Source organism: Gordonia sp. 34D, assembly GCF_056682775.1.
In genome coordinates this window covers 2,130,001-2,243,975 of record NZ_CM155293.1, presented here as the reverse complement: position 1 = coordinate 2,243,975, position 113,975 = coordinate 2,130,001, and the positions used below count along the sequence as shown (strand labels likewise).

Below are 113,975 nucleotides of genomic sequence, written 5' to 3'. Positions count from 1 at the left end.
TTTCATGAAGATCCTGGGTGTCGACTTCCTGGCGCGTTTCGGCGGTCGGATCCTCAACTCTCATCCCGCGCTGCTGCCAGCCTTCCCGGGCGCGCACGGGGTTTCCGACGCCCTCGCATACGGCGTCAAAGTCACCGGTAGCACGGTTCATCTGGTCGACGGCGGCGTCGACACCGGACCGATCCTCGCGCAGCGCATCGTGGAGGTGCTGCCCGACGATTCTGAAGAGACCCTTCACGAACGAATTAAAGAAGTCGAACGCGTCTTGCTGCCAGAAGTAGTGAACGCGGTCGTGACCCGTGGCGTTGTCACAGACGGACGAAAGGCCCACATCAAGTGAATGCACCCGCCGAATCCGGAGCCCGCGCAGTTAAGCGCGCCCTGATCAGTGTTTACGACAAGAGTGGGCTCGCCGAGCTCGCGACCGGCCTGCATGCTGCGGGCGTCGAGATCGTCTCGACCGGTTCCACCGCGAAGACCATCGCCGCCGCTGGCGTCCCGGTCGTCGAGGTCAGTGAACTGACCGGCTTCCCCGAATGCCTCGAGGGGCGCGTCAAGACGCTGCACCCCCGCGTGCACGCTGGCATCCTCGCCGACACCCGCAAGGAAGACCACCTGGCGCAGCTCGTCGAACTCGGCGTGACCCCGTTTGAGCTGGTCATCGTAAACCTGTACCCGTTCACCGAGACCGTCGCCTCGGGTGCCACGCCCGACGAGTGCATCGAGCAGATCGACATCGGCGGCCCCTCGATGGTCCGCGCTGCCGCGAAGAACCATCCGTCGGTGGCCGTTGTGGTTGATCCGACCGACTACGACAAGGTTGCTGCCGCAGTTGCCGCGGGCGGTTTCTCGCTCGCCGCTCGCCAGCAGTTGGCCGCCAAGGCCTTCCGCCACACCGCCGACTACGACGTCGCTGTCGCGTCGTGGATGAGCTCGGTTGTCGCCCCCGACGCTGAGAGCGATTTCCCGGTGTGGGCCGGTGCCACGTGGACTCGTTCGGCCACCCTGCGTTACGGCGAGAACCCGCATCAAGCGGCCGCGCTGTACGTCGACACTCACGCCGCACCGGGCTTGGCTGAGGCCGAGCAGTTGCACGGCAAGGAGATGTCGTTCAACAACTACACCGATGGTGACGCCGCTTGGCGTGCTGCTTACGACCACGATGCACCGGCAGTCGCGATCATCAAGCACGCTAACCCGTGTGGGATCGCGGTTGGCGCTGATATCGCCGAGGCTCACCGCAAGGCGCACGCGTCCGACCCCGTCAGCGCCTACGGCGGCGTCATCGCCACCAACCGCGAGGTGTCGATCGAGATGGCCGAGCAGGTCGCCGAGATCTTCACCGAGGTCATCATTGCTCCCAGCTACGCCGATGGCGTCGTCGACGTGCTGTCGCGCAAGAAGAACATTCGCATCCTGATTGCCCAGGCACCCACCGAGACCGGGTTGGAAATGCGACCCGTCTCCGGCGGCCTCCTGGTGCAGCAGCGCGATGTGATCGACGCCGAGGGCGACGATCCCGCCAACTGGACCCTCGCGACCGGCGAAGCCGCCGACGAGGAGACCCTGCGCGACCTCGTCTTCGCGTGGCGTGCTTGCCGTGCGGTGAAGTCGAACGCCATTTTGCTGGCCCACGACGGTGCGTCCGTCGGCGTCGGCATGGGCCAGGTCAACCGCGTTGACTCGGCGCACCTGGCCGTCAATCGTGCGGGCGACCGCGCGAAGGGCTCGGTCGGCGCATCGGATGCCTTCTTCCCGTTCTCGGACGGTCTGCAGGTCCTGATCGACGGCGGCGTTCGCGCCGTGGTCCAGCCCGGCGGATCGGTGCGTGACAACGAAGTGATTGAGGCGGCCAAGGCTGCTGGCGTCACGATGTACCTGACCGGCGCACGCCACTTCGCTCACTGAGCATCGCCGAACTCCTCGGCCTCGTCCTCGCCGGTTTCGGTGCGGGCGTCGTCGGGTATGTGACCGGGCTGGCGTCGCTCGTCAGCTATCCGGCACTCCTAGCGGTAGGACTTAACCCGTTGGCCGCCAACGTCACCAATACGGTGGCGTTGGTGGCCGTCGGCGTTGGGAGCATGGCGAAGTCGGGCAGGGAACTGGTCGGCGGGGAGCGCGGGCGGTCGTTGGTGCGGTGGTCGTTGTTCGCGATTGCCGGCGGCATCGTCGGTGCCGGACTGCTGCTGTTGGCCCCGCCGGAAGCATTTGGCTACACCGTCCCCTATCTGGTTGGGCTCGCGTCTATTGCGCTGCTCTTGCAGCCTTACCTGCGGCAATGGGTACAAAAAGGCGGTGACCGCCCCAACCTGTGGTCGGCGGCGGTCTTCGTCGTCTCGATCTACGGCGGCTACTTCGGTGCCGGTGCAGGCGTCATCTTTCTGGCCTTCGCGATGCTGTTGACGTCGCTGCCGCTGTGGCATTCAGTACTGCTGAAGTCGGCGCTCCTGGGTGTCGCCAACGCCGTCGCCGCCATTGCCTTCATCATCTTCGGTCCGGTCCACTGGCCCGCCGCGATCGCGATGGGTATCGGTTGCCTGCTGGGCGGCTGGATCGGTCCGCCCCTCGTCGCACGACTGCCCGCCCAGCCCCTGCGGATCGTGATTGGGCTGAGCGGGATCGGGTTGGCCGTGTGGTTGGGCGTGTCGGGCTAGCGGCTTGCTCGGTTAGGGGATTGCCCGGCGGATCGCGGCGAACGAGATGCCCGACAGCACCGCAGTCACCGCCAGGCCGTAGCCGCCAACCTTGAGCGGCGTCAGATCCATGAACCATCGTCCGACCGCCGGCCATCCGCCACCGAGGCTGGTGCCAAGGACAGAGAGCGCGATGACCAGGGCCAGGGCGACGCCGATCAGGACGAGCGCCGTGATGCCGTACCGCTTGTAGATGGTGGCGGCGAAGAAGCCGATCGTGAAGGTCAGCATCGGTGCCATGAAGTACAGCAGCGTCGCGACCGCCGCGCCTTGGCCCCAAATCCATGGGACGGCGAAGAAGTAGCCGTCGATGCCCCACCCGTTGGTGGCCTTCTCGATGAGACCGCCCACCAGGTACAGCAGGGCGAAGCCGAGTGACGCCAGCACGGCAGTCATGGTGGTTCCGACGTAGAACTCGCGTCGAGAGACACTCATGGCCTGCGAGAACGGGAACGTCATGGACATCGCCTGAATCCCGATGACCGCGAAGTACCAGAGCGGTGCCTGCGACCCGCCGCCGTACATGGGTTCGGTGATGTCGTCGACGGATGCGTAGATCGCGCCGTAGATGATCATCGACACCGCGAACGCTCCGGCAAGAATGATCAACGGCAACCAGATGAAGATCTTCCGGTTGATTAATTGCATGCGAACCACATTCGCGGTCCGCGTGGTCAGGACGGTGGTCATGACTGGGCTCCCATTGAATTGATGGCGGACTCGCGTCGGTCGGTGCGAGTGGTGAGACGAACGATCAACTCCTGCAACGACACCGGCGACATCGACAGGCCTAGCGACGACAGTCGTGCCTCGTCGGACGACGTCAACTGGCCCATGGCGGTAACTGACGCTGTGCCGCCGAGACGTTCCCGATGGAGTTCTTCGCGGTCGCCGACGAAGGTGTCGACGGCATCGGCCGGGCCAACGACGGTGAACGCCATGCCGCGCAGATCGTCGGCCGAGCGATCCAAAACCAGGCGACCGTCGTCGACCACCAGGACGTGCTCGAGGAGGTTCGCGACCTCGTCGATCAAGTGGCTCGACAGCAAGATGGTGCGCGGGGACTCGCTGTAGTCGGCGATGAGGCGGTCGTAGAAGATTTGCCTGGCCACGGCGTCGAGGCCGAGGTATGGCTCGTCGAAGAAGGTCACGTCGGCGCGCGATGCGAGGCCGATGATGACCCCGACGGCCGACCGCTGGCCCCGCGACATTTTCTTGATCCGGCGGCATATCGGGAGGTCGAAGTCCGCGATCAGTTGATCGGCGAGGTCTTGGTTCCAGTTCGGGAAGAACAGTCGTGCCATCGCGAACACCTGGTCCGGCTGTGAGTCCTCCGGGTAGCGCTGCGATTCGCGGACGAAGCAGAGTCGGGGGAGCACCGAGGAGTTCTCGTAGGCGTGCTCCCCGTAGATTAGGGCCTCGCCGGCGGTCGCGAAGTTCTGCGCGGTCAGGATCGACATGAGCGTCGTCTTGCCTGCGCCGTTGCGGCCGAAGAGGCCGCAGATGATGTGCTCGGGGATGTTGAACGTGACGTCGTCGAGGGCAGTGGTGGAGCCGTAGGTTTTCGTGAGGCCGCGGGCACTGATGGCGGGCGAGCCGGTGGTGATGGTCATGGCCGGTCTCCTTCGGGTGCGGTGGATGAGCGTTCGTGGATGAGGGTGATGACGTCGTCGGGGGTGAGTCCGAGCCTGTGTGCTTCGGTCAGCAGCGGCGTCAAATAGCTGTCGGCGAAGGCTTCGCGTCGTCGTCTCCGAAGGGCGGCGCGGGCACCGTCGGCGACGAACATGCCGACACCGCGTTTCTTGTAGAGGACGCCCTGCTCAACGAGGAGGTTGATGCCCTTCGCCGCGGTTGCCGGATTGATTCGGTAGAAGGCCGCGAGCTCGTTGGTGGAGGGTGCGCGGGTTTCTTCACCGAGGCTGCCGTCGACGATCGAATCGGCGACGCTGTCGGCAATCTGTTGAAAAATTGCCCGGCCATCGTCAATCATGTGGCACCTCCTCGCTCTGCTTCATTGGTTAGTTACTCGACTAACTAACCATGTAACTAACTGGCGGGAATGTCAAGGGTAGATTTGGCAATTGTGAAGAACGGTCGCTGCCCGTGCGGTTCGGGCGAAATCCTGTCGGACTGCTGTGGGCGATACCTGGCCGGCCTGGGTGAAGGGAAGCTCGCGCCGACGGCAGAAGCATTGATGCGCAGCAGGTTTACCGCATTCGCGCTCGGCGACGAAGCGCACCTTCTCGCCACTTGGCATCCGACGACGCGCCCCGCCGACCTCGATCTTGACAGCGACACCCGCTGGCTGCATCTAGAGATTCTCGAAACCGTCGACGGTTCGCCCTTCCACCAGACCGGCATCGTCGCCTTCACCGCCACCTATCGCGACGCCGCCGGTCGTGGGGAGTTGCGCGAACGCAGCAGCTTTGAACGCGTCGACGGCGCGTGGCTGTACGTCGATGGGGTGGTGGGGTAGCTCCGTAGTCGAAGCGTTCGCGAACGTGGGCTGGCTGGGGAGTCCGTCCGGGGTCGCTCGTATTTGAATCCCCGATTTGGCCAATTTTCCCAATTATTCGCTGGATGTCTCGCTATAGGGGATTCAAATACGAAGCGGGTTAAAGCCGCCGCGGGTTTTTGGGTGGGCGGGCAGCTGGTGGGGCCGTAGATGTTGGAGGGTGACCACCACAGCAGAGCTTCGCCACACCGCGGTCGAACCCATTCGCCAAACCATCGATATCAATCGACTCGGCCCGCACATCGGTGCCGAGGTTTCCGGCATCGAGATCGCCTCAGCCTCCGACAATCAGATCGCCGACATCCGCGCGGCCCTCGTCGAACACAAAGTCTTGGTGTTGCACGACCAGCACATCGACGACGCCGAGCACATTGCGTTTGCGCGCAGGCTGGGCGAGGTGACGACCGGGCATCCGGTGTGGGACAGCGGCGACGTGCCCGACGAGGTGTACTCCCTCGACAGCACGCTGGACGGCTTCGCCGACACCTGGCACACCGACGTCACGTTCATGGCACGACCGCCGGCCGCGTCGATCTTGCGCCCGCTGATTTTGCCGAGCCTCGGCGGTGACACCAACTGGGCCGACGGGGAGGCCGCGTACGCATCGCTGTCGTCGCCGCTGCAACGACTGGCGGATGAGCTGTTTGCCCTGCACGACGGCACCCGCGAATTCGGCTACTACCTGCGGCATCGCCGCGGCGGGCAAGGCAACGAGTGGGACGGTGGTCGAGTTACCGACCTGGAGCCGGTACGACATCCGGTGGTGCGCGTCCATCCGGAATCGGGCCGCAAAACGCTGTTCGTCAATCCTGGTTTCACGTCGCACATCGAGGGCGTGTCGGACGCGGAAAGCCGCGGCCTGCTCGACGCTTTCTACGCGCACATCACCAAACCCGAGCACATCGTCCGACACCGGTGGCAGCTTGGCGATGTGGTGTTGTGGGACAACCGTTCCACGCTGCATTACGCGAACCGCGACTACACCGAGCGCCGTCGCATGCATCGGGTGACGCTCCGTGGCGACATCCCGGTGGGGGTTTAAGGCTGGACTACTGTTTCGGGCATTCGCTCTTGGCCGGTATGCCGCGCAACCGCGCGTCGAGCCATTCCATGGTTTCCGGGTAGCCAATCACCGCTGCCGAGAGGTGTTCACCCAGCACCTCGCGGTAGGTGGCGTTCGCACCCAGCTTGCACTGCTGGGCGTACAGATTGCGGGCACCCTGAACTGGAAGCCAGATCTCCTGCGCACCGTGATAGATGTACAGCGGCATATCGGACTTCGCATCCGCCATCTCAGTCAGCTCGTAAATCCGGTTGGCGAGCGGGGAGTTGAACGGGTCGGGGTCACTGGAGAGGATCTGCGCCGGCAGAAGCAGCGGGGCCGCAAGACCGTAGTTTGAGCCGCACGAGTTCTTCAACTCCGAGGTCGCGACCCACTGGCCGAGGTTGTTCGTCAGCTTCAGCAGTTCGGGCCGCTCGCGGGCGATGCCGAGGGTCGCGGCCAGCATCACGCCGGTGGCGACGTTCGCGTTCATCGCCTGTGCCAGTAGCCGGAAATCAGCGGGGACACCACCGAGTGCGGCACCGACCATCCGATGAGTCAGATCGGGCGCATACGTTCCGAGGACCTTCGCTGCCCCGTTGGTCGCAATCGCACCGCCGGAGTAGCCGGTGATAGCGACCCGGCTTTTGGCGTACTTCGACGGCTTCCACTTGGCCGCCGCCCGGATCGAGTCGAGGACGATGTGCCCGGCGAGTTCGGGTTCGGCGTAGGCCATCCGCGGCCCCTCGTGGTCGGGCACGATCACCGTGTACCCGCGCGAGAGTGCCAGTTGGGTGGTCGGCGGAAACAGGTCCGTCTGGTTGGTCTTGTCCGAGAACCCGTTGGTGAGGGTGTACCCGGCGGTGCACTCGGTGCCCAGGCCATTAATGGGCAGGTTGTTCAAACGCTTAGGAGTACACCCAGTTTCATGACCAGGAGTTTAGTGCTTGGGGTCTTCGCGTAGTTCGTTGGTCTTCGCTCCCGCACAGACGGAGCGAAGACCAACGAAGTACGCGAACGTGGGACGGGGCTTACGGTGACCAGCAACTTCTCGAAGGCATGCGACTGGAAGACGCTCTTCGTGGGTCGGGCCAGTAGGGGCCAGCCTTCCCGTGCCATACGGCGCCGATGCCGTCGTACACCTAGCGGCGTTTATTGGGCGCGACCAGAACTTTGTGGACGAGCACGCCGCGGATTGATCGGGCCGAGAGGCGAGGATCGCGCGAGACCCGCACGATTGCACGAACCTATGCAGACAACGGCGGCGAACCCCAGGGCGGTCAAGGGGACCCTGTTGTTTATGGGCACCTTCAAGAAGTTATGAAACGGGCTGCCGAAGGTGCGTACACGAATTCCGAGGAGCAGCGGCGCTATCTCGCGGCGGTTGATGCGGCAAAACAGACGGCTAATTACGATGCCGTGTCGTCTGTGGTGACGACGGCGTTCGGCGCTGTTCCGTTTGCTGGGACTGCTGTCGCGACCAGCATTTCGGCGACTGACCCCTACCTGAAATTGAGCATCCTTGGTGTTTTGAATCCATATAACATCGAGGGCGATCGTCGTTATAAAACGATTCAGGACCTCGTCAATTCTGAGGATGACGAATCCACGGCCGCGCTAATCATGATTGATCAGCTTGCCAAGACCGGCAAGATATCGACGAAGACCAAGGACTACAAGTACGCGACAGATACAGATCGGACATTGAAGGATCGGCGGGACGCAGCGAACGAGATTTGGAAGCGGAAGATGGGCTCGGAAAATCTGTTTTGGATTAAGGTTGCCGCGGCTAAGGGTTTGGAGACGATCACTAATGGCTGACTACCAGTTGCGCCGCGCGCTGCTTTGTGCGTTTTTTACCGCAGTCACAGCATTGAGTGTGGTGGCGTGTGGTTCGTCAGCAACTCCGGATTCTGTGTCGAGTGCGCCGTCGTCGGTGGCGGTGCGTCCGATCGTTGATGATTGGACGGTGGTGTGGACTCGGACTGGGGCGGTGGATTTGATGTCTTCGGAGGGGACGTATTTGCGGGCTGTTGCTGAGTCGGTTGAGCGTGCTGGCGCTTCTGGGGATATTGGGCGGGCTTTTCCTGGTTTTGTGGATGTGCCGTCTGGTCATTTTCGTAGCGAGTACGGCGAGTGGTTTGAGGTTCGGGCGGCTCGGCAGTCGACGGGGACTCGTCGTTTTTGGGTAGAGAGCTTGGTTCGGCCCTCGCCGAGGACGATGTCGGCCATCATTTGTCAGGACTTTTCAGGGACGTCCGGTCTCGATAATGGTCGTTGGACCAGTAGAGGATCGGTACCTGGTAGGCGTATTGAGGTTCGTAAGGATGGTGTGGATGTCCCGCCTGTTCGGCAGGCGGGTTCGTCGTCGACGCCGGAGGTCGATGTGTTCGGGAGTTGGCTCACGACGAGGGTGACGAACCTCGGTGGTGATGAGAGTCCCTGCGGTCCCGACGGGCGAGAGACTTCGAGGGATACTCCGCCGCCGAAGTTGCCTGCGTGGCCGGGTTGGCCTTCTCGGGACGGTGTTTAGTGCGGCGTCAGTTGGGTCGTGCATCGTTTGGTGTCGCTGCAGCGGTGATTGCCGGAGCAGTTCTGGTGGGGTGTGGTTCGTCAGCAACTCCGGATTCTGCGTCGAGTGCGCCGTCGTCGGTGCCGGTGCGTCCGGTTATTGATGATTGGACGGTGGTGTGGACTCCGACGGAGGCGTTGGATTTAATGTCGTCGGAGGGGACCTATCTGCGGGCTGTTGCTGAGTCGGTTGAGCGCGCTGGGGTTTCTGGTGATATTTCGCGGGCTTTTCCCGGTTTTGTGGATGTGCCGTCCGGTCATTTTCGCGGTGAGTACGACGAGTGGTTTGAGGTTCGGGCGGCGCGCGCGACAACAGGCACTCGCCGTTTTTGGGTTCAAGATGTGGTCCGCCGAACACCTATGACGGTTTCAGCTGTGATTTGTCAGGACACTTCGGGCACTGCAGGTTTCGGGAATGGAACCTGGACGACAGGGCGGATCCCCTCTGGGAGGCGTATCGAGGTCAGTAAGGACGAGAACAATCTTCCACCTGCCCGACAGTCTGGTCCTGCTGCTACTCCGGAGGTCGATGTGTTCGGGAGTTGGCGTACGACGAGGGTGACGAACCTTGTTGGTGAGAGTCCCTGTGGTCCTGTCCTGGACGAGACTACGAGGACTACTCCGCCGCCCAAGTTGCCTGCGTCGCCGGGTTGGCCCTCGCGCGACGGTGTTTAGTGCGGGGTAGTTCCGTATTTGAATCCCCGATTGGGCCAACGTGGAGACATCCGGTGGGGGTGTGCGACCGCGCTGGTGACCTGTAGCTCGCTGGCTATTCTGGGACGGCAGCTGGACCGGACGTAGCAAATGGGACTGTTGCGAAATCTACTGTTTCGGGCATTCGCTCTTGGCCGGTATGCCGCGCAACCGCGCGTCGAGCCATTCCATGGTTTCCGGGTAGCCAATCACCGCTGCCGAGAGGTGTTCACCCAGCACCTCGCGGTAGGTGGCATTCGCGCCCAGCTTGCACTGTTGGGCGTACAGATTGCGGGCACCCTGAACTGGAATCCAGATCTCCTGCGCACCGTGATAGATGTACAGCGGCATATCGGACTTCACATCCGCCATCTCAGTCAGCTCGTAAATCCGGTTGGCGAGCGGGGAGTTGAACGGGTCGGGGTCACTGGAAAGAATCTGCGCCGGCAACAGCAGCGGAGCGGCAAGGCCGTAGTTCGAGCCGCACGAGTTCTTCAACTCCGAGGTCGCGACCCACTGGCCGAGGTTGTTCGTCAGCTTCAGCAGTTCGGGCCGCTCGCGGGCGATGCCGAGGGTCGCGGCCAGCATGACGCCGGTGGCGACGTTCGCGTTCATCGCCTGTGCCAGTAGCCGGAAGTCGGCGGGGACGCCACCGAGCGCGGCACCGACCATGCGCGGGGTCAGGTCGGGGGCATAGGTTCCGAGAACCTTCGCGGCACCGTTGGTCGCGATCGCACCGCCGGAGTAGCCGGTGATAGCGACCCGGCTCTTGGCGTACTTCGACGGCTTCCACTTGGCCGCCGCCCGGATCGAGTCCAGGACGATGTGCCCGGCGAGTTCGGGTTCGGCATAGGCCATCCGCGGCCCCTCGTGGTCGGGCACGATCACCGTGTACCCGCGGGACAGTGCCAACTGCGTGGTCGGCGGAAAGAGGTCCGTCTGATTGGTCTTGTCCGAGAAACCGTTGGTGAGGGTGTACCCGGCGGTGCACTCGGTGCCCAGCCCGTTAATCGGCAGGTTGTTCACCAAGATTGGGCGAGGACCGGAGCCCTTCCACGCCGCCCGCGGTTCGATGACCGTGGCCGTTGCCGGGATCGGTTGTCCGTGCACATCGGTCGAACGGAACTTCAACATCCGTGCGCTGCGGATCGGGACGGTCACCAGGAACCCGGCGACGCTGGTGACGTCGCGGGTCGCGATCACGGCACCCGGCGCCCGTTTGGCCAGGCTCGTCGGCCAGCGGTCGAGCATCGCGTCGCCGATGGGGTCGGGCAGGATCGCATTCCGTAATTCCAGCGTGGCGTGGTCGTAGCCGGGGGAGTAGGCGCGCTGCGGGATGGTCTTCAGTCGCGGAATGGGTGCTGGCGGGACCACCTCGTCGACGCCCTCGACCACCCAACCGGGCAGTGGCGCAAGATTCGGCGCGGTGAGACGGGGCGGCTCGGCGTGCACAGGCGCGGCAGTGATCAGCGTGGCCACGGCAAGCGTTGAAACGCTCAGAAGTACACCCAGTTTCATGACCAGGAGTTTAGTGCTTCGGGTCTTCGCGTAGTTCGTTGGTCTTCGCTCCCGCACAGACAGAGCGAAGACCAACGAAGTACGCGAACGCGAGTTACGGCGTCCAAGCCGGGTCGCGTCCGGCGAACCCAATGACCTGCGCGGTGTCGTCGCTGCCCGCGGGAACGTCGACTGCCGGCCCGAAAACTCCCGGCCTTCGGGTCACCTCTTCGGGAACTTCGGCGAAGATGCCGCGGATGTATTCGACGGCTTCGGCGGGGAAGGTGACTTGCTGGCCGGAGGAGGCGGCGAGGTCCCATCCGTGAAGGAACAGGTCGACCGCCGGGAACGACAGTCCGTCGCGCACACTCCGACGACCGGCGGGACTGTCGACTTCGCGGTCGAGGTCGGTCACGTTGGCCAGTGCATCGCGGGCCTCGGCGACGGTGGCCGCCCACCATTGCGCCGCGTTGCCGTCAATGGCCGACGATGGTGGGTTGTGCGGATTGAAGTCGCGTTCGCCGCCACGCAAAATGCGCGTGCCGATGTTGGTGGCGTCGCCTACGTGCCCGAGCACATCGAGCGCCGACCATCCCTCGCATGGCGAGGCCACCGCCCACCCGTCGTCGGGTACCGCCGCAACAATGTCGCTAAAGAAGGTGAGGCCGTTGTTGTACATATCAAGGGCGTTCCAGGGCATGGCTTGCTCCGATCGGAAAGGGATGGGAAAAAGCGTAGCCCGGACCTGCGACTATCGCCTGGCTTCCGCAGTGAGCATCGGTTTACAGGTAGCGTGGAACGCGTGGCTGTCTCCGATTTCGACACTCCTGCACCGGCTCTCACGACTCTCGGCGAACTCCGTGCCTCCGGGCACACCGAACGCAGCATTCGCGATGAACTCCGGAACAACTTGCTGACCGCACTGCGCGCGGGCGAAAGCCCGTGGGATGGGATCGTCGGCTTCGACGACACCGTCCTTCCTCAGCTCGAACGCGCCCTCATCGCCGGTCACGACGTGGTGATGCTTGGCGAACGTGGCCAGGGCAAGACGCGCCTGCTGCGGACCCTCGTCGCGCTGCTCGACGAGTGGACGCCCGTCATCGACGGCTCCGACCTCGACGAGCATCCCTTCACCCCGATCTTGCCCGCATCGATTCGACGGGCCGCCGAACTGGGCGACGACCTTCCCATCGCGTGGCGTCACCGCACCGAGCGGTACCGCGAGAAGCTCGCCACCCCGGACACCTCCGTCGCCGACCTGGTGGGCGACGTCGACCCCATGAAGGTGGCCGAAGGTCGCAGCCTCGGCGATCCGGAAACCATCGCTTTCGGTCTGATCCCGCGGTCGCACCGCGGCATCATCGCCATCAACGAGCTACCTGACCTCGCCGAACGCATCCAGGTGTCGATGCTGAACGTGATGGAAGAACGCGACGTGCAGGTCCGCGGCTACAGCCTCCGACTGCCGCTCGACGTGCTCGTCACCGCGAGCGCCAACCCCGAGGACTACACCAACCGCGGCCGCATCATCACCCCGCTCAAGGACCGTTTCGGTGCCGAGATCCGCACGCACTACCCGCTGGATTTGGAAGACGAGATGGACGTCATCGAGCAGGAAGCGGACCTCGTCGCGACCGTGCCCGACTACCTCATCGAGGTCCTCGCGCGTTTCACCCGCTACGCCCGCGAGCACCCGTCGATCGACCAGCGCTCGGGCGTTTCGGCCCGCTTCTCCATCGCGGGCGCGGAGACCGTCGCGGCGGCGGCGCTGCACCGCTCGGCAGTCGCACGGGAAGAGTTTCCCGTCGCCCGTCCAGTCGACCTGCAATCGGTGATTGAGGTCCTGCGCGGCAAGGTGGAGTTCGAGTCCGGCGAAGAAGGCCGCGAACTCGAGATTCTCGACTACCTGCTCCGCAAGTCGGTCGCCGACACCGTCCGCGCGCACCTCGGCGGCGTCGATATGCGACCACTGGTCGCCGCCCTCGAAGCTGGCGAAGAAGTCCTGACTGGCGATCGCGTGCCCGCCACCGACGTGCTGACCGCACTCGGCGACAACGGTGAGGTTGCCGCACTTCTCGACGACATTGCGGCCCGGCTCGACGCCACCGAAGACGCCGAGCGGGCCAGCGCCGCCGAACTCGCTCTCGAAGGCCTGTACTTGGCGCGCCGGATCGGCAAGGACACCGACGAATACGGTCGGACCACCTACCTGGTGGAATCTCCAGACGAAGAGTGACAAACCCATGACGCGACGTCGATTTCATCGTTCCGCCTACCGGCGCTATACCGGCGGGCCCGACCCGCTGGCACCACCGGTCGACCTCCGCGAAGCGCTGGAGGCCATCGGCGACGACGTGATGTCGGGAGCGTCGCCCGACCGTGCGCTCCGCGAGTATTTGCGTCGCGGTAGTGAAAACATGCGCGGGCTGGACAAGCTCGCGGAGATGGCGAATCGGCGTCGTCGCGAACTGCTTCGCAACCGCAATCTGGATGGGACATTCGACGAGATCCGCGAACTCCTCGATTCGGCCGTGCTGAATGAACGCAAGCAGCTCGCGCGCGACCTAGACGACGACGCACGGTTCGCCGAAATGCAGATTGAGAACCTCCCGGCGTCCACGGCGCAGGCCGTCAAAGAACTGTCGGACTACAACTGGCGCAGCCCGGAGGCGAAGGCCGATTACGACAAGATCTCCGACCTTCTCGGTCGCGAGGCGCTCGACCAACGTTTCGCCGGCATGAAGGAGGCGCTCGAAGGTGCCACCGATGAGGATCGGCAGCGGATTTCGGAGATGCTCGACGACCTGAACGAGCTGTTGGCCGCGCACAATCGGGGCGAGGACACCACCGAGCAGTTCGAAGAGTTCATGGACAAGCACGGCGAGTACTTCCCCGAGAACCCAGAGAACACCCAGGAACTCGTCGACTCGCTCGCCGCACGCTCAGCAGCGGCGCAACAGTTCTTCAACTCGCTCACCCCCGAGCAGCAGGCCGAGTTGGCTGAGTTGTCGGCGCAAGCCTTCGGGTCGCCGCAGTTGATGTCGCAGCTCGCGCAGATGGACGCCGCGTTGCAGGAAGCGCGACCTGACCTGAATTGGAATGGCGGGCAACAGTTCTCGGGCGACAACCCGATGGGGATGGGCGAGGGCGCGGCCGCCCTGCGTGACATCGCTGACCTTGAGAACCTCGCCGAGCTGCTCTCGCAGGGATATGCCGGCGCGCAACTCGACGATATTGACCTCGATGCGCTGGCCCGACAGCTCGGTGACGAAGCCGCCGCCGATGCCCGCACGCTCGCAGAGCTCGACAAGGCGATGCGTGAGGAAGGCTACTTCGACCGCACGCCGGACGGGAAGACGCGACTGAGCCCGAAGGCGATGCGCCGGCTGGGCCAGGCGATCTTGCGTGACATCGCGCAGCAGTTGTCGGCGCGCGGCGGTGACCGGGATGCAGATCAGGCTGGCCGACTCGGCGAACCGACAGGTAGCACCCGCGAATGGCAGTTCGGCGATACCCAACCCTGGAACGTGACCCGCACCGTCACCAACGCGGTGCTGCGAACCGTTTCAGAAAATCCATCCGCTGCCGCCGACCTGGCCGCGGGGAGTGGCGTCCGGATCGACGTCGGCGACATCGAGGTCATCGAAACCGAGGCCCGCACACAGGCAGCCGTCGTCCTGCTGGTCGATACGTCGTTCTCCATGGTGATGGAGGGGCGCTGGACGCCGATGAAGCGGACCGCGCTCGCGCTCAATCAGTTGATCTCGACGCGGTTCCGGACCGACGAACTGCACCTCATCGAGTTTGGCCGCATCGCCCGCGACACCACCGTCGAAAAGCTCACCGGCCTCGATCCGCGGATGGAGCAGGGCACCAACCTGCACCACGGACTCATGTTGGCGCAGAGGCACTTTCGTCGCTTCCCGAACGCGCAACCGGTCCTGCTGATCGTCACCGACGGTGAACCGACCGCCCACCTGGAATCAAACGGTGAAGAGTTTTTCTTCTACCCACCGCACCCGCGGACCATCGGGTTGACCGTCGCCGAACTCGACCACCTGTCCCGCATGGGAACGCAGACCACGTTTTTCCGCCTCGGGGACGATCCCGGTCTGGCCCGCTTCATCGACCGCATCGCACGCCGGATCGGCGGCCGCGTTGTCGCACCGGAATTGGACGGTCTTGGCGCGGCAGTGGTGGGAGATTACCTGCGAGCGCGGCGGTCGTAGGCGGCAATCAACGGGGGGACGGCATTAGGCTGGGGGCATTAGGCTGGTGGCCATGACCGATCAGAGCGAGCCAGCCCCCATCATGCGCGTCAGCGATGCCGATCGGGAGCACACCCATTCGTATCTGTCGGCGGCGATGTCGTTGGGAGTGCTGAATCCGGAGGAGTACACCGAGCGGGCCGGTCGTGCCGCGGCCGCGCAGACGCGCGCCGACCTGGATTTGTTGACGGCCGATCTGCCGATCGATCAGTTGCGGGTGGCCGTCCAGTCGCAGACTGGGAATACCCAAGTCAGTAAGGCGACACAGGTCAGTGCGTCGGGCGCTAATCCGGTGACAAAGGTGACCGGGTTTATCGGGAGCAGTGATGTGGGCGGCGGTGCCGTCGTCGGCGACATGCTGCGAGTCAAGGCGACGATGGGCAGTGTGGCGCTCGACCTCCGGGACGCCGAGTTCACCGCCCCCGTCCTGACCGTGAAGTGTCGTGCATTCATGGGCACCATCGACATCACGGTGCCGCCAGATGTGACGCTGGAAGTGCACGGTAACGGCATCGTCGGCGGCGTCGAAAGCTCGGCGGCCGGCCCCGGCGGTGAGGGCGCTCCCCGGGTGGTCGTGCAGGGACGGGCAGTCGCGGGCAGCATCAACATCCAACGTCGGCCACGCGGCGAACACATTGGGCCGCGCCGGGCACGTTAGGCCAACGTCGCCGCGATCAGAGCGATGACCGGGATCGAGACCAACGTTGTCATGAGGGCGGAGTCGCGGGCGAGGACTTCGCCACGCTGGTATCTCGTCGCGTAGACGAGGACGTTCTGTGCGGTCGGAAGTGCGGCGATGACGACCTGTGCGAACAGTGCGTGACCGGTGAGGCCGAACGCCCACTTCGCCAAGGCGAACGCCACCAGCGGCATCGCGACCATCTTCATCACCGACGCGAGGGCGATGTCGCGGCGCGGGCTTTGCCCCTTCTTGAAGACGGCGACACCGGTCAATGTCAGACCGAACGTCAGGAGCGCGAGCGGCACCGATGCCTGCCCCAGCATGTTGAGCGGCTCCATCACCGACTGCGGAGGCGTCCAACCGACGAGCGAAACCGCGAGGCCGATCACGCCACCAATGAGGATCGGATTCCGCAGTGGCACGAGGGCGGTCTTCAACGTCGACGTGCGCTTGCCGCCCGGTCCGGCAACCGGGTCAAGGGCAGTCAAGTCGAGCGCAGTCAACGCGATGGGGGAGTAGAAGACGATCTGGAACAGCAGAAGCGGCGCGATAAACGAGGCGTCGTCGAGCACAAAGATCGCGATCGGCAATCCCAAATTCACGCTGTTGACGTACGACGACGACAGTGCGCCGATCACCAACTCGGGAACCGCGCGACGCAGCCAGAGGCGGGCGATCACCACATAGGCGGCACCCACGATGAGCGCGGAAGCCGAAGCGATCGCCAGGGTCGAGGAGAAGACCACCGACAGGTCGCTGGTGGCGAGAGAATGGATGAGCAGTGCCGGCGTGCAGACGAAGAAGACAAGGCGTGCCAGGACCGACGACGCGTGCTCGCCGAGGCTGCCGGTCCGGCCCAAAAGGTAGCCGAGCGCGACGACAAGAAAGATAACGGTAAACCCGGAGACGACGCCTGACACTCGTCGAACCTATGCCCGCGATAGCACGGTCGCGAAATATTGTGGCCCAGCCAACCCCTGGCGTTTTGCGTCGCAGCCCCTCGTGCGGCTAATCTGGTCTGGTTGTGTGCCGCGGTCGCTATGCCGTGGTGACCAAGCGATCAGTGGGTTTGGCGGATCGGGGCTTCCTCCCGAATCCCACCCGCACCAGGTAAGAGAAGGGCTGGAACCATGGCAGTACCCAAGCGCCGGATGTCGCGGGCCAACACCCGCAGTCGTCGTTCGCAGTGGAAGGCCGACAACGTCACACTGCAAGAAGAGAAGATCAACGGCGTTTCGCAGCGTATCCCGCGTCGCCTGGTCAAGGCCGCGAAGCTCGGCTTGGTCGACCTCGACCGCCGCTAAACGCTAGCGTCAAAGCTTAGAAAGCTGTGCCCGACGAGAAATCGTCGGGCACAGCTTTTTTGGTATTTGCGAGGCTGATACCAGTCACGGTGAGGTCTCGAACTCATGGGGCCAAGCAAACTGAGGATTCGCACCCAGTAGGTTTGAAGTAGTCGATACTTTGGGTCATACGTAACTAATGCGAAGTTTGTCAGGGATGTGGTCGTGGCTTCAACAACTCAATCAATGGATGCTGGGCAAAACGGCGCACGGGACAAAAAGAACGTACAGGTCAACAAGACCGTGTTCTTTGGATCCGGCGCAGGAATCCTCGGGATCATTATCTGGGCGCTCATCGATCAAGAAGGTGCCGATCGGATAATCGGTACCGCTGTCGGATGGGTCGCTCGCGAACTTGGATGGTTCTACATCCTGGTGGTGACCGTCGTTCTCGTGTTCGTCATTTGGGCGGCGGTCTCGAGGGTTGGGCGTGTGAAGTTAGGCCCCGACCACTCCAAGCCGACTTACAGCGTCTTCTCCTGGACTGCCATGCTGTTCGCGGCTGGCATCGGCATCGACCTGATGTTCTTCTCGGTCGCCGAGCCGGTGTTTCAGCGCGCGTTACCACCGGTGGGTGAAGGCGGAACGTTGGAGTCCACGCGGCAAGCGGTCGTCTGGACGCTGTTCCACTACGGCCTCATGGGTTGGGGCTTATACGCACTGATCGGCATGGCGCTCGCATACTTCTCGTACCGCTATAACCAGCCCCTGAGTCTCCGATCGGCGCTGCAGCCGATCTTCGGCGACCGGGTGAAGGGCTTGCTTGGCGACACCGTCGACATTGCGGCCCTCCTCGGTGCCATCTTCGGTCTCGCGACCAGCTTGGGCATCGGCGTCGCACAGCTCAACGTGGGACTCGATGATCTCTTCGGGATACCGGAAAGCACGTGGGCCCAAGCGGGACTGATCGCCGTCGCCGTCGCGGTGGCCACACTTTCCGCGGTGCTCGGCGTCGATAAAGGCGTGAAGCGACTGTCGGAGGCCAATGTCCTCATCGCCGTCGGGTTGATGCTGTTCGTCCTCATCGCCGGGTCGACGACGTTCCTCATGAACAGCCTCGTCCAAAACCTAGGCGACTTCGCCTCGCGGTTCCCCGGCATGGCACTAGACACCATGGCCTACGACTACCCCGAAGAATGGATGGCCAGTTGGACCCTGTTCTTCTGGGCTTGGTGGATCGCATGGGCCCCGTTTGTCGGACTGTTCCTGGCGCGCATCTCGCGCGGGCGCACCATCCGACAGTTCGTGTCGGGCACGCTGATCGTGCCGTTCATGTTCATCGGGGTGTGGATTTCGATCTTCGGCAACAGCGCGTTAGAGATTGTTCGTCGCGGCGGCGCTGAAGGGAAGGCGTTCGAGACGACGGCGATCGACACGCCGGAAAAGGGTTTCTACGCCCTGCTCCACGAGTATCCGGCCGCCCCGCTGCTGGTGGTTGTCGCGACTTTCACCGGCCTGCTGTTTTACATCACAAGTGCCGACTCGGGCGCGTTGGTGATGGCGCACTTCTCGTCACGCATCGAGGACAACGACACTGACGGACCCAAATGGCTGCGCGTATTTTGGGCGTTCGCGACTGGCCTGCTGACCTTGGCGATGCTGATGATCGGCGGCATTACGACGCTGCAGCAGGCGACAGTGATTATGGGTCTGCCGTTTGCGGTGGTGATTCTGCTGATCATGCTGGGTCTTTTCCGCGCATTGCAGGTGGAAGCGGGCTGGATTGATTCGCGTCAAAGTGCGCTGAGTCGGGCACTTTCGCACCGTTCGTCCGGCGGTACAGCCTTGAACTGGCGCCAGCGTGCTGCGCGCGCCGTGCGGTATCCCAACGTGAACGACGTCCGACGGTTCACCGAGAACACCGTCGCCCCGGCGTTGCGCGATGTGGCCGCAGAACTCACCAAGACAGACATGAATGCGTCGGTGGGTTCAACGGAGGTGGAAGCGTACGACATGGTTTCCTATCACTTGGACGTGTCGTTCAACGGTAAGAAGCCATTCCATTACCAGGTGTACCCAACGCAGCATCCGACGCCGGTGTTCGGGATGAGCCCGGAACCGTCCGATGTGTTCTACCGCCTCGAAGTGTTCACCGCGCTCGGCAGCGAAGGGTTCGACGTCTTCGGCTTCACCAAGGAACAGATCAGTTCCAACGTGCTCGACCACTATGAACGGCACATTCAGTACCTGCATTCTGTGGGCGACGCGGAATCTGAGCCCGTGGAATCCGAAGCCACCCTGGATTGGTCTGGCGACTTTGAGCTAACCGATGTTGAAGACCCCTTGGAAGAGGAGACGGTCCGTGAGCCCTAAAACCCTATTCATCGACGGTGCGTGGACCGGTGCTTCCGCTGGCGGAACGCGGGAGATCCGTTGCCCGGCCGACGGCACGCTCGTTGCCACCATCAGTGAGGCCACCGGGGACGACACCGAATTGGCGATCGCGGCAGCGCGTCGGGCATTCGACGACGGTCGTTGGTCGTCGGTCCCGGCACCGGAGCGTTGCGCCCTGCTCCGAAAGGTGGCTGCGGGTATCCGCGAGCGTCGTGAGGAGTTCGCGCGCGCGGAAGCTCTCGACACGGGCAAGCGGATGCTTGAGGCACGCCTCGACATGGACGACATCGCCGCTTGCTTCGACTACTTCGCGGACATCGGCGCCCAGGACGCGGGCCGGTTGGTGGATGCCGGATCGGCCGAGGTCGTCAGTCGCATCCAGTACGAGCCGGTGGGCGTGTGCGGGCTCATCACACCGTGGAACTACCCGCTGTTGCAGGCGGCGTGGAAGATTGCCCCGGCCATCGCTGCAGGCTGCACCTTCGTGTTGAAGCCCGCAGAACTGACCCCGCACACAGCGATCCTGACGATGCAGTTGCTTGACGAGTTGGGCTTGCCCGCGGGTGTTGCCAACCTGGTCACCGGCGCTGGCGTGACTGCGGGTGCGCCGCTGTCGTCGCACCCGGACGTCGACCTGGTGTCGTTCACCGGTGGCCTGGTCACGGGCCGGGTGATTGCGGCGAGCGCTGCGGGCACAGTCAAGAAGGTTGCTCTCGAACTCGGTGGCAAAAACCCCAACGTGATTTTTGCTGACGCCGACTTCGACGCCGCCCTCGACAACGCGCTCAACGGGGCGTTTGTACACTCGGGCCAGGTTTGTTCGGCGGGTGCGCGACTGATTGTGCACGAGTCGATCGCCGAACGGTTCGTTGACGAACTCGTCGCCCGGGCTCGCGGGATTGTGCTCGGCGGACCATTCGACGATGCCGCCGAGACCGGCCCGCTGATCTCTGCCGAGCACCGCGACAAGGTTCACGCCTACGTGCAAGCCGGGGTCGCCGAAGGTGCCCGCGTCCGATGCGGTGGCGAGTTCGCGACCGGTCAGTCCGGTACCTCCGACCTCGACGCTGGCTTCTACTACCTGCCGACCATCATCGACAACGTCAAGCAGGGCATGTCGGTCGTCGTCGACGAAGCGTTCGGCCCCGTCGTCACCGTCGAGACATTCACCGATGAGGACGACGCCGTTCGTATCGCCAACGACACCGTCTACGGTCTCGCCGGTGCGGTCTGGACACAGGACGCTGGCCGCGCACAGCGGGTCGCCAACCGCCTGCGGCACGGAACCATTTGGATCAACGACTTCCACCCCTACCTGCCGCAGGCGGAATGGGGCGGTTTTGGGCAGTCCGGCGTGGGCCGGGAACTGGGGCCGACGGGACTCGACGAGTACCGCGAAGCCAAGCACGTCTATCACAACATTGCACCGGCGGTCACCGGATGGTTCGCCGACCGGACTCACGAGGAAGGCTGATGAGCACAGTGTCTGAGGCAGGGATCAGGGAGTTCGACTACGTCGTCGTCGGCGGCGGATCCGGCGGGTGTGCGGCGGCCGCACGGCTGTCGGAGGACCCGTCGGTCACCGTGGCGCTGATCGAGGCGGGCCCGGATGATCGCGGCATCCCCGAGGTGCTCCAGCTAAACCGGTGGATGGAACTGTTGGAGTCGGGCTACGACTGGGACTACCCGATCGAGCCGCAACCCAATGGCAACTCCTTCATGCGGCATGCCCGCGCCAAGGTGCTCGGCGGCTGTTCGTCGCACAACTCGTGCATCGCGTTCTGGCCGCCCGCCGAGGACCTGAACGAGTGGGAGAGCAAGTTCGGCGCCACCGGCTGGAATGCGGAAGCCATGTGGCCGGTGCTCAAGCGCTTGGAGACCAACGAAGACGCTGGACCCGACGCGCCGCACCACGGCGACAGTGGACCGGTCCACCTGATGAACGTCCCGCCGGTGGACCCGTGCGGCGTCGCGCTGCTGGAGGCCGCGAGCGAGTTCGGCATTCCGACGGTCAAGTTCAACACCGGTACCACCGTGACCTCCGGCGCCAACTTCTTCCAGATCAACTCGCGCACGGACGGCACCCGGTCGTCGTCGTCGGTCTCGTACATCCACCCGATCGTCGACCGTGCGAACTTCACCCTTCTCACCGGGCTGCGTGCCAAGAAGTTGATCTTCGACGGCCTGCGGTGCGTCGGTGTCGAGGTGGTCGACAACCAGTTCGGCAAGACCCAGACCATCCGCGCCGGTCGCGAACTGATTCTGGCGGCAGGCGCGATCGACACCCCGAAACTGCTGATGCTCTCGGGCATCGGCCCGGCCGAGCACCTCGCCGGCCGTGGCGTCGAGGTGCTGCTCGATTCGCCGGGCGTCGGCAGCAATCTGCAGGACCATCCCGAGGGCGTTCTCTCGTGGGAGGCCAAGCAGCCGATGGTCACCGACTCCACCCAGTGGTGGGAGATCGGGATCTTCGACATGGTCGACAGTGGCCTCGACCGGCCGGACCTGATGATGCACTACGGCAGCGTGCCGTTCGACATGCACACGGTGCGCCGCGGCTTCCCGACCGTCGACAACGCCTTCTGCCTGACGCCCAATGTGACGCACGCGCGCTCGCGCGGCACGGTGCGCCTGGCCTCGCGCGACTTCCGCGACAAGCCGCTGGTGGATCCGAAGTACTTCAGCGATCCCGAGGGCTACGACATGCGGATCATGACCGAGGGCATCCGACGCGCGCGGGAGATCGTGAAGCAGCCCGCGATGGCCGACTGGGCGGGTCGGGAACTGTTCCCCGGCCCGGACAACAACAGCGATGCCGAGTTGACGAAGTACATCATGCGCACCCACAACACCGTCTACCACCCGGTTGGTACAGCCGCGATGGGCTCGTCCGACCATGCGCCCGTCGACGCCGAGCTGCGGGTCAAGGGCGTCGACGGTCTGCGGGTCGCCGACGCTTCGATCTTCCCCGAGCACACCTCGGTGAACCCCAACATCACCGTGATGATGGTCGGGGAGAAGTGTGCGGAGATGATTCGGGGATAGGGGCGCCACGTCGTCGAGCGCGGCCGCGTGCCGCGCTCGACCGTCGACGTTTCGCCTCGCAAACAGCCCTGGTGTGTGCCGGATGCTAGGACTACCGTTAGATGCATGAACGATCCGACGGTGACGGATCCGGACCACTACCGGGTCCTCTGGGAAAACGAGCGAGTTCGCGTTCTTGAGTACCGTGACACCCCGGGCGACGCCACGCACCCGCACGACCACCCCGACAGTGTGATGGTGACGCTGTCGTCGTTTGAGCGGGTTATCGCCTCGGGTGGGCGGGAGATGCCGGTCAGCCTTGACGCTGGCGAGGCGCGGTGGTTGCCAGCACAGAGCCACCGCGGCACCAACGTTGGAAACACTGAGACCCACGTGATTTTCGTGGAGTTGAAGGAGCCCGCAGCTGCCGGGGGCACCGGTGATTCCCCGCTGGGACCGTCTGCGAGCTGAGGGTCCACCGCGCGCTACTGCGCCAAGAATTTATTCACGTTCCGGCTGACGACGTTCGGGACAAACTTCGACAGATTACCCAGCACCTGAGTTTGGACGCCGACTGAATAGCTGGTGCGACGCAGGAGGCGGTCGGCCGCCGACGGATGCACGGACTCCCAGACCTTCTCGGCGACGTCTTCGGGGGTCAGGCGAATGCCCAGGACGTGCGCGGAGCGGGTTTCCGGCGCGGCGAGGGCGGTTTTGGCCCACAGTGGCCAGATGCTGACGACACGAATGTCATCCGGGGCCCATTCCAACTCGAGGGCTTCGGTGAGGCCGGCGACGTAAAATTTGGCGGCACTGTAGGTGGCGATGCCGGGCTGACCGTAGATGGCCGACGCCGAAGCAATGTTCACCATGTGCGACGACGGGGTCGCCTTCAAATACGGATACGCGGCTTGGGCGCCGAAGGTAATCCCGAGCGCGTCGATCTCGATTTGTGAGCGGATGGCATCGGCCGAAATCTCCGACAATGGACCAGCGACGAGGATGCCTGCGTTGTTGTCGAGTACGTCGAGTTCGCCGCCGGTGTGCGAGGTGAAGTCAGCGAGCGCGTCGGCCCACTGTTGCGGTTCGCGAACGTCGAGTGTACCGACGATGAAGTCGGGATTCTCGGCCTTGGCGCTGGCGAGGGCTGCTTCGCTGACGTCGTAGATGCCGACGGTCCAGCCTTGCGATGCAAACTTCGTTGCAGTTGCCAGGCCGATACCTGCGGCACCGCCGGAAATGAAGATCGATGGCATGTGTTCTCCCACTCTGGCTTCCGAGGAAAGCCGCGCTGCGGACGTGAATGTCAGGTAAGCCTCGCAGAGCCATATACGGGGCGGCAAGAGAGTGCTACCGTGACAACAATCATTGTTACAACGGGTAGTGGGATGTTGACCGGGAGGTCAGTGATGACTGCAGCAATCGAACGCGACAATCTGGATGCGCAGGTGGCACACCTAGCGGACGTCAGCCAGCAAGATAGGGGAGTCGAACAAGTCTCCGACCGACTGCTGGCCTCTGCGGCACGACTGTCGCGCAATGCAATGACCGAAATCGACTGGACATTGCCCATGGAACCCGACAAGTACGGGTGCAGTCCCGAATGGTCATCGCTCTACGGCACCGACTATTGGAACGAACTCACGACCGCACAGCAGATAACGCTCACGCGCTACGAATTCGCGTCGGTGATGAGCATCGGAATCTGGTTCGAAATGGTGCTGCAGCAATTGATCCTGCGCGACCAATATGCGGGCCAGTACCACTCCGCAGAATTTCAATTCTCCCTCGTCGAAGTGGCCGACGAATGCCGTCACTCACTGATGTTTGCGAAGGCTACGGAGAAAATGGTCGGCGCGTCGTACAAGCCGCACCCGCGAATCGTAACGATGGGTCGCGGGTTCCCGCTCATGGTGAATCGCGAAACCGCTTACGCCGGAATGCTTGTCGCTGAAGAAATCCTGGATGTTTTTCAGCGCGGCTGCATGCGCGACGACCGCGTCCTGCCATTCATTCGGACCGTCAACGAAATTCACGTGCTCGAGGAATCGCGGCACATGAAGTTTGCGCGCGAGCAGATCCGCGACCAAATGAAGGCGGTCGGGCGGACGCGTCGGCAGGTGAGTGCGACGGGCATCGCTGCCGGGGCGTACTTGATCGTCGAATCGCTGGTGCAGCCGCAGGCCTACCGCGATGCGGGCCTGGACGCGCGTCGTGCGGTCGCTGAACGTCGGGCCAACACCCACTACCACTCCATGCTGCGCAGCAGCTGCGTGCACTTGATGGAGTTCCTCGACGAGGCCAACCTGCTCACCAAGCCGGCTTTGCGGTACTACCGCAAAGCCCACATGATCTAGGGATCCGCCGTGACTTTCGTCATCACCTCGTCGTGCTGCAGCGACGCCGGGTGCGTCGCAGTCTGCCCCGTGAACTGCATTCATCCGACGCCCGACGAGCCCGGCTTCGGGACGTCCGACATCCTGCACATCGATCCGGAAGCGTGCATCGACTGTGGTGCGTGTGCGGACGCGTGCCCGGTAAACGCGATCTTCCCGGTGGACCGGCTCGCCCACCGCGACCGGGTCTTCATCGACATCAACGCCAGCTACTACCGCGACAACCCGCAGCCGTCGGGATGGTCGGAGGTGGTGTACCCGGTGATTCCGAAGCTGCCCGCCGATCTGAGGGTGGCAATCGTCGGTACGGGACCGTCGGGCGGGTACGCGCTGCGGACCCTCCTCAACCGGACCGAAGCGACCGTGACCGTCTTCGATAAACTCCCCACCCCCGGTGGCCTGGTCCGCGCGGGTGTCGCCCCCGATCATCCGAGCACCAAAGACGTGATGAAAACGTTCGACCTGCTCTACCGGGATCCGCGCGTCACGATGGCGACCAACGTCGAAATCGGGCCCGAGGTGAATGCCGGGCAGATTACCCCCGGCGAGTTGGCCGAGCATTTCGATGCCGTCTTCTACGCGGTCGGAGCATCGGCGTCGCGGCGGCTCGGCATCGCGGGGGAGGACTTGCCGGGCAGTACCTCGGCCACCGAACTGGTGGCCTGGTACAACGCGGTTCCGGGAGCGCAGGGCCCACGGTTCGTCGGCGGCGGGAGCGGCCGCGCGGTCATCGTCGGGACCGGCAATGTGGCACTCGACGTCGCCCGAATATTGGTGTCACCGCCGGAAGCATTGGCGGCCACCGACATCGCCGACCGAGCATTGGCGCTACTGCGCCAGCAGAACGTCCACGAAGTGGTAGTTCTCGGGCGACGTGGGCAAGCCGATGCCGCCTACACCTCGGCCGAATACCGGGCCCTGGAGACCATCCCCGGTGTGGAGATCGTCGTCTACGACGGCGACGACCTGCCGGACCTGTCCGGACCCGCATCACCGGACCGCCGTCGAATCGTATTCGCCTTCCATACGGTGCCCGAAGCCGCACGCGGTGACGATCACCTACGGTCGGTCCGAGTCCGCGCCGGAGATCAGGCCCGCGAAATAGCCAGTGACCTGCTAGTACGGGCGATTGGCTACCGTTCCACATCCATCGATGGGCTCCCATTCGACGAAGCCAACGGCCGGTTCCCCGTCCGTGACGGTCGTATCGTCGGAGACGGTGGCACCCCGCTTCCCGGTGCCTACGCGGTCGGGTGGGCGGCCCGCGGATCGACCGGCGGCATCGGTGCCAACAAGGTGCACGCCATCGCGACCGTCGAAGCATTCATGAACGACGTCGTCGAAGGGCTACCCCGCACCACCGCCGCACCGGAAGCATTTGGCGAACTGCTCGCCCGCAGACAGCGGAGGTCGTTGGGGTACCGCGGCATCGCAGCCATCGATCGCATGGAACGTGAACGCGGTGCCCAACAGGGCCGACCGCGCGTGAAGTTCACCGAAGTCGGCGACATGCTGGCCGCCGCGGGCCGCCGTCGTCGTTGATGTGTTGCGACTACAGGGGCCGTTGAGGCTTCTGGGGCGCAGCGCCCGACCGAATTCCCCCTTTTCTGTCGCATCGTTTGATCGAGTGCCGACCAGACCGTCACCGATCGGGGCGATCGGTGACGGTCTGGTCGAATCGTGACACAAAAGGGGAAAGGGGCGGAGCCCCTAAACGGCACCAAAGGCTGCCGGAATGGGCGGAACGGCGTGTTCGCTCAGTCGAATCTCAGTTCGCGCGATAAGACTGTAGCCATGCGCATCCTGGTGGTGGACGACGATCGTGCGGTCCGTGAGTCGCTTCGGCGATCGCTCAGCTTCAACGGGTATACCGTCGATACAGCTGGCGACGGACTCGAAGCACTCGAAAAAGTAATAGCCGACCGACCCGACCTGATGATTCTCGACATGATGATGCCGAGGCTCGACGGACTCGAAGTCTGTCGTCGACTGCGGTCCGCCGGCGACGACCTCCCAATCCTCGTGCTCACCGCCCGCGATTCGGTGTCCGAGCGAGTCAGCGGGCTCGACGCCGGTGCCGACGACTACCTGCCGAAGCCGTTCGCACTCGAAGAACTGCTGGCACGCCTGCGGTCGTTGCTGCGCCGAACCACCCGCGAAGACGAAGAATCCGAAGCCGTCTCATACTCCGACCTCACGCTCGACCCGGTCACGCGCGAAGTCACCCGCGGGGAACGCCAAATCAGCCTGACTCGCACCGAATTTGCGCTACTGGAACTGCTGATGAGCAATCCGAAGCGGGTTTTGACGCGCAGCCGCATCCTCGAAGACGTGTGGGGCTACGACTTCCCGACGTCCGGCAACGCCCTTGAGGTGTACATCGGTTACCTACGTCGCAAGACTGAAGCCGACGGCGAGGCGCGCCTCATTCATACGGTGCGTGGCGTGGGCTACGTGCTCCGCGAAGGCACCCCGTAACCCGTGCGGGGACCATTCCGGCTCACGCGGGCCGTCTCCCTTCGCCGTCGTGTCGCCTTGCTCGCCGCGGCGGTCGTGCTGCTGTCGGCCATGCTGATGGCTGGCGCCGCATACATGGTGGTGTCGCGATCCATGTACAACGACGTCGACACCCAGCTCATCGCGCGAGCCGACGGCTTGACGGCACTGGCAAAACTCGGGCGTCTCAGCAATGGGCCGGAAGCACTGGTTGCGGGCACTGTGTTCTCGACGTCGATCACGGTGGCATTGGTGGAAGAAAACGGCCGTGCCGTCATGGTCGGCGATGTGCCGTACGGCGAGCCGGAACTCGAAATCTCGCGGTCGACAAACCCGCCGGGCAAGTTGAACCAAAGCTTGCGGACCACAGCTAATCACCGCGTCTTGGCACGCAAACTCTCCGACGGCAGCACGCTGGTGTTGGCGCAATCGTTGGACCGGACCGATGCGGTGCTTCACCGCTTGGCGTCGGTGCTGTTCATTGTCGGCGGTGCTGGCGTGGCTTTCGCAGCAATCGCGGGCACCGTTGTTGCGCGAACCGGCTTGCGTCCGGTGACCCGACTGACGGCCGCCGCCGAACGGGTGGCGCGCACGCAAGACCTGACACCGATCCCGGTTACCGGCACCGACGAATTGGCGCGGCTGACCGAGAGTTTCAATACGATGCTGCGGGCGCTCGCAGAATCCCGTGACAAGCAGGCACGACTCGTGGCCGATGCGGGGCATGAACTGAAGACGCCGCTGACGTCGTTGCGGACAAACCTGGAACTGCTGATCGCTTCATCGGCACCCGGAGCCCCGCCCGTGCCGGTAGCCGACATGGTCGAGTTGCGGTCAGATGTGGTCGCGCAGATCGAGGAACTCTCCACCCTTGTCGGCGACCTGGTCGATTTGGCGCGTGACGACGCCCTCGAAGCCGTCCACCAGGAGGTGGGGCTTGAGGACGTGATCGACTCGGCTTTGGAACGCGTGAAGCGCCGTCGAGCCGACATTGAATTCGACGTCCAAACCACACCGTGGTTTGTGTTCGGCGAAGAGCACGGACTGTCCCGCGCGATGCTCAATGTGCTCGACAACGCCGCCAAGTGGAGTCCGCCAAACCGGGCCGTAAAGATTCTTCTAGTGCAGACCGGCCCCACGACCGCCGAACTGTCAGTTTCCGACGCCGGTCCCGGTATTGCGCCGGAAGACCGGGAGATGGTGTTTGAGCGCTTCTATCGCGCCGACTCAACACGCTCAATGCCCGGCTCCGGACTTGGTTTAGCGATCGTTCGTCAGGTCGTTACGCGCATCGGTGGCTCGGTGAAAGCGGACGTCTCCGACGAGGGTGGTGCACTCATCCGAATGACCTTCCCCGGGCTTCCGCACCACACCGAACCGGATCCGATTGTGGTTCGACGCTGATCAGAGCCGCTCACAGGAAGTTGGCAGGAAGCTGACAGAAGTTATGCACTGGGGACTGAGACGCTTCACAGAATGGTGCAATACGCTAACTACCATGACGAACGGCGAAACCCCCGGCAACAACGATTGGCGGCAGGTGCCCGGCAATTCGAATCCGCAGTCGGGGCAGTTCCCGGCCTACGGGGTCGACCCGCAGCAGCAGCCCCAGAATCCCCAAGGCCAGCAGCCCCAGAATCCGCAGGGACAGCAGACCCCGCAATCGTCGGGGCAGGACCCGCGGAACACTCAGCAATTTCCGCCGTCCCCGCACGCGCCGAGCTACGGCACGCCGTCAACAGGTCAGTTCCCGGCCGCTCCGTATGGAACTTCGGCCTTCGGCACCTCGCAGCAGCCCTTCCAGAACCCGCAGGGCCAGCCCGCGTTGGCACCCTCGGCTCCGCAGGAGAAGAAGGGCAGCGCAGGTAAAAAGATGCTCGTCGGCGCAGCAGCCGTCGCGCTGCTGGCTGGCGGTGCCGGTGGACTCATCGGCGCGGGTGTCGCCGACAACGGGTCGAACAATTCGACATCAACCAACGTGGCCGCGAGCGGCCCCACCGACACCAAGCAGCCAGCGGCAGCACCGGGATCCGTCCAGGCAACCGCGGCAGCCGTGCTTCCGTCTGTCGTGTCGATCATGGTTCAAGTCGGCAATCAGTCCGGTTCCGGTTCTGGCGTCATCCTCAGTGACGATGGCGTGATTCTGACGAACAACCACGTGATCAGCGCGGGCGGTGGACGCCCGGCCGACAAGATTCTCGTCAGCTTTAACGACGGCAGTCGTGCCCCCGCGAAGGTCATCGGAACGGATCCGACGTCGGATATTGCCGTGATTCAAGCGGAGAAGACGGGCCTCAAGCCCGCTACGATCGGATCGTCGGCCAACCTCAGCGTGGGGCAAGAGGTGATCGCGATTGGTTCGCCGCTCGGCCTGGAGGGAACAGTGACCACCGGCATCATTAGTTCGCTGAATCGACCGGTCTCGACATCGGGAACCGACGGTGTGGAGTCGGTAATGGACGCGATTCAAACCGATGCCGCCATCAACCCGGGCAACTCGGGTGGTGCTTTGGTCAATGGCAATGGTGCGCTCATCGGGATCAACAGTGCGATTGCCACCGTGAACGGCAGCTCCGAGCAATCGGGCAGCATCGGCCTCGGTTTCGCGATCCCCGTCGACCAAGCAATGCGCATCGCCAACGAACTCCGCGCCAACGGTAAAGCCTCGCAGGCAACCCTCGGTGCCAACGTCCGTCCCAGCACGGACCTGACGCATCCGGGCGCTCTGGTGGTCAGCCTGGTGAGCGGCGGTGCGGCGGAACAGGCGGGGATCCCGAAGGACGCAGTGATCACTCAAGTTAACGATCGCAAGATCCCCTCCTCAGACGCGCTGGTGGCGGCTATCCGTTCGTTCGCCCCGGGGGATACCGTGAAAATCACCTACGTAATCGGTGGTCAAACTAAGACCGTCGATGCAAAGCTGGGCGCAAGCTAGTCACAACACGCAGACATCACGAACACGCAGACATCACGGGAACACGGAGGGCACCGCCCGGGCGGTGACTCGAGGGAAGGTTGGATCAATGATTGACTCCGCAGACGTCGAAGCCGAAGCAGTCGTACGCGGTATCGCGACTCCGCGTGCACTCGTGGTGGTGATCGACGATCGCATCGGCGACGGTGAGGGTCCGGAACTGCTGGGTCCGCTGGTTGTGGAACTCCTAGAGGAAGCGGGCTTCCACGTCGATGCCACCACCGGCGTCTCTGGCGACGAAGTGGAGATTCGCAACGCCATCAATACAGCCGTGATCGGTGGCGTGGACCTGGTGGTGTCGACCGGCGGAGTCGGGGTGGGCCCGCGCGACGTGGTTCCCGAAGCCACCGAGCCGCTCCTAGACCGTCGTCTCCGCGGAATTGAAGAGGCGATTCGCAGTTCCGGCCTGTCCGCGGGATCTGCAGATGCCGGGCTGTCACGGGGCATGGCTGGCATTTCTGGTCAGACCGTCGTGGTGAACCTCGCCGACTCGCGGGCCGCAGTGCGCGACGGCATGGCGACCCTGATGCCGTTGGCGCATCACGTGATTGCCGCGATCAGTGAGTTCTGAGAACCCGACTCCGGATCTGCCCAGTAGCGACGAGCAAGCCGTCAAAGACGACGCGGCCTGGCGTCGTAAACGTCGCCTCGACGCCGTTTTTGGCGATGACCTGCCGGAAATCGTGACCGATCCGGGCGAAAATCCGCATGCCGGACGCCCCCGCAGTTGGTATGAGGACAACACCCCTCCGCATCACGGCTGACCCGTCCGCAAGTGAACTCATCGGTAGGTGATCCTTTTCACCAAGATCCGGACAAACATGGCCTCGGATGAGCGGACTTCAGCTCACCTGCGCTAATCTGAGCTTCAGCTTAGAAGCCGTATCTTGTCGCACATTTGTGGGCGACAGTAGTGCAGGTCACATGAAGGGTGAGCGTGTGAAAATCAGTGGAATCGGGACGCGCCGGGCGGCAGCAGCTGCCGCAGTTGCGTTGACCGCGGTAACCGGAGTCGTGGCAGTTGGGTCGGGCGATGCAAACGCTGGCCGTCTGCCGAATGGGCATACCAAGGCCGTCGGAATTGACGGTCAGGTTGTCAACATCTCGCGCAGTAACGAAAGCAGCCGCATCATGCCGTCGATGGCTGCGAACGGCGCTGGTCGTGCCGCTGCCGTGTCCGGTGTGTACAAGGCAACCCTGAGCAAGGGTGCGGGCATCATGACCGTGGGCTACCTAATTGGTTGCCAGGTAAATCTCGGCAGCCTCAGCACCAGCCTCGGAGGCACGATCAGCTTGACTGGCGCTACGCTCAGCGGCGGATTGAGCTTGCCGCTGGCACCGGGACAGGTTGTTTTTGCCAAGTCTGACGCGATGAAGATCACCAAGGGCAAGGCCACCATCATGATCGATAGCCTCGCCATCAACGTGGAGAGCTGTGGCGGCCAGGCTTCCGCGCGGTCGCTGGTCCAGGTGACGGCGGCCGAAGGCTACGACGCCAAGGATAAGGTCCTGTCCGGCAACAGCGGATACGTGCAGGCCAACCTGTACGGTCGCCCCTTCAGCCTCGGCTGATCCGAGTTCACAGAATCAGCGAGGCTTAAATTATGAACAAGCGTGTAATCCGCGGACTCACCGCGACCGCAGCAATCGCCGGGGCTGTCGTCCTCGGTGCCAGCACCGTCGGCCCGGCGAGCGCAGGGCCCCTGCCCGGGGCATCTAAGACCAAGTCGTTCCCCGACGGCAGCATCACGATGAAGCTCTATGACGAATCGGCGAAGATTAGCCGTGCGGTCAGCAACATCTCGACCTCGCGGGAAGTAATGGTGTCGGGCAAGGTGCGCGTCACCACCTCCGGCGACGTCAAGGGCGGAAGCATCAACGCCGGATATATTGTCGGCTGCCAGGTCGACTTCAATGGCGGTACCGTCGGCGGATCGGGTGGGCCCGGCTATACGTGGAAAGGCTCGACCACAGGGCGCACTGCTAATGGTGGGACAACCGGCGGTCTGTCCCTCGGCCCCGGCCAGGCAGCGTATGTCCCCGTCGTGAAGGCAGTCGTCGGCGAGGACGTCGTCAACAGCTTCAACTTCAAGGGTTCCACCGGCGGTGTGGTCTACAGCGGCGAGCGCTTCAGCGTCGACGGCTGTGCTGGCTACGCCCAGGCACGCGCCAGGGTGACTGTCCGCGTCGCAACGCCGACCTTCTTGGGCAACGTCACCATGTACGGCAAGCCGTTCAACATCGGCTGACGCTAGCTAGCCAAACAAAAGACCCGCGACCGGATGGTCGCGGGTCTTTTGTTTGGTATTGCCGACTACTTCGCGGAGAGGACTCGGTTCAGTTCCGCAAACAGGTCGTGGTTCAGCACGAACGCAGCCTTCACCTCGTCGACGATGCGAGCACGCTCGTCAGGGGTGAGTCCATCGCCGATGGTGTCGAGCTTGCGGCGGTACTCATCCTTGTACGGCTTGTTCTTCTCGATGAGGTCAAACTTGTAGAGCGCCACGCCCTGGCCGCCAAGCTCAAACGTGCGATCGAGGATGGCACCGATGGCCTGACCGCCGGAGAGGTCGCCGAGGTAGCGGGTGTAGTGGTGAGCCACCAGTAGCCCACCCCACGACTTCGCGTCCGCAATCCGAGCGGCATAGGCCTCTGCGGCCTCCGACGACACCGGCGTCAGGTCGACGCCAGCACGCTCGGCCCAGTGGGCCAAGTCGGCGTCGATGGTTCCGACGCGTTCCAGCGCAATGTCATGAATTTGCCGTACTTGCGGGTCGTCGGCGAGTTCGCGGGATGCTTCCTCAAGTGCGGCATACACGATGCGCAGGCGCTGCAAATACTCTAGGTATCCAGCCGCATCGATGCGGCCACCGAGCAGGTCTTCGACGAACTTCGAGTTCTCGGCCTGCTCGTGCTCAAGCTGGGACCCCTGCTTCATCTGCACCGATAGCTGTGCGTTCGACGCGACATCGGTCGGCGTAGTGGTTGCCATGGAGGGATCCCTTTCGGAAAAGCATAAGTTTAGGCAAGCCTAAAATAACAAACAGGGCCGTCGGGGTGCTACCTGGGTGCGCTCAATTGCCCAGATTGGTGCTTCGTCAAGGTTTCACCTCGCTAGAGCCTCCATAACAAGACCAGACCGCCGCCGATCGTGGTGATCGGCGGCGGCCTGGCTGTTTGGTGCGGCGAAGGGAAGTGGTGGCGCCGTCTCCCTACCGTGAATGACGTGGGGCGTCACCTGAACCCTGGCCGGGAGGCGGATTCTGGCCGGGAGGCGGGTACTGCCCGGGGGCGTACTGGCCCGGAGGCAAGTTGCCGGGAGGTGGGTACTCGCCCGGTGCCGGCTGCGGCGTTGGGAACCCGCCGGTCGGCGGCCCCTGCGGGGGAGTGAAGCCCTGGTAGGGCTGCTGCTGACCGTAGTGCTGGCCGCCCTGCTGCGGTGCTTGCTGCTGTGGCGAAGGCTGCTGCGGTGAAGACTGGTGGGGTGCTTGCTGCTGCGCCTGCGGCGGAATCGTCATGGTGTGGGTGCGGTCGCCGTAGCCCGGGGCTCCCGGATCATCGACAAACTGCTGAACCTGTGGCTGAGCGGCACGCTCGGCCGCTTCCTTAGCGGACTTCTCTTCAGCTTCCTTCTCGGCAGCTTCCGCATCTTCGCGGGCCTTGGCTTCGGGAGCAAGAGCATTGCGGATTTGGGTCAGGAGAACGACCTCGCGATCCGGATCCTCATCCGCATCCTCGCCGATTCCGCGCAATTCCTGAAGCTTGTTGTACGGCACGATAATCAGGAAGTACACAACCGCAGCAACGATGACGAAGTTAATAAAGGCCGAGATCACGGCGCCGAAATCGAGGAAAGTCGAGGCGTCGCCCGACTTTGCTTCGAATCCGAAACCACAGATCTGCGCGGCCTGCGGCGGTGCATCCGCCGCTGCCGGTGCCCCGCCACAGTCACCACTGGGAATGGTCGCGATAAGGGGGTTGATGATTTTGTCGGTGAAGGCGGTGACGATGGCCGTGAATGCCGCGCCGATGATCACGGCGGTGGCCAGTTCGACTACATTGCCCCGCAGTAAGAATTCTTTAAAGCCTTTAAGCACTCGAGTCCCCTCCGATTTGGTTGTGCCTATTGCTAGTTGGTGAGTCTAAACCACTAATCGAGCATCTGCGTGGGTTAACACTGCGGGCGGGTTCGATTAGTGCAGGACGAGTGCTAGCGCGGTCCCCAAACCGGTCGCCGCAACATTTTGTGCTGATTGCCGGTCCATTGCCAACAGGATTGGCGCGGACACCGAAGTTGGCGATCTGCCAGGCTCCGGCAAAGGGGCGACGGCGACCACCGCGGCCCGTGCCAAAACTGTCGATTCGGCATCCACCACATCAACAAGATCGCCCTGTCGAACCAATTGGAGGACTGACTCATCGGCTGGGCGCACCGGGACCAGTCGCGCATCGGGGTTACCAGTCAGTGCCGCCGGAAGATGTGAGGTCAGTAGGCGTGAAGCGGTGAGGATTTCGCCGCTTCGGATAGCTCCGGTAACGCGTTGTCCGACAGCCTGATCCACCGCTGAAAACGCTCCGGGCGGGACGGTATCGACGACGACTGACTTTGTGGTGATGTCGTCGTGGGTGATTACCGACCCCGGCCGCAAATCAACAGCAGCAACCACAAGCGGAACGGACGTCGGATTGTGTTGTGACACCACCGCCGACGCAATTGCGGCGATCACCAAGGCGACCGCAATGAGACGCCGCACACGAACTGATCGGAAGTGTCCGTTTGCGGCAAAAGCGCGAAGTTGCGACAAGAGGGTTGGGTGCAGGGAAGTGGCGTGATCGAAGATTCTCATACCCCACAATCGGTGGGTTCTCGCTGGTGTCGGGGCAGAATCTCACGGTTGTGGACGGATCAACCTTTGTGCACCCGATTTCCACAGGTTGGCGTCTGAGAGAATCGTCTTATGGACGACGACATTGACCAGAGCAAGCCGCCGACCGACTCCGGAGACAGTCCCGACCACGTCCATATCGGTGGCTGGCGCGCATGGGTGAGCGGTGATGTGCACGCGGGGGCAATCCTCCTCGCAGCCGCCGTTCTCGGATTTATCGTCGCGAACTCGCCGTGGCGCGAGGGGTATCAGTCCCTGCTCGACACCGTGATCGGGCCGGAATCCCTGCACCTGAATTTGACCGTCGCCCAGTGGGCATCCGACGGACTGTTGGCCATCTTCTTCTTCGTGGTCGGTATTGAACTCAAGCACGAATTCGTTGCCGGTAGCTTGCGTGATCCGCGGCGAGCCGGGGTACCCATTGCCGCGGCAGTGGGCGGCATGATTGCGCCAGCACTCATCTATGTGTCAATCGTGGCGTCGAACGATCCCGAGGCGCTGCGCGGTTGGGCCACGCCGACCGCCACCGATATTGCCTTCGCATTGGCGGTCTTCGCGGTGGTGGGAACGGGACTTCCGGTCGCGCTGCGCGTCTTTCTTATGACCCTCGCTGTGGTGGATGACTTGCTCGGCATCATCGTGATCGCCACGGTTTACACCGAGTCCATCGATTTTGGAATGCTCGCAGCGGGCCTCGCGTGCGTCGTCGTGTTTGCCTTCGCGGTGCGGGCGAAGCACGTCTACTGGTGGGTGCTGGTTCCGATGGCGCTGCTGGCCTGGGGCTTTGTTCACACGTCCGGTGTCCACGCGACGGTGGCCGGCGTCCTGCTTGGCTTTACCGTGCCCGCTTTCAGTCGGTTCGGGGAGCGGCACGCTCGAACGGTTACGATCGGCGAGGCGATAGCACCGGTGTCTGCGGGAATCGCGCTGCCGCTGTTCGCATTCTCGTCGGCCGGTGTCACGGTGATCGGGATCGGTCATATCGTGCAACCGGTCAGCATCGGGGTCTTCGCAGGTTTGGTGGTGGGCAAGGTGGTTGGCGTGATGGCCACGACCTTCATCGTCACCAAGCTGACCCCGCTGCGACTGGCCGACGGCATCACCTTGCGAAGCCTATTGCCGGTGTCCCTGCTGACCGGCATCGGCTTCACCGTGGCGCTGCTGATCGCGGAACTGTCGTTCTCGTCGAGTTCGGGGCTCCCCTCGGATCATCTACCCGCCGCTAAGGTGGGCATTCTTCTCGGATCGTTGGTTGCCGCCATTCTCGGTGGACTGCTGCTCCGATACGACGCCCGTCGCGCGCCCGAAGCCGACGACGAGATCCACGTGAAGTTGGACTAGCGCTTTCGCCAAGCAGCACTTGCCAGACCGCTCGCGGTTAGACGACCACTTCTTCCTTTTCCTTGGGTTGGTACGTTTCCCAGAACTTCGCTCCCTTGATGTTGAGCTTCACGGGATCGAAGACGGGATCCAAGCCCATCTGTTTCTGGGCCTCGTAGTCGCGCAGGCACTTGAATGCAGGCCCCTGCAAGATGAAGATTCCGACAATGTTGAGCCAGGCCATGGCGCCGACTCCGATATCGCCGAGGGCCCAGGCTTGCCCGGGGGTGGTGACGGCGCCGTACACGACGGCGATCAAGATTGTTGCCTGCAACAGCAACGTCACGTCGGCACCGATGGTGCTTCGAAGCGGGCGAACGTACGTCGTCGCGGCCTTACCCAACAGGAATCGGACGTTGGTCTCAGCCATGTAGTAGTAGGCGACGATGGTGGTAAAGCAGAAGAACGCCAACGATATCGCGACGAACGACGACCCCGCTCCGCTCCAGAGCGTGTCGAATCCGACCTGTACATACGGCGCGCCTGGCGCGGCATGCGGTGCAATGACGCCGTCGAACAGCGGCGATTCGCGGATTACGTCGCCCTCGGGGGATTCATTTGAATACACCCGGTAGGCACCGGTCGACAAGATGAGGAAGCCAGTTGCCGAGCAGACGAACAGCGTATCGATGTAGACGGCGAATGCCTGGACCAGACCCTGCTTCGCCGGATGCGAGACCTCGGCGGCGGCCGCCGCGTGCGGCCCGGTGCCCTGGCCTGCCTCATTGGAGTAGATGCCGCGCTTGACGCCCCACATGATGGCCGAACCGAGAATCGCACCGAAGGCAGCGTCCGCACCAAAGGCGCTGGAGAAGACGAGGCGAATCGTATCCGGAACCTGGTCGTAGTTGATCGCCACGACAACCAGAGCCAAGCCGATGTAAAGGATGGCCATGAACGGCACGACCACCGCGGCGAAAGTCGCAATGCGCTTGACGCCGCCGATGATGACGAAGCCGAGAACCAGCATGGTGGCGACACCGAAAACCCACTTGTCGACGGAAGGCCACGCGGTGTGCATCGATTCAGCCATCGAGTTGGCCTGAATGCCCGGCATCAGAACACCGCAGGCGACGACTGTGACCGCGGCAAAAACCAGTCCGTAGACCTTGAACGCCTTCGATGCCCGGGTGTGCTTGAGCGCTTGGCTCAGGTAATAGGCGGGACCGCCGCGGTACTCGCCGGTGATCTGGTCTTTGGTTTTGTAGATCTGACCGAGTGTGCATTCCACAAACGACGTTGATGCGCCGAGGAAGGCGACCGTCCACATCCAGAACAGTGCACCGGGGCCACCGAAGGCAATGGCGGTTGCGACACCAACGATGTTGCCTGCACCCACGCGCCCGGCCAAGCTCATCGCCAGCGCCTGGAACGACGAGACGCCCGACTCCGATGACTGGCCGGTGAACATGAGCTTGATCATGTGACCAAAGTGTCTGACCTGCAGGAATCTGCTTCGGATTGAAAAGTACACGCCCGCAAAGATGCACAAGAACACCAGCGGGGGACTCCAAATAATGTTGTTCAGATCCCCGATGAAATCGCTCATTCGTTCCTCAACTGTCGAATATTTTGCACAACTGTGCCATGCGAAGGCTCCCGGAAACAGGTATTTTCGCGGTGTCGCGGCCTGTACTTTCGGTCAGTCTGTTGGCACTCGGAATGTTTGAGTGCCAAACACGGTTTACACTGGACGACGAGATCTACACCTTCGGAGGTTCCCGTGCCCACCTATAGCTACGCCTGCACCGTGTGCGACAACAAGTTCGACATCCAGCAGGCGTTCTCTGACGATTCGCTGACGCAGTGCCCGCAGTGCGATGGACGCCTGCGGAAGCTGTTCAATTCCGTCGGGATCGTCTTCAAGGGCAGCGGTTTCTATCGCACCGATTCCCGTTCGGGCGGTGGCTCCGTTGCCGCCGGGTCGAGCGAGGCCGGCTCAAGCTCCAGCGACTCGTCGTCGAGCGGTGGTTCATCGAGCAGCTCGTCAAGCAAGGACTCGTCGAGCAGTTCGGCATCGAAGCCAGCGGCAGCCACTGCCGCTAGCTGATCTTCTCGAATCCGTTCCCGGGCGTCAGAACCCAATCCATGGGAACGTCGGTCGGCTCATGTGGGATGCCATCGTCGAGAAACTCCGCATCGTGCACGACGGCGACTACCGGGGCGTCAACCGCGGCGAGAGTGCGGTCGTAGTAGCCAGCGCCCCGGCCGAGTCGCACGCCCTTCCGGTCCGCGGCGACAGCGGGCACGATGACCAGCTTCGCCTGGTGTAGCGTGTCCGGATCCAGGCGGTACCCCAACGGCTCCAACAGCTTCCACCGACCTTCCGATAGGGACATTTCGCCGTGGTACTCGCCCCACTGCAAGCGAGTGGGGTCCCCCTCGGGAACGATCGGCAGCAGCACCCGTAACCCCTGGTCAACCAGGGCATCGAGCACGGCGGTTCCGCCCGGTTCTGCGCGCGTCGCGACATACGCTGCGACGATGTCACCGGGTTCCAAGTCGATCGGCAACTGATACATCCAGTTCGCCAGTTCGGCATTCGACTGTGCGAGGACAAACGGCGACATCTCGGCTCGGGCCTGCAGAATTCGTCGTCGCATCTGGGACTTTTCAGCTTTCATGACGCCCTTTCGGTGACTCGCATCCGATCCTGCCAGAAACGACCGATACTCTGAGGGCATGTCAGAGACCACCTCCCGCCCGACTGCCAGGCGCGCGTCCGAAGCGGTGCCGCCCATCCCGCACACCGCGGTTGTCCCTGCGGCCGGGCTCGGGACCAGGTTCCTGCCCGCCACCAAAACGGTGCCGAAAGAACTCCTCCCGGTCGTCGACACCCCCGGGATCGAACTCGTTGCCGAAGAGGCCAAATCTGCCGGTGCCGACCGACTCCTCGTGGTTACCTCGCCGGGCAAGGACGGGGTGGTTGCCCATTTCGTTGAGGACCTCGTCCTGGAACACACCCTCGCTGCGCGCGGTAAAGAGGCCATGCTCGCGAAGGTCAGGAATGCGCCGTCTCTCCTGGAGGTGGCTTCCGTCATCCAGGAAAAGCCCCTCGGGTTAGGCCATGCTGTGGGCTGCGTCGAAGCCGAACTGGGTGACGATGAAGACGCCATTGCCGTCTTGTTGCCCGACGACCTGGTAATTCCCGGTGGCACCCTGGGCCGAATGGCCATGGCCCGCGCGAAGCACGGGGGCAGTGTTCTGTGTGCCATCGAGGTGCCGGGCGAAGAAATTAGCGCGTACGGCGTCTTCGAGGTGGAAGACGTGCCCGACGATCCTGGCGTCAAGCGAGTCCGCGGCATGGTCGAGAAGCCTGCCGCCGCCGACGCGCCGTCGAATCTGGCCGCCGCCGGACGCTACATCTTGGACCGCAAGATCTTTGATGCGCTCCGGCAGATCACGCCGGGGCAAGGTGGAGAGCTACAGCTCACCGATGCCATTGCGCTCCTCATCGAATGGGGTGAGCCGGTCCACGTCGTCATCCACGAGGGCACTCGCCACGACCTTGGCAACCCCGGCGGCTACCTGAAAGCGGCGGTCGACTTCGCCCTCGACCGCGACGACTACGGTCCCGCGTTGCGGGCGTGGCTTATTGAGCGGCTCGCGAAAGACTGAGGCTCGACGGCTCAGACGGACCATCCGCCCTCCGCGCGCCTGCGCGGTCGGAAGCTATCGGCCCGATAACCTCGAACCGCACTCTTATGCCTAATTGCGCGGACCCCCGTGCATTCGAGACCACCAGGGGACGGTGAGGAGCTAATGCGCTCGGTCGAAGACCATTTGAGTCTCGTTACGGCCTCGGTGGTTGCGCCGCGGCCGGTGCAGGTCGCCATCTCGGAAGCCCAAGGGCTGCTGTGCGCGGAAGAAGTCGTTACGACCGAACCGCTTCCGGGATTCGATCAAGCAGCCATTGACGGGTACGCCGTGCGCGCTGTTGATGTGGCATTGGCTGGGGCCGATGCGCCCGACGACATGGACACCCTCGAAACGCACGGTGTTGAGGTCGCTGAACTCGATAACTCCGGCCGTCTCGTGGTTCACATGCCGGTGGTCGGAGATGTGACCGCCGGGTCGCGCACCCCCACCCGACTGCAGCCTGGTCAGGCCGTGCGTGTGGAAACGGGCGCGCCGATGCCGACGCTCGCCGACGCCGTGGTTCCCTTGCGCTGGACCGACGGTGGCGAATCGCGCGTGATGGTCGGACACGGTGTCGACAGTGGTGACTACGTTCGTCGGACCGGCGACGATGTGCGCCCCGGCGACGTCGCCGTCCGCGCCGGTTCCGTCATCGGGCCCGCGCAGGTGGGCCTGCTGGCCGCCGTTGGACGCTCGCGTGTCCTGGTTCATCCGCGACCCCGCGTATCTGTGATCGCAGTTGGCAATGAGCTTGTCGATATCGATCGCACGCCGGGTGCCGGCCAGATCTTCGATATCAACAGCTATTCACTCGCTGCCGCTGCCCGCGATGCCGGTGCTGACGTACATCGGGTCGGTATCGCCCAGCGTGACTCAGCCAAACTTCGTGAAGCCGTTGAAGCGCAGCTGATTCGGTCCGAGATTGTGGTGATCTGCGGTGCCATCGGCGGTGCCGCATCCGATGCCATCATCGACGCTGTCGCAGACTTGGGCGATCTCGACATTGGCCGCGTCGGCATGCACCCGGGCTCCGTGCAGGGGTTCGGGCGGCTCGGCAAGGACGAAATCCCGACGTTCCTGCTGCCTGCCAATCCGGTCAGTGCTCTCGTCACCTTTGAGGTGATGGTGCGACCGTTGATCCGCATCGCCCTCGGAAAGCGGCAACCGATGCGACGGACGGTCCAAGCGCGAACGATCGGACCGATCCTGTCTGTCGAAGGCCGGCGCGGCTATCTGCGTGGGCAACTGATGCGCGATGAACGCTCGGGCGATTACCTCGTCCAAGTAATCGGCGAATCCGAAACCGGAACGTCGCACCTGCTGGCCGAACTTGCCGAAGCCAACTGCCTCATCATGGTCGATGAAGACGTTGAAGAACTTCGGACCGGCGACCAGGTCGATGTGATGTTTTTGGCTCAGCGCGGCTGATCCTGGCCTCCGTGATGGGCAGATTGACCGACTATTTACAATCGACTCTGTGCTGAGGTGGTTAGCGGGGACCCCGCGTAGCCCCGGGTGGCCCGCAACTCTGGGGCCCGTTCGGGTCAAATCAGGTGTGGTGACGCTACGGCCCGTTCGCCTGAGGGACGGCCGTGACTGGTCACGCCTGCGAATCCGAAACCAGAACGAACTGATGCCGTGGGAACCGACCGCACAAGGTCCCTGGGCGGCCAGACACCACCCGAGTGCCTGGAACCAGATGTACGCGATTCTCAAATCTGAAGCGAAGCTCGGTGCCGTGCTGCCATTTGTGATCGAAGTCGACGGGCAGTACGCCGGCCAGTTGACGATCGGCAATGTGCAGCGCGGTGCCGTCCGCAGTGCGTGGATCGGATACTGGGTCGATTCGACCGTTACCGGCGGCGGTGTGGCGTCGGCGGCTGTTGCCCTGGGCGTCGATCACGCTTTTGGGCCCGTCGGCCTCCACCGACTGGAGGCAACAGTGCAACCGGAAAACCTAGCGTCACGGGCAGTTTTGGCGAAAGTTGGATTCCGTCAAGAAGGTCTACTGAAGCGGTACATGGACGTCAACTCCCGCTGGCGGGACCATCTCCTGGTCGCGTTCACAGTGGAAGAACTCCCGGGAAGCGCCGTCGAAGGCCTTATCCGCGCCGGGCGCGCTTTCGCGGTGTAGCGATCAAGCTGGTTTTGAAGCATGCCGTTGCGAACCACACAGTCCTGGAATACGCAGTCCTGATTGAACTCTGAGAATCCGCGATGCCGTCGGCGCGCCTGAGCCGTGTCGGGCGCACGGATTCCTAGGCTGTGGAATGGGCCCGTCTATCGCGGAATGAATGCCTGATCGCGGAGGGGACCACCGTATCGCGACTATCGGAAGGAGCTACGTGTTATGCCAACTTCAGTGCTGTGGGTAACCCTGATCGGAGTTTGGCTGTTCGTGCTCGTTCCGATGGTGTTGCGCGGTCGGCCTCAAGCGCGCAAGACAACCGACGCGGTCGCCCAGACCCGAGTGGTGCATCGTGGAGGCTCCGGTCGTACGGCATCGACCCGGACGGTCACGCGAGCGCGCGCCGCGCAACGGGCCGCTGCGAACGCTGACGAGCAGGCCCAAGCCGCCAAGCGCCGTGCCGAGGCGAAGCAGGCCGCCGAAAAAGCCGCTGCCGATCGGGCCGCTGACGAAGAGCTAGACGCCGAGGTTGACGAAACCGGAGTTGACGACGCCGGAGTTGACGAAATGGTGCTCGAAGACGCTGACATCGACGAGGCGGAGATCGAAGACGCTGAGGTCGATGATGCGGAGATCATCGATGTAGAGGTCGAGGTCGAGGAAACCGAGGTCGATGTGGTGTCGGCTGCTGAGCTAACCGACCAGATCCCGACGGTTGCGGCGCGCATCGTCGACCTTGATGCGGCGCAGGCCCAAGTCTCAGGCGACGATGTCGACCTTGAAGACAACGTCGCGGCAGATGGCCCCGCGGAAGGCGACCTCGTCGCCGACGATGACGCCGAGTACGACGACTTGGAAGATTTCGACGGCGAAGACGCCGAATACGAGGACGCCGAATACGAGGACACCGAGTACGAGGACGGGGACGAGTACGGCGAGGTTGACTACGAGGACGAGTACGAAGAATCCGCCGAATCGGCAGACGTCGACGAGGAGGACACCGAGGCGCCCCCCGCCCGGGAATTGCGCGGCCGCGGTGGCTACGGTCCAGAACGTCTCGCCGAACGTGAGCAGCTTCAATACCGCGAACGCCAGCGGATGGTGCTCGGACTAGCGGTCCTAACACTGCTCGCGGTCGTCAGTGCATTCATCATCCAGCCGTGGGGGATCATCGCCGCGGTGGTGATGGTCGCCGCTTCGGCAATGTACCTGTTCTTCTTGCGAAAGACGGTGCAGGCCGAGCATCTTCGTCAAGCCCAACGGGCAGCGAGACGCCGCCGACAGCAAGCGGAGGACAACCGACTACTGTCGCTGCAGTCAGAGCCGACGTATGTGGAACCGCCCGCCCGCTTGCGAAAGCCCGGCGGAGCGATCGTCCTCGAGATCGATGATGAAGATCCGGCATTTGATCACCTGCCGATATTTGATTTCGCCTACGCTGGCCGCAGTGACGCCCATGAGTACGGCGAGTACGTCGACCTCGACGATCGCCGGACCGCAGGCTAAAAAGGAAGTAGGTTGACCAGCATGAGCGACGATGATCAGTGGTATTTCGATACGTCCACCGGAGAGGTGACCCAGGGCAAGGTGGGGAATGTTTTCCACCGGATGGGCCCTTACCCGGATGAGGCAACTGCCCGACGCGCACTCGATATCGCCGCTGCGCGCAATGCGGCCGCTGACGCTGAGGACAGCGACGACTAACCGAACAAACGACAAGGCTACGGAGTGCGTCTGAGAGACGTGCTCCGTAGCCTTCGTTTTGGCGTAGTTAGACCCGCGCGACGGTAATCGCGTCAGGGTGCGCCACGATCCACTCGCGGCACATCTTGGCGGCCCGGCGCAGAGCGATGGTTTCGCCGAGGTATGAGGCGGGCGCGCCGATCAACGGAATCCAGCTGAGCATGCTGAGTATCCTCGGTGATCCGGGGCGTTCGTCGAGTGAGCGAGCGAGGCTCACCAAGGTGCGCCCAACCTGCCACAACTGCACCATGAACGACTTATCTTTCGTCTCGTCGAGCGGTTCGTCGGAGAACACGGACGCGCGGTTCGCGTCGACGGTTCGGCCAAACAGGATCGAGGCGAGCATCTCGACACCACCTTCGCGGGATGTGATGCCGTACTCGCGGCCCACGGCCCGCAGGACGAGGGCCTGGCTGGCGAACCCGAGGTAATCGCTCATCGGGAACTTCTTGGTCCAGGCGCCGAATACGCTGGGGAAGGCGACGCCTCCGGTTGTGACCAGCCCAATGCGCGAGACCCACCATTTGGCGCGGTCGTTCATGGGGAGTTTGTCCCACCCGGCGGTACCCGGCCAATCAAGCACGTTCAGCACCTTGGACGCGGAGTTGGCGGTGCGGTCGAGGCACCGGTTCGATGCGATCGTGGAGAAGGTCCGCGGCTTGAGTCCGAGGGGGTCGGCGACCGCGAGGACGTCGAGCATCGGATCGAGAGTTGCAACTGTTCGGTAGAGAATTCTAACGATGTCGGAGTCCTTGAGGGCCATGGGAAAACCCTACCTAGCTAACAGCCGTTGGGTTAATTGCCGTGGGCCATCTGCGGTTGGGCAATCTGTCGCAGCCCAACAACGCGAGGCCCCGCCGCTGGCTGCGGTCGGGGCCTCGCATCGCAAGAAGCTACTACTTGGTTGATTCCGAGGACGAAACGCTGTAGCTGCAATTTGCGGTAGCAGCGGGGCCCTTGCTTGTCTGCGTGTTCTTGACCTCGCCGTTGACGACGATCTCACAGGTGATGGCTTGGCCAGCGGCGGCGTCGAAGTCGTTGGTTGCGGTAAGCGATGCCAGCTTGCCGAAGCCGGTCAACGTCACATCCTTCTCCCACGGCAGTGCGGCGGCAGTGTCCTGAGCCATGTTGAAGTCTTTGTCGCTGTACGTGACCGATGCGGTCCCCTCACCGGTAACCCGGTAGGTGACGGTGGCAGTGCTGTTGCTTTCCTTATCGATCTCGTTGGCGACACCGCCCACGAGTGCTGCGCAACCGCCGATGATCGCGATGAAGACGACGATGATGGCACCGAGGACCCACGGCCAAATCTTCCGCTTCTTAGGCGGCTGCGGGTACGGCTGGTTGTAGGGATTGGGACCCTGAGGGAAGGGCTGCTGCGGGTTTGGCTGTTGGGGGTTTGGCTGCTGGGGGTTTGGGGGGCGTAGTCAAGGAGGCTCCTGCGGTAGGGAAGATGCCTGAGGCGTTCCGCCGAAACCTTCGCGGGTTCGGCGCTCTCTCAGTCGGGCATCTGAATTATATGGAGCGCCTCCGACAGTTCTTACTCCGCAAAGAGCTAAAAACACGTTCAGGCGACGGAAATCCTATCGCCTGAACGTGTGAATTAGGGACCGGCGAAATGCCAGTGAACTGCGCGTTTAGTAGCTGCGCGCGAACCCGAGAACGTTATTAACGTATTCCATCGAGTTGTTGTAGCGGAGGATGGCTCGCGTTTCGTCGCCCGGGTTCTTGAGGTTGAGCTTCTCATCGCACAGGTAGCGGGCCGTGGTGAGCGCGGCGTCGAAGACATTCTGTGGATCGACCTTGCCATCGCCATTGCCGTCCGCGGCATAGGCCTTCCATGTGGACGGAAGGAACTGCATTGGTCCGACGGCGCGGTCGTAGGTTGAGTCGCCGTCGAGTGTGCCGCCGTCAGTGTCGGTGATGACCTGATTTCCCGAGAGGCTGCCGTCCAGAACGGGGCCGAAGATTGGCGTGCGGAGACGGCCGTTCTTGTCGGCGTCGCCGGAATTGGCATGGTGCGATTCGACCCGGCCAATTCCCGCGATCAATCGCCAGTCAATGCCGCAGCGCGGTTGGGTCTTTGCCATTGTTTCTGCGGCGGACTTATAAGCGGTGAAGTTGATGCGCGGTACGGTGCCGGACTGTACGGATTTGGGCTCTGGGCGAATCGTGGTGTGTGCAACCAGTGCGCTCTGTGTCTGCTTCGACGCGGTCTTGGGTGCGGGGGCCTGCTGCTTCACCTGGACCACGTCGACGACGGTTGGGGCCGGCGCAGACACGTGACTGGTGCTGGGCGATGCGCTCAGCAGAATGCCGGTGAGGGGGACCAAGCCGGCGACCAGGACTGCGGACTTCGCCGTTGTGCGGTTGAGTTGCATGAAGTGGAAACCTTGGGGGAGAGGGTTCAGCCGCGTGGGCCGCTGTACTTCGAACGAAGGTATATGAATCCGTACCTTTGTCGTTATATAAGCGTTATAAAGCGGTCCCGATTGACGGATTCGGAAATCTATTTGCCCTGGTCATGGCCTATTTTGCGATGGTGATGTGAGTCGGGCCACGAATGGGTTGGCTTCCGCGATGGTGGCGCCGAGCGCGCACGTTGCCGCCGGGGTGTGCACGGAATGGTCGTCGGCCCGGAAAGCAAAAGCCAGGTCGGGAAAATTTCCGACCTGGCTTGTTGTACAGCTGCCCTGTTTGTGGAGCTGCCCTGTTTTGTGGAGCTACGGGGAATCGAACCCCGGACCTTCTCATTGCGAACGAGACGCGCTACCAACTGCGCCATAGCCCCGGAACGTCGTACTGACGACCGTTATCGAGTGTAACAGGGGCGAAAACGCCGGCACGCGAACCCTTTGTGGGGCTCGCGTGCCGGCGTGGTGGTGCCGCGAGAATTACGCGCCGAAACCGAAGGTGATGGCGATGTGCAGGAGGTCGCCGCCGAAGACGGTGAAGTCGTTGAAGAACTGAGTGAGTGCCGGGAACATGTCATCTCTTTTCGGTGAAGGAGGCGCATCGTTTGATGCATGAAAATCGTTACACGCGGTTACGGGATTCGCGATCCGACGGGATGACATCACAGAAGGCGTGAAAGGTGTTGGCGGACACAGCGTTTCGGGATTGCGTCCCGAAAATGGTGTTTTGCCTGCGGAAACACCTTAGGTGAGGGATGCCTAAGTGATTGCTGTGAGATTGCTGGAAATGATGCGTTAACCAGGCCCAGGTTGGCGTTAACCTGAACCTACCTTTCGGCCCCTCAAGTTGCGCTTGAGACTTTCTAGCAGCAGGTGGCCAGCGTGGAGCGAATTGCTTCCAAATTGCCGGGTTCGGCGCGATAAAAGATCTTCACGCCACGGCGCTCGGACGTCACAATCCCGGCCTCGCGGAGTTGCCTTAGGTGATGTGAAGCAGTGCCGGCGGAGACGCCGACGGCATCGGCAAGGTTGGTGGCACCCATTTCGCCGCCAACGGCACCCATGAGCAGTGACACCATCTGAATCCGGATTGGGTCGGCAATTGCCTTGAGGCGCAGGGCTAGTTCCGTTGCGTCCTCGGTGGACATCGCTCCGTTGGCAAGGGGTGCGCAGCAGATCGGTGCGCGAACGTCGATGACGGGCAAGGACTTGGGCATGGGACCAACATATCCAATAGTTTGACATTCATCAAAGTATTGAATAGAACGGAGTTATCTCTAATTCGACATCCATCAAACTATTGGAGCTTCCCATGTCGCGCGTCCAACTCGCCCTCAACGTCGACGATCTTGACTCGTCGATCGAGTTCTACAGCAAGCTCTTCAATACGGCGCCAGCCAAGGTGAAGCCGGGCTATGCGAACTTTGCGATCGTGGAGCCGCCACTGAAGCTGGTGTTGCTCGAGAACAAGGGCGAAGGCGGTAGTATCAATCACCTCGGTGTTGAAGTGGAATCGAGTGCGACGGTGCACGGCGAAATCGCGCGCCTCACCGGCGAAGGGTTGTTCACCGAGGAGCAGATCAACACCACTTGCTGTTTCGCCACGCAAGACAAAGTGTGGGTCGGTGCCCCCGACGGCGAGCGCTGGGAGGTCTACACGGTGTTGTCGGATTCGGAGTCGTTTGGCGAGGCGCCTCCGGCACCTGCCTTTAAAGATCTCGGGCTCACCGACGGTGGGGCTGCGGGCGGGTGCTGCTCCACGACTGCGTCGAACTCCAGCTGCTGCTGACTCTCGGTTGCGGTCGATATCGACAGCTGTCAATATCGACATATGTCGAAATCGCTCGACCTGACTGATGCAACGGTCAGGTGTTCTCCGCTGGTTCGCGACCCGCTGACGGCGGCCGAGGCGCTCGACCTTGCCGCCATATTCAAGGCGCTCGCGGACCCTGTGCGGTTGCAGTTGTTTAGTCTGATCGCCAGTCACTCCGACGGCGAAGCCTGTGTGTGCGACATTTCGCCCGCCGTCGACGTGTCGCAGCCAACCATTTCCCACCACCTGAAGGTCCTGCGAACGGCAGGCCTCCTGGAATCCGAACGCCGCGCATCGTGGGTGTACTACCGCGTGGTTCCTGCCGCGTTGGCATCGCTGACCGGCGCATTGTTACCGCTGGGTGCGGAGGTCGGGGCATGACGTCGACCGTGGATGAGGAAGTTGGCGTGGTCGGCAAGCTGTCAACGCTCGATCGTTTCCTGCCGGTATGGATCGGGCTCGCGATGGTTGTCGGACTGCTTCTTGGCCGAGGAATTCCCGGACTGAATACGGCGATCGACAAGATTTCGATCGACGGCATCTCGCTGCCAATCGCCGTCGGTCTGCTCGTCATGATGTATCCGGTGCTCGCGAAGGTCCGCTACGACCGTCTCGACACGGTCACCGGGGATCGCAAGCTGATGGTCGCGTCGCTCGTGTTGAATTGGCTGGTCGGGCCGGCGCTCATGTTCGCCCTCGCCTGGCTGCTGCTTCCTGACCTACCCGAGTATCGAACAGGCCTGATTATCGTCGGGTTGGCCCGCTGTATCGCGATGGTGATCATTTGGAACGACCTCGCCTGCGGTGATCGCGACGCCGCCGCCGTACTGGTCGCCATCAACTCGGTCTTCCAAGTGTTTATGTTCGCGGTCCTCGGATGGTTCTACCTTTCGGTTCTGCCCGGCTGGCTTGGCTTGGATCAGACAACAATCGATGCCTCGCCCTGGCAGATCGCGAAGTCGGTGCTGATTTTTCTTGGTATTCCGCTGTTAGCTGGCTTCCTGACGCGCCACTACGGTGAGCGTGCGAAGGGTCGTGAGTGGTACGAATCCAAGTTTCTGCCGCGGATTGGACCGTGGGCGCTGTACGGATTGCTGTTCACCATCGTGCTGCTGTTTGCGCTGCAAGGCGACCAAATTACTTCCCGACCGGGCGACGTTGCACGGATCGCCCTGCCGTTGCTGGCCTACTTCGCGATCATGTGGGGCGGCGGCTTCCTCCTCGGCGCTGTCCTGCGCATGGGGTATGCGCGAACCACCACGCTTGCTTTTACCGCCGCGGGAAACAACTTCGAGCTCGCCATTGCCGTCGCGATCGGAACCTACGGCGCGACCTCGGGCCAAGCCCTCGCAGGCGTTGTTGGACCGCTCATCGAAGTTCCCGTTCTCGTGGCCCTCGTCTACGTTTCCTTAGCGCTGCGGCGCCGATTCCCGGCGGTGCGGGCATGAGTCGTTCGGTGCTGTTTGTCTGCGTTAAGAATGGCGGGAAGTCGCAGATGGCGGAGGGCCTGATGCGGCAACTCGCTGGCGACGCCGTCGAGGTTCATTCGGCCGGGACCCGGCCCGGGTCGGCTGTGAATGCACTGTCCGCGGAGTCTTTGCTCGAGGTTGGCGTCGACATTCGGGATGAAGTTCCGAAGGCGATAGATCCCGAGCTCCTGCGCAGGGTCGATCTCGTCGTCACGCTTGGCCGGGAGGCTGTCGTAGATGAACCCGGCGTTCGCGTCATCAACTGGGACACCGACGAGCCCTCCGAGCGCGGGATCGACGGGATCGAGCGAATGCGCCTGGTCCGCGACGACATTGCTGGGCGAGTTCGGACGCTCGTCGCCGAGTGGGGCGTTACGTAGCTCAGAAAAACTGTTAAACCAGAGGCCTCCGACGGCAAATTGCCCTCGGAGGCCTCTGGTTTAACAGTTCTTCTGGGCGACGGTGTGTTGTGGAACCAATCGGGTCTGGCGCGCGTCCAAAGAAGCATGAAAGATTCTGGCGTTTACAACCGACGACACCTTTATTCATTCGGATATGACGATTCAACGATTGACCGCATGGTTGCCGCCGGTGATCTGTCGCGGCTCCGCAGTGGCTGGTTAGCCTCGAAAACTCATGATGCGACCGTTGCCTCGGCCGTCGCCGACGGTGGCGTGCTGACCTGCGTGGACGCATTGAGATTCGGCGACAGTTCACCGTGGCGTCCGAACCTGTCGACTCCATTCCGTCAGCACTGCTGTGCGCAACAGGCTGCTTGAGTCGCGAAGAATGGATTGCCGTCTGCGATTCGTACATGAACTCCCGCGGCATCACCGTTGAGGATCTTCGAGCAGTGATGGGGAATGTTGGTCCGACAGTCACCGAATGGCTGTACTCAACTGACTCGCGATCGCAGTCCGGAACCGAGAGCATCACGCGCCTTCGGCTGCGATCGCTCGGTTTCAACGTGGTGGCGCAACCACAGATCGACGGGGTCGGTCGAGCCGATCTGCGGATCGGTTTGCTGATCATCGAATGCGACAGCATTCAGTACCACGCGACAAAAGTGGACTACGAGCGTGATCACAAGCGTGACCGCAAGGCCCTCGTCAACGGGTGGCTGACCCTGCGGCTCACCTACGACGACATCCTCTTCGGCTGGGACGAAGTCCTTGCCGACATTCGGAGCATCGCCGGCCGTGATCGGCATCGGGCACGGACCCCTGGGGAACTGGCGCTGATCGAAAAGTCTGTGCGGCAGTCGCGGTTTGTTGAGGACTAAGGGGGGCTACAGGTGAGAAGGTGCGATACGAGTAGCCGCCTCCCACAAATAAGTCCTACTCGCAGGCGATGCCGTCGCCGTCGCGGTCGAGTTTGCGTGAGTAGCCGGGCTCACCAGCGGAAATTGGGGCGGCACCGGCGGCACGAGCTGCAGAGCAGTTCTGGTAGTAAACGTCGCCGCCCGGCGCGGGCCTCTCCACCAGAGGTGCGCGCGCCGGGGGCGGCGTGGTTGTTTCACGTGGTCGCGGCGGCGGGACGTACGCGGTCGTCGGGGGCGGCGTTGTTTCGGTGGTCGTTGGTGTTTCGTCGGTGGTCGACGCTTCCGTGGTCGCCGGGTTTTCGCCACTGCATGAGCTCAAAACCCGTTGCATCGCAGCCTTTTCCGCGGCCGTGACCCACAACCGGTAGGCGGCCTTCACCTCGATCTGACGAGACACATAGGTGCAGCGGTACGACCTGTTAGGCGGTAGCCAGGTCGCGGCGTCGCCGTCACTCTTGCGTTGATTGGTGGGACCGTCGGTGGCTTGAAGGTTCCGCGGATCGTTAGCGAAGTTGAGGCGATCGACCGACGATAGCTGTTGGGCACCCTTCTGCCACGCATCCGACATCGCGACCACATGATCGATCTGAACGGCCGACGACGTACCGGATCCGCGCTGGAATGGAATCGACTTGCCGGTATAGGGATCATTGAGAGTTCCGGTCAACACCACACAGTTGCGGGTTCCGGGCTTATACGTGACGTCAGTCAGGTCGCGGTCCAAAATATCGTTGCGCGTATCGCAGCCATTGTGGCCGCCAGCGACGGAAACGTCGTCGCTCCATTTCTGCCCGAACAAACTGCGGTCGTAGCCGGTCTTGGGGGCTCGGCCCTTCACGGCAAGCGAGTCGAGTTCCAGCAGTGCCGCCGTGGCCCGCTCGGAATTACTGCCAACTGGGGTCGTGGTCGGGGAAGGGCTCGCGGTTGTCTCAACCTCGGTACTGGACCAGGACATGTCCCCGAGTTGCGCGGCGGCACTCGGGGAAGCCGAAGGCGCATCCGAGGAACTGCAGCCAGCGATCAAGACCGCGGCCAATGCGACCGCCGCGCTCGCTCCCCACCGTGACCCCGCGGGAGAAAACCTGCCAACTTGCCGAACCTTCATTCCCCCATGTTCCCACCACCCTCCGACAAAAGAACTTTTCCCGCCCGAACGTACGACAGTCGCGGTGTGGCCCCGCGTACGGTGACGGAGTGACCCAGAACGCATCGCCTTCGCCAGTTGTGACCACTGCTACCGGCCCCGTCCGGGGTAAAAGGGAAGGGGCCGCCACGGAAGGCCAGGTGTCTGCTTTCCTGGGTATTCCGTACGCGGCACCGCCGGTCGGGCCAACCGCTTTCGCCGCACCGACCCCGCACGACTCGTGGTCCGAGGTTCGCGATGCGACCGACTACGGCCCCACCGCGCCGCAGGTCGGCTACCCGGCACCGATCGCCGCGATCCTCGACAATGTGATCGATCCCGGTGCCGACTACCTGAACCTCAACATCTGGACACCCGACGAAGACGCCACCGGACTGCCGGTCATGGTGTGGATTCACGGTGGTGCCTTTGCCCGCGGCTCCAACCAGATCGCGATCTACGACGGCAGTACCTTCGCGCGTGACGGCGTGGTGTGCGTCGGCATCAACTACCGCCTGGGAATTCCCGGCTTTGGTTCAGTCCCCGGCGCGCCCGACAACCGCGGGCTTCTCGATCAGATTGCTGCTCTGGAATGGGTTCGGGACAATATCGCAGCCTTTGGTGGTGACCCCGACAACGTTACGATTTTCGGTGAATCGGCCGGAGCGATGAGTGTTGCCTCGCTGCTGGCGTCCCCGCTCGCCGAGGGGCTATTCCATCGCGCCGCCATGGAAAGCGGCAATGGCTTCACCGCCGCAGCCGTCGACGACGCGCACAAGGTCACTGCTCGAGTCGCCGAAATTCTCGGCGTCGACCACACCGCCGAAGCCTTCGGGAAAGTGTCGATGGACGATCTGCTGCAGGCCCAAACCCAGGTGGCGCTCGAACTGACGGTGAACCCCGACCCCGACGTTTGGGGTGCCACCATCACCTCGATCGGCCTCGGTGTCATGAGCACCTTCCCCGTCCTCGACGGCACCGTGCTGCAGGATGCCCCGCAGAACGCGATCGGCGACGGCGCTGGCCGCGGCATCCCGTTGCTGGCGGGATGGAATGCCGACGAGTTCCGCTTCTTCTTTGCGCCGACCGGCATTGTTGCGGCCGCCACCCCGGAACTGGCGCGAGGCATGATCGCGAAGGCTGGCTTGCCGACCGACCAGTTCGACGAACGGCTGGCTCACGGCGTCAGCCCGGGTGATGCCCTATGCGAAGCGATTACCGACCTTGCCTTTGCTGCGCCAACCAGGGCATTGGCCGACCTGCGGCCCGATTCGCCGACATATCTTTACGAGTTCCGCTATTCGTCGCCGGTCGCCGACATTCGTGCTGGGCATGCGGTCGAACTGCCCTTCGTCTTCGATCGCTTGGACATCGCGCATGCCCTCACCGGACCCGAGCCCGACCAATCCGTTGCTGAAGCGATGCACAGTGCCTGGGTGCAGTTCGCGAAGACCGGCAACCCGGGTTGGACGGTGCACGCTCCGGGAAATGAGCCCCACGTGTTTGGGTAGAAGCCGCTACCGCCCGGGCAACACTAAGTCGAGGAGCCAGTCGCGGGCGAGCGGAGCGTCATGGTTGAGGTCAATATCTGGTCCGCGCGGAACGTAGAGGTTCGGGGTGCGACCGCTGATCACGTCGGCGATATTGCCGAGCGCATCCGATCCCGCATCGTCCAAGTAGCCGGCATGGGCGTCGACGCCCTGGACGAGTTCGCCGTTGCTGTAATAGCCGCTGTCCAGACGCGTGACGCCGGGGGCAGAGTCGGGGTCGCCACCGTGCACGGCCGCGCCGAATTGCTGCGAATAGTGGATGGGATCGCCGGGCGGTGTCAGGGAGAATCGTTTGACGTCGGGATTGGTGTTGCGCCAGGGGCTGTCGTCGACGCCCGTCCCTGACGATGATGCGTACACCACGCGGTCGGCGCGCATACCGTGCTGCTCGGCGGTACCGACCACCGAGCCGCCGTACGAGTGACCAATGATTGTCGTCTTCAGCGGGGTATTCGACGTCGCCAACTGCTGATCGAGCGTTGCCGTGAAGTTCGCCAACCGCTGCGCCATCCGGTGCGCGGGTTTGGGGTCGACAGCATTGTCGACGATTGGCGTCAGATCTTTCTCGATGACGTGCTGGGGGAAGGTGCCGTCGGCCCAGACGATCACCGGCGATCTACTCAAGCTGGCCAGCGATGCGGCGCGGCGCCGGTAGTCGCCAGAAGTTTGCAGCGACGTTCCCGTTCCCGGTACCAGGACACCGACACCGTTGGCCGAGGGCGTTAGCTCGCCGACGAGTTCAATGAACCGGCCACTATTCGCACGGAACCCGATGAACGTGCGGGGCACCATGCGGGTCGGGTCCATCGGGTCGGGGGCCGGTTCCAAGAGCGACCGCAGGAGTTTTGCCTTGTCGCCGGTCCCACGGCCAGCTTCCTCTTCTTCGGCCAGTGCCAATCTGATGGACAGATGGTTAGCGGTGATCCGGTCCGCGAAGTCGATGCCGTCGAGATTGCCGATAAATTCGGGAGCCTCGGACGAGAGGCGAGTTCGTTGCGCGGCATTGAGTGACTCCCAGTAGCGGGTCACTTGGTCGGGCGACAGCGAGAAGAGTCGGCTGAGCGCGTCCTCGAGTCGAACGTATCCGGGGCCCGCAGGGTTGGGGACCTTGCCGTCGGATCCATCGAACTCTCCAGTCAACGACCTGAGACGGTCAGCGAGGGCAGCGTCTGCGGTTTGGGCGGCGACCAGAATCGCGCGAAGCCGTGACGACAGGAACTCGGCATCTGCCCGCCGTTTGGGACTCGGGTGGGAAACAGTGCCGTCGTCACCCACCACAAACTGCGCGCCTGTTATAGAGGCGAGTTGGGCCGACAACCGCTGTTGGGCCGACGCGAGTTGCGCATAGCCGTCTCGGGTGGCCGCGGCGAGGTCTTTGACGGTCTGCTCCATCCGGCGTAGCCGGGTCGCGTCGGCGGTGATGCGTGTGGCTGCCGCATCGCGAGCAAATCCCGTCCAGGTGGGATCAAGCCCGAGGGACCGATTCAAGGCAAACGTCACTCTGGCGATCTGTTCGCCGCGAACATCAAACGCGGTGGCCGCAGCGGCGAGCCCGTCGAGGTGCCACCCGGCGACCGCAGCGATGCCGATCATGATTGCAGCCGCAGTGCGGCCAGTGCGGCCGCTGCGGCCCGATCGGATTCGACGGTGCGAGCATTGAATGCCTGCAGCGCATCGGCCAGTCCGGACAGATTTGTTGACACGGACCGGGCGCACCCGTGTGCGGCATTGCCAGCGTCGCGGAGCGCGGGTGCGCTACGACTGCCTGCTAACGAAAGATCGGCGGCCTGGTACGACAGGCCGCCGATCTCGGTGCCGCATTGTCGCCATTTGGCGACGATCTCGGCGATGTTTTCAGTTGTGATGCCGAAGCCCATGACTGCCTCCCGGATGGCTGCGTCGAGCGACATATTGTCGAACGAATGATTGGTGGCTGTGCATTCGTTAGACGCAGCGCGACGAATTCTGGATCCATCGCTATCCACAGGCTCCGGCGGGAGCGAACGTTATGTCAGTTCAGCAACGCGGTTCGCGAAGATACCTGCCTGCGCATCGGCGAGCAGATGCGCCACGGTTTCCCCGGAATCAGTTTTGTTGGTGCCGATGAAGCCCGACGGACCGCGCTTGATCCAGCCCGTCACATACAGGCCGGGAATGGGTTCACCGTCGTCAACGATTCGACCTTCGGTGTGGGAGACGGTGCCGTGTTCGCTGTCGAATGGCAGGCCGGGAATCGGGCGGCCGCGATAGCCGATCGCGGAGAGGACCAGGTTCGCGTTGAGGGTGACCCGCTGGTCGGTGCCGGTTTTGACGAACTCAACACCGGTGGCCGCATCGTCGCCGAGAACCAACACCGGAGTGAGCCCAAACGACAGTCGAATGAACGGTCCGGGCGGCTTGGGGCGCTGAGAAATCTCGCGCAGCAATTCCACTTTCGCCGCGATTGTGGGATCGGTGATGCCGCTGGAATCGACGTCGTCGAGTTCGGCGGGATCGACCCACACGCGGGCTTTGCCGTCGGCGAGGCCGATCAGTTCCGGAAGGGTGAACGCCGCGTGTTCGGGGCCGCGTCGAGCAACGACGATCACTTCGCGCACATCCGAGGAACGCAACGCCGCCAATGCTGACCGGTCGATGGTGGTTGAGGCCAGGGACTCCGGATCGGCGGTGAAAATGCGAGCGACGTCGAGGGCGACGTTCCCATTGCCAATCACTACGACCTGGTCGGTAGCCAGATTGGGGGCATCGTCGGCGAAGTCGGGATGTCCGTTGTACCAGCCAACCACCGACGTTGCGCTTTGCACGCCGGGCAATCGGGCACCTGGTATCTCGAAGGGGCGATCGATCGGTGCGCCGCCGGCCCACAGCACGGCATGGTGCGTGCGACGTAGATCGTCAAGCGTCAGGTCGCGGCCAATCTCGGTGTTCAACCGGATCTCGATGTTCGGGTGGCGCGCGATGTCGTCGAACAAGTTGCTGACGCTACGCGTCGACAGGTGATCGGGGGCCACACCAAAGCGGGCTAGACCGAAGGGCTGCGGCAACCGCTCAAACATCGTGATCCGCACCTGCGAGTACTTCAGCAGTTGATCTGCGGCGTACATGGCCGACGGACCGGAACCGACGATCGCGACCTTCAGTTCGGCGGGTACAGCGCCGGTCAGCGCGCGGGGTTTGGTGATCGGTGCCAGCGGTAGCCGCCAATCGGTGGGCACCGGGAACCGGGCGTCGCCGAGGCCGCTATCGGGGTAATGATTGGCGTTGACGTCGGCAAACCGGGCCGCAGAATCCTCGAGCCGATGTCCGGGGACGATGGCACCGACGGGGCAAGCGCTGACACATGCACCGCAGTCGACGCAGGTCGCCGGATCGATGTAGAGCATTTCGGCGATGCCGAAATCCGGCTCGTCGGGTGTCGGATGGATGCAATTGACCGGGCATGCGTAGACGCACGAGGCGTCGCCACAGCATGCCTGTGTAATGACGTGGGGCACGGAACCTGCTTAGCTCGCGGTGTAGAGGGGTTCGCTGCGGTAGCGCGAGGCGCGGCCGTCGATGCCGAGCGCGCGCCACACCCGACGGGAAGCCGGGTTCATGAGGCCACACTGCTCTGCGAGCATGCGAACGTCGCCGAATACGCCGGACAGGAAGGCCTTCGACTCGGGCGAGCGCCAGAAGATCTCCCGGAGGACGCTGCGCGGGACGTCGAATTCCTTGCGGAACTCACTTGGCGGCACGGTGATGGCATTGCACAGCACGCGCATCACAATCGGCAGGGTGATCGACAGGGCGAACTTGGTGGCTCGACCCTTGGACGGGATGGTGGTCCGCAGATGATTGTGTGCGAACGAGATGTGGCGGGCCTCTTCGGCGACGTGCAGTTCCATTACGGCGGACATTGCCGGATGGATGTTTTCGCCAGCGCGCAGGAAGTCCTTTTGAATGTGATCGATCGGTTCTTCACCCGCGAGCACACCAAAGTAGAAGACGGTCGGCAGGCCCGTCGCGAACAGCGGAATGATCGGCGAGATGCGACGCAACCACCAGCGCATGCCCTTGGTTTCCATGCCAATGCGGTTCACCAACTCCTGGAACATGAGCGTGTGATTGCACTCTTCCTTGGCCTCGTGGGTGGTGTAGCGGAAGCGCATGTCGCCGTTCGGGAGGCGATCGGAGTACTGGAGGAGTCCGCGAATGAGGATTGACTCGAACTGCAAACCGACCTTCGCGACGTTGGCCTGGCGCCACATCCCGATCTCGATCTGCTTCTCGCGCGGCAATGCCTGGTACCAGGGGTGACGCCCGATGGGGTCGACGGTGTACGACAGGATCCAGCGATCGTCGTTGGGGACAATCGCCATGTGCGGGGCATCCCAGTCAATGTCGAGGTAGGGATCAAAGTTCCGGTGCACCGAGGCATTGGATAGATCCTCAAGGACCTGGTTGTAGTCGGGCTCGGTGGCCTGCTTGGCTGGCGGCGCATACGTGGTGGGACGAGGCTGCGTGCTGGTCATGGTGTGCTCCTGACTCGCGTCGGTGGTCTGACGTCTCGCAGCCGCAGGGTAAGAGGCCGCCGATGTAGAACCCGTTGTTATCAGCGTCGCACCGCCGCCCGATCTTGTCAACGTTCGATGACACAATGGCGATGGGTCTATTCGCAGTGACGTGCATCACCGGGCCTCCCCCTGGAAGAATGCTTCCCGTGGAGATCGTGGTGATCGTCGTCGTCTGCGTGCTTGCCATTGCCGGGGCCAACCAGCTCGCGCCGCGGATACGGATCGCAGCACCGCTATTGCTGGTCGCGGTCGGTGTCGGGGTGAGCTACGTTTCCGGAGTTCCAGACATCTCCGTCGATCCGGAGATCATTCTGGTCGGCGTGCTGCCGCCCCTCCTGTACGCCTCTGCCGTCGCGCTGCCAGGCATGGACTTCAAACGCGACTTTCGCGCCATCAGCGGGCTTTCGGTGATGCTCGTCGTCATCAGTGCGCTGGGGGTGGGCCTGCTCTTCATGTGGATCCTGCCGAACGCCGATTTCGCGACCGGCGTGGCGCTCGGCGCCATCCTCAGTCCCACTGACGCGGTGGCCACCACCACTGTCAAGAGGGTCGGTGCGCCGCAACGACTGGTGACCGTCCTGTCCGGTGAAAGCCTGTTCAACGATGCCAGTGCGCTGGTGGTACTCCGCGCCGCGATCGCCGCCATGGCCGCAAGCGTGTCGCTAATCGGGGTTGCCGTGTCGTTCCTGTGGGCCATCGGTGCGGCCATCGCCGTGGGGGCTGTCATCGGGTGGATTTTCATCGCCGTCCGCTCGCGGATCTCCAACGTGGCGGTCGCGACCGCGGTCTCGTTCACCGCGCCGTATATCGCGTATGTGCCCGCCGAGTTGATGCACGCCTCAGGCCTGGTAGCGGCAGTCGCCGCCGGATTGGTCAGTGGTCGATCCTCGCTCCGACGCCTCACCGCAGCACACCGGCAGTCGGACCAGCAGACCTGGCGCACCGTCGAAATCATGCTCGAAGGCGGCGTCTTTCTCCTGATGGGTCTGGAACTAAAAGCCCTCGTCACCGATGTGCACGAAAGCCACGAAACGGTGTGGCATGCCGTCTGGCCCGCGGCCGTCGCCCTCGTTCTGCTGCTGGTGATCCGCTGGGCCTTCGTGATGTCGCTCGTGTGGTCCATCGCTCGCCGCGTGCGGCGCGTCATCGCTCGTGAACCGCTGCTTGAGCGCATGCAAGACCGGCTCGGTGACCGTGATGAAGCCGCAGACCGGTCAACCAGACGCTTCCAGCGACACATCGATCGCAGGCTCGCCGACATCGAGTACTACCGAACAGAATCGATCGGTGTGCGCGAAGGCTACGTCGTGGTGTGGGCGGGCATGCGCGGCGTCGTGACCTTGGCGGCAGCCCAAACCCTGCCCGCCGACACCGACTACCGGTCGTTGCTGATTCTGACGGCATTCGTCGTCGCGGTGGGCTCGCTGCTGATCCAGGGCACCACCCTCGGTGGCTTCATCAAACGATTGAAACTGCCCGACAATTCTGCGGACGCGGCCGACGAACGCCGCAAACTCCTTCGCGTGATGACGGCCATCGGCGACGAAGTACTCACCGACCCGGGCGTGTGCGGAACGGACGGGATCCTCGCTCGCCGCGTGGAGGTGGTGCGCGAACTCGAAGCGAACACCGTCGACGAGGACGACGACTTCGACGGCGACACCGTAGACCTGCGGTTGGACAATGCCGCGGAGATGCGCCGCGTCCGCCGCGTCATCATCTATCGGCAGCGCGCCGAACTGATCGATCTGCGGGACCGGGGCGCCTACAGTTCCGACACGCTCAGCTTTGTTCTCAAACGCCTCGATGCCGAAGAGCTCAGCCTCGACGCCCAGGCAGGGCGGACCTAGTTGCGCTACTTCCCGACGATCACGATGGGCAGCGCCGCGGTGAACCACAGCAACGACAAACCCAACAGCAGCCAGGTGGCACCCTGCCAAATCTGCCAGCGGCCATCGTGTTTGTAGTTGAGGTACGTGCGAACCATCGCGGCAATCGTTCCAAGAATCACCAACACCGCCGAGGCAATGACGAACACGGTGTCGGCAGTGCCGGTCGTGAAGGTCGCGCCAATCACCGCGAGGATGCCGAGACCAATCGTCACAGCGACGTGGATGCCCGCGTCGCGAAGTTCGCGCGGGGCGGTGGTGGTCGACATTGTCAGCTCCTGTGCCGGAAAAACATTTCGGGTGGTTTGCCCTCCAGTGTACGGATTGACACACCCGGGACTTCGTACCGATGCGCAGGCAACGGTCATGGTGAACAATGGGGTTGAGGCCAAATGCGGAAAGCCGTCAGAAGGCACCCGGTCGGCACTCAAGATTTAAACCGAAAACGAAGGAGAGCAGTCGCAAATGAGCTTGATTCTGGTCGGCGTAGACGGATCACCCGAATCGACCAATGCGGTTCGCTGGGCAGCGAATGCTGCGGCGGTCGAAGACCTCGATCTTAAGATCGTGGCCGCGTATAGCTCCACCACCAGTGACTACGCCCCCGGCCTCGTTATCCCGCAAGACGTGATCGACTCGATCCGCAGCGAAGCCACCAACTTTGTGCAGGAAGCGGCCACCGCAGCCCGCGAAGTCGCTCCCGACGTAAAGCTGAACGGTTCGATCGTCGAAGGCGACGCCGCCCGCGTCCTCCTCGAACTCGGCGAGAACGCCCAGATCACCGTTCTCGGTACCCGCGGCCTCGGCAGCGTGAAGGGCCTGTTCCTCGGGTCAGTCAGCACGAGCGTCGCAGCGCACTCGAAGGGCCGCGTCGTGATTGTGCCCGGCGGTGCGCTCGGTGGCGACGGCCCCATCGTTGTCGGCGTCGACGACTCCAAGATCAGCGACCCCGCCGTCGCCGAGGCCTACCGCCAGGCCGACCTGCGCAACAAGAAGCTCGTCGCGGTCCACACGTGGACCCCGCTCGATGCCGATGCCCTGCACGGTTTCGGTCTCGACGAGAAGGAGATCGACGAGATGAGCCAGCAGGCCGTCGAAGCGGTCGCCGAACGCATGGCCGGTTACAGCCAGGATTACCCGGACGTTGAGGTCGAACGGGTGGTCGTGCCGGAGGAGCCCGCCAAAGCGATTCTGGAAGCCGCTGGCGATTCCGCATCGATGATCGTGATGGGCAGCCGCGGCCGCGGTGGCTTCACCGGACTGCTGCTCGGTTCACGTAGCCAGAAGGTGCTCCATCACGCCCAGGTTCCGGTGATGATCGCGCGCCGCTAGCTTTCCCAAACAGCAATCAGGAGTCGGGCACGGGTGCCCGACTCCTGATTGCTTTCTCGGGCTAACGTGGCAGACGATGAAACATCTCCCACGGGGACTGTGGGTCCTGCTGATCGCGAACGCGGTGATCGCCCTCGGCTACGGATTGGTTGCCCCGGCCCTCCCGCTGTTCGCAACCGCATTTGGGGTGTCGTCGGCCGCTGCGGGACTGGTCGTGTCGGCGTTCGCCGCCATGAGGCTGCTGTTTGCCCCCACAAGCGGGCGGTTAGTCACCAAACTCGGCGAACGCAAGATCTACCTGACCGGGCTGCTCATCGTCGCTCTCAGCACCTTGGCCTGCGCTTTCGCCCAGGAATACTGGCAGTTGCTGGTGTTCCGCGCGGCGGGCGGTATCGGTTCGACGATGTTCTCGATCTCCGCCATGGCTTTGCTAATCCGACTGTCGCCGCAAGAAGTGCGTGGCCGCGCCTCCGGGTACTTCTCCGCAGGGTTCCTTGTCGGCAGCCTCACCGGGCCGCTGATCGGTGCGGCCCTCGTTGAATTTGGACTCCGCTTTCCGTTCGTCGTCTACGCGATCGCCCTGCTCATCGCGGCGGCCGTCGTCGCAGTGATGATGCCCGCGCCGCCGCAAGCGAAGCCAAGCGACAAGGTCGACGACGAAGTGGGCCTCGCCGACGCACCGCGATTTATCGCGTCGCTCAAACTCGCCGAATATCGGGCAATCCTGACGTCGAACTTCGCTCAAGGCTGGGCGTCGATGGGCGTGCGCGTTGCGCTCGTTCCGTTGTTTGTCCAGGACGGACTCGGCTACGGCACGGCATGGGCAGGCATCATCCTGGCCTGCTATGCGGCCGGAAACGTGATCGCGATTTTGGTGTCGGGACGACTGTCGGACAAGTACGGGCGGCGGCCCGTCATGATTCCGGGACTGATCGTCGCGATCGCCGGCACCATCGGACTCGGGTATTCACCAAATATCTGGGTGGCTTTGGGCCTGACGGCCATCGCCGGTGTGGGCTCGGGACTGTTCGCGCCGACGCACCAGGCGGCGCTCGGTGACATGCTCGCGGGCAAGCGTCGCGGCGGTTCGGCACTGGCCGCCTACGGTATGGCGTCGGACTGCGGTGCGGTCGCCGGGCCGCTGATAACCGGCATGATTGCTGACGTGTTCGGCTTTGGGCCCGCCTTTGTGGTGACGGGTGTCGTGGTCCTCATCGCACTGCTCGCCTGGCTGGTATCGCCGGATGCAGCTAGGACCAACTTGGCAACCAAATTTGCTGACCCCACTCCACGTTAGAGATCGGGGCACCGGTGAGAATCGGCCACAACCAAACGAAATTGGCGATCACGAGCGCCACAAAGATCGATACCGCCAGCACGCTGATGAGTCGGCGTTCGGACTGTGCGCCCGGCGGCGGCGCACGTAACAGGTCCCCGCACATGAGCGCCAAACCCATCACCAGGAACGGCGCCATTGCGGTGGCGTAGAAGAAGTACATCTGTCGATCGATCTCCAAGAACCACGGCAAAATCGCGGCCCCGTACGCTGCCAAAACTGCGGCATAACGCCAGTCGCGGCGCGAGATAATTCGCCACAGGCCCCACGCGATCATCGGTAGCGCCAACCACCACAGGGCAGGTGTACCGACCAGCATTTGGGCGCGCACACAGTCGGATCCGCCGCACTGGTCCGGGCCGTACGAGATCGCGTACAGCATCGGCCGCAAGCCCATCGGCCACGTCCACGGTTTCGACTCCCACGGGTGATGGTTCCCCGCCGCGTTCGTCAGTCCCGCGTGGAACTCCAAGATTCCGGACTCGTAGTACCAAAACGAGCGCATCGCGGCCGGCACCCACGAGAAGGGGCCGTCGACGCCGACTTTCTCCCCGACCGCGTACCGGTACACCGACGACTCGGAGGCGAACCACGGGGCGAAACTCGCCACATACATCGCGAACGGCAGCAAACCCAACGACGACGCCGACGGCAGCAAATCGCGCCGCAGCACGCCCACCCACGGTCGCTTCACGTGGTAGGCGCGCCGAGTCGCAACGTCGAAACCGAGAGACAGCACCGTGAAAACGATGACGAAGTAAGCACCGGACCATTTGACGCCGCACGCCAAGCCCAGCATGACGCCCGCAGTGAAGCGGTACCAGCGGAAACCGAAGCGCGGGCCAAACGGCGAATCGTCGATCCGGCCCTGCGTCCATACCCGGTGCATGCGGGCCCGCATCTGATCGCGGTCGGCAATCAACGCGGCAAAAGCCAAGGTCACGAACAAGATTTGGAAAATATCGAGCATGCCCAGGCGGGACTGAACAAACAGCACGCCCTCGCAGATCGCAAAGATGCCCGCGATCGCGCCGATCAGCGTCGACCGGGTCATGCGTCGAACGGTCAGGTAGATCGCCAGGACGATGATGACGCCCGACACCGCAGACATGACCCGCCAACCCATCGGGTTGTAGCCAAACATCCACTGGCCAGCTGCCAACATCCACTTACCGACGGGTGGATGCACCACCAGGCCGTAGGCGGGGTTGTCCTCGATGAAGTTGCCGCCGGTCAGGACCTGCCAGCCCTGCGGGACGTAATGCTTCTCGTCGAAAACCGGCGTGCCCTTGTCCGTCGGATGAGTGAGATCCCAAAAGCGCGTCGCAATGGCGATCAACGTGATGACGGCACCGACGATGGTTCCGCGCATCCGGTCCGTTGCGCCGAACACCGGATCTGGCACCCGTGGCCCGGGCGCCGTGCCGAGGTCTTCGGTGAGCGCGCGGTCCACGACGGTCGCTCGGTCGATGGCGGCGGCAGGGGTCACCTGTGCGATGTTAGCCGGATCAGTAGGCTGAGTCGGTGACCAGTACTGACACAGCGGTAAGCGGCGAGCAGGGTGTCGGACGGCTCGTGCTGGCCGGCACCCCCATGGGACAGCCCGGCGACGCCTCGCCTCGACTGCGCGAGGCCCTCGCATCCGCCGACATCGTCGCTGCCGAAGACACTCGCCGGGCGCGGTCGCTGGCGTCGTCGTTGGACGTGGAAATCACCGGACAACTGCTCAGCTACTACGACCAAGTTGAGGCCGCCCGCACGCCCGGCCTCATCGAAGCGATCCACAGCGGGTCGACGGTCCTGCTCGTGACCGATGCTGGGATGCCGTCGGTCAGCGACCCCGGCTACCGTCTCGTCGTTGCCTGCGCGGAAGCAGACCTTCCGATGACGTGTCTTCCAGGGCCGTCCGCCGTCACCACGGCTCTGGCCCTGTCTGCGATGCCGTCTGAACGGTTCTGCTTCGATGGCTTTGCCCCCCGTAAACCCGGCCAACGCCAAGACTGGCTCGCCGAACTCCGCACCCAGCCGCGGACCGTCGTCTTCTTTGAATCTCCGCACCGGCTGGCGCAAACGTTGGCTGACGCGGCAGTCGTACTGGGGCCGGATCGTCGTGCCGCCGTCTGTCGCGAACTGACGAAAACGTATGAGGAAGTCCGGCGCGGAGGGCTCGCCGAACTTGCCGATTGGGCAGCGAACGGGGTGAGGGGCGAGATCACCGTCGTGATCGCCGGTGCCCCCGCCGTCGACGACACCGTCGAACTCACGGATGTGGTGGCACGAGCCCAGGAACTTGCCGAGAGCGGGGTGCGGCTGAAGGATGCGAGCGCCCAAGCTGCCGCGGGCACGCCCTTCTCGCGGCGGGATGTGTACCAGGCGGTGCTGGAGGCGCGGAGCGACAACCAATGACCGCCACCGTCGATCGCAGCTTCGCCGACCGAACCGATGATGTGGTGCGGACCCTGCATCCCGGATACTTCTCGATGGTGATGGCAACCGGGATCATTTCGATCGCGGGGAGCGTGCAGGGCTGGGATGCTTTGTCCGTCGCACTGCTGTGGATCGCTGCGGTGACCTACGTGATCCTCTGGATCCTGACGCTGGTCCGTTTAGTACGCCATCGCGATGCGTTCGCGTTCGACCTTCGTGTGCCCGGCCGGACGTTCGGCTTTTTCACCGTGGTGGCTGCGACCGGTGTGCTCGGTTCGCGGCTGGTGTTTGACGGTCACGTCACCGCCGCGCTGATTCTCCTGGGAACTGCGTTGGCCTTGTTTCTGGTCCTCGGATATACCTTGCCGCCGTTGGCTTTTTCGGCCCGGACCGGTCAACCTCAGCTAGAACGCGCCGACGGCACCTGGTTTCTGTGGGTGGTGGCCGTGCAGTCGGTGGCCGTGTTGGCTGCGGGCATCCAGCCGCACGTGAGTGTTTACCGTGCCGAACTCGCACTGCTTGCGGTGGCCTGTTGGGCCGTCGGAGTCTTCCTCTATATGGCGGTGGCGCTATTCGTGGCGACGCGGATTTTCATGTATCACCCGCACCCCGATCAGTTGACTGGCGCGTATTGGATCGCGATGGGGGCTACCGCGATTACCGTCGTCGCCGGTGCGACGATCGGGCAGATGGCCGATGCGCCGGTCCTGTTGATCACGCGCGGAACCATTGAGGCGGTGTCGCTGTTCTTCTGGGCCTTCGGCACCTGGCTGATTCCGCCTCTGTTGTTCGCCGGTTGGTGGCGGCATATCCGTCACCGGATCCCGCTGCGCTATGACGTATCCGTGTGGGCCATCGTGTTCCCCCTCGGGATGTACGGTGTCGGTTCCCGCCAGATCGGCATCGTCAACACGATGCCCGTTCTCGATAAGATCGGCAGCGTCGAACTCTGGATCGCCGTCGCCGCCTGGTTCCTCACGTTTGCCGGCTTCCTCCTCCAACCCTGGACGAACGCCCCTCGTCGCAAGCCCCGGCCCGCTGTTCCCGCATGATGCGTCGATTCCCGCATTACGTCAGACGTAGTGCGGGAATCGACGCATCATGCGGGAACGGGCAAGGGGGCGGGGTGCGTCAGGCGGAGAAGTCGACGATTGATGCGGCTTTGTCGAGGCATTCTTGCCACTCGGCGGAGGGGGAGGAGTCGATGGTGATGCCGCCGCCCACTCCCAAAGTGAGGTTGTTGCTGGGCGTGATGGCGACCGTGCGGATCGCGACATTCAAATCGAGGAGCCCGTCGGGCCCTGCCACTCCGATAGCGCCGCAGTAAACTCCGCGGGCGTCGCCTTCCCAATCCGCGAGCAGTTCCATCGCGCGAATCTTCGGCGTCCCGGTCACCGAAGCGGGCGGGAACGTCGCGTCGAGCAGCGCGTCATGTCCGACGTCCGCGTTGAGCTCGGCTGCCACCGTCGATACCAAATGCCACACGCCCGGTGCTCCCACAACGGTGAGCAGGTCCGGAACGGTCACCGACCCAATCCGGGCGACGCGGCCAAGATCGTTGCGGACCAGGTCGACGATCATCACATTCTCCGCGATGTCCTTCGACGACGCGCTCAAGACCGCCGGATCGGTCGCAGCTGGGACCGTGCCTTTGATTGGGGACGACGTGACATGGGTACCTCGTCGGTTCAGGAAGGACTCTGGGCTAAAACTGGCGATCGATCCCCACTCGCCGGACAACCAGGCTGATTTAGCGGGGGCCGTCGTCGCCGCGATATCGGCGAAGAAATCGAGGGCGTTTCCGGTCAGTTGGCCACGGAACTGTGTGCACACACACGCCTGGTACACCTCGCCGGCGCGAATCGCGTCCAAACAATGCTCGACGGCGTCAAGATGGGCGTCGCGGCTCGGCGTAGCCCAATCCGTTTGCCACGGCTCGGAGTGGGCCACAGTTTGCCGGGCCTGCCTTACCCAGTCCGGCTGCGGGGCACCGGTGACACTCCGCCACAACCATTCACCGTCCGACAGCAGCAGAACGCCGTCCACCAGCCCGCCAACGACCTCCGGTAGCGGTGATTCGTCGACCCGCACCGGAAACGAGAGTGCACCGAACCAAAACCGGTCCGGGTTCGCCGGTGGCGCGCACCCGGCGACCAGTTTGATCGACGGCGCGATTACCGCGTCGACATCAGCCCAGTCGCCGATGAGTGCGGCTGGCCCAGGCAGCCCAAGTCGCCGCGTGTGCGCGTTGAGCGCGCGGACAACGTCGAGCGCTGAGGGGGCAAAGGGGCTACTTGATGAGCCCGGGGTAACTCCGCGGGCACTCGCGTCGGTGCTAGGCACAGTCTTCGGTGGGGACTTCTTGGCGCGGGAAGACGGGCGAGGGCTTCGGGAGCACCGCGCCCGACACCAGTCGGTCCGTGACCGCCGTGAACTGGCGGGCAGATGGATCGGCGTCCACCGCCAACAAATCCAACAGGGTCGACGTTGAGCCCGGCATCACCGGCTGCGCCAGCAGCGTCACGATCCGAACCACCTCGGCGCACACGTACAAGACGGTGCCAGTGCGGTCCAGATCGGTCTTCGCCAGCTTCCACGGCTCCTGCGATGACACATACCGGTTCGCCTCTGCCAAGACCGACCACAGTGCCTCGATGCCGAGGTGGATGGCCTGCTTGTCGAACTGCTCCCGCACCTTCGGGAGCAGTGCGTCGGCGGCGTCGAGCAATGCCCGATCCTCGGCGGTGAACTCGCCGGGCGTCGGGACCACCGACTCGAAGTACTTGCCGATCATGCTCAGCGTCCGCTGCGCCATGTTGCCGTACTCGTTGGCGAGGTCGGCATTATTTCGGGAGACGATGGCCTCGGCCGAATACGAACCATCCTGCCCGTACGACACCTCGCGGAGGAAGAAGAAGCGGACCGCGTCGAGACCAAATTGCTCGACCAATTCGTTCGGGTCAACGACGTTGCCGACCGACTTGCTCATCTTTTCGCCGCGGTTGAACAGGAACCCGTGCGCGAAGACCCGCTTCGGGACCTCGATGCCAGCGCTCATCAGGAATGCAGGCCAGTACACGCAGTGGAACCGGATGATGTCTTTGCCAATGATGTGGAGGTCGGCGGGCCAGTACTTGGCGAGCGTCGCTTCGTCGTCGGGGAAACCAACGCCGGTCAGGTAATTGGTCAGGGCATCGACCCACACGTACATGACGTGATCGGGTGCGCCCGGAACCTTGACACCCCAATCGAACGTGGTGCGAGAAATCGACAGGTCGTTGAGGCCACCAGCCACAAAGCTGCGGACCTCATTGCGTCGGACATCGGGACCGATGAACTCGGGATGTTCGTCGAAGAGCGCCAGCAGTCGATCCTGGTAGTTCGACAGTCGGAAGAAGTACGTCTGCTCTTCCGTCCATGTCAGGACGTGCCCATTCTCGGTGGCGATGCGTTCGCCAGCTTCGTTGAGGCTGGTCTCGTCGGCGGCGTAGAAGGCCTCGTCGCGGACGTCGTACCAGCCGGCATACGAATCGAGGTAGATGTCGCCAGCCGCTTCCATCCGCTTCCAAATCTCCTCCGAAGCGCGGTGGTGATCGGTGTCGGTGGTGCGGATGAAGCGGCTCAGATCGGTGCCGAGCGTCTGGTGCAGAGTCTCGAAACGGTCGGAGTTCGTTTTCGCGAGTTCTGCCGTCGACACGCCTTCCTTCTCGGCGGTTTGCTGCATCTTCTGGCCGTGCTCGTCGGTACCAGACTGGAACCGGACGTCGAAACCATCCAACGACTTGAACCGCGCCAGCACGTCAGCCGAGATGAATTCGTAGGCGTGCCCGATGTGCGGGGCGCCGTTCGGGTACGCGATGGCGGTGGTGATGTAAAAGGGCGACGACGCGCCAAAAGACTCGCTCGGCATAATACGGTGATTGTACGGGCGAACCGTCAGCGCGCGGACCGCTGGTACGGCTCGCAGCCCGGAGGTGCCTGCGGAGGCGTCCGCTTTTCGACCTTCGGGATGTCCAAGGTGACCGGCGCATCGCTCAACACGAAGCGCTCACCGTGGTGCGCCAACTCGAGGGTCGGACCCGACAACAGTCGATACGTGGCCTTTTCTTGATCGACAGCGACCACGATCCGCGACTCTCGGACCACCATGCGGAACGACATGTACCCGAGTTGGGTTGGCAGGCGCGGGGCAAAGGTGATCTGCCCGTCGAAGTCGCGCATGCCGCCGAACCCGGCGACACAATCGGTCCAGGCACCGGCCAGCGCCGCGATGTGCAAACCCGACGACACATTGTTGTGAAGGTCGTGCAGGTCAGTGAACACGGACTCGCTGAGCAGGTCGTAGGCGAGATCGAGGTAGCCGACCTCGGCTGCCGTGACCGCCTCACAGCAGGCAGACAGTGACGAGTCGCGAACGGTGATGGGGTAGTAGTAGTCGAAGTTCGCCAACTTCTGCTCGGCCGAGAAGCGGTCGCCGAACAGGTACATCGCGAAGACGAGGTCGGCCTGCTTGACGACCTGCTTGCGGTACAGATCGAAGTACGGATAGTTCAACAGCAGGGGGTACCGGTCGCGGGATCGTTCAAAATCCCATTTGTCGAGGAGGGTGAACGCCTCGCATTGCTGGTGAACGCCGAGGGCGTCGTCGTAGGGAATTGTCATGTCGTCCGCGCACCTTGTCCAGTGGGCGGTCTCCTCGTCGGTGACGCCGAGCGCGGCGGAGACGGCTGGCTGCCGTGAGCATGAGGCGACCGCATCGCGGAAGGCCTGCTGCGCGGCCAGGTTCGTGAACACATTGTTGTTGACGATGGCCGTGTACTCGTCGGGGCCGGTAATGCCGTCAATTCGGAAGCGGCCAGCGGAATCGTGGTGCCCGAAGCCAGCAAAGAAGCGGGCGATCTCGACGAGAAGTTCGACGCCGCACTCCACTTCGAAGGCCTCGTCGCCGCTCGCCCGGATGTAGCGGGCCGTCGCGTTCGCGATGTCGGCGGACACGTGAATGCCCGCGGTGCCAGCGGGCCAGTAGCCTGAGCACTCGTCGCCATTGATCGAGCGCCACGGGAACATGGCACCGTCTTGGGCGAGTTCTGCTGCCCGTGCCTTCGCCTGATGCAGGGTGGCGTGACGCCACCGAAGTTCCTCGCCGGCCGCCGCGGGAACGGTGTAAGTGAGCATGGGCAGCACAAAGCTCTCGGTATCCCAGAAGGTGTGGCCGTCGTACCCGGGTCCGGTGAGCCCCTTGGCCGGGATTGCCCGCGACTGCCCGCGCGCACCGGCCTGCAAGACGTGGAACAGCGAGAAGCGCACGGCTTGCTGCATTTCGGGATCGCCGTCGAGTTCGATGTCGGCGTCGAGCCAGAACTCGTCGAGGTAATCGGCCTGCTCCTGCTTCAGCGCGTCCCAGCCGGTTTCCTTAGCCATGGCGAGCGCTGCGTCGACCTGCGACCGCAAAGCCGGTACCGAACGCCGCGCCGACCAGCCGTAACCCATGTACTTGGTCAGCACCAGTTTGGTGCCCTGCGGGACGGTCGCGGCGATGGTCAATCGGGCGAGGTCCCCGTCGGCGCGAATGGTGCAGTCCGCGGTTGACGGGAGTTCGACCTCGTGGTCCATTCCCGCGGCCACCGACAGCTCCGACCGCCGCGTGTGGTGAACCAGGACCGCGGAAAGGCCTTCGCAGTCGGCAAGGTCGGACACCAGCGGCTGCTCGAGGGCGGCCGCGAGGCGGGGGTCGTCCTTGGCGGAGGCACCGGAGATCGGCTCGTTCGCCAGCAGGTCCGATTGCAGGACCAGCTTCATGTCTTCGCCGATGGGTTCGACTTCGTAGCGGATGGCTGCGACGGCGCGTTTGGTGAAGGATACGAGCCGTTCCGAGCGGATGCGGACGGTGCGGCCGGTCGGTGATGTCCACAGGGTGTTGCGCCGAAGGGTGCCGGTCCGGAAATCAAGGACGCGCTCGTGTTCGACGGTGCGGCCGTACCGCAAGTCCATCGGCTCGTCTTCCACGAGGAGGCGGATGACCTTGCTGTCGGTCACGTTGACGACGGTCTGCCCGGATTCGGGGTAGCCGTAACCACTTTCGGCATACGGCAGGTCGCGTAGTTCGTAAAAACCGCTGAGGTAGGTACCCGGCAGATCGACGGGCTCGCCCTCTTCAAAGCTCCCGCGCAAACCAATATGCCCGTTGGAGAGCGCGAAGAGGGTTTCGGTGCGGCCGATCATGTCGATGTCGAGGCCGCGCCACCGCAACTGCCAGGGGCTCACGTCGAAGCCCTCAGCCGGATGCATGCCGTGGTGGGGCACGTTGACCGGGTCGGTGTGGCTCGACGTGTCGCCGTGCGTGGTGTGGGCCAATTCGCTGGTGGTCGGCTCGATCACAGGCAGTCCTTCGTTGACGGGAGCATGCTCGCGGATAGGACGTCAGTTGTCGGCAACAGCACTGTTGCCGGTCAACTAGTCATCGCCACTTAACGATTCAACGCCACTTAATAATTCATCAAGGTCGCCAACGACGATAGAGGCACCGGCGGCCCGCATGGCCGCAGACTGGCCGCCACCGACGCGATCAATTCCCACGACGTAACCGAAGTCACCGGCGGCACCCGCCTGAACCCCGGAAATCGCGTCTTCGAAGACTGCCGCGGCGGCGGGTGGAACGCCCATCAGTTCCGCGCCGCGAAGGTACGAATCGGGAGCTGGTTTCCCGGCGAGTTGCTCGTCGATAATCGTGTTGCCATCGACGCGCTGCTCGACGAACTCCGACAGCCCGGCCGCAGCCAGGACTTGCTCCCCATTGCGGGAACTGGTCACGACCGCGATGTGCAGACCGGCGTCCCGGGCAGCGTGCAGGTAGCGGACCGAACCGGGATAGGCGGTGACGCCGTCGCGTTCGAGTGCAGCGAGGAAGGCGTCATTCTTTCCGGTGGCGATCGCATTGGCCTGAGCATCGTCAAAGGCTTGGTTGCGCGATTTCAGGAACGACCGCACGCCGTCCATTCGGGGGCGCCCGTCGACGTAATCGAAGTAGTCCTGATCGGTGAACGGTCGCAGTTCATCGGTGCGGTCAGCGATGTCGCCGCCCGCGCGGTCGCGCAGGAAGGCGTCAAAAGCGTTGGCCCATGCGACGCGGTGAACGGAGGCGGTGTCGGTGAGGACGCCGTCAAGATCGAAGAGGGCGACGGTGACGTCGCGTGGAAGTCCCAGCACCCTTTCGACGCTACCGCGCCGGGACGGTCAGCGCCGGATACCAGACATCAGTGAGGACGCGGACGGCAAGTTCGGCTGAACCGTCGATGGTGCCGAATGTGACCCAGCGGGTGAAGAAGCGCTCCAGTTGGGTCGCGAGGAGTTCCACCCGCAGGCGGGCTTCTTCGCGACGGTCGTCGGGCCACCGTGACAAGTATTGGGTCATCGAGTCTGGGAGGGTGGCGATGCCTTCGCGGGCGATTGACCGGAATTCCGGCTCCAAGGTGGTGGCTTCGTCCCACGCTTGAAAAAGTTCGCTGTATTCGCTGAACCAGTCGAGGGAGCGCATTATCCAAGCGGAGAACTCATCGCGCGAACCGGTCGCGAGAACCTGGTCGAGGTCTTGGTAGATGGTGACGGCGCTGGGGCCCACCTGCGAGTTGGCTTGGGCGAGCAGCGCATCGATCTTTGCCGGAAAGTGCAGGTAGAAGGTTGCCCGACTGCACCCGACGTCGCTGACGATGTCGTCAATCGTGACGGCCGCATAGCCGCGGTTCGCGAACTGTGTGCGGGCCGCTTCGAGGAGTTTTGCGCGCGTCGTCCGCTTTTGTTCTTCGCGCAGCGAGACGCGGGTAGACGACTTGGTTTGGCTCGGCGTGCTCACCTGTTCACTGTGGCGCACAGACTCTCACCTGACAAGCCCCAATGGCAGTGAGTGAATTGCATGCCGGTCACTTGACAGACTGTCAGCGAAGTTCAATTATGACTTCAGTCACAGAATGTGTGCGGCGGCGGGTGTCGTCGCACCAAAGTTATGGAGTTGATGGGCGATGACCTACGACGCGATCGTGAAGAACGGCCAATGGTTCGACGGCACCGGCGGGCCGTCGCTGGTGCGCAACCTGGGAATCCGTGATGGCCGGATTGCTGACGTCAGCACCAAAGACCTCGATGAGACCGGCTGCGACACCGTGATCGACGCCGAAGGCAAATGGGTCGTCCCCGGCTTCGTCGATATCCATACCCACTACGACGTCGAAGTCCTGCTGCGGCCGGGGCTGGAGGAGTCTGTTCGCCACGGTGTCACCTCGATCATCGTCGGCTCGTGCTCTCTATCGACCGTGCACGTGAACTCCTCGGACGCTGGCGATCTCTTTGGCCGCGTGGAGGCCATTCCGCGCAAGCATGTGGTCGCGGCTTTGGATGAGAAGAAGACGTGGTCGTCGGCCGAGGGTTATGTGCAGGCGCTTGAGGAGCTGCCGCTGGGCCCGAACGTCGCCGCTTTCATCGGCCATTCGGATATTCGCGCCGCCGAAATGGGCTTGGAGCGTGCTACCCGCAAGGATGTCCGACCGACCCCTGCCGAGTTGAGCGCGATCGAGAAGCACCTCGAGGACGCCCTCGATGCTGGCTTCGTTGGCATGTCGAGCCAACAGTTGCTGTTCGACAAACTCGACGGCGAAGTCTGCCGCTCGCGGACCCTGCCGTCGACGTACGCCAAGCCGAAGGAGCGCAGCCGTCTCAACACGATCCTGCGCAAGCGCGGTCGTGCCCTGCAGGGTGGACCCGATGTGGGGCGCCCGCAGAGCATGGTGGCGATGACCCTGTCCACCATCGGGTTGTTCCGCCCCAACCTGAAGGTCAGTTTGCTTTCGGCGGCCGACGTCAAAGCAATTCCCGGCATTGCCAAGCTTTTCCCACTGATGGCGCGCACCGTCAACGCGATGGGCGGTGACTTCCGCTGGCAGCACCTGCCGGTCCCGTTCGAGGTGTATTCGGACGGCATCGACCTCCCGGTCTTTGAAGAGTTCGGCTCCGGTGCCGCAGCCCTGGACCTCGCCAACCGTCTCGACGAACAGCACGCGCTGCTGACCGACGAGAACTACCGCCGCGCCTTCCGCAAGGATTACGACAAGAAGTATGGGCCGCGCGTGTGGCACCGCGACTTTTTCGACGCGGAGATCGTCGACTGCCCTGATGCGACCGTGGTTGGCAAAACCTTCGGTCAGGTCGGTGTTGATCGCGGCGGCGTCCACCCGGTCGATGCTTTCCTCGACCTGCTGGTGGAGCACGGTAAGAAGCTTCGGTGGCGGACGACGATCTCGAACCACCGCCCCGAGGTGCTGAACAAGTTTGCCTCCGACCCGGGGATTCAGCTCGGCTTTTCCGATGCCGGTGCCCACCTGCGGAACATGTCGTTCTACAACTTCGGTCTGCGCCTGCTGCGTCGCGTGAACGATGCGCAGAAGGCGGGCACGCCATTCATGACCGTCGAGCAGGCTGTCCATCGCCTCAGCGGTGAACTCGCCGACTGGTACGGCATCAACGCCGGCCATCTGCGCGTTGGTGATCGCGCCGACATTGTCGTTATTGATCCGGCCCACCTGGACGACAGCCTTGACGGTTACGCGGAGGCCCCGGTTCCCGAGTACGACGGGCTATCGCGCATGGTGAACCGCAACGACGCGACGGTGAACGCCGTCTTCGTCGGTGGCCGCCAAGTAGTTGATGCCGGTGAGCCGCTGCCGGTGCTCGGTACCGAACGCACCGGCGAGTTCCTCCGCGCTGGCGCATAACTCAAGAAGAAGCGTCCCGTCCGTACTTTGGGCCCAGTATTTGGGCCCAAAGTACGGACGAAACGTTTTTGAGTGGCCGACGAGGTGAGAGCGGGGTGCGATGTGCGCGGATCTGACGAGTCAGGCACCCTAGAGCGGTGACCGAATCGTCTGGGGAACTCTCCGCGAAGGAGATCCGTAAGCGTCAACGGCGGATGCCGCCGCCAGATCCCGAACCACTTCCGGGTCTGGTTGATGCGCATACCCACCTCGCTGCGTGCGGTGGTCGCACGGAGGAAGACGTCCGCGCGATTCTCGATCACGCGGAAGCCGTCGGTGTGCAGCAGGTTGTGACCGTCGCGGACGACATGGTCGATGCGCGCTGGGCGGTGGCCGCCGCACACTGGGACGAGCGGGCGTTCGCGGCCATCGGACTGCACCCCACGCACGCCGGTGACCTCACCGAGGACGCCCGCGCGGAACTCGAAGAAATGGCGGCGGACCCACGGGTTGTCGCCATCGGCGAGACCGGCCTCGACTTCTACTGGACGACGCGGTCGGAAGATTGCGCCGACCCAGCCGTGCAGCGGGACGCGTTTGCCTGGCATATCGATCTCGCCAAGCGGTCGGGCAAAGCCCTGATGATTCACAATCGGGACGCCGATCGCGATCTGCTGGATGTGCTCGCCGCCGAAGGCGCACCCGAGACGGTCGTGATGCACTGCTTCTCCGGCGACCGCGAGATTGCCCGGGAATGCATCAATCTCGGGTACGTGTTGAGCTTTGCCGGAACTGTGACATTTAACAACTCGGCTGAACTGCGTGAGGCAGCGCTCATCGTCCCCGACGGGCAGATTTTGGTGGAGACGGATGCGCCCTTCCTGACCCCGCATCCCTACCGTGGCCAGCCAAATCAGTCGTACTGCGTGCCTTATACGGCACGTGCGTTGGCGACGCTGCGCGGCGTGTCGGATGAACAGATGGCCCTCATCCTGGGGGCAAACGCGCGCCGCGTCTACTCGCTGCCGTTGCGGTAACAGCTACCAAACCGTTACCGTACCGTGATCCGTGCTGCCGTCGCGGATAGCTTTCTCTCAACCCGGCAGGAAAAAGAATTGTCTGTATTTACTCGCATTAACACGTCCACGTCCATGCGCGCCCGCACCGCTCTCGGTGCCGTCCTTGTCACCGTCGCGGCCGGTGCCGCCACCGGTGCCGCCATGCACAAAGAAGTGACTCTCGCGGTCGACGGACAAATCACCACCGTCAGCACCATGGCTTTCTCGGTGGACGGTGTGCTTCGCGATAACGGCATCACTCCTTCCCCCGGCGACAAAGTGAACGTTGCGCTCGATAGCACCCCGCAGGCCAACCAGACCATTGCGATCGACCGTCTGAAGAAGATTCAGCTCGTCGTCGACGGCAAGCCCGTCCACATCACCACCAACGCGTCGACCGTCGAGCAAGTGCTCGCCGAACGCGGTATGACGCAAAGCGCCGTCACACTGCCGCTCAACGACGTCCTCCCGGTCGCAGGCGCCGACCTTGACGTGACCCTGCCCAAGCCCGTCAAGCTCGATGACGGCGGCAAGCGGACCACTCCGACCGTCGCCGCGAAGACCGTCGGTGAACTCGTTGCGAAGGCTGGCGAACCGCTGTCGAAGACCGACGAGGTGTACCCGGCCGCCAACACTCCGGTCAGCAAAGACATGGCGATCCGCGTTGTGCGAATCAAGACCGAAGACAAGACCGTCACCGAGGCGGTGAAACCGCCGGAGAAGAAGACCGACGACCCGACTCTCATCAAGGGCCGCAAGGTTGTCGACAAGCCGGGCACACCCGGTAAGGCCGATGTGACTTACACGGTGAAGACCATCAACGGCAAGGTCGTCAAGAAGACCAAGGTCGGCGAAAAGATTCTCGTTGAGCCGCAGCCGGCCACCGTCCGCGTGGGCACCAAGCCGGGCGCGCCCTTCGTGCCTTACGGCGTTTGGGATCGTCTCGCCCAGTGTGAGTCGACCGGTAACTGGGCCATCAACTCCGGGAACGGCTACTACGGCGGCATCCAGTTCGACCAGAACACCTGGGACCGCTGGGGCGGCCAGGAATACGCACCGCGCGCCGACCTCGCCACCCGCGAAGAGCAGATTGCGATTGCCTCCAAGACTCAGGCCGCTCAAGGTTGGGGCGCATGGCCCTCGTGCACCTCGCAGCTCGGCATTCGCTGACCCGACGTGATTACCCATTCCCAGCGCTTCGGCGCTGGGAATCGGTGTCTGCCGCACCTATCAGTCACAATAGCTAGGTGAATACCGTCCCTGACTCGCCGCAGTCGCCCCGATTGCTCGGCCCGGTGGAGATTCGTGCGCTCGCCGCCGAACTCGACGTGCGTCCCACCAAGACGCTGGGACAAAACTTTGTGCACGACGCAAACACGGTCCGTCGCATCGTCACGGCCTCCGGCATCGGCGCCGACGACGTGGTGCTGGAAGTGGGTCCCGGGCTGGGTTCGCTGACGCTGGCGTTGCTCGCCGAGGCCGGCCGGGTGGTTGCCGTCGAAATTGATCCAAAGCTCGCCGCGCGCCTTCCCCAGACCATCGCCGAGTTCGCGCCCGCGCAGGCCGCCAACTTCGACATCGTCACCGCCGACGCCCTTACCGTGCGACCCGACGACCTTCCGCAGACGCCGACCGCACTGGTCGCGAACCTTCCGTACAACGTCGCGGTCCCGGTGCTGCTGCACTTGATGGCGCAGTTCCCGACCATCCGCGTGGCTTTGGTGATGGTGCAGGCGGAAGTCGCAGATCGCTTGGCCGCGACCCCCGGCGGTCGTATCTATGGTGTTCCCAGCGTTAAGGCACGCTTCTACGGCGACGTCGCCCGCGCAGGCTCCATCGGCAAGCATGTTTTCTGGCCCGAACCCAAGATCGAGTCCGGGCTGGTCCGCATCGACCGGCGCGACCGCTTCGGCACCGACAACGACCTCCGGGTGCGCACCTTCACCGCGATCGATGCCGCATTTGCGCAGCGCCGCAAGACGCTGCGTTCGGCGTTGTCGTCGTGGGCGGGCAGTGCTCCCCGGGCCGAGGAACTCCTGCGCGCCGCCGATATCGATCCGGGCCTGCGCGGCGAACGCTGCAACATCGACGATTTTGTGCGCCTCGCCGAGGCCGGTCGCGCCGCCGGTTTGGCCGCCGGAGCCGCCCGATGATGGGTGGCGCGACGGCTCGGGTGCCGGCAAAGATCAATCTCCACCTCGGGGTGGGACCACTCCGCGCCGACGGCTTCCACGAACTGTCGACGCTGTACTGCGCGCTCTCGCTCTACGACGACGTCAATGTTCGCTACGCCGACGAATTGTCGGTCACGGTGCGTGGTGAGGGACGCAAGCAGGTTCCCGCCGATGCCACGAATCTGGCGGCGCGCGCAGTCGTTGCGCTCGCCGAGCGCGCGGGTACCGATCCGCGGGTGGCGATCACCATAGACAAAGCCATCCCCGTTGCCGGTGGCATGGCCGGTGGATCGGCCGACGCCGCCGGGGCACTGATCGCTGCCGCACGACTGTGGCGTCGCGATATCTCCCGCAATGATCTCCTTGAGGTCGCCGCGGAACTCGGCTCCGATGTCCCGTTTTCGGTTGTCGGCGGGGTTGCGCTCGGTACCGGTCGCGGCGAGAAGCTACTGCCGGTGCTGCAGCGCGGCGAACTCCACTGGGTGCTTGCCGTGTCGGGGGTAGGCCTGTCGACACCGGCCGTGTACCGCGAAATCGATCGCCTCCGGGATCGGGCCCAAAATGATCCGAGCGCCGTCGATCAACTCGTCACGGCCGGGACGGCGAGCCCCGATGCCCTGATGCAGGCACTCACCTCGGGGGACGTCCACGCGGTCGCCGGACTCCTGCACAACGACCTACAGCCGGCGGCACTGTCGTTGCAGCCGATGCTGCGTCGCACCCTGCGCGCTGGAAAGGAGGCCGGTGCGCTGGCCGGGATCGTCTCCGGTTCGGGTCCCACCTGTGCTTTCCTGTGCGCCGATGCGGATGCCGCTGTTCGGGTCGCCGCTGAACTGTCCGGTTCCGGTGTCGCGAAGGCCGTCCGCACGGCGGTCGGACCGGTGCCCGGAGCACGGTTGATCCAACAGTCCTAGACTCAGCACCAGTACCAACCCGGCGGGGATGTACGTCCCGCTCGATCTCACTGAAATGGAAAATTCCTTGGCACCCCGCACTAACACCTCGCTGATTAACGCCGAACGCATCAGCAAGAGCTTCGGCATCAAGCCGCTGCTGGATGAGGTCAGCGTCGGTGTGCACGAGGGCGAGCGGATCGGGGTGGTCGGCCTCAACGGTGGCGGCAAGACGACTCTCCTGGAGATTCTGGCCGGGATCACCGAACCTGATTCAGGCCGCCTTTCCCAGGCCGGCGGCATTCACGTTGCGACCGTTACGCAGCGCGGCGATCTCGATCCAGAGATGACGGTTGCGGACGCGGTGATCGGTGTCGGTGTTCCCGAACACGAGTGGGCGCGCGATGCACGGATCCGGGGCATCCTCGGCGGAATCGGCGTCGACGGGTTCCTGGACCGCAAGGTCGGCGAACTGTCGGGCGGGCAGCGGCGTCGCACCGCGCTGGCTGCTGCGCTGGTGACCGATTCGGATCTGCTGATTCTCGACGAGCCCACAAACCACCTCGACATTGAAGGCGTCTACTGGTTGGCCGAGCATCTGGTGAATCGTCGTAGCGCCCTGATTGTGGTGACGCACGACCGCTGGTTCCTCGACACCGTCGCCACCCGCACGTGGGAGGTTCATTCGGGTCGCGTCGACGAGTACGAGGGTGGCTACAACGACTGGGTGTTTGCCCGGGCCGAGCGCGACCGTCAGGCCGATGCGGCCGAGGAACGTCGCCGCAATCTGGCGCGCAAGGAATTGGCGTGGCTGCGTCGCGGAGCACCAGCGCGGACGTCGAAGCCGAAGTATCGCATCGAGTCGGCCGAAAAGCTGATCGCCAACGTTCCGCCACCGCGGGACAAGGTTGAACTGTCGAGCTTCGCCAAGCGACGGCTCGGCAGGGTCGTCATCGAACTCGAAAATGCTCATCTGCAGACACCGACCTCGGACGGTAGCGAGGGCCGTGTTCTGCTGAAAGACACCACCTGGCGGCTGGCACCGGGCGAACGCGTTGGCCTGGTTGGCGTGAACGGGTCCGGTAAGACGACGCTGCTGCGCGCGCTTGCCGGGGAAGTGTCGGTGGCACCCGGCAAGCGGATCGAAGGTAAGACCGTGTCGATCGGTTGGTTGCGGCAGGAACTCGACGACCTCGATCCGACGATGCGCCTGCTCGACGCCGTCGAAGAAGTTGCCGGCACAGTGATGCTCGGCGACAAGGAAATCTCGGCAAGCCAGTTAGCCGAGCGACTCGGCTTCTCGCCTGCACGGCAGCGGACCCCGATTTCGGATCTGTCGGGTGGCGAGCGCCGTCGTCTGCAGTTCACGCGCGTCCTGATGGCGGAACCAAATGTGCTGCTCCTCGATGAGCCGACCAACGACCTCGACATTGACACCCTGCAGCAGGTGGAAGATCTCCTCGACTCGTGGGCGGGCACGCTGGTGGTGATCAGCCACGACCGCTACTTGATCGAGCGAGTCTGCGACAGCACGTGGGCGCTGTTCGGCGACGGCAAGTTGACGAACCTTCCGCGCGGCATTGACCAGTACCTGGAACGCCGCGCGGTGGACGAGGCAGCGCCGTCCGTGCCCCGGAAGTCGGCTAACTCCGCTCCGGCGGCACCGGCATCGTCGGGCTTGTCCGCGGCTGAACACCAGGCCGCACGTAAGGCTTTGAGCCGCGCCGAACGGCAGATCGCCAAACTCGATGAGCAGGAACGAAAGCTCCACGCCGACATGATCGACGCGGCTGTCGACCCCGACCGTCTCGCGAAGCTTGATGCGAAACTCCGCGACGTGGTGGCGGCGAAAGAGGCGGCGGAGACCGAATGGATGGAAGCCGCCGAGGTGCTTGACTCGTAGCGAGCAGCAATCGCTAGAGCGCGGCTAAGTGGCGCGGCGGCAATGCGATAGCGTGGGCCGCATGTCTTACATCCGCACCGAGATTCACAGTGGCGACGGGCGCGACGGCGTCGGGGAGATCATTCTCGATCGGCCCCGGGCGTTGAATGCTCTCGATCAAACGATGATCGACGACATGCACGCCATTTTGGAGCAGTGGGGCGACGACGACACCATTGAGACGGTGCTCGTCACCTCGGCGAGCGATCGGGCGTTCTGCGCGGGCGGCGACATCCGCGCTATCCGCGAACACGTGCTGGCTGGCGAAACTGCTGAGGTGACAAAGTATTTCAGTTCCGAATACCGACTCAATCAGCTGATTGCCGAGTACCCGAAGGCGTACATTTCGCTGATCGACGGTCCCGCCATGGGTGGCGGGTTGGGGATCAGTGTTCACGGTGAGGTGCGGATCGTCACCGAGAAGGCGACGATCGCGATGCCCGAGACGGCAATCGGGTTCATCCCAGATGTGGGGTCCACCTACTTTTTGCCGCGACTGCCGCAGGGAGTCGGCATGTGGCTCGGGCTGACAGGCTCGCGGATCGGTGGGATAGACGCGGTGGCGATCGGATTAGCGACGCACTTTGTGCCATCTGCCGAACTCGGCACCGTTGCGGACGGGATCCGCAAGGGTGCGCCGCTGAGGGAAGTGCTGGCCGACCACCGCGACCCGGTGTCGACGGATATGGAACTGAAGAAGATCGCCCAGTACTTCGACGACGACAATGCTGTCGCGATCGTCGGCGGACTGCGTGGCGCAGTGGGGGATGAGTGGGCCGCGCAGATGCTGGAGCAGTTGGCCTCGGCGTCGCCGACCAGTTTGGCTGTGACGGCGAATCTGATCGGCGAGGGTGCGGTGTCGTCGCTGGCCGAGTGCTTGGATCGTGAACTTGGTGCAGCAGAACGCATTACGGCTCACCACGACTTCGCTGAGGGCGTCCGAGCCGTGCTGGTCGACAAGGACCGCAATCCGTCGTTCTCGCCCGCCACCGTCGACGAAGTCGACCTCCAGGTCGCCGCAAGAATCGCTGGCCTGCGGTAGGTCCCGACCGGCGATCGCGGCTACTTCTTGATCAGAAAGGTGCCGCTCAATTTCGCGGCCGGTGGCGGTGGGCCAGCAGGCGGATCGTCGTAGGAGACATCGTCGCTGGGGTCTAGCGGGTTGGCTGTCTGGGCCAACGCATTCGGGCAATCGAACCGTCCGGCGGCGACGGCCGCATTGGCCGCCGTCACCGTCAAGGTGCACACATTGGACGTGAAGTAGGTACCGTCCAACGACACTCCGACCGTCGAAGTGATCGGTGAACCCGGCACGCGTGCTGAGGCACCGGGTGGCCACGGAAGCACACCGCCCGCGAGATCGACCGCAAGGAACTCCAGTAGTGCGCCCTCGCCGCGGTTACCGGTAAAGGTGAACAGCATGGCGTCGCCCGGGACATTGGGATTGGTGCTACCGGACTTGCTGAACTGAACGCACTGGGCCTTGCCGCCAACCGGCGCGATCGACACATTCATGGTGCCGCGGCCGTAGCGGAGGCCGTAGCCGCTGCGAGCGACCCGGCCAGCGTGTGCCGGCGCGATGCAGTCGGTGTCGGGCAGCTTCTTCGTCACCGTATTGACGCGCGGGGCGTTGGGCCGCGACCGGTCGTTCGACCCCTGGTCGGTCCCACAGGCCACCACACCGCTCGCGAGAACCGCGGCGGTCGCAGCAGGCACAACGATACGACCGAGTCGAATCATCGGAAGGCGGTTCATTAGTCGGCGGCAGCGACCAACGGTTCGAGGAACAGCTTGGGGTGTTCCTTCTCGATGTACTGCAGGCGCCACTTGTCGGAGAACAAGGCCAAAATGGCGCCGTCGCTGCGGGTAAAGACCTCGACGCCACGCTGCCGGTTCAACTCCGGGGCGCTGGCCTCATCGGTCCGACGGGCGATCGAATAGCCGAGCGGTTCGATGATGGTGTCGACATTAAATTCGGCCTTCATCCGGGCCGTCACGACCTCGAACTGCATGGGCCCGACGGCGGCCAGGACGGGCGTCGCTTCACCGCGGGCATCATTCCGCAAAACCTGGACCACGCCTTCGGCGTCCATCTGGTCGACAGCCTTGCGGAACTGCTTGTACTTGTCGGCGGTCGTGACGCGAAGCGTCGAGAAGAACTCCGGCGCAAACGACGGGATCGGCGGGTACTGCACCTTCGGGTCAGTGAAGAGCGTGTCCCCGGGGGCGAGGGCCATCGCGTTCACCAGGCCGACGACGTCGCCGGGGAATGCCAGGTCGACGGTCGAGCGATCGCGACCGAATACTGCCTGCGCATACTTGGTCGCAAACGGCTTGCCCGTCTGAGCGTGCGTGACGACCATGCCGCGCTCGAATTCGCCGGACACGATGCGCATATAAGCCAACCGGTCGCGGTGGCTGGAGTCCATGCCCGCCTGCACTTTGAAGACCACGGCGCTGAAGGGATCGGTGACCGTGCGTTCGGTGCCGTCGATCGAGTCACGTCCGCGCGGCGGCGGCGCAAACTCGACGAGCGCATCGAGGAGTTGGCGGACCCCGAAATTCAACATCGCGGAGGTGAAGATCATTGGCGAGGTCTGACCGGCCAGGAACATTTCCTGGTCGTGATCCTGGCCGAGAGCGCTGAGGAGTTCGCTCTCCTCGCTGGCCGCCATCCACACATCGCCTTCGCGGTCGAGTGCCTGCTCGGCAGTCATCAGGATTTCCGGGGCGATCTTGGCACCACCGGCGGTGCGTTCGAAGTGGATGTAGTCGCCCGTTCGACGGTCCAGGAGACCGCGGTAGTCACCGGCGATACCGACCGGTACATACAGCGGCGTCGGGATCAGGCCGATCCGCTCACTGATCTCGTCGATCAGTTCCAGCGGGGTTTGGCCGGGACGGTCCCACTTATTGACCACGGTGATGACCGGGATGCCGCGGTGGCGACAGACCTGGAACAGCTTCAACGTTTGCGGCTCTAAGCCCTTGGCGGCGTCGATCAGCATGACAGCTGCGTCAACGGCGGTCAGCACCCGATAGGTGTCCTCGGAGAAGTCCGAGTGCCCGGGGGTGTCGACGAGGTTGATGACATTGGGAATGTCCGAATCCGACGACTGCGGTTGGTAACTGAATTGCAGGGCGGTGGAACTGACCGAAATGCCACGCGCCTTTTCCATTTCCATCCAGTCGGACACCGTGGCACGACGGCTGCCTTTGCCGTGGACGGCACCGGCCTCGCTGATCATGTGCGCATGCAACGCCAGGGCCTCGGTCATCGTCGACTTACCGGCATCTGGATGAGAGATGATGGCAAATGTCCGACGGCGCTTCACTTCTCGGGCAATGGCCTCAGAACTCATGCGTCAACGCTAACTGTCTGCCGACGTCAGGCGCAAAAAGGGGGCCTATTCGAACGGGATTGGCGGCATGGTGACGACCTGCGCGGCGTAGCTCAGACCGGCACCGTAGCCGAGGAGCAGTGCCGTGTCGCCGGGTTTGGCGGCGCCGGTCGAAAGCAGATCCTCCATGGCGAGGGGGATCGACGCCGCCGAGGTGTTGCCGGTCTTCTCGATGTCGTTGGCAATCACCGTCGACTCGCCGAATTTGAGGCTGCGCGCAAGCAACTCATTGATGCGTGAGTTGGCCTGGTGCGGCACAAAGACGTCGATGCCGCTGGCGTCGACCTTTGCGATGTCGAGTGCACGCTGGGCGGCCTTGCCCATTTCGAAGGCTGCCCACCGGAACACCGCGGTGCCCTCTAGGCGCAGGTAGGGACGGTTCTCAATCTCGCCGCTATCCATGTAGGTGATCCAGTCGATGTCCTGGCGAATGGCGTTGTACTGGGTGCCGTCGCTGCCCCACACAACCGGCCCCAGACCCTGCTGCTCAGTCTTGCCAACGACGACAGCACCGGCACCGTCGCCGAAGATGAAGGCATTGGAGCGGTCTTGCATGTCGAGGGTCACCGACAGTTGCTCGGAACCGATCACGAGGACGTTGTTGGCGCTACCGCCGCGCACCATGTCGCCCGCCAAGCCCAAGGCGTAGCCGAAGCCTGCACAACCGACGGTGACGTCGAACGCGGGGACACCGTTGGCACCGAGTTCGGTGGCGATCTTGACCGCGCCAGCGGGGGTCAACAGCAAGTGGGTATTGGTGGCGAGGATAACGGCGTCGATGTCGGAACCGGAGAGCAGTGCGTTCGCGATCGCCTTGCGGCCCGCGTTGATGCCCATTTCGACGACCGTCTCGTCGCGGCGAGCGAAACGCCGACTCTTGATGCCGGTGCGGGTGTAAATCCACTCGTCGGATGAGTCAATGACCTTGCAGATCTCTTCGTTGGTGACGATCCGCTCGGGGCGATGCGCGCCGATGCCGAGCATCCCGATGGATGGGGTACCGACAGCAATAGGTAGTTCAGTCATCTCAGTCTCTCCAATGCTCGACGTATGACACAGCACACGCGTTCTATTCGACAGTCTCATGCAACTTCGGTTACTGGAAAGTAATCACGGTCGTTGTCGGAAAGATTCTTGTGCGCGGATGGTGGGGCGGGCCGCTATCGGTATGTCTGTGCAGACGCTCTGCCCGTTACGACTCACCGTGATCTGCACAATCTTGCCGTTCGGAACTCCCTCCGCAGCGGAAAAGCTGTTGACAGTCGTCGCGGCGGGTCACACGATGAGACGACAAAAATTTCATCAACAACCGCGAAGGGGCTTGCGGATGATTCATGCACGAGGGCTCGTGCAGACGTTCACGGCGGGCAAAGGCAAAAAGCAACGCGAAGTTCGGGCAGTCGACGGCGTCGACCTCGATATTGCTGAGGGAGAGGTAGTCGGCTTTCTTGGGCCAAACGGGGCAGGCAAGACCACTACGCTCCGCATGTTGACCACGCTCCTCAAGCCCACTGCAGGGACCGCAACCGTCAATGGCTTCGACGTCGTCAGCCAGTCGGTGCAGGTGCGGCGCAGCATTGGGTACGTATCGCAGACCGGTTCCACGTTTTCCCAAGCGTTGGCTGGCGACGAAGTTTCCGACCACGGCCAGCTTTACGGGATGACACGTCGGGAAGCGACCCGTCGCGGTCAAGAACTGTTTGAACAGCTTCAGCTGGACGGCCTGTGGGACCGGATGCCGAAGAATATGTCGGGTGGCCAGCGTCGCCGTCTCGACATTGCGATGGGCCTGATCCACGATCCGACCCTGGTATTCCTTGACGAGCCGACAACCGGGTTAGACCCGCAAGCGCGCGCCAACTTGTGGGAGCACATTGCCAAACTCCGGAGCGAGCGAGGGGCCACGGTCTTTCTGACGACGCACTACCTGGATGAGGCCGATGCGCTGTCGGATCGGATTCTCATCATCGACAACGGCACCATCGTCGCAGCCGATACGCCAGAGAATCTTAAGTCGCAGGTCTCTGGCGATCTCGTGCACTTGGAGTTTGGTTCCGCAGACCCTGCTGCACGGGCGGCCGAGAGTTTGCGGGCTGTCGGCGCCACCGAGATTGAGCTGCAGGGATTTGGTGTGCACGCCCGACTGCGTGGTTCGGGAAAGCTCGTCCCCGGTCTGCTTCGAAACCTGGAATCGACGGGCGACACCCTCGAATCGATCGAGATTATTCGGCCCACCCTCGACGACGTGTTCCTCACCATGACCGGACGCAGCCTGCGCGATGCGCAAACTGATTCCAGCGACGCTAACGAAGGGGACGGTTCCGATGCGGTTTCTGCGTGATTCGTTGATTGTTTTTCGACGACAGCTCCGGATGAATTTGCGAAACCCGGCATGGGTGCTGATCGGCATCATGCAGCCGGTGCTGTACCTGGTGCTGTTTGGCCCGCTATTGAAGCCGCTGGTGTCGCAGTTCCCCGACGCAGGCAACAACGCGTACACCTTCTTGGTTCCCGGTCTGCTGGTGCAGTTGGGGATGTTTGGGGCAATGTTCGCTGGCTTTGGGCTGATCGGGGAGTGGCGCGAAGGCGTCATCGAAGCCGAACGCGTGACCCCCGCCAGCCGGACGTCGTTGCTTGTTGGCCGCTTGCTGCGCGACCTGCTGCAGTTGCTGGTGCAGGCGTTGATCCTGGTTGGCCTGGGCTACGCGATGGGGATGCGCGCGCAGGTGATTGGCGTGGTGGTCGGCATTGCGATCACATTGCTGGTCGGTGGCGCCTGTGCGGCAGCGTCGAATGCCTTGGCGCTCACGACCAAGAGCGAAGACGTGATGGCGCCGGTGCTGAATATGCTCCTGATGCCAATCCTGCTGCTGTCGGGCATCTTGCTGCCGATGACCCTTGGCCCAGCATGGTTGACCCGGATCTCGGACTTCATGCCGTTTCGCTGGATCGTCGACGCGGTCCGTGGCTCATTTCTCGGCGAGGTCGCTTCCAGCACCGTGTTCTGGGGGCTGCTGACCGCGATCGTTCTCAGCGCTCTCGGAACCTGGTGGGGAACTAGCGTCTTCCGCAAGGAAAACGCCTAGCGTGCCGTAGCTAGTCGACGATTCCGGCCAAGTGCAGCGCCAATGGGCCAGCGTCGGAATCGTCGAGGTCGTCGAACGACGAGATCTTGGGTGCGGGCGGCAGCGTGGCCACGGTCCCGGCGTAGCTGAGACCCGCACCGAAGCCCAGGATGAGCGCCAGTTGGCCGCCCTTGGCTTTGCCGGTCGCCAACATTTCTTCGATGGCGAGTGGGATGGAGGCCGCAGAGGTGTTCGCGGTGTTTTCGATGTCGTTGGCCATCGGCAGGTCGTCGGGGAGGCCGAGGTTCTTCTTCATCAACTCGTTGATGCGAGCGTTGGCCTGGTGGGGCACGAAGACCTCAATGTCCTCCGGGCCGGCACCCGACTCGGTGAGCATGCGCTTCAAAGCCTTGGGTAGCGTGATCGCGGCCCATCGGAAGACGCGGGGCCCTTCCATGGTGATGATCAGCCGACCGACGGGATCGGTCTCGGGATCCTTGGTCTGGTACTCGACGGCGCGTGCCATGTATTCGACGGTGTCGTGGTTTTGCATGATGGCGTCGGCGTTCTCGCCGTCGCTTCCGGAGATCACCGGAGCAATCCCGTTCACGTCGCTCGGGCCCACGACAACCGCGCCCGCACCGTCACCAAAGATGAAGCCGGTGCTGCGGTCGGTGGGGTCGATGCCAACCGACATGGTTTCCACACCGATGACCACCACGTAGTTGGCCGTGCCCGCGCGGATCGCGTCGGTCGCGACACCGAGCGCGTAGCCGAAGCCACCGCAACCGGCGGCCACGTCGAACGCGGGGATGCCATTGATGCCAATGTCGGAGGCGATCATCGGCGCGCCGTGGGGCACGTTCCAGGGCCAACTGCTGGTCGCGAGAATCAGCATGTCGATCTTGTCGCGGTCGATGCCCGAGTTGATGATGGCGCGGTCGGCGGCAGCGGCAGAGATGCTGCGCATCGTTTCGTCTCCGCTGATCCAGCGGCGAGCCCGGATACCGCTGCGCTCAAAGATCCACTCGTCGGAGGAATCCATCACGCGGCACAGTTGGTCGTTAGTGATTAGCCGCTTGGGTCGGTAAGCGCCAATGCCGAGCATCGCTACGTTCGCATGCCCGGTGGGGGTGACCAGTGTCGCCAAGATGTCCATCCTTGAAGATCGTGCCGGTGCCGTCTCGCTCCGGGTACTCGCAGGTAATACTACTTCGCCCGAATCGAGGGGGTTTCGATCAGGCTAGGTGTACCGGCTCTGGTTCGGGTTTGCGCTCGCGCGCGCCGAGTGTCATGACGGCACCGAGGATCGACAGCGCGCTGGCACCGATGAACACCAGCCAGAACCCGCCAGCGGCGGCGACCAACCCGGCTCCGACCATGGGGCCGATGAGTTGTCCGAGGGCAGCGGACACATTGACGATGCCCAGGTCGCGCCCATGATCCTTCGCGTTGGGAAGGAGGTCGGTGGCGAACGCGAGGCCGACTGTCATGAACGCGCCGTAGCCGATGCCCATGAACGCCGCGGCGATCATCGTGACTTCATACGAGGTGTGGATGACGATCGCGATCCCGGCGAGTGACTGAATGAGGGCGGCGATCGCGGTCAGGGCGCGACGGTGACCGCTGCGGTCGGAGATCATCCCGAAGATGATGGAACTACCGACGACGAAGACCGTGTAGACGACGATCAGGAGCAGCAGATTGTTCTCGGCGTCGGCCTTGTCTTGGTTGAGGCCGTACAGCAGGAAGAACAGCAGCAGGGACGTGCCAAGCGCATTGCCGATATTGCCGACGAGGCGGCCAGCGAGCATCCAGCAAAAGTCACGGTCGCGCAATGACGCCCAGCGTCGGGTGTCGAGGAGTTCGGTTCCGGGAGAGGCCAGTTCGTTTTTGGGTGCTGGCGGGTCGGGGAGCGCGAGGGCAGCCCAAGTGCCGATGACCGCGACGAGTCCGGCCAGCACCAGATACCCGGGAAACACGTCGAGCCCCAGCGCCACCACGATGCCAACACCGAGCACGATGCCCAGGGCTTGCGAGGATCCGATTGACGCGGAGGCGGCACCGCGCTGGTCGGGGGCCAACTGGTCAGGAATCATCGCGGTGAATGCGGCCGAAGCCACGGCCACCGCCACCGATACGCCGATCCAGCACAGTGCGACCAGCCACGGCTTGTGCGCGAGGCCGGTCAGGACGAGGAAGACGACCATGGCCCAAACGCCGCCGAAGGCCCAGATGCGGCGGCGGCAACCGAGCCAACCGGGGAACCTACTGCCGTCGGTGCGGTCGGATGCGGCCCCGGCGAGCGGCCCGGCGATCACGGCGACGAGGCCACCGATTCCGAGGATCACACCGGAGACAACCACGCTGTGGATCCAGCGGTCACCGTCTTCGGAGGTTTGCGAATCCAACTGCAACGGAAGCAGTAGCTGCAGCGGGGTTAGCTGGGCCATCCAGATCACCAGCCACGCGAGCGTGAACAGCGTCATCCATCGACGGCCGATCGGGGCGGGCTTGTTCATGCGCGGCTCTCACCGTCTGATTCATCGCTGGCCGGACGGTTTGCGGCAATGACCCGCCGATACCAGTCGTACGAGGCCTTCGGTGTCCGCTCGGCGGTGTCGAAGTCGACGTGCGTCAGGCCGAACCGCTGCGTGTAGCCAGCGGCCCATTCCCAGTTATCGATCAACGTCCAGACCGTGTACTCCGCAACGGGGGCACCAGCTTCCATGGCATCACCGATGGCACGAATGTGGCCGTCCAAGTACGAGATTCGGTCGACGTCGTTGATCGGAGCACCGTCGAGATGGTCGGGTTCGGGGAACGACGCGCCGTTTTCGCTGATGACAAGCGGCGGGATTTCCCGATAGCGCTCGGTGAAGTCGACGAGCAGGTCGGTGAGTGTCGACGGCACGATCGGCCACTCCTCGCCGAAGCCAGTGGTCGGGGCACCCGGGGTCGGGACAATGTCGAAGGGGATTGGATTGCCTTCCCCGGTCGGAGCCTGCACGGTGGTCGGGTTGTAGAAGTTGATCGCGTAGAAGTCGGGTCGCTCGCTGATCAGCGCCATATCGCCGTCTTCCACCGGCATTTCGTACCCGTAGGCCGAAAGGTCGGGGTAGCTGCCGGTCAGGACGGGGTCGGCAAAGATCCGATTGTGCAAGATGTCGTAGGCGACAACGGCGGCCTGGTCTCCGGCGTCGCCGGCATTCAACGGGCGCACAAAAGTGTGGTTGTTGGCGACGCCGACGGCTTCGGCACCGGCCGCGCGCAGGACACGGCTCGCGAGGCCGTGAGCCAGGAGTTGGTGATGGGCGGTCGGCAGCGCGTCGAACAACAGGAATTGGCCCGGTGCCAGCGAGCCGATCGCATAGCCCTCAAGGGTGGTCATTGCCGGCTCGTTGATGGTGTACCAGCGCTTGACGCGGTCGGAGAGTCGGTCGGCCACCAGCTGCGTGTAGTCCGCGAGTCGGGCGGCCGTGTCGCGGTTTTGCCAGCCGCCAGCCTGGTGCAGGGGGATCGGCAGATCCCAATGGTAGAGCGTTGGGACGGGGTTGACGCCCGCCTCGAGGAGGTCGTCGACCAGGCGCGAGTAGTAGTCGAGCCCGGCGGTGTTGGCAGGCCCGGTGCCGTCGGGCTGCACGCGAGTCCAGGAAATTGAGAACCGGTAATTGTCGAGTCCGAGGCCTGCCGCGAGCGCGACGTCCTCGGCCCACCGGTGGTAGCTGTCAGCGCCTGGATAGGCGATGGAGCCGTCGATTACCTTGCCGGGTTCATCGGCCCACTCGTCCCAGATGCAGCGCCCACGACCGTCCTCGGTTCGGGCTCCCTCGATTTGGAAGGCGGCTGTCGCCGATGCCCACCGGATGGGGCGGGGAAGCTGGGGAAGATCGTGGGCCGCGGTCATGGGAAGGGGCTCCTTTGAAGCTGACGAGAGTGACACATTCGATCAATTGATCAAGACGGTGTCTTTCATCATGGCCGATCGCGACAGTCACGGGCAGATGCTCGCGCAAAATTGCCGTCGCGGCCTTCTCAATGCCCATGTAGCCGCGGCCACGAGTGGGCCGGGGGATCGCGCATGCGGCTGACGCCAGTTACCAGGCGTGAACGACGTTCTGCGCGGCTTGGAGGCCCTGCTTCACCAGGAGTTCAGTGGCGTCGACACCGTTGGTGATGAGTAGATCTACCTCGGATTTAGCAGCGCCGGGGAACGGTTTGAGAACATAGTCGGCCGGGTCTTGCCTGCCGGGCGGGCGGCCAATGCCGAGTCGTACGCGCAGGTAGTCGCGGGTACCGATGGTTTGCGAAATGGAACGCAGCCCGTTGTGGCCGCCTTCGCCACCGCCCGATTTCAGGCGCACTTGACCGAAGTCGATATCGAGTTCGTCGTGCAGCACGATGAGTTCGTCGGGGGTGACGGAATAGTACGACGCCAGCGGGCCAATCTGGCGGCCGGTGACGTTCATGTAGGTCCGCGACTTGGCGACCATGACGGGCTCGCCGCCGATGCGGACGGTAGCCGTCAACGCACCGGAACGCTTATGTACGGAAAAGCTTTCGCCGTACGAGGAGACCAGGCTGTCGGCGACCATCGCGCCAACATTGTGCCTGGTCTTCTCGTAGGCGGGACCGGGGTTGCCCAGTCCGACAATCAGTTTCACTGATTCTTAAGCAGACAACATTGCCCGGCTGAATTACTCAGCAGCGGCTTCGTCAGCTTCTTCGCTCTCTTCATCGGTGGGCTCTGCCGAGGCAACCTGGGCCTCAACGGCGAGCAGCAGCGCCTCGGGGTCGGTGACGAGGGTGGAGCCCTCAGGCAGCTCGATCGAGCCTGCGGTGATGTTGGTGGGGGCTTCGAGGCCCTCGACCGAAATCACGATGTGCTCGGGGATGTTCATGGCGTCGGCCTCGATCTCGACAACGCTGGCTTCCTGAACCACCAGGGTGCCCGACTTCGAGGTGCCTTCGACGAGGATGTTGACCTCGACGACGACCTTTTCGCCGCGCTTGACGATGAGGAGGTCGACGTGCTCGATGTAGTTCGAGATCGGGTGGACGTCAACCTGCTTGGTGAGGGCCAGTTCCGTCGAGCCTTCGATGTCCAGTTCGATGACGGCGTTGATGCCGTGGTTACGCAGGATGGCGGAGAGCTCACGGTTGGGAAGCAACAGCGACTTGGCATCGGTGCCGTGGCCGTACAGAACGGCGGGGACCTGGCCAGCGGCGCGGGCGCGACGGCTGGCACCCTTGCCCTTCTCGGTGCGGACGGTGGTGGCGAGCTGCGGGGCGGTAGCCATGCGATTCTCCTTGGGTCGGATTCTTCGTGGTGGCGCCTCAACGTCTGCACACACGGTCGACCGAACTGGAGAACAGTTCGAAGGTTTCAAACCGCCGCGCCGATAACGGTGCTTGCGCACCCTCGCCGAGACAACAGGAGACAGAATACCATCGGTTCATGACCTCACAGAATCCGACGGAACTGGTCCTCGACTTCTTCACCGACCTGGCGCAACACCGCGTGGATGCGGCACTGACGCGAGTCGACGACGACATCGTCTACGTGAATGTTGGGTTGCCAACTGTGCGGGGCATGCGTCGATTCGACAAGGTGATGCGAGCTCTTAACCGCCCCGGTTTCGGATTCGACGCGCAGATCCTCGCCATCAGCTCCGACGACACCGGTGTGGTCCTGACAGAGCGTCTCGACGAACTGACTATTGGACCGCTGCGCATGCAGTTTTGGGTATGCGGGCGCAACGAGGTTCGCGAGGGGCAAATTGTGTTGTGGCGTGACTACTTTGACGTCTGGAACTGCACGCGCGGTTTTATCCGCGGAGTGGCGGCGATCGCGATCCCGGCGCTACGGAAACCCTTGCGGGATCCGTTGAGCGCTCGCGTCATGTTGCAGTTGTGACGGCTACAGAATCTCGGTGACCTTGTCGACGGGCCGAGCCAGCCGAGTGCCCTTTTCTGTCACGACGAACGGTCGTTCCACGAGAACCGGGTGCTTCACCATCGCATCGAGCAGTTGGTTGTCGGAGGCGTTGGCCAGGTCCAGTTCCTTGTAAAGCTTCTCGCGTTTGCGTGCGGCCTGCGCCGCAGTGATCCCCGCATCGGCGAACATCGTGGTGAGCTGGTCGCGGGTCCAGCCGACGTCGAGGTACTTCACGACTGTTGGTTCGACCCCCTCCTCGCGGAGTTTGGCGAGGGCATTCCGGGAAGTCGTACAGCGGGGGTTGTGATAGATCGTTGCGTCCACGCCTCCCAACGTACTGCCAAGGGTGTCGCTTGGCCCGTAGCATCGGAAAGAATGGCTGCCCAGCGGATTCAACAGGTGATTGTTGTCGTGTGCGCAGCCATCGGAGTCCTGGTCCTGGCCCTCGCAGGATCGGCATGGGTGGGCACCGGATCAGCGTGCGCGTGCAGTTGTCGGCCGATGCCGGCGGATGAACTCGTCGCGACGGTCGACGCCATCGTCGCCGGGACGCCGGTCAGTGTCGAGGAGCACCAGGACCGCCTCGTGTACGTCTTTGACGTCGGCCGGAGCTACAAGTTGCCAATGGCACAGCAAATCCGGATCTCGACGCCGCGCGGCGGCGGCTCGTGCGAGGCATCGTTCGCCATCGGCGAGCCCGCTCTGGTGCCGGTCAACAGTGACATCAGCGCTGCCGACGGTGACCTTTGGCGGACCCATCTCTGCCTGCAATCGTCGATGCGAGATCCCGCCGAAGTCCTGCAGCTGGCTGGGCCAGCACTGTCGCCGGTCAGTGTTGCCTCAACGAAGGAGGGCAATGACTCCGCAAATGACGTCGGCCGCGCCTACGTGCTCACTCCCTGGGGAATGATCACGTTGGGCGCGGCCAGCGTCGTCGTGCTTGTTGGAGCAGGACTGTTACTTAGGCGTTTCCGTCGAACAGGTTCGTGACTGAACCGTTCTTGAAGACTTCCTGGATGGTCTGAGCCAGCAGCGGCGCAATCGACAGGACGGTGAGGTTGTGGAAACGCTTCTCCGGCGGGATCGGGAGGGTGTCGGTGGCGATGACTTCCTTCGCGCCGCTGTTCGCTAGACGCTCGGCCGCCGGATCGGAGAACACGCCGTGCGTCGTCGCGATGATGACGTCGCCCGCACCGGCCTCCTTCAGCACGGTGACGGCACCGGCGATGGTGCCGCCGGTGTCGATCATGTCGTCGATCAGGACGCAGGTCTTGCCCGCGACCTCACCGACCACGCGGTTCGACTTGATCTGGTTCGGCACGTCGGGGTCGCGGGTCTTGTGCACGAAGGCCATCGGGGCGCCGTCGAGGGCATCGGCCCACTTCTCGCCAACCTTGACACGACCGGCGTCGGGAGAGACGACGCAGATGTTGTCGGTGCCGTACTTGTTTCGGACATACTCGGCGAGCTGACCCTGCGCGTGCATGTGATCGACCGGGCCGTCGAAGAAGCCCTGGATCTGGTCGGTGTGCAGGTCGACCGTCACGATGCGGTCGGCGCCAGCAGTTTTGAACAGGTCGGCGATCAGGCGGGCCGAGATGGGTTCGCGTCCGCGGTGCTTCTTATCCTGACGGGCGTACGGGTAGAACGGAATGATCGCGGTGATGCGTTTGGCGGAGCCGCGCTTGAGGGCGTCGATCATGATGAGGGTCTCCATGACCCACTGGTTCATCGGGTACGGGCAGCTCTGCAAAACGAATGCGTCGCTACCGCGGACCGATTCCTCGAAGCGGACGAAGATCTCGCCGTTCGCGAAGTCGCGCGCCGTCTGCGGCGTGATAGGGATGCCTAGCTCGTCCGAGACGGCCTGAGCCAGCTCGGGGTGTGCCCGCCCGGCGAACAGCATGAGGTTCTTTTGGTTGTCGATCGTCCAACTCATGGTTGCTCGTTCTCTCCTTGGCGGTTTTCCGGTTGTCGGCGCTCGGCCTGGTTTTCGACCACGGGGGATACCTGCGGTCCTTTACTTATTCTGCTGGGCGGCGCGAGCAGCGTCGGCAGCAGGGGTATCGGGTCGCTTGTTGACGACCCAGTCGGGGATATTGCGTTGCGGTCCCGAAGAGACCGCGAGGGCACCCGAGGGGACGTCCTCTCGGAGCACGGTACCGGCACCGGTGTACACACCGTCGCCGATTGTGAGCGGCGCGACGAACATGTTGTCGCTGCCCGTGCGGCAGTGCGAGCCGATTACCGTCCGGTGTTTGTTGACGCCGTCGTAGTTCACGAAGACGCTCGATGCCCCGATGTTGGTGTGGTCGCCGATCTCGGCATCCCCGACATACGTCAGGTGTGGAACCTTGGTGCCCTCGCCGATGCGCGCATTTTTCGTTTCGACGAACGCGCCAATCTTGCCAGCCTCGCCGAGAACAGTCCCGGGGCGCAGGAACGCGAAGGGGCCGACGGTGGCGCCCGCAGCGATCTGTGCGCCGCTGCCATGCGTGCGGATCACCTGCGCACCTTCGCCGATGCTGACGTCGGTGAGGGTGGTGTCGGGGCCGATGAGGACGTCGTCGGCGACGGTCGTGGATCCGTGCAGTTGCGTGCCCGGCTCGATGCGCACGTCTTGGCCGAGTTGTACATCCACGTCGATCCAGGTGCTCGCCGGGTCGACGATGGTGACGCCAGCGAGCATGTGTCCGCGGACAATGCGTCGGTTGAGTTCGGCACCGAGCTCCGCCAGCTGTGCGCGGTCGTTGCAACCGGCAACGACGGCGGGGTCGGGGACGGTAAACGCCCGGACCGGGCGGCCTGCGGCGCGGGCGATTTCGACCAGGTCGGTCAGATAGAACTCGCCTTGGGCGTTGTCGGTTGACAGATTCGCGAGACCGTCGCGCAGGGTCTGTGCGGAGAACGCGTAAATGGCCGCGTTAACTTCGGTGATCTCGCGCTCGGCGTCGGTGGCGTCCTTGTGTTCCCGGATCGCGACGACGTCAGAGCCGGGGCCAGCCTCGCGGACGATGCGGCCGTAGCCGGTGGGGTCGTCGGCGACGAAGCTGGTCAACGTAATCGCGGCCGTTTCATCGCCGCCGTGATGCTCGGCCAGCAAGGCCGACAAGGTGGCACCGTCAATCAGTGGCGCGTCGGCGACGGTGATGAGTACGGTGCCGTCGAAGTCCTCGGGCAGGCCGGTCATACCGGCGCGGGCGGCATCGCCGGTGCCGAGCGGGGACTCTTGGACGGCGATCGTGACGGGATGGCCGAGGCCGTCGGCGATGGTGTTGATGGCCGCTGTGACGCGTTCACGTTCGTGACTGACAACGGCGACCAGATGTTTGGGGGCCAAGTCGGCTGCGCCGTGCAGGGCATGTCCGACGAGGCTGCGGCCAGCCACTTCGTGCAGGATCTTCGGGGTTTTGGATTTCATCCGCGTCCCCGCGCCTGCAGCCAACACGATCACTGCAACATCGCTGTTCGGTGTGGCCGGCTGTCCGGTCATCGAAGTGCCTCCGCATCTGTGCCTTGCGAGCGTCTGCGTTCCACCACTGAGCTTGTCATCCGTGCTGGGTCACGCGGGGGAAATCCTACGCAGCCAACGGGCCCAGGTGGTATTCGACAGCGCTCGGAGTGGCATTCGCGACAGTTCTCCGGCGTGCGGCGCGATCAGGTCACCGGTAGTGCGGGTTGTTCATCATCGGGATCTCAATGCTGATTGGCAGGCGCAACTCCGACATGTAGAGCAAGACGAACTGTCGGAGAAATTCGTCGAACAGCCAGTACGCCTTCGGGGGCATCCCCGCTTGAAGCACGCCTTCGCGAACGGCCACGTACGGGCCCCAGGAAAGTTCGAGCATCGGCGACCAGACGGGCTCGCGCGGGATCTTCAGTCCGTCAGCGATCTGATCGCCCAGCATAAAACGGGTGAGGGCCCCCAGCACGCCCCGGCTCACGAGTGAGAGATCGAGGTTCTTGCCCAGGTCCAGCAGCAGGTGCGCCAGCTTGATCCCTTCCGGAGTTGGGGCGACGATCGGATCCAGAACCTGTTTGGCCTGCGACTCTGCAGCCTGCCAGTTGGCGGGAATGTACTCGTCCTTGATGCCGAGTGCGTGTGCCGTCAGTTGCCAGGAATGCAGGAAGCCTGTGGACTCCTTGCGGTCAACGGGCACACCCCACTTTTTGAATTGGCGCATCGCGCTGGTCGGGAGGCTGTGCCACGTCACCATCATGTCGGCCTGGCTGATCGGCAGCTTTTCCTCGGCACTGTGCTGCCAGTAAGGCGAACGCGGGAGGAGGTTCCGGACGCCGGAGTGTGCCAGGCGGGTTTTGACGCAGGTCACGATGTGTTCGCCATCGGGAGCGAAGGCATTGGCGGTACCGATGTCGTAGCCGAGCTTGGCGGTCTTTGAGATCCGCTCCTTCATGGCGGCACCGCCGTACGAGTAGTACACGGCGCGGGCCTCCCTCGGGATCACGGTGCTGAGCATGCCGCTGACGAAGCCGTAGATGACGCCAAGATAGGTCCCGCGCTTCTCGTTAAAAGCGGCGGCGGCGGTCAACTTTCCGCTGTCGGCCCAGTCGGGTAGATCTTTAGCGCGGGTCAGGAAGTCGTGCAGGTCCGACGGAAGGCCCGCGGGAAGCGGCTGGCCGTTGTGGATCCAATGTTTGAGGAGTCTGTTTACCTTCGGTATTTCGCCGCGGCGCGCCAGGTCGGCGACGAGGTCGTCGCACTCGGGATCCCACACCCCATGCGGGTCCGCGCCTGCGCCAGCGCCCGGCACCGAGAGGGCAGGCGACCAAGTCCACGGTGTCGACGGCGCCACCGCCGCGATCACGCCCGCCGCGCCGAGCGTCGCTCCAGATTTCAGGATGGTCCGTCGAGTCGGTTGCTCCATGATGTTCTCCCAGCAGTTTCGGATGGTACAAACAATCTAAATCTGTAACATAGGCGCATCGTCGCGTCCCGTCAGGCGAATCGGCGATACCGTAAGACGACCGGTCGGGGGACCTGTTATCGAGGAGAGTGAGCTGCCTGTGGCGATCCCGCCCGCGGCAAGGCCGGAAGCGTCGCTGTTTGCCCGCGCAATGCGACAGGTCACCGAAGGTGGCCTTGAGCCTGTCGATGCCACCCGTGAAAAGCTGCTCGACGCAGCGTATGAGCAGTTCTGCGAGACCGGAGTCGCGCGCGCATCGATGGAGGAAGTTGCCCGCCGCGCGGGGACCGCACGAATCACCATCTACCGAAAGTTCGACACCAAAGACGCGCTGGTAGACGCCGTGATGCTGCGCGAGTTTCAGCGGTATTTCGGTGAATATCTACAGGGCATGGCGGCGGCCTCGACTGCGGCTGACAGGGTGGTGATGGCATTTGTGACATCGCTGCGCACAATCGGTGGCAACCGATTGATTCGCAAACTCCTGGAGACCGAGCCGGCGATGGTCCCCGGCGTTGTGGGGGGTGGCGATGGACGCACCCTGGCTGCAGTTCGCGACTTTGTGGCTCACCAAATTCTGCGGGAGCAGGGCGCGGGCAACATTCCGGCCAGGGTGCGCACAATTCCGGCCGCTGATCTGCTGGTTCGCATCGCCGGATCGTTCTTGACGACCCCCAGTGACCTTGTTGACTATGACGACGAAGCGGCCCTGACTGACTTCGCACGCGAGTTCTTGCTGCCGATCTTGGGTCTCAAGCGTTCCTGATCGCCAGACACTTCAGCCGCGCAAGTGTTTCATTTTCCCGATAGTCCCAGTTCAACCATGTGACACATACGTGTTCCATTAGTAACTGTCGCTACAGTCAGTGGCCCCATTCCGGGTTGAGGCAACTCGTTTACCTGCATAAATTGTGACGACTCTTGCACAAATTTCATTCTGTGTTACGTTTCACGCCAAGCTGTAACATTCACTTGGGAACGGGGCATCGATGGCATTTGAGCTGCCGCAGTCAAAGGGGCCAATGCGAGATCTGGCTGTTGAAGCTGGACACACACTCGGCTTTGCGCTGCAGTCCATCGGATCGCTGTTCGTCACCGTTGCGCGACTGCGCCTGTCAATTGCTGAGACGCTCAACCAGACGATCTTCATCGGACGCGTGAGCACCGGACCCTCGCTGCTGCTGATGATCCCGGTTGGTGTCTTCATCGCAGTCTCCGTGGGGGAGTTGGCCGGGCGCATCGGTGCCGGCGGCTACTCCGGTGCCGTGGTGGCGTTCATCATCGTTGGCCAGGCCTCGGCACTCGTCAGTGCGCTCATGATGGCGGGTGTCGCCGGATCAGCCATCTGCACCGATCTCGGGTCGCGCAAGATCCGCGAAGAGATCGACGCGATGGAGGTCATGGGTGTCAACGTGATCGAGCGCCTCGTGGCCCCGCGCATCGCGGCGGCGATCGTCGTCGCCCTCGTCCTGTGCTCGCTGATCACCGTGACCGGCGTCGGGGCCTGCTACCTCTACCACATCTACGTGCAGCATCTCCCCGCCGGCAGTTTCATGGCAACCTTTAGCCAGTACGGCCGGATGTCCGACTTTGTGATGGCGTTGATAAAGTCGGCACTTTTCGCTCTGCTGTCGACCATCGTCGCGTGCTTTAAAGGACTGCACGCTCGGGGCGGTCCCAGCGGAGTGGCCGATGCCGTCAATGAAGCAGTGGTGATCGCGTTTGCACTCGTCTTCGTGTTCAACACGGTTCTCTCGCAGTTGTACTCGGTGATCGTTCCCGCAGTGGGGGCCTACTGATGACCGGGAACGCCGGACTCTCGCTGCCATCACGCAGCGACGTCACCCTCCGGGTTCGCGAGCGCGGTGGGCGTTGGATCGACGGCATCGTCGACGGAACGGTCCGCTTCGGCGAGTATGTGACATTCGTTTGGCTCGCCATCGCTGCCGTGCCGTTCGCGTTGATCCATTACCGCAAGCACGTGATCCGACAGATCAGCGAAGTCACCTTCGGCACCAAGTCCTTGTTGTCGGGCGGCGGCACCATCGGCATCGTTCTCGCGATGTCGCTCGCCGCCGCGGCAATGCTCGGCCTGGAAACCTACCGAGGTCTGCAACTTGTCGGGATGACGTCGATGTCGGGCATGCTCGCCGCCATCGCCAACACCAGAGAGTTGGCACCCGTCGTCGTGGCGATCGCGCTGGCAGCCAAGGTCGGGACCGGCTTCACCGCGCAGATCGGTGCCATGCGGATCTCCGATGAGATCGCCGCCCTCGATGCGATGGCGATCCGCTCGGTGCCGTTCTTGGCGACCACGCGAATGATCGCGGCGATGGTCTGCGTACTCCCGATCTACATGGTGGGGCTACTCGCGAGCTACCTCGCGACCAGGCTCGTTGTCGTGTGGTTTCACGGAGAATCGTCGGGCACCTACGACTACTTCTTTCACCTCGCCCTCAGCCCCACCGACCTGCTCTATTCGGCGCTCAAAGCGATAGTCTTCGCCGCCATCGTCACGCTGGTCCACTGCTCGTACGGCTACTTCGCCAGCGGTGGCCCCGAAGGCGTGGGCCAGGCGGCCGGTCGCGCTTTGCGGACCTCGATCCTCGCTATCGGAATCTTCGACGTGATCCTCACCTTTGGCCTCTGGGGTTTGGTCCCCGAGATTCCCGGGATGGGGATGTAGGTGACCGTGATGCTGCCGGGACGCCCGGTATCGAAGTTTCGCTACGGCTTCAGAGCGTTCATCGCGGCACTCGCGATCGGCGTTTTCAGCCTCTCGATGATCGGCCGCAGCGCTGGCTGGTTCGCCACCGACTCCGATGTCTTTGTGGAGGTCCCAGTCGCCGTGGGTGTCATCACGGAAGGCGCGCCGGTCCGCTACCACGGAGTCAAGGTTGGCGAAATCGCCGCGATCAACCCGGGTAAGAAGTCCTCCCGCGTGACGCTCGCCCTCGCAGACTCGGCGATCGGACAGATCCCCCGGTCGGTGGTGGCGCGCGTCTTACCCCGCACCTTCTTCGGCGACATGTATGTCCAACTCGTGCCCGGGACCTCACCGGTGTACCTCACGGGGACCGAGCCGGAACCGCTGACCGGCGGAGACCAGGTCGCCATCGACGACGGCGCGGATGCGGTGAACCTGTACGACATCTTCACCAAGCTCTCGACGCTGATCGGCGAGGTGCAACCGCAGCAACTCACCGTCGCACTGACTGCCATCAGCGATGCCGTCGCCGGTCGCGGTGACGAACTCGGTCTGATGATCGACAACTGGTGGGCGGCGTCAAAGGAGATTGAAGCGTCCGTCAACGAGTTCATCGATGCGACGCCGAAGTTTCGGGCCGTCGTCGAAAGCCTCGAGCGCGCCACCCCCGCGGTCATCGAAACGATAGAATCAATCACCTCGATCTCACGGGGCATCGTCGATCACCAGGACTCCCTGAGCGCGTTCCTGACATCCGCGGCTGACTTTGTCTCCGCGACGGGCTCGTTCGTCGCGAAGCACCGCGCCTCGCTGATCACCGTGCTCGACGCCACCGGAACCATCGTGTCCACGGTCGCCGAGAACCCGACCGGCATCTCAAACACAATTGCCGAGGCCGAGAAGTTCGGAAAAGCCGGAGCCCTTCTGTTCTCCACCGGGCGATTCAACATCACGACCGTCGCGACGTTCTCGCAGCCGATGCCCTACACCGCAGCCGACTGCCCCGAATACGGAAACCTCCGCGGCGCGCAGTGCCACGGTCGAGGCGCGGAGTACGGCGTGGGTCCGGTGCGTAAACCGGGGCAGGGGCCTGGACGGGTCCTGAATCCACCGCGCCGCTCACCTTCCAACCGGCCCGACATCGTCGGCGGTCCCACCGAGGCCGCACCGCTGGGTGCGATCGAGAAATCGCTACGACCGTCGTCGAACCGGAAGACCGCGCCGGGCAACCCCAATCCGGCGACCACGCTGATGCTCGGACCCATGGTCCGTGGAACCGAGGTGAGGCTCCGATGACCACTCTGTCTTTCTCGACCATCGTGAAGTCGGCGCTGTTCATTCTTGTCGGTGCCATTGCTGCGCTGCTGGTGATCAATACCCTGCGTGTGCCGGTCGGCGGATCCGTCGACCGCTACACCCTCGTTTTCACCGACACCGAAGGCATCATCGAGGGCAACCCGGTCAAGATGTCCGGCGTTCGGATCGGTCGGGTCGAAGGCATTTCCCTCGACCCGCAAGCTGACGGTACCTCGCTCGCCCGGGTCGACGTCGCGGTCCAATCCGACCACCCGCTGCCCGAGCGCATGCACGCCGCCATCCGCTACGGCGACATGCTCGGGGCGCGATACATCGCCATCGAACCGTCGAATACTGCGCCACTCCGGGTCGGGAACACCGTCGCGGTGGCCGCGACCAGTCCGCCGGTCAACCTGACGGCTCTGATGAACGGCTTTCAACCGCTCTTCGCTTCGCTGGAACCCAAGCAGGTCAACGACCTCGCCCAGGGCTTCGTCGATACCTTCGCTGGCCGCACGAAATCGGTCGACCTCCTGCTGCGGCAGATCGCCTCGATGGGTGCGAACCTTTCGGCGAACAGCGCGGTATTCGGCCGTGTCGTGACCAACCTCAACACCTTGATGCTCAGTGCCGACGAGCGCACCGGGCAGCTCAACGAGCTGTTCGCCGGACTCGGTGCCCTCACCACGTCAATCGTCGGTGACCAAGGACAACTGACCGCACTGTTCGACACCGGCGATCGTGCCATCGCCGCGCTGGCGCAAATGATGACTTCGGCAGGCGACGACTTCACCGACGCCCTGACCGGTCTCAAAGACGTGACGGGGGCATGGATACCGAACACAGCCGGGTTCCAAACATTCCTCGAAAGGCTGCCGGTGATGGCGGACAAGATTAATCACGCCGGACGTTACGGCGGCTTCATGTCGCTGTACATGTGCAATTTCACGCTGAAAGCCGGTGGTTTGGAAGCCAATATCTTCGGCACGTCGCATTCAAAGATGTGCAGGTAGGGGAGAAGGCCGCGTGTTTCTAGTTCGCCTCATCGATATCTTTGTCGGGGTTCTGGAGTTCATCTTCAAACCCGGCCGCCGCAACAGCGGTGCCTCGCCCGCCGCTCTCGGCACCGCGGGAATCTTCGTCCTCGTGCTGCTGATGGTTGGGGCCATTGGCATCCCGCAATTGACCTACCGGTCGGGAACCTCGGAGTACACCGCCGAGCTCCCCAATGCTGGCGGTCTCACTACCGCCGACCCGGTGTTGGTTGCCGGTGTTCCGGCCGGGCGCATCGAGTCGATCGACCTCGCCGGTGACCGGGTGCGCGTCGGCTTCCGGCTCGACAATCACCAGCCCCTCGGCAACCAAACGCGCTCGGATGTCCGGCTGCGCACCGTCCTGGGCAAGCGGTACCTCGAGATCATTCCCGCCGGCAGCGGCAGCGTTGGCCCAAACAACACCATCCCGTTGAGTCGCGCCGGGAACTCCTACAGCCTCGACGACCTGTCGTCGGATGCAGTCACCACGTCGGACGAGATCAACCCGCAGGTGATGCGCAGCCTGATGACGACGATGCAAGACCTCGTGCCGAACGCCGATCGACTCACCGCTTCCATGACGGGAATTAGCGGGGCCGCTGTTGCGGTGACTGGCACCGGAAAGCAACTCGACCAGCTGCTGTCGACGGCCAAGGGACTTGCCGAGATCTCTGCCCAGCAGTCCGATTCCATCGCGAAGGCTTTCGGCAATGCCCAGTCGGTGGCTCAGATGCTGGTGATTCGGCGACACCTGCTCACCAGGCTGGCCGACAACTTGCGGCTGGTGCTGCGCCAGATGGCATCGACGTTCCCGCAGATTCCGATGGCCCAGCTGACGACGAACATCGTCGAGGTCACCGACACTCTCGCGAGCAACGCCGACCAAATCACCAAGATCCTCACCAACCTGCCGCCGTCGATGCGCACCATCACCGACTCCACCGGCAACGGCAACTGGGCCGACGTCACGTCGCCCTCAGCGATTCTCCCGGACAGCCTGCTGTGCGTCCTCGGAGTCATGAAGGGGTGCAGCTAGATGGCGTTTCGTCAGGTTCGAGAGGTTCGGCAACGCAAGCGATACGGCGGCCGCGTGATGCTGGTACTCGCGTTGATCGCCGCCCTGGTGGCCGGCCTTTGGTTCGCGTTCATCCGTCAGCCGGACGTCCGCACCGTCCGCGCCGAGTTCGCTTTCACCAACGGGCTGTACGAAGGCTCCAAGGTGACGGTCCTCGGGGTTCCGGTGGGGCGCATCGATTCCCTCACTCCCAAAGGCGACCGAGTGCTCGTCGACATGACCATCGACGGCGGGGTGAAGCTACCGGCCGAGGTGCAGGCGCTGATCCAGAATCCGTCGATCATCAGTGAGCGACACCTTGAGCTGGCACCCGCGTACACCGGTGGGCCGCAACTAGACGACGGCGCGACCATCCCGCTTAAGCGCACCCGCGCGCCGATCAGCTTTGACCAACTGCTCGGCAGCATGAGCACCATCACCGACATTTTGGGTCCAAGCGCTGGCGGTGACTCCGGTGCTCCGCCCGGCGGTGACCTCGGCACCCTGCTAAACCGGACCGCCGACTCGTGGGCCGGTGGTGGTCCGAAGTTTGCGCGGGCACTGTCCGAACTGTCCTCGGCGAGCGGGATCATCGGGGCGCGCAGCGGGGACGTCGAAGGGCTCATCGTCAGCCTCGATCAACTGATGAACACCTTCAAGGCCAAGCAGGTCTCTCTCGACGGCCTCGTGCGATCGATGGGGGCTCTGTCAGATCAGTGGAGCACCGCGAACCAAGATATCGCGACTCCCATCAACGACCTCAAGATTGTCTTCGGCCAGATCAACCAGTTTGTCACCGAACACGGCGACGATGTCGGCACCGTCGCGAGCAACCTGGAAGAGCTCGGCAAAGTGCTGGCGGCCAACCGTTCGGGACTCGCCGAGTTTATGGATCTGGCGCCCCTGATGATGCAGAACCTTTCTAGCACCGTCGGACCCGACCGCCGCGGTCGTATCCGACTCAATGTCTCGACCACGCTGACGCAGTTCAAGACTTTGAAGCCGCTGTGCGACAAGTTCCCGATGCCAATCTGCACCGGCGCCGGACTCACCAATCCGATCTCGTTTCCGATTTCGATGTCCGACCCGCTCGGCATCGTTTCGACAATCACCGGGGCACTGCCGCAAGCGCCGAAGGAAGGTCCCCGATGAGAAACCGGAAGCATCGTCTCACCTCGAAGACCGCGGCTGTCGTGGTTGGCGTCTCGCTGACCGCGTCGCTCACCGGCTGTGCCTACGGGCTCCAAGATTTGCCGGTCGGCGGCGGCAGCGGAGGCATTGACGTGACCGCGGACTTCGCGGTGGCCGACGGCGTAGTGGCTGGCGCCGACGTTCGGACCGGCCAGCAGGTGATTGGTCGCGTCGTCGATATCGGCCTCACCGGCAGGGGAGCGAGGCTGACCCTCAAACTCGATCGGGATATCAACCTGCCAGCCAATGTGACCGCGGCACTCGAGGTGCCGTCGGCGCTCGGGACACCGTTCATCAGATTGGAGCCACCAGCGAATCCGAAGGGCGAGCTGACCGACGGCAGTCTGATCGGCGTCGACGACAGTTCCATCGGACCCCAGGTGGAGGGCACCCTCGCCGCACTCGGCACCGTCGTGACCGGCAGCGGGCTCGGACAGTTGCAGTCGATCATTAGCAGCCTCAACGAGGCCTTCGCCACCAGGTCCGACAAGGTTGGCGACCTCATCGACACCCTCAACCGATTGCTGTCGACGTCGTCGCCGTACACCCGCGACTTCAATCGGGCGATGCAGGCGGCGGCGCGGGTCAGCGAGGTCTTTGCCGCGAATCAGGGAAAGGTCACCGAGTTCCTCGACCAGACGCCGCGGGCGGTGGCGGTGCTTTCTGGTCAGCGCGATCGCATTGCCGCGTTGATGACCCAAACCTCAGGGCTGACGAAGAATCTGGCCGACATCACCCAAGGCAGGCAGCAGCAACTCAACCAACTGGTTCCTGACGCGAGCACGCTTGTCGGTGCTTTGGGGTCGTTTAACAGGGACGTCGGGCAGACGCTCACCCAGATGAACGCCTTCATGGCGAACTTCTCGTCGGCGGTCCGCGGCGATTATCTGACGTTCGACGGGGCGCTCGACGTGCCCGGCAGCATCGACAAAATTCTCACGGGCGGCATGCTCGCGTCCGGTCAGCCGCTCCCGACGCCCGGCGAGCTCGCCGACGTCCTGACCGGCGGCGCAGCCGGATCCCAAAAGCCTGCACCGCGAACCAAGCAGCCGACGAAGAAGGGCCGACGATGAGAAATCGCCTTCCCGTTGGAACTTTTCAGTTCCTGTTGTTTATCGCCGTCGCCGCACTCGTGATGCCGCTGGGGATCAACTTCGTTACGGGTACCGAGGGCTTCGGGTCCAAGCTGCGCCTGCACGCTTCCCTTCAGGATGCGTTCGGCCTCAGCGAGGGCACAGGCGTCACGTTGCGCGGTGTCGACGTCGGTTCGGTCACGTCGTCGAAGCTCTCAAGCGACGGTGGGTCGGCCGACATTGAGCTCACCCTCCGCAGCGGCACCGAGATCTCAAAGGACGCTTACGTCCAGGTGACGATGGGTTCGATCGCAGGTATTCAAAGCGTCGACATCGTGACCACCTCGGCGTCCGGTCCCTTCCTACACGACGGCGATCGCATCGCCGCACCCGCCGACAAGCAACCCATGCAAATGGACGCGATCATCGGCAAGGCTGCGACCTTGTTGGCGACCGTCCGCGACGGATCGATCGCGACCATCGGCACCGAACTCGCGACGGCATTCGCCGGCGACACCGACTCGATGGCCAAGCTGGTCGCCAACGGTTCGGCGCTGGCGGCGATGGTCCGCCGCAACGCGCCACTGATCTCCGGGCTTCTCGGGGATTGGGTCGATGTGCTCGACGCGATGTCCGACACCACCGCAAGCTTCGAAAAGGGCATGAAGTCCGCGGCGAGTTTCACCAGCCAACTCGACAGCGCGCAACCGGTGTTCGTCTACCTGCTCGATCATTCGCCGCAGGCACTCGATCGCGCGACCGCGCTATTCGACAAGTACCGCGGAACGTTTGGTGGCGTGCTCGCCAACCTGGTCGCGGTGGAGCCGATCATCGCCGACCGCAGCGACGCGCTTCGCACCGGCCTTAAGACCATCCCGCAGGGCCTGAAGGACCTGCGGTCCATCGTCAAGAACAACCGCGCCGACTTCACACTGCTCGGCACTCAGGGGCCGGTGTGCCTGTTCTACGACGAGCCGCGCCGCACCATCGGCGACCTGTCGCCGTCGCAGCCGAACTTGGCGCGCTACTGCCCGCCGGGGGACGGTCACGGCCAGCGCGGTGCGGTCAACGCTCCGCGGCCAAACGACCTCGGCACCCGCAACTGGAAGCAGCCCGGCGGCGTGGCGGGACCACCTGCGGTAAGCGATCCGTTGCTCATCCCAGACGGCGCGGAACTTCTCTTGATGTGGCAAGAACTGTTGGAAAGGACCCGAAATGGCAAGTAGCACGGTGCAAGAGCCCGAGCTTTCAGGCGGGGAGGTTGAAATCGGGGAGGTTGCGGTCGCGCCGTCGAACGCGGCCAAGCGTGCGGCCCGCAAGACGGCTCCGCTGCGCGGCGGTCGTAGGCGGACGGGTGCGGCAAGGCGGTCGACGGCGGTACTGTCCCTGCTTCTGGTGGCGTTCGTGGCTGCGACGGCGTTCTTCGGCTACCACTATTTCGCCAACGCATCGGGAGCAAGTGATGGTGAGCGCACCCAGGTAACGGCCGTCGCTAACGACTACGCCACCAAGCTCGCGAGCTTCGACTACCGCGACCTCAATAAGAACCGCGAGGCCATCAAGGCCATGTCGACGCAGCAGTTTGCCGCGAAGTACGACGAGATGGTCAAGGCCCTCACTGAAATCGTCGCCAATGGACAGGGAGTGGCGACCGCGAAGGTTTCGCATTCGGCCGTGCAGGCAATCGACGGCGACACCGCGACCGTCATTGCGTTCGTCGATCAGAAGGCGACCAACGTCGTCGCGCCGGAAGGCAAGGACCAGTCGTATCGCATGGTCCTTTCGCTCAAACGCGACGGTGACCGCTGGCTAGTCGACGATGTCCAAACCGTGTAACCCGACAGGAGAACCGAAAATGACCGTCGACCATGCGGCAGATGCCGCGCCCGATGCAAGCAAGCCAGACAACAGCAGGCCCGTCCCGGAGTGGACCAAGTACCACACGAAGTACCTGACCGATCTGGCCACGGTGACGCCGGAACTGCGCACCGAGCAGACGAGAATCAGGATCAGCACGCGTAAGCGGCGCGTGACCAGCCTGCGCAAGCCTGCGGTGGTGCAGGAGTCGCTCGACTTTTGGGGATTCGCTGGCGCGGCCGCGAACGTCGTGATGCAACTCGGTTGGCCCGAGGTGGGTTACGGCGTCATGGAGAGCAAGGTGGAGACCGGTGCGCTGATGGTTCACCCGTGGAAACGGGCGCGCACCACCACCCAGTACTTGGCGGTTGCCATTCTCGGCACCGACGAGGAGAAGGCTAAGTTTCGCGAGGCGGTGAACTCCGCGCATCGCCACGTGCGCGACGACGAACGCAGCCCGGTGAAATACAACGCCTTCAATCGCGAGCTGCAACTTTGGGTGGCCGCATGCCTGTACATCGGGATCGAAGATTCGCACCAACTGCTGCACGGCGTGATGAGCCCAGAGGAAGCTGATGGGTTCTACCAGTCGTGCAAGACGCTGGGTACCAGCCTGCAGGTGCCCGACGAGATGTGGCCGCCCACGCGAAATGACTTCGAGTTCTACTGGAATCGCGCCTGCCAGCGCGTCGTCATCGACGACACCACCTGTGATTTCCTCAACGACCTTGTCGACCTGCGAATGATCAGTCCGCTGCTTCGACTGCCGTTCTCAAATCTGCTGCGGTTCCTCACCATTGGGTTCTTGCCGCCGCTTTTTCACGCCCAGTTGGGTCTGGAATGGACCGACGACGACCGCCGCCGGTTCGAGCACCTCTTCACCTTCGTCTCGGTGGTTAACAAGTTCCTGCCGAAGTTCATTCGGTTCGGCGGCAGTCGCTGGCTACTGCGGGACCTGCAACACCGCATCAAGCACGACAAGGCAATGATCTGAGCGTGGATGGCAAGGTAGGGGGAAGGCGATCTCGGCCCACGCTTTCGGAAGTGCTCGACGATTCGGTGAGCACTTTGCTCTGGCCGTGCGCGGCGCTGATGCAGCTTGCCGACCCCGCAGTAGCGCATACGGAGATCGACAGTGGTGGCTACGGCAACCGGGCTTCACACCGGTGGTCGCGCACCATGGAGTACATGCGGATGGTCGCCGCGTGCGACGACGAGGAGATTGCGGCGTTAGTCAGGGAAGTGAACCGGATTCACGCGAGTATTCGGGTTCCGGCGGGGGCATCGCCGGACACGCGGCGCAAGCCGTCGTTCGATCCGCGCTTCCAGCTCTGGGTGGCGGCAACCTGGTGCGTCAGCATGCTCGACATCTACCAGTTGCTGGTGTCGCCGATCGACGACGACGTTCTCGACGTCCTGGTCGCGGACTTCGCCCGGGTCGGGACCACTCTGCAGATGCGGCAGTCGGACTGGCCGACCAGTCATGGCGCGCTCCGACAGCTTATTGCGGAGGGGGAGGCGCGGTATCCGATCCCGCTGCCACGATCGGGTCCCGATGATCCACCGGAAACGGTGCGCGCTGGCGATGTGGGATTCCAAGTGTTCACCACCTACTCCCACAAGAGACGGATGATTAAGCAGATGCCGAGGGTTCGTCTGCTTACCTGGGGCGTCGTCGGCCCGACAGTTAGGGCCGCGTATGGCGTCGAGTGGGATGACGACCGCCAGGCTCGGTTTGAACGAGAAGTCGCGTCGATGCGTCGGAAGACTGCACTACGTCCCGCAGCGTGGCGCCGTCGCGAGGGGCGAGCCCAACGTCGCCGCGCCGCGGAACGACTTTCGGCCTATGAGACGCTCTCTTACAGTGAGCAGAAGTCGCGGGAACGGCGCGCCTCCCGGACCGGTTGAGTGCTCTCCGCCTGCACTATGGCACAATCATTTCCGCAGTAATCCGCCGTGGTGTAATCGGCAACACTCCTGATTTTGGTTCAGGCATTTCAGGTTCGAGTCCTGGCGGCGGAGCACACTCTTTGCGCAGTTCAGCGCACTGCTTTCCCTATCCGCGTACTTCGTTGGTTCTCGCTCCGTCCCAGACGGAGCGAGAACCAACGAACTACGCGAACGCGGATCCCTACGCTTCGACGAAGACGGTCACGTCGGTCAGCGTCCGGCCATCGAAGGTGCACATCGCAACCGCATGGTCGGTGCCGTCGGTGAGGCTGACGGTGACGTACTTGCCAGCGGCAATGAACTTCGACGCCGTCCAGCCCGCGAGTTTGCTGAGCAGCGAGTCAGCCGAATCTAGCTGTTGCGTCCCATACGTCACGTTGACCGCAGAGAACTGAGCCAGGGCTGCGTTGTCGGAGCCGGTCACAGCGTCGAGGAACGCCGCTGCCTGCGCCTTGCCCTTGGTGCCGGCACTCTTGAAAGCGCGGGAGAAACCCATGGTGCCCGCGAGTCCCTGGTTCTTGAGCAGTCGCGTCGACAGCTTCAACGACGACGGCAGCGCCCACACACCCTTGCTGCCGAACTGCGCGACCATGGTTGGCAGCTCCCAATGCGCGAAGAGCCCGCTGACGTGCTCGTCGTCGGCCACCTCGTAACGCAAGTGCATGGGGACGGTGAGGATCACGCGATCGGTCATGCGGATCTCAAGTTCTAGGTCTCGCATTACGGTGTTGCCGCAGACGATGTCGTGCTCGGGATGGAAGATCACGTTGTTCGGGGCGATGAAGGTGTCATAGAACGCGCTGAGCTGTTCTGGACCTTGGTGGATCTCCGAGCCTACGGGGTCGTTGACGATGCCGTCGGCTGTGAATAGGCCCAGCCACTGGGCCTTGTCGTGCACGGCGACGGCCGCCGGTGATTCTTCGACGATCGACAGCATCTTCTGACGGTCCGACATGACTTCTCCTAGTGCCTGCGGGTGAGGAAGTCCCGCGACCTTGGATGCTATCGGGCGAAGTTCGGGCGGCGAGTGACTGCGGTCGCAATCGTCTCAACGAAGCCTTCAGCTGCCGAGCGAGCAGTTTTCGATTTGCGCCTCGCAGACCGCCACTGCGGACCGCCAGGTAGGTGAAACGGAGCTAGCCCCAGAGTGTTCGGGGTTCCGCCTGCGTATCGACCCACTCGATGTATCCGGTGCCGTGGACGGCCTCGCCGCGCAGAGTTCCGGAGTACGTGTACGCACCGACATACCCGCGTCCGTGACCAAACCGCCACGCGCTGTCGGGTTCGCCATCCAATGTCAGCACTTGGCCAGCCCCGTTTCGGGCCGTCCAGCGGAATCGGGCAGGCACCCGCATTCGACGCCCCCACTCGTCGACGAGATCTTCGCCAAACTCCGTCACTTCAAAGGTCGTATCGGCGAATACCGCCGTCTCCTCGCCGAGGATTCGCAAGTGCATCAAGAGGCACGCGGTACGACCGCGAGCGCTGACACACGTCAGCAGCACCTGGGTCCGTTCGTCGATTTCAATGATTTGGTAGGTAAAGAAGTCCGCGGGGAGCTTCCATCGGTCCGCGATCGGGGACCGAAACAGCCGCTGATGAGTCATCGCCCGCGCGTACTCGAATGTTCCCAACCCTTCGATCTGTGTGCTCCCGGAAGCGTCGCTGATCATTCCCTCGTACGGGGCGAGACGACTGAAGTGGTCGTAGATGGGGGTTCGGACAAAGTATGAGACCTGGTCGGTCAGGTTGACCGTGAGGTCGACGGCAAAGTGCGGGTAACGGCCGGTGATGCGCGCGGTATTGCCGTCAACGGCGATGGTCAGATCGTTGCCCCAACGTAGGAGGGAGCCGTCGTCGGCGAAATCGCAGTCGTCGTCGGTGGAGTAGGCCCGGTAGATGTACTGGTCCTCGTGTTCCGGCGAGCTGTGCGCCGTGGAACTGAGGACGGTGGTTGTTTGGCGTGCGTCCGGAGCTACGAGTTGGTCGTTGTCGAAGATCTCGGTTCCGGTCGCGCCGATCAGGGTCATGGTGTTCAGATAGCGGTAGGGGTCGGGCAGCTTAGGGAGGAAGATCCCGTAATGAATCATCGACCAACGGGACCCGAGGTTCGGCGTCATCGCCGGCTTACCTGAGTAGGGCGTGGCTGACGCCTTGATCCGGGAGTCGACCAGGGGTAGCGCCCCGTCGATCACAATGCGCGAAAGTGCCGTCGAAACGAACTGGCTCATGTTGCCTCCAACTGTGGACTGCCCGGCCAAGGAAGCGCGGCCGGATACAACCACAGTATCTGTAACTCGCAGTAACGTAAACATATGTGGAACCTCGTTTCCCGACCCGCAGAAGGATTTGGTGAATCAATAAAGGGAAAGTCCAACATGTTCCGTCACTGTGACAAATAGGTACAGGCGGGGGGATCGGTCGCTTCGTAGGAAATTTAGCGCCCTGACCTGGCGATTTGACCTTCTCTCCATCTGTGCGTAACTTATTTGAAGTCAGAGCGGCCCGGCCGCAAAGACAAACCCCCAACAAAACGTCACCGCGACAAACTCGCGGTGATTTTGCCTGGGGTCGACACCTTAATTCGAAACTGAAAATCAACGGAATCTCAACAGAAACCAACGATTTGCAGAACATCGAAGCCGGGTGTTAAGTTAGAAAGGTCGCGCCGGAGACGGAGCGCCAAACAAAAATTTCAGATGCTTGCTGGAGTTCGGCCTGGTTTTGTTGCTGGGTTGGTGCTGGTGGGTGTGTGTTCTTTGAGAACTCGATAGTGTGTTTTGGATTTTCTTATGCCACATAAGATGTATTTTTTGTGGCGTGGGGATTTCTTTTGGACAAATTGTGACTGGCTACCTTTTGTGGGTGGTTGGTTGTTGATGAGTTTTTAGATTTTTACCATGTCAGTTTTTTGGATTTGGTCAGGTTCTATTTTTCTGGCTTTTGTGTTGAAACTTTTGTTTCTGCATTTTTTGTTGGAGAGTTTGATCCTGGCTCAGGACGAACGCTGGCGGCGTGCTTAACACATGCAAGTCGAACGGAAAGGCCCCTTCGGGGGTACTCGAGTGGCGAACGGGTGAGTAACACGTGGGTGATCTGCCCTGAACTCTGGGATAAGCCTGGGAAACTGGGTCTAATACCGG

The 113,975-nt window shown here is 63.3% G+C and carries 107 protein-coding genes, 2 tRNA genes and 1 rRNA gene (2 of these 110 only partly in view); 66 read left to right on the top strand and 44 right to left on the bottom strand.

The window, feature by feature from the left end:
- The 3 genes in view from purN to AC1L34_RS10420 are tightly spaced (each overlapping or abutting the next) and all read left to right on the top strand, a layout consistent with a single transcriptional unit that may run on beyond the window.
- Positions 1 to 340, top strand: the 3' portion of a protein-coding gene (gene purN, locus AC1L34_RS10430; protein ID WP_424293684.1) for a phosphoribosylglycinamide formyltransferase. Its footprint begins 242 nt before the window's first position; 340 of the gene's 582 nt are visible here — the last part of the coding sequence; its start codon lies beyond the left edge, outside the window; it ends in the stop codon at positions 338 to 340.
- Complete coding sequence (gene purH, locus AC1L34_RS10425; protein ID WP_480034746.1) at positions 337 to 1,908, top strand: bifunctional phosphoribosylaminoimidazolecarboxamide formyltransferase/IMP cyclohydrolase; 1,572 nt, start codon at positions 337 to 339, stop codon at positions 1,906 to 1,908. The genes purN and purH overlap by 4 nt, the downstream gene beginning before the upstream one ends.
- A complete protein-coding gene (locus AC1L34_RS10420; RefSeq protein ID WP_424293683.1) occupies positions 1,905 to 2,654 on the top strand; it encodes a sulfite exporter TauE/SafE family protein in 750 nt (249 codons plus the stop codon). Before purH ends, AC1L34_RS10420 begins: the two co-directional genes overlap by 4 nt.
- A gap of 12 nt (positions 2,655 to 2,666) precedes the next feature.
- On the opposite strand, the gene AC1L34_RS10415 is transcribed toward AC1L34_RS10420, so the two are convergent.
- From AC1L34_RS10415 to AC1L34_RS10405, 3 genes are read right to left on the bottom strand one after another with little or no spacing between them, the layout of a single operon-like run.
- Positions 2,667 to 3,383, bottom strand: a complete 717-nt coding sequence (locus AC1L34_RS10415; RefSeq protein WP_480034745.1) for a hypothetical protein — start codon at positions 3,381 to 3,383, stop codon at positions 2,667 to 2,669.
- A complete protein-coding gene (locus tag AC1L34_RS10410) occupies positions 3,380 to 4,306 on the bottom strand; it encodes an ABC transporter ATP-binding protein (RefSeq protein WP_424324223.1) in 927 nt (308 codons plus the stop codon). The genes AC1L34_RS10415 and AC1L34_RS10410 overlap by 4 nt, the downstream gene beginning before the upstream one ends.
- Entirely contained in the window at positions 4,303 to 4,683 is a 381-nt protein-coding gene (locus tag AC1L34_RS10405; RefSeq protein WP_424293676.1) for a GntR family transcriptional regulator, read from the bottom strand. Before AC1L34_RS10405 ends, AC1L34_RS10410 begins: the two co-directional genes overlap by 4 nt.
- A 93-nt stretch (positions 4,684 to 4,776) precedes the next feature.
- Between AC1L34_RS10405 and AC1L34_RS10400 the strand changes: the two genes are divergently transcribed.
- Both AC1L34_RS10400 and AC1L34_RS10395 read left to right on the top strand, forming a co-directional pair.
- Positions 4,777 to 5,169: a YchJ family protein gene (locus AC1L34_RS10400; RefSeq protein WP_424325207.1), complete on the top strand. Its 393-nt coding sequence runs from the start codon at positions 4,777 to 4,779 to the stop codon at positions 5,167 to 5,169.
- A 199-nt stretch (positions 5,170 to 5,368) separates the two neighbouring features.
- Positions 5,369 to 6,250, top strand: a complete 882-nt coding sequence (locus AC1L34_RS10395) for a TauD/TfdA dioxygenase family protein (protein WP_424295581.1) — start codon at positions 5,369 to 5,371, stop codon at positions 6,248 to 6,250.
- 7 nt (positions 6,251 to 6,257) lie between these two features.
- Here the strand turns inward: AC1L34_RS10395 and AC1L34_RS10390 are convergent, their stop codons facing one another.
- Positions 6,258 to 7,154: a lipase family protein gene (locus AC1L34_RS10390; protein WP_480034744.1), complete on the bottom strand. Its 897-nt coding sequence runs from the start codon at positions 7,152 to 7,154 to the stop codon at positions 6,258 to 6,260.
- A 416-nt stretch (positions 7,155 to 7,570) separates the two neighbouring features.
- Between AC1L34_RS10390 and AC1L34_RS10385 the strand changes: the two genes are divergently transcribed.
- Positions 7,571 to 8,071, top strand: a complete 501-nt coding sequence (locus AC1L34_RS10385; protein WP_480034743.1) for a hypothetical protein — start codon at positions 7,571 to 7,573, stop codon at positions 8,069 to 8,071.
- A gap of 1,572 nt (positions 8,072 to 9,643) precedes the next feature.
- Here the strand turns inward: AC1L34_RS10385 and AC1L34_RS10380 are convergent.
- Both AC1L34_RS10380 and AC1L34_RS10375 read right to left on the bottom strand, forming a co-directional pair.
- On the bottom strand, positions 9,644 to 11,032 hold the full coding sequence (locus tag AC1L34_RS10380; RefSeq protein WP_480034742.1) for a lipase family protein: 1,389 nt from the start codon (positions 11,030 to 11,032) through the stop codon (positions 9,644 to 9,646).
- 94 nt (positions 11,033 to 11,126) lie between these two features.
- Positions 11,127 to 11,711 (bottom strand): TIGR03086 family metal-binding protein, encoded by a 585-nt coding sequence (locus AC1L34_RS10375; RefSeq protein WP_424324397.1) that lies wholly within the window; start codon positions 11,709 to 11,711, stop codon positions 11,127 to 11,129.
- A 93-nt stretch (positions 11,712 to 11,804) separates the two neighbouring features.
- Between AC1L34_RS10375 and AC1L34_RS10370 the strand changes: the two genes are divergently transcribed.
- Genes AC1L34_RS10370 through AC1L34_RS10360 form a run of 3 tightly spaced genes read left to right on the top strand, consistent with a single transcriptional unit; the run spans position 11,805 to position 15,937 of the window.
- Entirely contained in the window at positions 11,805 to 13,247 is a 1,443-nt protein-coding gene (locus tag AC1L34_RS10370) for a magnesium chelatase ATPase subunit I (RefSeq protein WP_424296445.1), read from the top strand.
- Positions 13,248 to 13,254: 7 nt separating this feature from the next.
- On the top strand, positions 13,255 to 15,240 hold the full coding sequence (locus AC1L34_RS10365) for a vWA domain-containing protein (protein ID WP_424324396.1): 1,986 nt from the start codon (positions 13,255 to 13,257) through the stop codon (positions 15,238 to 15,240).
- A gap of 52 nt (positions 15,241 to 15,292) precedes the next feature.
- A complete protein-coding gene (locus tag AC1L34_RS10360) occupies positions 15,293 to 15,937 on the top strand; it encodes a DUF1707 SHOCT-like domain-containing protein (protein ID WP_424296439.1) in 645 nt (214 codons plus the stop codon).
- Here the strand turns inward: AC1L34_RS10360 and AC1L34_RS10355 are convergent.
- Positions 15,934 to 16,881 (bottom strand): AEC family transporter, encoded by a 948-nt coding sequence (locus AC1L34_RS10355; protein WP_424324395.1) that lies wholly within the window; start codon positions 16,879 to 16,881, stop codon positions 15,934 to 15,936. The genes AC1L34_RS10360 and AC1L34_RS10355 overlap by 4 nt on opposite strands.
- A 210-nt stretch (positions 16,882 to 17,091) precedes the next feature.
- Between AC1L34_RS10355 and rpmF the strand changes: the two genes are divergently transcribed.
- From rpmF to AC1L34_RS10330, 5 genes are all read left to right on the top strand, one after another.
- Complete coding sequence (gene rpmF, locus AC1L34_RS10350; protein ID WP_424296435.1) at positions 17,092 to 17,265, top strand: 50S ribosomal protein L32; 174 nt, start codon at positions 17,092 to 17,094, stop codon at positions 17,263 to 17,265.
- Positions 17,266 to 17,469: 204 nt separating this feature from the next.
- Entirely contained in the window at positions 17,470 to 19,617 is a 2,148-nt protein-coding gene (gene betT / locus AC1L34_RS10345; protein WP_424325150.1) for a choline BCCT transporter BetT, read from the top strand.
- Positions 19,607 to 21,112 carry an aldehyde dehydrogenase family protein gene (locus AC1L34_RS10340; protein WP_424296432.1) on the top strand — a complete coding sequence of 502 codons (1,506 nt, stop codon included), beginning with the start codon at positions 19,607 to 19,609 and terminating at the stop codon, positions 21,110 to 21,112. Before betT ends, AC1L34_RS10340 begins: the two co-directional genes overlap by 11 nt.
- Complete coding sequence (locus tag AC1L34_RS10335; RefSeq protein WP_424296430.1) at positions 21,112 to 22,683, top strand: GMC family oxidoreductase; 1,572 nt, start codon at positions 21,112 to 21,114, stop codon at positions 22,681 to 22,683. The genes AC1L34_RS10340 and AC1L34_RS10335 overlap by 1 nt, the downstream gene beginning before the upstream one ends.
- A gap of 105 nt (positions 22,684 to 22,788) precedes the next feature.
- Positions 22,789 to 23,133, top strand: a complete 345-nt coding sequence (locus AC1L34_RS10330) for a cytoplasmic protein (RefSeq protein WP_424294539.1) — start codon at positions 22,789 to 22,791, stop codon at positions 23,131 to 23,133.
- Positions 23,134 to 23,147: 14 nt separating this feature from the next.
- Here AC1L34_RS10330 and AC1L34_RS10325 read toward each other — a convergent pair whose 3' ends face one another.
- On the bottom strand, positions 23,148 to 23,918 hold the full coding sequence (locus AC1L34_RS10325) for an SDR family oxidoreductase (RefSeq protein ID WP_424294540.1): 771 nt from the start codon (positions 23,916 to 23,918) through the stop codon (positions 23,148 to 23,150).
- 153 nt (positions 23,919 to 24,071) lie between these two features.
- Here AC1L34_RS10325 and AC1L34_RS10320 point away from each other — a divergent pair, with 153 nt between their 5' ends.
- From AC1L34_RS10320 to AC1L34_RS10280, 9 genes are all read left to right on the top strand, one after another.
- The gene (locus tag AC1L34_RS10320; RefSeq protein WP_424323347.1) at positions 24,072 to 25,019 is read left to right on the top strand and encodes an AurF N-oxygenase family protein; all 948 of its coding nucleotides are present in this window, start codon (positions 24,072 to 24,074) and stop codon (positions 25,017 to 25,019) included.
- Between the two features lie 9 nt (positions 25,020 to 25,028).
- On the top strand, positions 25,029 to 26,600 hold the full coding sequence (locus AC1L34_RS10315; protein WP_480034741.1) for a 4Fe-4S binding protein: 1,572 nt from the start codon (positions 25,029 to 25,031) through the stop codon (positions 26,598 to 26,600).
- A 252-nt stretch (positions 26,601 to 26,852) separates the two neighbouring features.
- Positions 26,853 to 27,536, top strand: coding sequence for a response regulator transcription factor (locus AC1L34_RS10310; protein WP_424293072.1), 684 nt, complete (start codon positions 26,853 to 26,855; stop codon positions 27,534 to 27,536).
- 3 nt (positions 27,537 to 27,539) lie between these two features.
- Entirely contained in the window at positions 27,540 to 28,958 is a 1,419-nt protein-coding gene (locus AC1L34_RS10305; protein ID WP_424293073.1) for a HAMP domain-containing sensor histidine kinase, read from the top strand.
- Positions 28,959 to 29,052: 94 nt separating this feature from the next.
- Complete coding sequence (locus AC1L34_RS10300; RefSeq protein WP_424293074.1) at positions 29,053 to 30,489, top strand: S1C family serine protease; 1,437 nt, start codon at positions 29,053 to 29,055, stop codon at positions 30,487 to 30,489.
- Between the two features lie 88 nt (positions 30,490 to 30,577).
- Positions 30,578 to 31,099: a MogA/MoaB family molybdenum cofactor biosynthesis protein gene (locus AC1L34_RS10295; protein WP_424293075.1), complete on the top strand. Its 522-nt coding sequence runs from the start codon at positions 30,578 to 30,580 to the stop codon at positions 31,097 to 31,099.
- The gene (locus AC1L34_RS10290) at positions 31,089 to 31,292 is read left to right on the top strand and encodes a hypothetical protein (protein WP_424293076.1); all 204 of its coding nucleotides are present in this window, start codon (positions 31,089 to 31,091) and stop codon (positions 31,290 to 31,292) included. The genes AC1L34_RS10295 and AC1L34_RS10290 overlap by 11 nt, the downstream gene beginning before the upstream one ends.
- A 175-nt stretch (positions 31,293 to 31,467) precedes the next feature.
- Positions 31,468 to 32,100, top strand: coding sequence for an MspA family porin (locus tag AC1L34_RS10285; RefSeq protein ID WP_424293077.1), 633 nt, complete (start codon positions 31,468 to 31,470; stop codon positions 32,098 to 32,100).
- Positions 32,101 to 32,132: 32 nt separating this feature from the next.
- Positions 32,133 to 32,777, top strand: coding sequence for an MspA family porin (locus AC1L34_RS10280; RefSeq protein WP_424293078.1), 645 nt, complete (start codon positions 32,133 to 32,135; stop codon positions 32,775 to 32,777).
- 65 nt (positions 32,778 to 32,842) lie between these two features.
- On the opposite strand, the gene AC1L34_RS10275 is transcribed toward AC1L34_RS10280, so the two are convergent.
- The 3 genes from AC1L34_RS10275 to AC1L34_RS10265 form a co-directional block, all read right to left on the bottom strand.
- Positions 32,843 to 33,520 carry a biliverdin-producing heme oxygenase gene (locus tag AC1L34_RS10275; RefSeq protein WP_424293079.1) on the bottom strand — a complete coding sequence of 226 codons (678 nt, stop codon included), beginning with the start codon at positions 33,518 to 33,520 and terminating at the stop codon, positions 32,843 to 32,845.
- 220 nt (positions 33,521 to 33,740) lie between these two features.
- Positions 33,741 to 34,625: a large conductance mechanosensitive channel protein MscL gene (locus AC1L34_RS10270; RefSeq protein WP_424323359.1), complete on the bottom strand. Its 885-nt coding sequence runs from the start codon at positions 34,623 to 34,625 to the stop codon at positions 33,741 to 33,743.
- 96 nt (positions 34,626 to 34,721) lie between these two features.
- The gene (locus tag AC1L34_RS10265; RefSeq protein WP_424321873.1) at positions 34,722 to 35,282 is read right to left on the bottom strand and encodes an SAF domain-containing protein; all 561 of its coding nucleotides are present in this window, start codon (positions 35,280 to 35,282) and stop codon (positions 34,722 to 34,724) included.
- A 204-nt stretch (positions 35,283 to 35,486) separates the two neighbouring features.
- Between AC1L34_RS10265 and nhaA the strand changes: the two genes are divergently transcribed.
- On the top strand, positions 35,487 to 36,755 hold the full coding sequence (nhaA, locus tag AC1L34_RS10260; RefSeq protein WP_424295175.1) for a Na+/H+ antiporter NhaA: 1,269 nt from the start codon (positions 35,487 to 35,489) through the stop codon (positions 36,753 to 36,755).
- A gap of 37 nt (positions 36,756 to 36,792) precedes the next feature.
- On the opposite strand, the gene AC1L34_RS10255 is transcribed toward nhaA, so the two are convergent.
- On the bottom strand, positions 36,793 to 38,343 hold the full coding sequence (locus AC1L34_RS10255; protein ID WP_424295177.1) for an alanine/glycine:cation symporter family protein: 1,551 nt from the start codon (positions 38,341 to 38,343) through the stop codon (positions 36,793 to 36,795).
- Between the two features lie 174 nt (positions 38,344 to 38,517).
- On the opposite strand from AC1L34_RS10255, the gene AC1L34_RS10250 reads away from it, so the two are divergent.
- A complete protein-coding gene (locus tag AC1L34_RS10250) occupies positions 38,518 to 38,844 on the top strand; it encodes an FmdB family zinc ribbon protein (protein ID WP_424295179.1) in 327 nt (108 codons plus the stop codon).
- On the opposite strand, the gene AC1L34_RS10245 is transcribed toward AC1L34_RS10250, so the two are convergent.
- The gene (locus AC1L34_RS10245; RefSeq protein WP_424295181.1) at positions 38,837 to 39,418 is read right to left on the bottom strand and encodes a 5-formyltetrahydrofolate cyclo-ligase; all 582 of its coding nucleotides are present in this window, start codon (positions 39,416 to 39,418) and stop codon (positions 38,837 to 38,839) included. The two genes, AC1L34_RS10250 and AC1L34_RS10245, sit on opposite strands and share 8 nt — an antisense overlap.
- 58 nt (positions 39,419 to 39,476) lie before the next feature.
- On the opposite strand from AC1L34_RS10245, the gene AC1L34_RS10240 reads away from it, so the two are divergent.
- From AC1L34_RS10240 to AC1L34_RS10220, 5 genes are all read left to right on the top strand, one after another.
- Positions 39,477 to 40,412, top strand: a complete 936-nt coding sequence (locus tag AC1L34_RS10240; protein WP_424295183.1) for a UTP--glucose-1-phosphate uridylyltransferase — start codon at positions 39,477 to 39,479, stop codon at positions 40,410 to 40,412.
- A 144-nt stretch (positions 40,413 to 40,556) separates the two neighbouring features.
- Positions 40,557 to 41,861 (top strand): molybdotransferase-like divisome protein Glp, encoded by a 1,305-nt coding sequence (gene glp, locus AC1L34_RS10235; RefSeq protein ID WP_424295184.1) that lies wholly within the window; start codon positions 40,557 to 40,559, stop codon positions 41,859 to 41,861.
- Positions 41,862 to 41,910: 49 nt separating this feature from the next.
- Positions 41,911 to 42,567: a GNAT family N-acetyltransferase gene (locus AC1L34_RS10230; protein WP_424295186.1), complete on the top strand. Its 657-nt coding sequence runs from the start codon at positions 41,911 to 41,913 to the stop codon at positions 42,565 to 42,567.
- A gap of 216 nt (positions 42,568 to 42,783) precedes the next feature.
- Positions 42,784 to 44,067 (top strand): divisome protein SepX/GlpR, encoded by a 1,284-nt coding sequence (gene sepX, locus AC1L34_RS10225; RefSeq protein ID WP_480034740.1) that lies wholly within the window; start codon positions 42,784 to 42,786, stop codon positions 44,065 to 44,067.
- Between the two features lie 21 nt (positions 44,068 to 44,088).
- On the top strand, positions 44,089 to 44,265 hold the full coding sequence (locus tag AC1L34_RS10220) for a hypothetical protein (protein ID WP_424295190.1): 177 nt from the start codon (positions 44,089 to 44,091) through the stop codon (positions 44,263 to 44,265).
- Positions 44,266 to 44,332: 67 nt separating this feature from the next.
- Here AC1L34_RS10220 and AC1L34_RS10215 read toward each other — a convergent pair whose 3' ends face one another.
- The 5 genes from AC1L34_RS10215 to AC1L34_RS10195 form a co-directional block, all read right to left on the bottom strand.
- Positions 44,333 to 45,067, bottom strand: coding sequence for a hypothetical protein (locus AC1L34_RS10215; RefSeq protein WP_424295192.1), 735 nt, complete (start codon positions 45,065 to 45,067; stop codon positions 44,333 to 44,335).
- Positions 45,068 to 45,200: 133 nt separating this feature from the next.
- Positions 45,201 to 45,545 carry an MmpS family transport accessory protein gene (locus AC1L34_RS10210; RefSeq protein WP_424295195.1) on the bottom strand — a complete coding sequence of 115 codons (345 nt, stop codon included), beginning with the start codon at positions 45,543 to 45,545 and terminating at the stop codon, positions 45,201 to 45,203.
- 396 nt (positions 45,546 to 45,941) lie between these two features.
- A complete protein-coding gene (locus tag AC1L34_RS10205) occupies positions 45,942 to 46,685 on the bottom strand; it encodes a lytic transglycosylase domain-containing protein (protein ID WP_424295196.1) in 744 nt (247 codons plus the stop codon).
- 337 nt (positions 46,686 to 47,022) lie between these two features.
- Positions 47,023 to 47,095, bottom strand: a tRNA-Ala gene (locus AC1L34_RS10200).
- A gap of 486 nt (positions 47,096 to 47,581) precedes the next feature.
- Positions 47,582 to 47,935 (bottom strand): Rv2640c family ArsR-like transcriptional regulator, encoded by a 354-nt coding sequence (locus tag AC1L34_RS10195; protein ID WP_424295198.1) that lies wholly within the window; start codon positions 47,933 to 47,935, stop codon positions 47,582 to 47,584.
- Positions 47,936 to 48,030: 95 nt separating this feature from the next.
- Here AC1L34_RS10195 and AC1L34_RS10190 point away from each other — a divergent pair, with 95 nt between their 5' ends.
- The 5 genes from AC1L34_RS10190 (at position 48,031) to AC1L34_RS10170 (ending at position 51,282) form a co-directional block, all read left to right on the top strand.
- Positions 48,031 to 48,507, top strand: coding sequence for an ArsI/CadI family heavy metal resistance metalloenzyme (locus AC1L34_RS10190; RefSeq protein WP_424323354.1), 477 nt, complete (start codon positions 48,031 to 48,033; stop codon positions 48,505 to 48,507).
- A gap of 42 nt (positions 48,508 to 48,549) precedes the next feature.
- Entirely contained in the window at positions 48,550 to 48,912 is a 363-nt protein-coding gene (locus AC1L34_RS10185; RefSeq protein WP_424295748.1) for a metalloregulator ArsR/SmtB family transcription factor, read from the top strand.
- On the top strand, positions 48,909 to 49,979 hold the full coding sequence (gene arsB / locus AC1L34_RS10180; protein ID WP_424295746.1) for an ACR3 family arsenite efflux transporter: 1,071 nt from the start codon (positions 48,909 to 48,911) through the stop codon (positions 49,977 to 49,979). Before AC1L34_RS10185 ends, arsB begins: the two co-directional genes overlap by 4 nt.
- The gene (locus AC1L34_RS10175; protein WP_424295745.1) at positions 49,976 to 50,380 is read left to right on the top strand and encodes an arsenate-mycothiol transferase ArsC; all 405 of its coding nucleotides are present in this window, start codon (positions 49,976 to 49,978) and stop codon (positions 50,378 to 50,380) included. Before arsB ends, AC1L34_RS10175 begins: the two co-directional genes overlap by 4 nt.
- Before the next feature lie 338 nt (positions 50,381 to 50,718).
- Positions 50,719 to 51,282 carry an endonuclease domain-containing protein gene (locus AC1L34_RS10170; protein WP_480034739.1) on the top strand — a complete coding sequence of 188 codons (564 nt, stop codon included), beginning with the start codon at positions 50,719 to 50,721 and terminating at the stop codon, positions 51,280 to 51,282.
- 55 nt (positions 51,283 to 51,337) lie between these two features.
- On the opposite strand, the gene AC1L34_RS10165 is transcribed toward AC1L34_RS10170, so the two are convergent.
- Positions 51,338 to 52,426: a GmrSD restriction endonuclease domain-containing protein gene (locus tag AC1L34_RS10165; protein WP_424295742.1), complete on the bottom strand. Its 1,089-nt coding sequence runs from the start codon at positions 52,424 to 52,426 to the stop codon at positions 51,338 to 51,340.
- Positions 52,427 to 52,515: 89 nt separating this feature from the next.
- Here AC1L34_RS10165 and AC1L34_RS10160 point away from each other — a divergent pair, with 89 nt between their 5' ends.
- Entirely contained in the window at positions 52,516 to 53,955 is a 1,440-nt protein-coding gene (locus AC1L34_RS10160) for a carboxylesterase/lipase family protein (protein WP_424295740.1), read from the top strand.
- 6 nt (positions 53,956 to 53,961) lie between these two features.
- Here the strand turns inward: AC1L34_RS10160 and AC1L34_RS10155 are convergent, their stop codons facing one another.
- The 4 genes from AC1L34_RS10155 to AC1L34_RS10140 all read right to left on the bottom strand — a co-directional run bounded on the left by AC1L34_RS10155 (position 53,962) and on the right by AC1L34_RS10140 (position 58,508).
- Positions 53,962 to 55,587 (bottom strand): alpha/beta hydrolase, encoded by a 1,626-nt coding sequence (locus AC1L34_RS10155; RefSeq protein ID WP_480034738.1) that lies wholly within the window; start codon positions 55,585 to 55,587, stop codon positions 53,962 to 53,964.
- The gene (locus AC1L34_RS10150; RefSeq protein WP_424296370.1) at positions 55,584 to 55,904 is read right to left on the bottom strand and encodes a hypothetical protein; all 321 of its coding nucleotides are present in this window, start codon (positions 55,902 to 55,904) and stop codon (positions 55,584 to 55,586) included. The genes AC1L34_RS10155 and AC1L34_RS10150 overlap by 4 nt, the downstream gene beginning before the upstream one ends.
- 96 nt (positions 55,905 to 56,000) lie before the next feature.
- The gene (locus tag AC1L34_RS10145) at positions 56,001 to 57,488 is read right to left on the bottom strand and encodes a 4Fe-4S binding protein (RefSeq protein ID WP_424321867.1); all 1,488 of its coding nucleotides are present in this window, start codon (positions 57,486 to 57,488) and stop codon (positions 56,001 to 56,003) included.
- Between the two features lie 9 nt (positions 57,489 to 57,497).
- On the bottom strand, positions 57,498 to 58,508 hold the full coding sequence (locus AC1L34_RS10140) for an AurF N-oxygenase family protein (RefSeq protein ID WP_424296366.1): 1,011 nt from the start codon (positions 58,506 to 58,508) through the stop codon (positions 57,498 to 57,500).
- Between the two features lie 188 nt (positions 58,509 to 58,696).
- Here AC1L34_RS10140 and AC1L34_RS10135 point away from each other — a divergent pair, with 188 nt between their 5' ends.
- The gene (locus AC1L34_RS10135) at positions 58,697 to 60,400 is read left to right on the top strand and encodes a cation:proton antiporter (protein ID WP_424296364.1); all 1,704 of its coding nucleotides are present in this window, start codon (positions 58,697 to 58,699) and stop codon (positions 60,398 to 60,400) included.
- 5 nt (positions 60,401 to 60,405) lie between these two features.
- Here AC1L34_RS10135 and AC1L34_RS10130 read toward each other — a convergent pair whose 3' ends face one another.
- Positions 60,406 to 60,708 (bottom strand): hypothetical protein, encoded by a 303-nt coding sequence (locus tag AC1L34_RS10130; RefSeq protein WP_424296362.1) that lies wholly within the window; start codon positions 60,706 to 60,708, stop codon positions 60,406 to 60,408.
- Between the two features lie 196 nt (positions 60,709 to 60,904).
- Here AC1L34_RS10130 and AC1L34_RS10125 point away from each other — a divergent pair, with 196 nt between their 5' ends.
- Both AC1L34_RS10125 and AC1L34_RS10120 read left to right on the top strand, forming a co-directional pair.
- Positions 60,905 to 61,771, top strand: a complete 867-nt coding sequence (locus AC1L34_RS10125) for a universal stress protein (protein WP_424296361.1) — start codon at positions 60,905 to 60,907, stop codon at positions 61,769 to 61,771.
- A 76-nt stretch (positions 61,772 to 61,847) separates the two neighbouring features.
- Entirely contained in the window at positions 61,848 to 63,068 is a 1,221-nt protein-coding gene (locus tag AC1L34_RS10120) for an MFS transporter (RefSeq protein ID WP_424296343.1), read from the top strand.
- On the opposite strand, the gene AC1L34_RS10115 is transcribed toward AC1L34_RS10120, so the two are convergent.
- Entirely contained in the window at positions 63,022 to 64,560 is a 1,539-nt protein-coding gene (locus AC1L34_RS10115; protein WP_424321921.1) for a dolichyl-phosphate-mannose--protein mannosyltransferase, read from the bottom strand. The genes AC1L34_RS10120 and AC1L34_RS10115 overlap by 47 nt on opposite strands.
- 140 nt (positions 64,561 to 64,700) lie before the next feature.
- Between AC1L34_RS10115 and rsmI the strand changes: the two genes are divergently transcribed.
- Both rsmI and AC1L34_RS10105 read left to right on the top strand, forming a co-directional pair.
- Entirely contained in the window at positions 64,701 to 65,513 is an 813-nt protein-coding gene (gene rsmI, locus AC1L34_RS10110; protein WP_480035329.1) for a 16S rRNA (cytidine(1402)-2'-O)-methyltransferase, read from the top strand.
- Positions 65,510 to 66,586 carry a tellurite resistance/C4-dicarboxylate transporter family protein gene (locus tag AC1L34_RS10105; protein ID WP_480034737.1) on the top strand — a complete coding sequence of 359 codons (1,077 nt, stop codon included), beginning with the start codon at positions 65,510 to 65,512 and terminating at the stop codon, positions 66,584 to 66,586. The genes rsmI and AC1L34_RS10105 overlap by 4 nt, the downstream gene beginning before the upstream one ends.
- Before the next feature lie 79 nt (positions 66,587 to 66,665).
- On the opposite strand, the gene AC1L34_RS10100 is transcribed toward AC1L34_RS10105, so the two are convergent.
- From AC1L34_RS10100 to AC1L34_RS10080, 5 genes are all read right to left on the bottom strand, one after another.
- A complete protein-coding gene (locus AC1L34_RS10100) occupies positions 66,666 to 67,877 on the bottom strand; it encodes an aminodeoxychorismate synthase component I (protein WP_480034736.1) in 1,212 nt (403 codons plus the stop codon).
- Positions 67,870 to 69,444 carry a methionine--tRNA ligase gene (gene metG, locus AC1L34_RS10095; protein WP_480034735.1) on the bottom strand — a complete coding sequence of 525 codons (1,575 nt, stop codon included), beginning with the start codon at positions 69,442 to 69,444 and terminating at the stop codon, positions 67,870 to 67,872. The genes AC1L34_RS10100 and metG overlap by 8 nt, the downstream gene beginning before the upstream one ends.
- A gap of 26 nt (positions 69,445 to 69,470) precedes the next feature.
- Positions 69,471 to 71,822: a glycoside hydrolase family 65 protein gene (locus AC1L34_RS10090; protein WP_424293846.1), complete on the bottom strand. Its 2,352-nt coding sequence runs from the start codon at positions 71,820 to 71,822 to the stop codon at positions 69,471 to 69,473.
- Between the two features lie 165 nt (positions 71,823 to 71,987).
- Positions 71,988 to 72,740 carry an HAD family hydrolase gene (locus AC1L34_RS10085; RefSeq protein ID WP_424293843.1) on the bottom strand — a complete coding sequence of 251 codons (753 nt, stop codon included), beginning with the start codon at positions 72,738 to 72,740 and terminating at the stop codon, positions 71,988 to 71,990.
- Between the two features lie 10 nt (positions 72,741 to 72,750).
- Positions 72,751 to 73,383: a TetR/AcrR family transcriptional regulator gene (locus AC1L34_RS10080; protein ID WP_480034734.1), complete on the bottom strand. Its 633-nt coding sequence runs from the start codon at positions 73,381 to 73,383 to the stop codon at positions 72,751 to 72,753.
- A 166-nt stretch (positions 73,384 to 73,549) separates the two neighbouring features.
- Between AC1L34_RS10080 and AC1L34_RS10075 the strand changes: the two genes are divergently transcribed.
- The 7 genes from AC1L34_RS10075 (at position 73,550) to AC1L34_RS10045 (ending at position 82,383) form a co-directional block, all read left to right on the top strand.
- The gene (locus AC1L34_RS10075) at positions 73,550 to 75,295 is read left to right on the top strand and encodes an N-acyl-D-amino-acid deacylase family protein (protein WP_424293841.1); all 1,746 of its coding nucleotides are present in this window, start codon (positions 73,550 to 73,552) and stop codon (positions 75,293 to 75,295) included.
- A gap of 194 nt (positions 75,296 to 75,489) precedes the next feature.
- A complete protein-coding gene (locus AC1L34_RS10070) occupies positions 75,490 to 76,311 on the top strand; it encodes a TatD family hydrolase (protein WP_424293976.1) in 822 nt (273 codons plus the stop codon).
- Positions 76,312 to 76,389: 78 nt separating this feature from the next.
- Positions 76,390 to 77,502: a transglycosylase family protein gene (locus tag AC1L34_RS10065; protein WP_424293975.1), complete on the top strand. Its 1,113-nt coding sequence runs from the start codon at positions 76,390 to 76,392 to the stop codon at positions 77,500 to 77,502.
- 77 nt (positions 77,503 to 77,579) lie between these two features.
- Positions 77,580 to 78,485, top strand: a complete 906-nt coding sequence (rsmA, locus tag AC1L34_RS10060; protein ID WP_424295315.1) for a 16S rRNA (adenine(1518)-N(6)/adenine(1519)-N(6))-dimethyltransferase RsmA — start codon at positions 77,580 to 77,582, stop codon at positions 78,483 to 78,485.
- Positions 78,485 to 79,420: a 4-(cytidine 5'-diphospho)-2-C-methyl-D-erythritol kinase gene (locus AC1L34_RS10055; RefSeq protein WP_424323231.1), complete on the top strand. Its 936-nt coding sequence runs from the start codon at positions 78,485 to 78,487 to the stop codon at positions 79,418 to 79,420. Before rsmA ends, AC1L34_RS10055 begins: the two co-directional genes overlap by 1 nt.
- Before the next feature lie 67 nt (positions 79,421 to 79,487).
- Entirely contained in the window at positions 79,488 to 81,302 is a 1,815-nt protein-coding gene (locus AC1L34_RS10050) for an ABC-F family ATP-binding cassette domain-containing protein (RefSeq protein ID WP_424324385.1), read from the top strand.
- 61 nt (positions 81,303 to 81,363) lie between these two features.
- On the top strand, positions 81,364 to 82,383 hold the full coding sequence (locus tag AC1L34_RS10045) for an enoyl-CoA hydratase/isomerase family protein (protein ID WP_424323232.1): 1,020 nt from the start codon (positions 81,364 to 81,366) through the stop codon (positions 82,381 to 82,383).
- Between the two features lie 20 nt (positions 82,384 to 82,403).
- Here the strand turns inward: AC1L34_RS10045 and AC1L34_RS10040 are convergent, their stop codons facing one another.
- Genes AC1L34_RS10040 through AC1L34_RS10030 form a run of 3 tightly spaced genes read right to left on the bottom strand, consistent with a single transcriptional unit; the run spans position 82,404 to position 85,768 of the window.
- Entirely contained in the window at positions 82,404 to 83,096 is a 693-nt protein-coding gene (locus AC1L34_RS10040) for a hypothetical protein (protein ID WP_424323233.1), read from the bottom strand.
- Positions 83,096 to 84,703: a peptide chain release factor 3 gene (locus AC1L34_RS10035; protein ID WP_424323234.1), complete on the bottom strand. Its 1,608-nt coding sequence runs from the start codon at positions 84,701 to 84,703 to the stop codon at positions 83,096 to 83,098. Before AC1L34_RS10035 ends, AC1L34_RS10040 begins: the two co-directional genes overlap by 1 nt.
- 45 nt (positions 84,704 to 84,748) lie before the next feature.
- A complete protein-coding gene (locus AC1L34_RS10030) occupies positions 84,749 to 85,768 on the bottom strand; it encodes a beta-ketoacyl-ACP synthase III (protein WP_480034733.1) in 1,020 nt (339 codons plus the stop codon).
- A gap of 301 nt (positions 85,769 to 86,069) precedes the next feature.
- Here AC1L34_RS10030 and AC1L34_RS10025 point away from each other — a divergent pair, with 301 nt between their 5' ends.
- Both AC1L34_RS10025 and AC1L34_RS10020 read left to right on the top strand, forming a co-directional pair.
- Positions 86,070 to 87,083: an ATP-binding cassette domain-containing protein gene (locus tag AC1L34_RS10025; protein ID WP_424323235.1), complete on the top strand. Its 1,014-nt coding sequence runs from the start codon at positions 86,070 to 86,072 to the stop codon at positions 87,081 to 87,083.
- A complete protein-coding gene (locus AC1L34_RS10020; protein ID WP_424295324.1) occupies positions 87,067 to 87,828 on the top strand; it encodes an ABC transporter permease in 762 nt (253 codons plus the stop codon). Before AC1L34_RS10025 ends, AC1L34_RS10020 begins: the two co-directional genes overlap by 17 nt.
- Before the next feature lie 10 nt (positions 87,829 to 87,838).
- Here AC1L34_RS10020 and AC1L34_RS10015 read toward each other — a convergent pair whose 3' ends face one another.
- The 5 genes from AC1L34_RS10015 to AC1L34_RS09995 form a co-directional block, all read right to left on the bottom strand.
- A complete protein-coding gene (locus tag AC1L34_RS10015; protein WP_424323236.1) occupies positions 87,839 to 88,966 on the bottom strand; it encodes a beta-ketoacyl-ACP synthase 3 in 1,128 nt (375 codons plus the stop codon).
- Between the two features lie 79 nt (positions 88,967 to 89,045).
- Positions 89,046 to 90,329, bottom strand: a complete 1,284-nt coding sequence (locus tag AC1L34_RS10010; RefSeq protein WP_424295328.1) for an MFS transporter — start codon at positions 90,327 to 90,329, stop codon at positions 89,046 to 89,048.
- Positions 90,326 to 91,714 (bottom strand): GH1 family beta-glucosidase, encoded by a 1,389-nt coding sequence (locus tag AC1L34_RS10005; protein ID WP_424323237.1) that lies wholly within the window; start codon positions 91,712 to 91,714, stop codon positions 90,326 to 90,328. The genes AC1L34_RS10010 and AC1L34_RS10005 overlap by 4 nt, the downstream gene beginning before the upstream one ends.
- 190 nt (positions 91,715 to 91,904) lie before the next feature.
- On the bottom strand, positions 91,905 to 92,471 hold the full coding sequence (pth, locus tag AC1L34_RS10000) for an aminoacyl-tRNA hydrolase (RefSeq protein ID WP_424325527.1): 567 nt from the start codon (positions 92,469 to 92,471) through the stop codon (positions 91,905 to 91,907).
- A gap of 33 nt (positions 92,472 to 92,504) precedes the next feature.
- The gene (locus AC1L34_RS09995) at positions 92,505 to 93,107 is read right to left on the bottom strand and encodes a 50S ribosomal protein L25/general stress protein Ctc (protein ID WP_424293963.1); all 603 of its coding nucleotides are present in this window, start codon (positions 93,105 to 93,107) and stop codon (positions 92,505 to 92,507) included.
- A 158-nt stretch (positions 93,108 to 93,265) separates the two neighbouring features.
- On the opposite strand from AC1L34_RS09995, the gene AC1L34_RS09990 reads away from it, so the two are divergent.
- Positions 93,266 to 93,724, top strand: coding sequence for a limonene-1,2-epoxide hydrolase family protein (locus AC1L34_RS09990; RefSeq protein WP_424293962.1), 459 nt, complete (start codon positions 93,266 to 93,268; stop codon positions 93,722 to 93,724).
- Positions 93,725 to 93,727: 3 nt separating this feature from the next.
- Here AC1L34_RS09990 and arsC read toward each other — a convergent pair whose 3' ends face one another.
- Entirely contained in the window at positions 93,728 to 94,069 is a 342-nt protein-coding gene (arsC, locus tag AC1L34_RS09985) for an arsenate reductase (glutaredoxin) (protein ID WP_424293961.1), read from the bottom strand.
- A 51-nt stretch (positions 94,070 to 94,120) separates the two neighbouring features.
- Between arsC and AC1L34_RS09980 the strand changes: the two genes are divergently transcribed.
- The gene (locus tag AC1L34_RS09980) at positions 94,121 to 94,735 is read left to right on the top strand and encodes a hypothetical protein (protein WP_424324388.1); all 615 of its coding nucleotides are present in this window, start codon (positions 94,121 to 94,123) and stop codon (positions 94,733 to 94,735) included.
- Here the strand turns inward: AC1L34_RS09980 and AC1L34_RS09975 are convergent.
- From AC1L34_RS09975 to AC1L34_RS09965, 3 genes are all read right to left on the bottom strand, one after another.
- Complete coding sequence (locus AC1L34_RS09975) at positions 94,707 to 95,684, bottom strand: ribose-phosphate diphosphokinase (protein ID WP_424293959.1); 978 nt, start codon at positions 95,682 to 95,684, stop codon at positions 94,707 to 94,709. The genes AC1L34_RS09980 and AC1L34_RS09975 overlap by 29 nt on opposite strands.
- 81 nt (positions 95,685 to 95,765) lie before the next feature.
- Positions 95,766 to 97,238, bottom strand: coding sequence for a bifunctional UDP-N-acetylglucosamine diphosphorylase/glucosamine-1-phosphate N-acetyltransferase GlmU (glmU, locus tag AC1L34_RS09970; protein ID WP_424325528.1), 1,473 nt, complete (start codon positions 97,236 to 97,238; stop codon positions 95,766 to 95,768).
- A 169-nt stretch (positions 97,239 to 97,407) separates the two neighbouring features.
- Complete coding sequence (locus AC1L34_RS09965) at positions 97,408 to 98,631, bottom strand: oxygenase MpaB family protein (RefSeq protein ID WP_424323240.1); 1,224 nt, start codon at positions 98,629 to 98,631, stop codon at positions 97,408 to 97,410.
- Between the two features lie 139 nt (positions 98,632 to 98,770).
- On the opposite strand from AC1L34_RS09965, the gene AC1L34_RS09960 reads away from it, so the two are divergent.
- The 13 genes from AC1L34_RS09960 (at position 98,771) to AC1L34_RS09900 (ending at position 110,904) form a co-directional block, all read left to right on the top strand.
- Positions 98,771 to 99,436 carry a TetR/AcrR family transcriptional regulator gene (locus AC1L34_RS09960; RefSeq protein ID WP_424323241.1) on the top strand — a complete coding sequence of 222 codons (666 nt, stop codon included), beginning with the start codon at positions 98,771 to 98,773 and terminating at the stop codon, positions 99,434 to 99,436.
- 223 nt (positions 99,437 to 99,659) lie between these two features.
- Positions 99,660 to 100,469 (top strand): MlaE family ABC transporter permease, encoded by an 810-nt coding sequence (locus tag AC1L34_RS09955; RefSeq protein WP_424293955.1) that lies wholly within the window; start codon positions 99,660 to 99,662, stop codon positions 100,467 to 100,469.
- Positions 100,469 to 101,356 (top strand): MlaE family ABC transporter permease, encoded by an 888-nt coding sequence (locus tag AC1L34_RS09950; protein ID WP_424293954.1) that lies wholly within the window; start codon positions 100,469 to 100,471, stop codon positions 101,354 to 101,356. The genes AC1L34_RS09955 and AC1L34_RS09950 overlap by 1 nt, the downstream gene beginning before the upstream one ends.
- A 9-nt stretch (positions 101,357 to 101,365) precedes the next feature.
- Positions 101,366 to 102,673 (top strand): MCE family protein, encoded by a 1,308-nt coding sequence (locus tag AC1L34_RS09945; RefSeq protein ID WP_424293964.1) that lies wholly within the window; start codon positions 101,366 to 101,368, stop codon positions 102,671 to 102,673.
- Entirely contained in the window at positions 102,670 to 103,686 is a 1,017-nt protein-coding gene (locus AC1L34_RS09940) for an MlaD family protein (protein WP_424323242.1), read from the top strand. The genes AC1L34_RS09945 and AC1L34_RS09940 overlap by 4 nt, the downstream gene beginning before the upstream one ends.
- Positions 103,687 to 103,699: 13 nt before the next feature.
- Entirely contained in the window at positions 103,700 to 104,743 is a 1,044-nt protein-coding gene (locus tag AC1L34_RS09935) for an MlaD family protein (RefSeq protein ID WP_424325529.1), read from the top strand.
- Positions 104,744 to 105,913 carry an MCE family protein gene (locus AC1L34_RS09930; RefSeq protein WP_424325530.1) on the top strand — a complete coding sequence of 390 codons (1,170 nt, stop codon included), beginning with the start codon at positions 104,744 to 104,746 and terminating at the stop codon, positions 105,911 to 105,913.
- Entirely contained in the window at positions 105,910 to 107,025 is a 1,116-nt protein-coding gene (locus AC1L34_RS09925; RefSeq protein ID WP_480034732.1) for an MCE family protein, read from the top strand. Before AC1L34_RS09930 ends, AC1L34_RS09925 begins: the two co-directional genes overlap by 4 nt.
- Positions 107,022 to 108,251, top strand: coding sequence for an MlaD family protein (locus AC1L34_RS09920; RefSeq protein ID WP_480034731.1), 1,230 nt, complete (start codon positions 107,022 to 107,024; stop codon positions 108,249 to 108,251). The genes AC1L34_RS09925 and AC1L34_RS09920 overlap by 4 nt, the downstream gene beginning before the upstream one ends.
- The gene (locus tag AC1L34_RS09915) at positions 108,241 to 108,861 is read left to right on the top strand and encodes a hypothetical protein (RefSeq protein WP_424293948.1); all 621 of its coding nucleotides are present in this window, start codon (positions 108,241 to 108,243) and stop codon (positions 108,859 to 108,861) included. Before AC1L34_RS09920 ends, AC1L34_RS09915 begins: the two co-directional genes overlap by 11 nt.
- Before the next feature lie 19 nt (positions 108,862 to 108,880).
- On the top strand, positions 108,881 to 109,876 hold the full coding sequence (locus AC1L34_RS09910; protein ID WP_424323247.1) for an oxygenase MpaB family protein: 996 nt from the start codon (positions 108,881 to 108,883) through the stop codon (positions 109,874 to 109,876).
- Positions 109,877 to 109,941: 65 nt separating this feature from the next.
- On the top strand, positions 109,942 to 110,790 hold the full coding sequence (locus AC1L34_RS09905) for an oxygenase MpaB family protein (RefSeq protein WP_480034730.1): 849 nt from the start codon (positions 109,942 to 109,944) through the stop codon (positions 110,788 to 110,790).
- A gap of 42 nt (positions 110,791 to 110,832) precedes the next feature.
- A tRNA-Gln gene (locus AC1L34_RS09900) sits at positions 110,833 to 110,904 on the top strand.
- A 109-nt stretch (positions 110,905 to 111,013) separates the two neighbouring features.
- Here AC1L34_RS09900 and AC1L34_RS09895 read toward each other — a convergent pair.
- Together AC1L34_RS09895 and AC1L34_RS09890 are read right to left on the bottom strand one after the other, a co-directional pair.
- Positions 111,014 to 111,787 (bottom strand): nuclear transport factor 2 family protein, encoded by a 774-nt coding sequence (locus AC1L34_RS09895; RefSeq protein WP_424294595.1) that lies wholly within the window; start codon positions 111,785 to 111,787, stop codon positions 111,014 to 111,016.
- Positions 111,788 to 111,968: 181 nt separating this feature from the next.
- Entirely contained in the window at positions 111,969 to 113,063 is a 1,095-nt protein-coding gene (locus AC1L34_RS09890) for a DUF6670 family protein (protein WP_424323250.1), read from the bottom strand.
- 741 nt (positions 113,064 to 113,804) lie between these two features.
- Between AC1L34_RS09890 and AC1L34_RS09885 the strand changes: the two genes are divergently transcribed.
- A 16S ribosomal RNA gene (locus AC1L34_RS09885) occupies positions 113,805 to 113,975 on the top strand (it continues 1,350 nt past the right edge of the window).

Bases quoted from the DNA above. Each gene is read 5' to 3' on its own strand.
- AC1L34_RS10415 (WP_480034745.1), bottom strand. From the start codon at position 3,383: ATGACCACCGTCCTGACCACGCGGACCGCGAATGTGGTTCGCATGCAA.
- AC1L34_RS10410 (WP_424324223.1), bottom strand. From the start codon at position 4,306: ATGACCATCACCACCGGCTCGCCCGCCATCAGTGCCCGCGGCCTCACG.
- AC1L34_RS10405 (WP_424293676.1), bottom strand. From the start codon at position 4,683: ATGATTGACGATGGCCGGGCAATTTTTCAACAGATTGCCGACAGCGTC.
- AC1L34_RS10385 (WP_480034743.1), top strand. From the start codon at position 7,571: ATGAAACGGGCTGCCGAAGGTGCGTACACGAATTCCGAGGAGCAGCGG.
- AC1L34_RS10380 (WP_480034742.1), bottom strand. From the start codon at position 11,032: ATGAAACTGGGTGTACTTCTGAGCGTTTCAACGCTTGCCGTGGCCACG.
- AC1L34_RS10375 (WP_424324397.1), bottom strand. From the start codon at position 11,711: ATGCCCTGGAACGCCCTTGATATGTACAACAACGGCCTCACCTTCTTT.
- AC1L34_RS10365 (WP_424324396.1), top strand. From the start codon at position 13,255: ATGACGCGACGTCGATTTCATCGTTCCGCCTACCGGCGCTATACCGGC.
- AC1L34_RS10360 (WP_424296439.1), top strand. From the start codon at position 15,293: ATGACCGATCAGAGCGAGCCAGCCCCCATCATGCGCGTCAGCGATGCC.
- rpmF (WP_424296435.1), top strand. From the start codon at position 17,092: ATGGCAGTACCCAAGCGCCGGATGTCGCGGGCCAACACCCGCAGTCGT.
- AC1L34_RS10335 (WP_424296430.1), top strand. From the start codon at position 21,112: ATGAGCACAGTGTCTGAGGCAGGGATCAGGGAGTTCGACTACGTCGTC.
- AC1L34_RS10330 (WP_424294539.1), top strand. From the start codon at position 22,789: ATGAACGATCCGACGGTGACGGATCCGGACCACTACCGGGTCCTCTGG.
- AC1L34_RS10325 (WP_424294540.1), bottom strand. From the start codon at position 23,918: ATGCCATCGATCTTCATTTCCGGCGGTGCCGCAGGTATCGGCCTGGCA.
- AC1L34_RS10320 (WP_424323347.1), top strand. From the start codon at position 24,072: ATGACTGCAGCAATCGAACGCGACAATCTGGATGCGCAGGTGGCACAC.
- AC1L34_RS10310 (WP_424293072.1), top strand. From the start codon at position 26,853: ATGCGCATCCTGGTGGTGGACGACGATCGTGCGGTCCGTGAGTCGCTT.
- AC1L34_RS10300 (WP_424293074.1), top strand. From the start codon at position 29,053: ATGACGAACGGCGAAACCCCCGGCAACAACGATTGGCGGCAGGTGCCC.
- AC1L34_RS10295 (WP_424293075.1), top strand. From the start codon at position 30,578: ATGATTGACTCCGCAGACGTCGAAGCCGAAGCAGTCGTACGCGGTATC.
- AC1L34_RS10280 (WP_424293078.1), top strand. From the start codon at position 32,133: ATGAACAAGCGTGTAATCCGCGGACTCACCGCGACCGCAGCAATCGCC.
- AC1L34_RS10275 (WP_424293079.1), bottom strand. From the start codon at position 33,520: ATGGCAACCACTACGCCGACCGATGTCGCGTCGAACGCACAGCTATCG.
- nhaA (WP_424295175.1), top strand. From the start codon at position 35,487: ATGGACGACGACATTGACCAGAGCAAGCCGCCGACCGACTCCGGAGAC.
- AC1L34_RS10255 (WP_424295177.1), bottom strand. From the start codon at position 38,343: ATGAGCGATTTCATCGGGGATCTGAACAACATTATTTGGAGTCCCCCG.
- AC1L34_RS10245 (WP_424295181.1), bottom strand. From the start codon at position 39,418: ATGAAAGCTGAAAAGTCCCAGATGCGACGACGAATTCTGCAGGCCCGA.
- AC1L34_RS10240 (WP_424295183.1), top strand. From the start codon at position 39,477: ATGTCAGAGACCACCTCCCGCCCGACTGCCAGGCGCGCGTCCGAAGCG.
- glp (WP_424295184.1), top strand. From the start codon at position 40,557: ATGCGCTCGGTCGAAGACCATTTGAGTCTCGTTACGGCCTCGGTGGTT.
- sepX (WP_480034740.1), top strand. From the start codon at position 42,784: ATGCCAACTTCAGTGCTGTGGGTAACCCTGATCGGAGTTTGGCTGTTC.
- AC1L34_RS10220 (WP_424295190.1), top strand. From the start codon at position 44,089: ATGAGCGACGATGATCAGTGGTATTTCGATACGTCCACCGGAGAGGTG.
- AC1L34_RS10215 (WP_424295192.1), bottom strand. From the start codon at position 45,067: ATGGCCCTCAAGGACTCCGACATCGTTAGAATTCTCTACCGAACAGTT.
- AC1L34_RS10205 (WP_424295196.1), bottom strand. From the start codon at position 46,685: ATGCAACTCAACCGCACAACGGCGAAGTCCGCAGTCCTGGTCGCCGGC.
- AC1L34_RS10195 (WP_424295198.1), bottom strand. From the start codon at position 47,935: ATGCCCAAGTCCTTGCCCGTCATCGACGTTCGCGCACCGATCTGCTGC.
- AC1L34_RS10190 (WP_424323354.1), top strand. From the start codon at position 48,031: ATGTCGCGCGTCCAACTCGCCCTCAACGTCGACGATCTTGACTCGTCG.
- AC1L34_RS10185 (WP_424295748.1), top strand. From the start codon at position 48,550: ATGTCGAAATCGCTCGACCTGACTGATGCAACGGTCAGGTGTTCTCCG.
- arsB (WP_424295746.1), top strand. From the start codon at position 48,909: ATGACGTCGACCGTGGATGAGGAAGTTGGCGTGGTCGGCAAGCTGTCA.
- AC1L34_RS10175 (WP_424295745.1), top strand. From the start codon at position 49,976: ATGAGTCGTTCGGTGCTGTTTGTCTGCGTTAAGAATGGCGGGAAGTCG.
- AC1L34_RS10165 (WP_424295742.1), bottom strand. From the start codon at position 52,426: ATGAAGGTTCGGCAAGTTGGCAGGTTTTCTCCCGCGGGGTCACGGTGG.
- AC1L34_RS10155 (WP_480034738.1), bottom strand. From the start codon at position 55,587: ATGATCGGCATCGCTGCGGTCGCCGGGTGGCACCTCGACGGGCTCGCC.
- AC1L34_RS10150 (WP_424296370.1), bottom strand. From the start codon at position 55,904: ATGTCGCTCGACGCAGCCATCCGGGAGGCAGTCATGGGCTTCGGCATC.
- AC1L34_RS10140 (WP_424296366.1), bottom strand. From the start codon at position 58,508: ATGACCAGCACGCAGCCTCGTCCCACCACGTATGCGCCGCCAGCCAAG.
- AC1L34_RS10130 (WP_424296362.1), bottom strand. From the start codon at position 60,708: ATGTCGACCACCACCGCCCCGCGCGAACTTCGCGACGCGGGCATCCAC.
- AC1L34_RS10125 (WP_424296361.1), top strand. From the start codon at position 60,905: ATGAGCTTGATTCTGGTCGGCGTAGACGGATCACCCGAATCGACCAAT.
- AC1L34_RS10120 (WP_424296343.1), top strand. From the start codon at position 61,848: ATGAAACATCTCCCACGGGGACTGTGGGTCCTGCTGATCGCGAACGCG.
- rsmI (WP_480035329.1), top strand. From the start codon at position 64,701: ATGGGACAGCCCGGCGACGCCTCGCCTCGACTGCGCGAGGCCCTCGCA.
- AC1L34_RS10105 (WP_480034737.1), top strand. From the start codon at position 65,510: ATGACCGCCACCGTCGATCGCAGCTTCGCCGACCGAACCGATGATGTG.
- metG (WP_480034735.1), bottom strand. From the start codon at position 69,444: ATGCCGAGCGAGTCTTTTGGCGCGTCGTCGCCCTTTTACATCACCACC.
- AC1L34_RS10090 (WP_424293846.1), bottom strand. From the start codon at position 71,822: ATGCATCCGGCTGAGGGCTTCGACGTGAGCCCCTGGCAGTTGCGGTGG.
- AC1L34_RS10075 (WP_424293841.1), top strand. From the start codon at position 73,550: ATGACCTACGACGCGATCGTGAAGAACGGCCAATGGTTCGACGGCACC.
- AC1L34_RS10070 (WP_424293976.1), top strand. From the start codon at position 75,490: ATGCCGCCGCCAGATCCCGAACCACTTCCGGGTCTGGTTGATGCGCAT.
- AC1L34_RS10055 (WP_424323231.1), top strand. From the start codon at position 78,485: ATGGGTGGCGCGACGGCTCGGGTGCCGGCAAAGATCAATCTCCACCTC.
- AC1L34_RS10045 (WP_424323232.1), top strand. From the start codon at position 81,364: ATGTCTTACATCCGCACCGAGATTCACAGTGGCGACGGGCGCGACGGC.
- AC1L34_RS10040 (WP_424323233.1), bottom strand. From the start codon at position 83,096: ATGAACCGCCTTCCGATGATTCGACTCGGTCGTATCGTTGTGCCTGCT.
- AC1L34_RS10035 (WP_424323234.1), bottom strand. From the start codon at position 84,703: ATGAGTTCTGAGGCCATTGCCCGAGAAGTGAAGCGCCGTCGGACATTT.
- AC1L34_RS10030 (WP_480034733.1), bottom strand. From the start codon at position 85,768: ATGACTGAACTACCTATTGCTGTCGGTACCCCATCCATCGGGATGCTC.
- AC1L34_RS10025 (WP_424323235.1), top strand. From the start codon at position 86,070: ATGATTCATGCACGAGGGCTCGTGCAGACGTTCACGGCGGGCAAAGGC.
- AC1L34_RS10020 (WP_424295324.1), top strand. From the start codon at position 87,067: ATGCGGTTTCTGCGTGATTCGTTGATTGTTTTTCGACGACAGCTCCGG.
- AC1L34_RS10015 (WP_424323236.1), bottom strand. From the start codon at position 88,966: ATGGACATCTTGGCGACACTGGTCACCCCCACCGGGCATGCGAACGTA.
- AC1L34_RS10010 (WP_424295328.1), bottom strand. From the start codon at position 90,329: ATGAACAAGCCCGCCCCGATCGGCCGTCGATGGATGACGCTGTTCACG.
- AC1L34_RS10005 (WP_424323237.1), bottom strand. From the start codon at position 91,714: ATGACCGCGGCCCACGATCTTCCCCAGCTTCCCCGCCCCATCCGGTGG.
- AC1L34_RS09995 (WP_424293963.1), bottom strand. From the start codon at position 93,107: ATGGCTACCGCCCCGCAGCTCGCCACCACCGTCCGCACCGAGAAGGGC.
- AC1L34_RS09990 (WP_424293962.1), top strand. From the start codon at position 93,266: ATGACCTCACAGAATCCGACGGAACTGGTCCTCGACTTCTTCACCGAC.
- AC1L34_RS09980 (WP_424324388.1), top strand. From the start codon at position 94,121: ATGGCTGCCCAGCGGATTCAACAGGTGATTGTTGTCGTGTGCGCAGCC.
- AC1L34_RS09975 (WP_424293959.1), bottom strand. From the start codon at position 95,684: ATGAGTTGGACGATCGACAACCAAAAGAACCTCATGCTGTTCGCCGGG.
- glmU (WP_424325528.1), bottom strand. From the start codon at position 97,238: ATGACCGGACAGCCGGCCACACCGAACAGCGATGTTGCAGTGATCGTG.
- AC1L34_RS09965 (WP_424323240.1), bottom strand. From the start codon at position 98,631: ATGGAGCAACCGACTCGACGGACCATCCTGAAATCTGGAGCGACGCTC.
- AC1L34_RS09955 (WP_424293955.1), top strand. From the start codon at position 99,660: ATGGCATTTGAGCTGCCGCAGTCAAAGGGGCCAATGCGAGATCTGGCT.
- AC1L34_RS09950 (WP_424293954.1), top strand. From the start codon at position 100,469: ATGACCGGGAACGCCGGACTCTCGCTGCCATCACGCAGCGACGTCACC.
- AC1L34_RS09945 (WP_424293964.1), top strand. From the start codon at position 101,366: ATGCTGCCGGGACGCCCGGTATCGAAGTTTCGCTACGGCTTCAGAGCG.
- AC1L34_RS09940 (WP_424323242.1), top strand. From the start codon at position 102,670: ATGACCACTCTGTCTTTCTCGACCATCGTGAAGTCGGCGCTGTTCATT.
- AC1L34_RS09930 (WP_424325530.1), top strand. From the start codon at position 104,744: ATGGCGTTTCGTCAGGTTCGAGAGGTTCGGCAACGCAAGCGATACGGC.
- AC1L34_RS09925 (WP_480034732.1), top strand. From the start codon at position 105,910: ATGAGAAACCGGAAGCATCGTCTCACCTCGAAGACCGCGGCTGTCGTG.
- AC1L34_RS09920 (WP_480034731.1), top strand. From the start codon at position 107,022: ATGAGAAATCGCCTTCCCGTTGGAACTTTTCAGTTCCTGTTGTTTATC.
- AC1L34_RS09915 (WP_424293948.1), top strand. From the start codon at position 108,241: ATGGCAAGTAGCACGGTGCAAGAGCCCGAGCTTTCAGGCGGGGAGGTT.
- AC1L34_RS09910 (WP_424323247.1), top strand. From the start codon at position 108,881: ATGACCGTCGACCATGCGGCAGATGCCGCGCCCGATGCAAGCAAGCCA.
- AC1L34_RS09895 (WP_424294595.1), bottom strand. From the start codon at position 111,787: ATGTCGGACCGTCAGAAGATGCTGTCGATCGTCGAAGAATCACCGGCG.
- AC1L34_RS09890 (WP_424323250.1), bottom strand. From the start codon at position 113,063: ATGAGCCAGTTCGTTTCGACGGCACTTTCGCGCATTGTGATCGACGGG.